Origin of the sequence: Streptomyces sp. NPDC060184, assembly GCF_042728795.1 — a bacterium.
Lineage (GTDB): Bacteria > Actinomycetota > Actinomycetes > Streptomycetales > Streptomycetaceae > Streptomyces.
Genome location: NZ_JBHWYX010000011.1, coordinates 56192 through 171534, shown reverse-complemented (window position 1 = coordinate 171534; position 115343 = coordinate 56192). Strand labels below are relative to the sequence as shown.

Below are 115343 nucleotides of genomic sequence, written 5' to 3'. Positions count from 1 at the left end.
AACGTTGAGGGGCAACCTTGCTCCGGGGCTGGTTTGGGCCCTAGGGTCCTGCGCAAGCGCCAGATGAGCACCTTCGATGGTCGAAATGCACCCGCATCCGCGTCGAAGGGCCGCATACATGCTGCGGCCCGAGGTCGTGACCTCGGAGTCAGGGCGTGCGTACTGGAGACTGGCTCACGCAGGGAGATCCTCGCAATGACCGTCGTAGCAACTCCGCCTCCGCCCGCCCCGCCGCTGGGCGCCTTGCCCCGACGCGGTGACCGTTACCGCGTGGTGGCGCCCAACAACGCCCACGCCCCCAAGCTGGTGCGGGACTTCGTGGCCACACTCCTGCGGCTGACCGGGCATCCCGGTCTGGTTGACGACGCCCGGTTGTGCGTGAGCGAGGTGGTGGGCAACGTGTACTGCCACACGAGGTCCAGGCTGATCCGCGTGGACGTGGCGATCGCTCCGCACCAGGTCCGGGTCCACGTGACCGACGACCAGCCGGACCCGCTGCCGCTTTCCGCCCCGGGGCCCGGAGCGGAGAGCGGCCGGGGACTGCTCATCGTGGACCGGGTGGCCGTGCGTTGGGGGGCCACGGTGCAGGGGCGGGGGACGCGGCAGACGAAGACGGTCTGGTTCGTGTTGACGGCGCCTGTACCGGAGCCCGGCCTGTAGCTGTAGCTGTAGCTGTAGCTGTAGCTGTAGCCGTAGCCCATGCCGTGGCCGACGTACTGGATCGGAGGACGGCGTCGAGCGGGCCGCTGGTCGTCGGCGGCCCGTCCGAACAGGCCGTTCCTGGGGATATCCCCACCCCGCTCGCTGGCCCCAGCGGCACCGCCGACCGGCGTGCCAACCGGATGTCCCCGGGGCGGGCACCGCCGGAGGATGGATGGCATCCGATGGCAATCCGGACCAGGCACCGAGGACCACCCATGTCGCGTACACGCCCGCCCCGTCGACGTACCCGCCGCGCACTGTCGGCCGTCGCGCTGCTGGCGGTGACCGCCGGGATCGTCACGGCCTGCGGCGAGGAGGACTCCGCGGCCCCGAAGGCGAGCCCGAAGGCGGTGGCGCCCGCATCCTCGGGGGCGGGACAGGCGGACGGGTCGAAGCTGCGCATGATCGACAGCGGCGGCCACCGCGTCGCGTTCCACATCACCGCCGGACACGGCCCCGTCATCGTCCTCGACTCGGGAGGCGGCGAGGACTCCTCGTACTGGAAGGAGATGGTCCCGCGTCTCCACGCGGACACCGGTGCCACGGTCATCACGTACGACCGGGCCGGCCTCGGCCGGAGTGAGGCGGTGCCCGGTCCGTGGGACGTGGAAGGCGCCGTCGGCGACCTGAAGACGGGGCTCACCGAGTTGGGGGTCACCAAGGGCGTGATCCTGGTGTCCCACTCGCAGGCCGGTGAGGTCGCGACGTACTTCACGAAGGAGAACCCGGAGGTGGCCTCCGGCTCCGTGCTCGTGGACGCCAACCTGCCCCCGTTCTTCACGGACGAGGAGATCGCGCGGCTCGTCGCCGCGAGCCGTCCGGAGGTGGACGCCGCGAAGAAGGACCCCACCACGCCCGCGAACCGCCAACTGATCGCTACCGCAGAGAACTTCACTACGGCACACCAGGCCTACAACAAGGTGTCCTGGCCGGAAAGTGTCCCCGCGGACGTCATCGTCTCGGAGAAGACCCCCTTCGACGGATCGCCCGAGGACGCCCAGCGCTGGCGCGCCGCCGCCGCGTCGTTCGTGCGGCAGGCGCCCAACCGGACACTCGTCACCGCGACCGGCAGTTCGCACGACGTACCCAAGGACCGGCCCGACTTCGTGGTGGAGCGGATCGAGCAGATGGTGTCGGCGCAGGGCTGACCCCGTCGTGGCAGCGCGGGTACGACACCGGGGCGCGGACGCGTGGGGTCAGTAAACCTGCACATCCCACTTCCCCTATAGGGATGAACCGGGACGGATCCTCTCGCCCGGGAGTTCTGGGCCTGATCATGATGAGCCCTGTCTCGGTGACGTCCCTCAGTTTCCGTGCCCGCCGTTCCGGTGGGCCGCTGGGGCGTGCGCGCAGACGGAGGAGCATCACAGTGTCCGGTCAGCAGGCTGAGCAAGGTGTCGGCGAGTTCGCGGTCGGCGGGGCGGCCCACGCGGAGTCGCCGATCACGGTCCCGGCGCCCCGGCCCGACGAGGAGTGGGAACTCCCGAACGGCTTCGCCCATGTCTTCTACGGCGAGAACAACGACGGCATCCGGAAGCCGGTCCTCCTGGCCGACGGGTTCAACCTCGGCCCGTCCGACCTGGAGAGGCTCTTCCTCGGTCTGGACGGCGGCGAGTACGCCCTCCTCACGGAGATCCGCCGGTCCGGCCGGGACGTCGTCCTCATCGGTTACGACGAGCGCAGCGCCTCGATCCTCGACAACGCGAAGGTCGTCACCGCCGCGATCCAGCGCACCATCGCGGAGCGGGAGGGGAACGCTCCGCTGACCGTGGGCGGCTTCTGCATGGGCGGGATCATCACCCGCTACGTTCTCGCCAAGCTGGAGGGCCAGGGCATCGACCACCAGACGGCCCTGTACTTCTCCTACGACAGCCCGCACCGGGGCGCCGTCATCCCCATCGGGCTCCAGGCCTTCTCCTCCTTCGTCCCGGCGGACACCAGGTTCGCCCAGCAGATGGACAGCCCGGCCGCACGCGAGCTGCTCTGGCGCCACTACGACCGGGAGACCGAGAGCGTCGAAGTCGCCCCCGAGCGCGAGAAGTTCCTCACCGAGCTGCGCTCGGTCGGGTTCTGGCCGCAGATCCCCCGCCTGATCGCGGTGGCCAACGGCCGTGGCGACGGCCAGGGACCGGCCATCAACCCGGGCCAGGTCGCGCTCGCCAGCGTCGGCCGGATGATCTACCCCGGCACGACCTTCTACACCCAGGCCGAAGGCCACGAGGCCGTCGTCGCCGAACTGAAGCGGCTCTTCCCGGCGGCCGAGAAGACCATCACCACCAGCGGCTTCCCGGAGCTCGACGGTGCGCCCGGCGGCACGCTCGACGCGTACGGCATCCTCGGCGCGATGCTGGAGAAGTCCGGTGCCGAGATCGAACTCAACCACCCCGACATCTGCTTCGTCCCGACCGTGAGCGCCGTCGCCATCCGCGACGTCGACCAGCCTGACGACCTCTACGCGAACGTCGACGGGCTGCCGCCGGAGGAGAGCGACCTCGACGAGTTCCTCTGCTCGTCCGAGACCACCGGGCACACCCGGATCACCGAGCAGCTCGGCGGCTGGCTCCTGGAGCGCCTGCCCGAGTAGTTCCCCGCCCGGGGCCCCTCACTGGCCCGCCCCGGGCCCACTGGCCACCGCCCACCCCGACCGGCAGCCGAGCGGAGGGGCGGGCGAGTGGGGCAGCAGGATTCCGCCGGGGGAGCACCCGACGGCTCCCGCCTTGCCGCAGCATCCGCCGACCCGACCCGACCCGACCCGACCCGACCCGACCCGACCCCGCCCGGCCCGAAGCCCAGCACGGGTACACGTACGCACCGCACCACGCCCCCACACGCGCCGAGGGCCGCCCCTCCCGAGCGGGGAGGGGCGGCCCTCGGCCGTGCTCTACGGGGAACCGTGAGCTTGTGAATCAGTGAACGCACTCGGTGCGACCGGTCCGTGAAGGTGATCGCCCAGAGCTGTCCGGGAGCGCACCAAGAGACTGTGTGCGCACCGGATCCAGGTGTCCCGGGATCAGGATCAGAGCACCCGCACCGCGCCCGTCGGCGGGTCGTAGCTCAGGTCGCGCTGGACCGTGCCGGTGCTGGAGTTCTGCGCGCCGACGAACTGGCCGCCGCCCACGTAGATCGCCACGTGGTACGCGCTGCCCGCGCCGCCCCAGTAGAGGATGTCGCCGGGCTGGAGGTTGTCCAGCGAGACCTGCGTACCGGCCACCGACTGGTCCTGGGAGACGCGCGGCAGGCTGACGCCGACCGAGGCGTACGCGGCCTGGACCAGGCCCGAGCAGTCCCACGAGTTCGGGCCGGTGCCGCCGGAGACGTACGCGTCGCCGACCTGCGCCTTGGCGAAGGCGACCACCGCGGCGGCGGAGCCGGAGACGCTCGACGAGGACGAGGACGAGGAGGTGGCGGCGGTGGTCGTCGCGGTGGTGGACGAGCCGGAGGAGGCGCTGAGCGTGGTGCGCGCGGCGCTGCGGGAGGCGCGCGCCTCGGCCTCCGCCTTGGCCTCGGCTTCCGCCTTGGCCTTCGCGGCTGCTTCGGCCTTCTTCTTGGCCTCGGCCTTGCGGACGGCCTCGGCCTTCGCCTTGGCCGCCGTCTTCGCGGCGCTCTCGGCCGCGGCGTCCTCGGACGCACGCGTCTGGAGGTCGAAAGCGACCTGCTGCGTGGCCTGTACGGAGGCGTCGAGGGCGGTGGAGAGCCCGACGGTGATGGTGGGCATCTCGATGGTCTGGGTCACCGGCTCGGCCTGCGCGGGGCCGGCAGCGCCTGCGACCGCGATGGTGCTGAGCACGCCACCGGCAACTCCGGCCCGCAGCGTCGTCTTGGACGCTCGCTGACGGGGCTTCCGGTGGCTGGGTATCTGAGCGGTGTGGGACATGAGTACTAGCGCTATCAGGGCTGTAAGGCTCCCATCAAGAAACGTGTGTTGCGCCACAGTTACGTCCGGAATATGAGAATCCGCTTGCGTGGAACCTTTATTGACCCCGTAACGGGCAAATTGGACATGCGTCCATAACGCTGTGATCACGGGGTTTTGGCAATACGCCCGAATTGCCCGTCGCTTACCATCTGTTCACGCCGGTGGCCAAGCCCGCTTGATTCGGGGCGGGTTCGACGTGACGCAGGTCACTGTGTGTGCCACCTGTGAAGGGCAACCGCGCGCGCGGGGCCCGCGTCCACCGCGCGCGGGGTCCCAGGCCCACCGCCCGCGCGGCGGGCGCGCTCCGGCTAGGGCTCCCGCGCGTTCCTCCCGCGCTCCTCCCGCACCTATCTCGGGGGCCCCGAGTGGGCACCGGCCCCGCCCTCGCTTCCGAAGCTCTCCGCGCACCCCCCGGAGGGCGCCCCGGCGCTCGTGCCCCCGTTCACACACTCACCCGCCGACCGGCTCCGACCGGCTCCGACCCGCTCCCGAACGGCTCGCGACGAGCTCGCGAACGGCTCCAGGCCGGCTACCGATCGGTTCCGGCCGGCTCCCGCCTCCCGGGCCACCCTGCCCCGGCGCTTCTCCGCGCCCCGTACGCCCGGAAGTTCGTGCTTGCGGGGCGATGTCCACATCGTTCCGCGCAATCCCTCGTCCGGGTGGCACCGAATCCGGTGCATCCCTATATCACCCGTGCCTGTCCATCGCCAATTTGCGCACGACGGCCATCCGTTGATAGTGCGCCACCGTGCTGACCAGCGGTAACACCTTCGAATGTCACCAGTCGTGATCACTTGGCCGCTTCTCGTGTGAACATCTCCGCTCATCCGACTTCATGATCGTTCGTCAGGTGGCAGAGATCACAAAGGCGTTGGTGTACCCCGTGTCGCAGATCACAGGACGGCGGGCATAGTATGCGGGGCAGTCGGGCTTGTGAACTGCCTCACATGTGCACGATCTTGGTGAGGCGGGGAGCCGGCCGCCCGATGCGGTCCAACGGTCAAGGACGACTGGAAGGAGCGAGGAGCGTGAATGCCTACGCGCCCATCCTCGTGCTCGGCGCCCTCGGGGCAGGGTTTGCGATCTTCTCCGTGGTCATGGCCACGCTTATCGGCCCCAAGCGCTACAACCGGGCAAAGCTCGAAGCGTACGAGTGCGGTATCGAACCCACTCCGACTCCCGCCGGAGGCGGTCGCTTCCCCATCAAGTACTACCTGACGGCGATGCTCTTCATCGTCTTCGACATCGAGATCGTCTTCCTCTATCCCTGGGCCGTCACCTTCGACGCCCTGGGGATGTTCGGGCTCGTGGAGATGCTGCTCTTCGTGCTCACCGTCTTCGTCGCCTACGCGTACGTGTGGCGGCGCGGCGGCCTGGAATGGGACTGAGGGGCTGAGGGGCACATGGGACTCGAAGAGAAACTGCCAAGTGGCTTCGTACTGACCACTGTCGAGCAGGCCGCCGGATGGGTACGGAAGTCTTCGGTCTTCCCCGCCACCTTCGGTCTCGCCTGCTGCGCCATCGAGATGATGACGACCGGAGCCGGGCGGTACGACCTCGCCCGCTTCGGGATGGAGGTCTTCCGGGGGTCGCCGCGCCAGGCGGACCTGATGATCGTCGCCGGACGGGTCAGCCAGAAGATGGCGCCCGTGCTGCGGCAGGTCTACGACCAGATGCCAAATCCCAAGTGGGTCATTTCCATGGGGGTTTGTGCTTCATCGGGCGGTATGTTCAACAATTACGCGATTGTTCAGGGTGTTGACCACATTGTCCCCGTCGACATCTATTTGCCGGGGTGCCCGCCGCGTCCCGAGATGCTGATGGACGCCATCCTCAAACTCCACCAGAAGATCCAGGGCTCCAAGCTCGGGGTCAACGCGGAGGAAGCCGCCCGCGAGGCGGAGGAGGCGGCCCTCAAGGCGCTCCCCCTGATCGAGATGAAGGGGCTCCTCCGGTGAGCGACAACCCCAGCGGCGGCAACGGCGCCGCCGCCCACGGCCAGAACGGCGCGAACGGCCAGAACGGCGCGAACGGCCGGAGCGCCCACGCCAACGGCACCAACGGCACCGCCCTCCCCACCCCCCGGGGCGACGGAGGCGAGGTCATCCGCGTACGGAAGGGGATGTTCGGCGCCAACAACGGCGGCGACACCTCCGGTTACGGCGGGCTCGTCCGGACGGTACGGCTGCCGCACGCGAGCCCCCGCCCGTACGGCGGCTGGTTCGACGAGGTGGCCGACGAGCTCGAAGGCGCCCTGGACGAGCAGGGACTCGTACCCGAGAACGCCATCGAGCGGACCGTGGTCGACCGCGGCGAGCTGACCTTCCACATCGCGCGCGAGCACCTGGTGACCGTCGCCCGCACCCTGCGCGACGACCCGGCGCTCCGCTTCGAGCTCTGCACCGGCGTCAGCGGGGTCCACTTCCTCGGCGACCAGGGCCGCGAGCTGCACGCCGTGTACCACCTGCGGTCCCTCACCCACGGCCGGCTGATCCGGCTGGAGGTGTCCGCGCCCGACAGCGACCCGCACGTTCCCTCGCTGGTCGCGGTCTACCCGACCAACGACTGGCACGAGCGCGAGGCGTACGACTTCTTCGGGCTCGTCTTCGACGGGCACCCCGCGCTCACCCGGATCATGATGCCGGACGACTGGCAGGGCTTCCCGCAGCGCAAGGACTACCCGCTCGGCGGCATCGCCGTCGAGTACAAGGGCGCCCAGATCCCGGCTCCGGACCAGCGGAGGTCGTACTCCTGATGACCACTTCCCACGCAACGCCCCGCGACACGACCGAGGGGACTGTATATACAGTCACCGGCGGCGACTGGGACGAGGTCGTCGAGGCGGCCGGCAAGTCCGACGACGAACGCATCATCGTCAACATGGGGCCCCAGCACCCGTCCACGCACGGCGTGCTGCGGCTGATCCTGGAGATCGACGGCGAGACCGTCACCGAGGCCCGCTGCGGCATCGGCTACCTCCACACCGGCATCGAGAAGAACCTCGAATTCCGGAACTGGACCCAGGGCACCACGTTCGTCACGCGCATGGACTACCTGACGCCGTTCTTCAACGAGACGGCGTACTGCCTCGCGGTCGAGAAGCTCCTCGGCATCGAGGACCAGATCCCCGACCGCGCCAGCGTGATCCGCGTCCTGCTGATGGAGCTGAACCGGATCTCCTCGCACCTCGTGTGCATCGCCACCGGCGGCATGGAGCTCGGCTCCACCACGATCATGATCTACGGGTTCCGCGACCGCGAGCTGATCCTCGACCTCTTCGAGCTGATCACCGGGCTCCGGATGAACCACGCATTCGTCCGCCCCGGCGGCCTCGCCCAGGACCTGCCGCCCGGCGCGATCGACCAGATCCGCTCCTTCGTCACCACCATGAAGCGGAACCTGCCGGAGTACGACAAGCTCGCCACCGGCAACCCGATCTTCAAGGCCCGCATGGAGGACGTCGGCTACCTCGACCTCACCGGCTGCGTCGCGCTCGGCGCCACCGGCCCGGTCCTGCGGTCCGCCGGCCTCCCGCACGACCTGCGCAAGACCGACCCGTACTGCGGCTACGAGACGTACGACTTCGACGTGCCGACCGCCGACACCTGCGACTCCTACGGGCGCTTCCTCATCCGCCTGGAAGAGATGCGCCAGTCGCTCCGGATCGTCGAGCAGTGCCTGGACCGGCTGGCACCCGGCCCGGTCATGGTCGCCGACAAGAAGATCGCCTGGCCCGCGCAGCTCGCGCTCGGACCGGACGGACTCGGCAACTCGCTCGAACACATCAAGAAGATCATGGGCACCTCCATGGAGGCCCTGATCCACCACTTCAAGCTGGTGACCGAGGGATTCCGGGTCCCCGCCGGACAGGCGTACGTCGCCGTCGAATCGCCCAAGGGCGAACTCGGCGTGCACGTCGTCTCCGACGGCGGCACCCGCCCCTACCGGGTCCACTTCCGCGACCCGTCCTTCACCAACCTCCAGGCCATGGCGGCGATGTGCGAGGGCGGCCAGGTCGCCGACGTCATCGTCGCCGTCGCGTCCATCGACCCCGTGATGGGAGGCGTCGACCGGTGACCGCAGCGAATCAAGAGGTCAGTCTGGGGATGCCGCAGCTCCCCGCCCCCGCCTACCCCGACGACGTACGGGCCCGGCTCGAGACGGACGCGCGGGAGGTGATCGCCCGCTACCCCGACAGCCGCTCCGCGCTGCTGCCGCTGCTCCACCTCGTCCAGTCCGAGGAGGGGTACGTCTCCCGTACGGGCATGGCCCTCTGCGCCGAACTCCTCGGGCTCACCACGGCGGAGGTCACGGCGGTCGCGACCTTCTACACGATGTACCGGCGCAAGCCGAGCGGCGACTACCAGGTCGGCGTCTGCACCAACACCCTCTGCGCGGTCATGGGCGGCGACGCCATCTTCGACCGGCTCAAGACGCACCTGGGTGTCGGCAACGACGAGACCACCGACGACGGCAAGGTCACCCTCGAACACATCGAGTGCAACGCGGCCTGCGACTACGCGCCCGTCGTGATGGTGAACTGGGAGTTCTTCGACAACCAGACCCCCGAGAGCGCGACGAAGCTCGTCGACGACCTCATCGCCGGGCGGACCGTCGAACCCACCCGGGGTGCCCCGATCTGCTCGTACAAGGAGACCGCCCGCATCCTCGCCGGGTTCCCCGACGAGCGCCCCGGCGCGGTCGCCGCGAGCGGCGGCGCGGGACCCGCCTCCCTGGTCGGGCTCCGCCTCGCCAAGGGCGAAACCGCCCCGGGACACCGGGTCGTCTCCCAGCGCCGGGACGTCCCCGTGGACCAGCCGCACGACCCCTCGCCCACCGAGCACCTCAGCTCGCACGACGCACCGCAGCAGACCGCGGCCTCCGACCCGGACAACCCGGCCGGGCCCGCAGCCGAGGAGGGGGAGTGATGACCTTGGCCGCCGAGATCGACAGGAACGGGACCAGCCCCGAGAAGCTCCTCGCCCCGGTCCTCTCCGCCCACTGGGACGAAGCGGAACCCTGGACGCTGGAGAGCTACCGCCGCCACGACGGGTACGAGGGCCTGCGCAAGGCCCTCGCCATGACGCCCGACGACCTCATCGCGTACGTCAAGGACTCCGGTCTGCGCGGACGCGGCGGCGCCGGCTTCCCGACCGGGATGAAGTGGCAGTTCATCCCGCAGGGCGACGGCAAGCCGCACTACCTCGTCGTCAACGCCGACGAGTCCGAGCCCGGCACCTGCAAGGACATCCCGCTCCTCTTCGCCAACCCGCACAGCCTCATCGAGGGCATCGTGATCGCCTGCTACGCGATCCGCTCCTCGCACGCCTTCATCTACCTGCGCGGCGAGGTCGTGCCCGTCCTGCGGCGGCTGCACGAAGCCGTCCGCGAGGCGTACGCGGCCGGCTACCTCGGCAAGGACGCCCTCGGCCCCGGACTCGACCTCGAACTGACCGTGCACGCGGGCGCTGGGGCGTACATCTGCGGCGAGGAGACCGCGCTCCTCGACTCCCTCGAAGGACGGCGCGGCCAGCCCCGGCTGCGGCCCCCCTTCCCCGCGGTCGCCGGTCTGTACGCCTGCCCCACCGTGGTGAACAACGTGGAGTCCATCGCCTCGGTTCCCGCGATCCTCCAGCGCGGCAAGGACTGGTTCAAGTCGATGGGCAGCGAGAAGTCCCCGGGCTTCACGCTCTACTCGCTCAGCGGCCACGTCACCAGCCCCGGCCAGTACGAGGCCCCGCTCGGCATCACGCTCCGCCAGCTCCTCGACATGAGCGGCGGCATCCGCGCCGGGCACCGCCTCAAGTTCTGGACCCCCGGCGGCTCGTCCACCCCGATGTTCACCGACGAACACCTCGACGTCCCCCTCGACTACGAGGGCGTCGGCGCCGCCGGCTCCATGCTCGGCACCAAGGCGCTCCAGTGCTTCGACGAGACCACCTGCGTGGTGCGGGCCGTCACCCGGTGGACCGAGTTCTACGCCCACGAGTCCTGCGGCAAGTGCACACCCTGCCGCGAAGGCACCTACTGGCTCGTCCAGTTGCTCCGCGACATCGAAGCCGGCAAGGGCCGCCCCGGCGACCTCGACAAGCTGGGCGACATCGCCGACAACATCAACGGCAAGTCCTTCTGCGCGCTGGGCGACGGTGCCGCCTCGCCGATCTTCTCCTCGCTGAAGTACTTCCGCGAGGAGTACGAGCAGCACATCACCGGCAAGGGCTGCCCCTTCGACCCCGCGAAGTCGACCCTCTGGGCCGACGACAAAGACACCGACGACGCTCACCGGGGGGTGAACGCATGACAGTCACCACCAGTGCGCCCTCCGGGGGCGGACAGGCGGCCGTACCGCCGGAAGACCTCGTCACGCTGACCATCGACGGCATCGAGACCAGCGTCCCCAAGGGGACCCTCGTCATCCGCGCCGCCGAGGAACTCGGCATCGAGATCCCCCGGTTCTGCGACCACCCGCTGCTCGACCCCGCCGGGGCCTGCCGCCAGTGCATCGTCGAGGTGGAGGGCCAGCGCAAGCCGATGGCCTCCTGCACCATCACCTGCACCGACGGCATGGTCGTCAAGTCGCAGCTCACCTCGCCCGTCGCCGAGAAGGCCCAGAAGGGTGTGATGGAGCTGCTGCTCATCAACCACCCGCTGGACTGCCCGGTCTGCGACAAGGGCGGCGAGTGCCCGCTGCAGAACCAGTCGCTCTCGCACGGCACCGCCGAATCCCGCTTCGAAGGGCGCAAGCGGACGTTCGAGAAGCCCGTCCCGATCTCCACCCAGGTGCTGCTCGACCGCGAACGCTGCGTGCTCTGCGCCCGCTGCACCCGGTTCTCCAACCAGGTGGCCGGCGACCCCATGATCGAGCTGCTGGAACGCGGCGCGCTCCAGCAGGTCGGCACCGGCGAGGGCGACCCCTTCGAGTCGTACTTCTCCGGCAACACCATCCAGATCTGCCCGGTCGGAGCGCTCACCTCGGCGGCGTACCGCTTCCGTTCGCGCCCCTTCGACCTGGTCTCCTCGCCCTCGGTCTGCGAGCACTGCGCGGGCGGCTGCGCCACCCGCACCGACCACCGGCGCGGCAAGGTCATGCGCCGCCTCGCGGCCAACGACCCCGAGGTCAACGAAGAGTGGCTGTGCGACAAGGGACGCTTCGGCTTCCGGTACGCCCAGCAGCGCGACCGGCTCACCACCCCGCTGGTCCGCAACGCCGACGGCGACCTCGAACCGGCGTCCTGGCCGGAGGCGCTGGCCGCCGCCGCGGCGGGACTCGGCGCGGCACGCGGCCGGGCCGGGGTGCTGACCGGAGGCCGGCTCACCGTCGAGGACGCCTACGCGTACAGCAAGTTCGCGCGGGTCGCCCTGGACACCAACGACATCGACTTCCGGGCCCGGGTCCACAGCGGCGAGGAGGCCGACTTCCTGGCCGCCCGCGTCGCCGGACGCGGGCGCGACCTGGACGGCGAGGGCGTCACCTACACCTCGCTGGAGAAGGCGTCGGCGGTCCTGCTCGCCGGATTCGAGTCCGAGGAGGAGGCGCCCGGCGTCTTCCTCCGGCTCCGCAAGGCCCACCGCAAGCAGGGCCAGCGGACCTGGGCGCTCGCCTCGCACGCCACCCGCGGGCTGGAGAAGGCGGGCGGCACCCTGCTGCCGGCCGCCCCCGGCACCGAGACCGAGTGGCTGGACGCGCTCGCCGGAGGCGTCGGGCTCGACGAGGCCGGAGCGGCGGCGGCCGAAGCGCTGCGCGGCGGGAACTCCGTCATCGTCGTCGGCGAACGGCTCGCCGGGGTCCCCGGCGCGCTGACCGCCGTCCTGCGCACCGCCACCGCCACCGGCGCCGCCCTGGTGTGGATTCCGCGCCGGGCCGGAGAGCGCGGGGCGCTGGAAGCGGGGGCCCTGCCGACCCTGCTGCCCGGTGGCCGCCCGGCCACCGACCCGCGCGCACGCCAGGAGGTCGCCGCCCTCTGGGGCCTCACCGACCTGCCCGCCCGCCACGGGCGCGACACCGGCCAGATCCTCGGCGCCGCCGCCACCGGCGAACTCGGCGCGCTGCTCGTCGCGGGCGTCGAACCCCGCGACCTGCCGGACCCGGCCGCGGCCCTCGCCGCGCTGGACCAGGTCGGCTTCCTCGTGTCGCTGGAGCTGCGGCCCAGCGAGGTCACCGACCGCGCCGACGTGGTGCTGCCGGTCGCCGCCGTCGTCGAGAAGTCCGGCACCTTCCTCAACTGGGAAGGCCGCGCCCGGATGTTCGAGGCGGCGCTGAAGCCCGAGCAGATGACCCGCACCCTCGCGCCGACCGACGGCCGGGTGCTGCACATGCTGGCCGACGCCCTCGGTGTCGGGCTCCAGCTGCCCGACCTCGCCGCCGCCCGCCGCGAACTCGACCGGCTCGGCGGCTGGACCGGCGCGCACGCGAGCGTCCCGAGGGAGATCGGACGCCCGCTGCCCCGGCCCGGCGACGGCGAGGCGATCCTCGCCGGCCACCGCATGCTGCTCGACCTCGGCCGGCTCCAGGAGGGCGACGAGGCGCTGGCCGGCACCCGGCACGCCGCCGTCGCCCGGCTCTCGGCGCACACCGCGGCCGAGACCGGGGTGAAGGACGGCGACCTGCTCGCCGTCTCCGGACCGACCGGAAGCGTCGAACTCCCGCTGCGGATCACCGAGATGCCGGACCGGGTGGTCTGGGTACCGCTGAACTCCACCGGACGCGGCGTCCCCGCGCAGACCGGCGCCCGCCCCGGCGGCCTGGTCCGCATCGGCGCCGCCACCACCGCCCCCGCCCACTCACCGGAGGTGCGAGCGTGAACGGCCTCGCTCACCTGGCCACGGCGCCCGGCAGTGCCCCGCTGGCCGCCGAGGACCTCTCGATGTTCGGCACCGACCCCTGGTGGCTGGTGGTCGTCAAGGCGGTCTTCTGCTTCGCGTTCCTGATGGTGACGGTGCTCTTCGCGATCGTCTGGGAGCGCAAGGTCGTCGCCTGGATGCAGCTGCGCATCGGACCCAACCGCAACGGCCCCTGGGGGCTGCTCCAGTCCCTCGCCGACGGCGTCAAGCTGATGCTGAAGGAAGACCTGATCGTCAAGCGTGCCGACCGGGTCGTCTACATCCTCGCGCCGATCGTCGCGGCCATCCCGGCGTTCATGGCGATCGCCGTGATCCCGTTCGGCCCGTCCGGCAACGAGGTGTCGGTCTTCGGCCACCGTACGACGATGCAGCTCACCGACCTGCCGATCGCGATGCTCTACATCCTCGCGGTCGCCTCGGTCGGCATCTACGGCATCGTCCTCGCCGGCTGGTCCTCCGGCTCGACCTACCCGCTCCTCGGCGGGCTCCGGTCCTGCGCCCAGATGATCAGCTACGAGATCGCGATGGGCGCCGCGTTCGCCTCGGTCTTCCTCTACTCCGGGTCGATGTCCACCTCGAAGATCGTGGAGGCGCAGGCCGACCGCTGGTTCATCGTCCTGCTGCCGGTCTCGTTCATCATCTACATCGTCACCATGGTCGGCGAGACCAACCGCGCCCCGTTCGACATGCCGGAGTCCGAGGGCGACCTCGTCGGCGGCTTCAACACCGAGTACTCCTCCATCAAGTTCGCGATGTTCATGCTCGCCGAGTACGTGAACATGGTGACGGTCTCCGCGGTCTCCGCGACCCTCTTCCTGGGCGGCTGGCGTGCCCCGTACCCGATCAGCACCTTCTGGGAGGGCGCGAACCACGGCTGGTGGCCGATGCTCTGGTTCGTCGTCAAGGTCCAGCTGCTCCTCTTCTTCTTCATCTGGCTCCGCGGCTCGCTGCCCCGCGTCCGCTACGACCAGCTGATGAAGCTCGGCTGGAAGGTCCTCATCCCGGTCTCCGTGGTCTGGCTGATGATGGTCGCCACCGTCCGCGCCCTGAACAACGAGGGGTACGACTTCTCGAGGATCGTGCTCTACGTCGCGGGGGCAGTGATCGCCGTGCTGCTGATCTCCTTCCTCGCCGACTCCTTCCGCGAGCGCAAGGGCCGCGAGGACGAGGCGAAGGCGGGCCCGCCGCCCGAGTTCGACCCGATGGCGGGCGGATTCCCCGTGCCGCCGCTGCCCGGACAGACCCTGCCGCCCGTGCCCCGGCGCACCCCGCGCCGCGAACGGGAGCTCGTTGTCAGTGGTGGACCCGATACTCAGAGTGACGGAAACGTGAGTGACGGAAAGGAGGCCGACCGTGTCTGAGGCACCAGACCCCTCGGGGTCGTCGAGCGACAAGTTCCAGAACCCCGTGGCCGGCTTCGGCGTGACCTTCAAGGCCATGTTCAAGAAGCGGCTCACCGAGCAGTACCCGGAGACGCCGAAGGTGACGGCGCCGCGCTTCCACGGCCGTCACCAGCTCAACCGCCACCCGGACGGCCTGGAGAAGTGCATCGGCTGCGAGCTGTGCGCCTGGGCCTGTCCGGCCGACGCCATCTACGTCGAGGGCGCGGACAACACCGACGAGGAGCGGTACTCCCCGGGCGAACGGTACGGCCGCGTCTACCAGATCAACTACGCGCGCTGCATTCTCTGCGGTCTCTGCATCGAGGCGTGCCCCACCCGGGCGCTCACGATGACCAACGAGTTCGAGCTCGCCAACACCACCCGCGCCAGCCTCATCTACACCAAGGACGAGCTGCTCGCGGGACTGGAGGAGGGCATGGTCGACAGCCCGCACGCGATCTTCCCCGGCATGGACGAACAGGACTACTACCGGGGCCTGGTGACCGAGGCCGCCCCCGGCACCGAACGCCAGAGGGCGGTGACCAAGGGCGAGAAGCCCGAGTCCGACGAGGACGCCGCGGTGCCGGCCTCCGCCGCCGCTTCGGCCGCGTCCCACGAGCACGGACACGGATCCCCCACGCACGGTTCCCACGGGCAGAGGGAGGCGGGCGCATGACCGCGCTGGCCGCAGCGGCCTCCACCACCTCGACCGGCGAGGCCGTCCAGTTCTGGATCCTCGGTACGGTCGCCCTGCTCGGCGCCCTCTTCACCGTCCTGATGAAGCGGGCCGTGCACAGCGCGCTCTCGCTCGCCGGGACCATGATCGTGCTGGCGGTGTTCTACCTCGCCAACGGCGCGTACTTCCTCGGCATCGTGCAGGTCGTCGTCTACACCGGCGCGATCATGATGCTCTTCCTCTTCGTCGTGATGCTCGTCGGCGTCACCGCCGCGGACTCGCTGAAGGAAACCCTCAAGGGCCAGCGCTGGCTGGCCGCCGGATGCGGTCTCGGCTTCGGGGTGCTGCTCGTCGCCGGCATCGGGAATGCCTCCCTGAACAGCTTCAACGGCCTCGGCACAGCCAACGCCGTGCACGGGGGGAACGTCGAGGGACTCGCCAACCTCATCTTCACCAAGTACGTCTTCGCGTTCGAGATCACCGGCGCCCTCCTCATCACCGCGACGGTCGGGGCGATGGTGCTCACCCACAAGGAACGCACCGAACGCGCCCAGACCCAGAGGGAGATGTCCGAGGCCCGGGTCCGCTCGAACCACCTGCCGCCGCTGCCCGCCCCCGGCGTCTACGCCCGGCACAACGCCGTGGACATCGCCGGTCTGCTGCCCGACGGCACCCCGTCCGAGCTGACCGTGATGCGCACCCTGCGCGACCGCGGACAGATCCGCGACGTCTCCGAGGAGGCGCTCGCCGACCTGAAGGCGCTGGAACAGCGGTCCGGTGAGCGGCTCGGACGCTCCACCGCCCTCTCCGCCCGAGGCGCGGGAGCGCCCTCCGGACAGCGGGGCGACCACGCCGGGAACGGGGAGGACACCCAGTGAATCCCGTCAACTACCTCTACCTGGCAGCTCTGCTGTTCACCATCGGCGCCTGCGGGGTGCTGATCCGGCGGAACGCGATCGTGGTGTTCATGTGCGTGGAGCTGATGCTCAACGCCTGCAACCTCGCCTTCGTCACCTTCTCCCGCATGCACGGCAACCTCGACGGCCAGATCATCGCGTTCTTCACGATGGTCGTCGCCGCCGCGGAAGTCGTCGTCGGGCTGGCGATCATCGTGTCGCTGTTCCGCTCCCGCCATTCGGCCTCGGTCGACGACGCCAGCCTGATGAAGCTGTGAGGGGCTGAATCGTGGAGAACCTGATCGCGCTGCTCATCGCGGCGCCCCTGCTCGGAGCGGCCGTCCTGCTGTGCGGGGGCCGCCGGCTCGACCGGGCCGGACACTGGCTCGGCACCCTGCTCGCCGCCGTGTCGTTCGTCCTGGCCGTGGTGCTCTTCGCCGACATGCTCGGCAAGGGCGCCGAAGAACGCCTGCTGCACCAGAAGCTGTTCAGCTGGATCCCCGTCGAGGGCTTCCAGGCCGACGTCGCCTTCCAGCTCGACCAGCTGTCGATGACGTTCGTCCTGCTGATCACCAGTGTGGGCACCCTGATCCACATCTACTCGATCGGCTACATGGAGCACGACGAACGCCGTCGCCGCTTCTTCGGCTACCTCAACCTCTTCGTCGCGGCGATGCTCATCCTGGTCCTCGCCGACAACTACCTGCTGCTGTACGTCGGATGGGAGGGCGTCGGCCTCGCCTCGTACCTCCTCATCGGGTTCTGGCAGCACAAGCCCAGCGCGGCCACCGCCGCCAAGAAGGCCTTCCTGGTCAACCGGGTCGGCGACATGGGCCTCTCCATCGCGATCATGCTGATGTTCACCACCTTCGGCACCTTCGCCTTCGGGCCGGTGCTCGGAGCGACCGGCGACACCGGCGAGGGCAAGCTCACCGCGATCGGCCTGATGCTGCTGCTCGCCGCCTGCGGCAAGTCCGCGCAGGTGCCGCTCCAGTCCTGGCTCGGCGACGCGATGGAGGGCCCGACCCCGGTCTCCGCCCTCATCCACGCCGCGACCATGGTCACCGCCGGGGTGTACCTCGTCGTCCGCTCCGGCGCGATCTTCAACGCCGCCCCGGACGCGCAGCTCGTCGTCGCGATCGTCGGAGCGGTCACGCTCCTGTTCGGTGCGATCGTCGGTTGCGCCAAGGACGACATCAAGAAGGCGCTGGCCGGCTCGACGATGTCGCAGATCGGCTACATGGTGCTCGCCGCGGGACTCGGCCCGATCGGGTACGTCTTCGCGATCATGCACCTGGTGACGCACGGCTTCTTCAAGGCCGGGCTCTTCCTCGGCGCCGGTTCGGTCATGCACGGCATGAACGACGAGGTCGACATGAGGAAGTTCGGCGGCCTGCGGAAGTACATGCCGGTCACCTTCGTCACCTTCGGCCTCGGCTACCTCGCCATCATCGGCTTCCCCGGCCTCTCCGGCTTCTTCTCCAAGGACAAGATCATCGAGGCGGCCTTCGCCAAGGGCGGCACCGAGGGCTGGATCCTCGGCTCCGTCGCCCTGCTGGGCGCCGCGATCACCGCGTTCTACATGACGCGCGTGATGCTGATGACCTTCTTCGGCGAGAAGCGCTGGCAGCCCGACGCCGAGGGCCACGAGCCGCACCCGCACGAGTCCCCGAAGTCGATGACGATCCCCATGATCGTGCTCGCCTTCGGCTCGGTCTTCGCGGGCGGCTTCTTCTCCAACGGCGACCGGTTCCTGCACTGGCTGGAGCCCGTCACCGGCCACGACCACGGGGACTCCCCGGTCGGCGCGACCACCGTCACCGGCGCCACCATGGTGGTGCTCGTCATCGGCGTCGCGATCGCCTGGGCGATGTACGGCCGCAGGCCGGTGCCCGCCCTCGCCCCGCGCGGCTCGCTGCTCACCCGGGCCGCCCGCCGCGACCTCCTCCAGGACGACTTCAACCACGTCGTCCTGGTCCGGGGCGGCGAGCACCTCACCCGCTCCCTGGTCTACGTCGACCACTCCCTGGTCGACGGCGTCGTCAACGGCACGGCCGCCACGGTCGGCGGGCTCTCCGGCCGGCTGCGCAAACTGCAGAACGGCTACGCCCGCTCCTACGCGGTCTCGATGTTCGGCGGTACGGCGGTCCTCATCGCCGCGACCCTGCTGATGAGGGCGGTCTGATCACATGTCCTTTCCCCTCCTGACAGCGACGGCGGCACTCCCCGCGATTGGCGCCGTCGCCACCGCCGCCGTCCCGGCCCAGCGGCGCACCGCCGCGAAATGGCTGGCACTGCTCGTCTCGCTGGCCACCCTGGTCCTCGCGGCGGTCGTGCTGGTCCGCTTCGAGCCCGGCGGCGCCCGCTACCAGCTCACCGAGTCGCACGCCTGGATCGCCGACTTCGGCGTCCGGTACGAACTCGGCGTGGACGGCATCGGGGTGGCGCTCCTCGCGCTCACCGCGCTGCTCATCCCGTTCGTGATCCTGGCCGGCTGGCACGACGCCGACCCCCTGGAGACGCACTCCTCCCGGTGGCGCCCCACCCAGGGCTTCTTCGCCCTGATCCTGATGGTGGAGGCGATGGTGATCCTCTCCTTCGAGGCCACCGACGTCTTCCTCTTCTACATCCTCTTCGAAGCCATGCTCATCCCGATGTACTTCCTCATCGGCGGCTTCGGGGACCGGGCCCACGCGGGCACCGACGAGAACGCCGCGGCCCAGCGCTCGTACGCCGCCGTGAAGTTCCTCCTCTACAACCTCGTCGGCGGGCTCATCATGCTGGCCGCCGTCATCGGGCTGTACGCGGTCGCCGGGAGTTTCTCGCTCTCGGAGATCGCCGAGGCCCGCGCCAACGGCTCGCTGGAGATGGCGACCAGCACCGAGCGGTGGCTCTTCCTCGGGTTCTTCTTCGCCTTCGCGGTGAAGGCCCCGCTCTGGCCGCTGCACACCTGGCTGCCCAACGCCATGGGCGAGGCGACCGCGCCCGTCGCCGTGCTGATCACCGCGATCGTCGACAAGGTCGGCACCTTCGCGATGCTCCGCTTCTGCCTCCAGCTCTTCCCGGAGGCCAGCAAGTGGGCCACCCCGGTGGTGCTCGCCCTCGCGCTGGTCTCCATCGTGTACGGCGCGCTCCTCGCGGTCGGCCAGCGCGACATCAAGCGGCTGATCGCCTACGCGTCGATCTCGCACTTCGGCTTCATCATCCTGGGCATCTTCGCGATGACCAGCCAGGGCCAGTCGGGCGCCACGCTCTACATGGTCAACCACGGCATCTCGACCGCCGCGCTGATGCTGGTCGCCGGGTTCCTCATCACCCGGCGCGGCTCCCGCCTGATCGCGGACTACGGCGGGGTGCAGAAGGTCGCCCCGATCCTCGCGGGCACCTTCCTCGTCGGTGGCCTCGCCACCCTCTCGCTGCCGGGGCTCGCCCCGTTCGTCAGCGAGTTCCTGGTCCTGGTCGGGGTGTTCAGCGCCTACCCGGTCGCCGGGATCATCGCCACCACCGGCATCGTGCTCGCCGCGCTCTACGTCCTGGTCCTGTACCAGCGCACCATGACCGGCCCGGTGAAGGCCACCGTCCAGGGCATGGCGGACCTGCGGGTCCGTGAGCTGGTGGTGGTCGTGCCGCTGATCGCGCTGCTGCTCTTCCTGGGCGTCTTCCCGAAGCCGCTCACCGAGATCGTGGACCCGGCGGTGCAGCACACCATGTCCGACGTACAGAAGCAGGACCCCCAGCCCGAGGTGGAGGCCGCCAAGTGAGCGCAACAGCTGTCCACAGCGTGTGGACCGTGGCGGGTGGGGTGACGACGGCCGCCCCGGACGTGAAGTTCACCGCCCCCACCATCGAGTACGCCCAGCTCGCACCCGTCCTGATCGTGGTCGGTGCCGCGGTGCTCGGCGTCCTGGCGGAAGCCTTCGTGCCCCGCCGGGCCCGGTACCTCACGCAGGTCCTCCTCACCGTCGTCGCCCTGGCCGCCGCGTTCGCCGCGGTCGTCGGGCTCGCCGCCGGCGGGTACGGCACGACCAAGGCCCACATCGCGGCGATGGGCGCCGTCGCGGTCGACGGACCGGCACTCTTCCTGCAGGGCACCATCCTGCTGGCCTCGCTGGTCGCGGTCTTCACCTTCGCCGAGCGGCGGCTCGACCCCGCCTCGCACGGCAACCGGGTCGACTCCTTCGTCGCGCAGGCCGGGTCCGTCCCGGGCAGCGACAGCGAGAAGCAGGCGGTCAGGGCCGGGTTCACCACCACCGAGGTCTTCCCGCTCGTCCTCTTCGCCATCGCGGGCATGCTGGTCTTCCCGGCCGCCAACGACCTGCTGACCCTGTTCGTCGCGCTCGAAGTCTTCTCCCTGCCGCTCTACCTCCTCTGCGCCCTCGCCCGCCGCAAGCGGCTGATGTCGCAGGAGGCCGCGGTGAAGTACTTCCTGCTCGGCGCGTTCTCCTCGGCGTTCCTCCTCTTCGGGATCGCCCTCCTCTACGGCTACGCGGGCTCCGTCTCGTACGCCACCATCGCGAGCGTCGTCGACGGCTCGGTCACCGAGATCGACCCCGCCCTCGCCTCCACCATGGGCAACGACGCACTGCTCCTCATCGGCGGCGCGATGATCCTGATGGGGCTCCTCTTCAAGGTCGGCGCCGTGCCGTTCCACATGTGGACCCCGGACGTCTACCAGGGCGCACCGACCCCGGTCACCGGCTTCATGGCCGCCGCCACCAAGGTCGCCGCGTTCGGCGCGCTGCTCCGCCTGCTGTACGTCGTGCTCCCCGGGCTCACCTGGGACTGGCGGCCGGTCATGTGGGGCGTGTCCATCGTCACCATGCTGGGCGGCGCGATCGTCGCGATCACCCAGACCGACATCAAGCGGCTGCTCGCCTACTCCTCGATCGCCCACGCCGGGTTCATCCTCGCGGGCGTCATCGCGACCACCCCGGAGGGCATCTCCTCGGTCCTCTTCTACCTCGTCGCCTACTCCTTCGTGACGGTCGGCGCCTTCGCCGTCGTCACCCTGGTGCGCGACGCGGGCGGCGAGGCGACCCACCTGTCGAAGTGGGCCGGGCTCGGCCGGCGCTCCCCGCTGACCGCCGCGGTCTTCGCGGTGTTCCTGCTGGCCTTCGCCGGTATCCCGCTGACCTCCGGCTTCTCCGGCAAGTTCGCCGTCTTCAAGGCGGCGGCGGACGGCGGCGCGGGCGGACTCGTGGTGGTCGGTGTGATCTCCTCGGCGATCGCCGCGTTCTTCTACATCCGGGTCATCGTCCTGATGTTCTTCAGCGAGCCGAAGGCGGACGGCCCCACGGTCGCCGTCCCGTCCCCGCTGACGATGACGACCATCGGCATCGGCGTCGCGGTCACCCTGGTGCTCGGCCTCGCCCCGCAGTACTTCCTGGACCTGGCGAGCCAGGCGGGGATCTTCGTGCGGTAGCGGCAGCGGTACGTACGGGCCCGGTGGCGAAGCCACCGCACCCATGGACGCCGGACGGGCCGAGGTCAAGCCCGTCCGGCGTTGTCGTACGGGCCGCCTATGGTGAAGGGGACGGGTCGGACGACGGCGAGCAGAGCGACGAGCAGGACGGGCGGAACCATGGATGTGACCGAGGCCGTGACCGGGGCCACCGGCAGCGGGGCCACCGGCGGCGAGGGCTTCGGTGCCGGGGCCACCACAGGCGCGGAGAGCGAGGCCCGGCGGACCCTGCACCGGGTCTTCGGGTACGAGTCGTTCCGGGGCGAGCAGGGCGCGATCATCGAGCACGTGGTCGCGGGCGGCGACGCCGTCGTCCTGATGCCCACCGGCGGCGGCAAGTCCCTCTGCTACCAGATCCCCGCCCTGGTCCGCCCCGGCACGGGCGTCGTGATCTCCCCGCTGATCGCCCTCATGCAGGACCAGGTCGACGCCCTGCGCGCCCTCGGCGTCCGGGCCGGCTTCATCAACTCCACCCAGGACTTCGACGAGCGCCGCTCCATGGAGGCGCAGTACATCGCCGGAGAGCTGGACATCCTCTACCTCGCGCCCGAACGGCTGCGCCTGGACGCCACCCTCTCGCTCCTCGCCCGGGGCACGGTCTCCGTCTTCGCGATCGACGAGGCGCACTGCGTCGCCCAGTGGGGCCACGACTTCCGCCCCGACTACCTCGCCCTCTCCGTCCTCGGCGAGCGCTGGCCCGACGTCCCGCGCATCGCCCTGACGGCGACCGCGACCGACGCCACGCACCAGGAGATCACCCGCCGCCTGGGCATGCCGGACGCCAGGCACTTCGTGGCCAGCTTCGACCGGCCCAACATCCAGTACCGCATCGTCCCCAAGTCCGACCCGAAGAAGCAGCTGCTCACCTTCCTCAAGGAGGAGCACACCGGGGACGCGGGCATCGTCTACTGCCTCTCCCGCAACTCCACCGAGAAGACGGCCGAATACCTCTGCCGCAACGGCATCGAGGCCGTGCCGTACCACGCGGGCCTGGACGCGGGGACCCGCGCCGCCCACCAGTCACGCTTCCTGCGCGAGGAAGGGCTCGTCGTCGTCGCGACGATCGCCTTCGGCATGGGCATCGACAAGCCGGACGTCCGGTTCGTCGCCCACCTCGACCTCCCCAAGTCCGTCGAGGGGTACTACCAGGAGACCGGCCGCGCCGGGCGTGACGGCGCCCCCTCCACCGCGTGGATGGCGTACGGCCTCCAGGACGTCGTCCAGCAGCGCAAGCTCATCCAGGGCGGCGACGGCGACGAGGCGCACCGCCGCCGCGCCTCCGCCCACCTGGACTCGATGCTGGCGCTCTGCGAGACCGCCCAGTGCCGCCGCGCCCAGCTCCTCACCTACTTCGGCCAGGAACCCACCGCCGCCGCCTGCGGCAACTGCGACACCTGCCTGGTCCCGCCGGAGACCTGGGACGGCACGGTCGTCGCGCAGAAGCTGCTCTCCACCGTGGTCCGGCTGAAGCGGGAGCGGAACCAGAAGTTCGGCGCCGGACAGATCATCGACATCCTGCTGGGCCGGAAGACCGCGAAGGTCATCCAGTTCGACCACGACCAGCTCTCCGTCTTCGGCATCGGCGAGGAGCTGGCCGAGGCCGAGTGGCGCGGGGTGGTCCGCCAGCTGCTGGCCCAGGGCCTGCTCGCCGTGGAGGGGGAGTACGGCACCCTCGTCCTCACCGACGCCAGCGCCACGGTCCTCGGCCGCGAGCGCGAGGTCCTGCTGCGCAAGGAGCCCAAGCGGGTCACCGAGCGGACGGCGGCCAAGGGCGAGCGTCGCGCCAAGTCGGCCGCTGCCGCCGCCGATCTGCCCGCGTCCGCCGTGCCCGTCTTCGAGGCGCTGCGGGCCTGGCGCGCGGCGACGGCGAAGGAGCAGGGCGTCCCGGCGTACGTCATCTTCCACGACGCGACCCTGCGCGAGATCGCCACCGTCCACCCCGCGTCCCTCTCCGAGCTGGGCGGGGTCAGCGGCCTGGGCGAGAAGAAGCTGGCGACCTACGGCGAGGGCGTGCTGGAGGTCCTGGCAGGGCTGGGAGCACCCCCGGCGGAGTCTGCGGACGCCCGTGCGACGGCCCCCGCGGCCCGCGCCGACGCTCCTGCGGCCCGTAGCGCCGCCGCGGCCCCTCCCGGCCCGGCACCCGCGCGTACGGCGGCGAGCACGGGGGACCCGTTCGCCGACGCCGAGTTCGGCTGGGACGACGAGGAGCCCCCGGAGTACGAGTGAGCAGGGCGGACGACGGAGCCGGTGGATCCGGCAGAGAGGCCGGCGGAAAGGCGGGAAGCCGGCGGAAAGGCGGGAGGCCGGCCCCGGCTTCCTCACCCCGCCGCCCGGATCGTCCCCGTCACCTCGCCGAGCCCCACCCGGGTGCCGTGCGGCCCCGGCGCCCACGCGGTCATGGTCACCGTGTCGCCGTCCTCCAGGAAGGTCCGGGTGCCCCCGGAGACGTCGAGCGGGTCGCGCCCGTTCCAGGTCAGCTCCAACAGCGAACCGCGCTGGTGCGGTTCGGGCCCGCTCACCGTGCCGGAGCCGTAGAGGTCGCCGGTGCGCAGCGAGGCGCCGTTCACCGTCATCTGCGCCAACTGCTGGGCGGCGGTCCAGTACATGGTGGAGAAAGGCGGTTCGGCGACGACCGTGCCGTTGACCGCGACGGAGATCCGCAGGTCGATGCCGCCCGGCTCCTCCTCGTCCGTGTCGTCGAGGTACGGCAGCAGCTCCGCGTCCCGGGCGGGCGGGGCGGTGCGGGCCGCCTCCAGCGCCTCCAGCGGGGTCACCCAGGCGGAGACGGAGGTGGCGAAGGACTTGCCCAGGAACGGGCCGAGCGGGACGTACTCCCACGCCTGGATGTCGCGCGCCGACCAGTCGTTGAGCAGCTGGACGCCGAAGACGTGCTCGCGGAAGTCGGCCAGCGGCACCGCCGTGCCCCGCGCGGACGGCACGCCCACCACGAAGCCGACCTCGGCCTCGATGTCCAGCTTCACCGAGGGCCCGAAGACGGGCGCCGCGTCGGTGGGCGCCTTGCGCTGCCCCGACGGGCGCACCACGTCCGTACCGGAGACGACGACCGTGCCCGCCCTCCCGTGGTAACCGATGGGCAGGTGCTTCCAGTTGGGCGTCAGCGCGGCACCGTCCGGGCGGAAGATCCGGCCGACGTTGGTGGCGTGGTGCTCGCTGGCGTAGAAGTCGACGTAGTCGGCGACCTCGTAGGGCAGATGGAGCGTCACCGCGTCGACCGGGTGGAGCAGCGGCTCCAGTTCGGCGCGGTGCGAGGGGACGGTCAGCCACCCGGTGAGCGCGCGGCGCACGTCCCGCCAGGCGGTGCGCCCGGCCGCGAGCAGCGGCATCAGGCTGGGCCGCGCGAGCAGCCCGGCGTACGGGGAGCCGAGGGCGTGGGCCGCCGCCCCGGCGTCCAGCACGTGGGAGCCGATCCGGACCCCGACCCGCCGCCCGCCGGGGGCCTCACCCGGCACGGAGAAGACGCCGTACGGAAGGTTGTGCGGGCCGAAGGGGTCGCCCTCGTCGGTGTCGAGCGGGCTGCTCTGCTCGGGCATGGGTGCTGCCTTCCAGTCGCTGTGCGGGACACGTTACGTCGGTGCGCGCGGACCGTGTCCACGCCCGGACCTCGTACCCGCAGGAGTCCGCCCGGAAAGCGCCCGGTCCGTGACGACCCGTCAGCCCGCCGTGCGCGGGATGCGCTTCTCCCAGGTGCGGTGGAAGACGATCTCGTCGCCGTCCTTGCAGACCACCTCGTCGGAGGTGAGGAAGTGCGTCGCGTCCGCACCGGTCTCCGAGCGGGTCGTGATCTCCGTCCGCCAGGCCGTCTCCGGCCGGTGCAGCCGGACGGTGCGGTCCGACCGGGCCCGTGCCGACAGCGGGTCGTCCTGCTGGACGGTGAAGGTGTCGAGGGCGTCCTCGGTGATCTCCAGGCCGTCCGGGTGGAACCGGGTGCCCCCCGGGCGCGGGTCGGCCTCCAGCCGCCATTCGCCCCGCGCGAGGTCCCGGACGATCCGCCGCTCCGGGCGCTCCCCGTCCAGGGTCGCCGGGACGGCCTCGCCCAGCGGTTCGGCCTGTTCGGGCTCGACGAAGACGGGGGCGGGGTCCCCGGTGGACCGGCGGACCGGGAGCTCCACCAGGCTGCCGTCCGCGTCGAGCGTGAACCCCGCCGAGTCCGCCTGCGGCCAGACCCAGGGCCAGTACGCGGAGGAGACGGCCAGCCGGATGCGGTGGCCGGGCGCGAAGGCGTGCCCGATGCCGCTCAGTTCGAAGGTGACGTCCTCGGTCGTGCCGGGCGGCCAGTCCTCGGCGCGGTCGCGGCCGTGGCGGGTGGCGAGGTTGAGGGCGCCCCGGGTGACGAGGGCGGAGGAGCCGTCGGGCGCCACGTCGCAGAGGCGGGCGACGACCTGGCCGCGCGGTACCGCCAGGGTCAGCCGCAGCCGTACCCGGGGGCGGCCCAGGATCTCGACGGGCGCCCCCTCCACCGGGAACTCGAAGGCGACCGATTTGGCGTCCTCGTCGCGCTGGTCGGGCGGCAGGTCGGCGTCGTTCCCGCACGGCGAGAACCGTCCCGCGTCCAGCCCGGTCTGCTGCGGCGAGCGGACGATCCGGGCGCCGCCCCGCAGGGCGTACGCCACCGGGGTGACGCTCGGGGAGGGCCAGGCCGCGTCCCCGACCCAGCGGCCGGGCAGCGTCTCGTACCGGGTGGCGGGCGGGTGGGAGCCGCTGATCCAGGACCGCAGCAGGGGCTCGCTCATCACCCCGGTCTCCCGGCCCTTCAGGTGCTGGTCCCACCAGCGCAGCGTCTCCTGGAGGAAGCCGATCGCCGGACCGGGCGGCCGGCCCCGGTCCGGGTACGCGTGCGGCCAGGGCCCGATCAGCCCGCGGACCCGGGCCGGGTCCAGGTGCCCGACGAGCCGCAGCACGGTGTCGCGGTACGGATCGTGCCAGCCGCCCACCGCCAGGACGGCGGCCCGGATAGCGCCGTACTCCTCGCGGACGCCGGCGCGCTGCCAGTACGCGTCCCGGGTCTGATGGGCCAGCCAGGTGTGGACGAGCGGGGCGAGGGACTCCAGCCGCTCCAGCCACAGCTCTCTCCAGCCGTCCCCGACGAGCGCGGGATCGGGCGGCTCGGCAGCCGCCGCGAGCAGCCCGGCGGCCCGGGCGGGCAGGTCCGAGGCGAGGACCGAGCCGCCCCAGTACTGCCCGCCGTTGTCGTACCCGTCGTCCGTGGCGCACACCGCGACCACCGCCCGCAGCGGGTCCGGGGCCGCCGCGGCGATCCGGAGCGCGGCGGCCCCGCCCCAGGAGATGCCGAACATGCCGACCCGGCCCGAGCACCACTCCCGCTGCGCCAGCCAGTGGACGAGCGCCACCCCGTCGGCCACCCCGGCGTCGCCGTACGCGTCGCCGGGCAGGCCCCCGCTGTTGCCGTGGCCCCGCACGTCCACCCGCACCGAGGCGTAGCCGTGGCCCGCGTACCAGGGGTGCCGCTGGCGGTCGCGGGGCGCCGTCCCGTCGCCGAGCCGGTGCGGCAGGTACTCCAGCAGCGCGGGGACCGGCTCCTCGGTGACGGGCCGCCAGACGCGCGCGTACAGCAGGGTGCCGTCCGGCAGCGGGACCCGCAGATCCTCGCGGACGGTCTCGTACGGGAACTCGGTCCGGATGTGCATGGCGTACCTCGGTGGGCGGGTCCGGCGGCCCGGGCGAACCGGCGGTCTCCGTACGGTGCGACAAAGCGGCAACTCGTGATCGTATGAGCCGATCCCGAACATACCGGCGGTGGCGGGAAGCCGCCCACGGTGATCCAAAGGGGACCGGATACGCTGGCATGAGTGAAGACAGCCGACAGATCGACATTCGTGTGATCGTCAGCAGACAGGAGACCCTCTCGTGACCGTCGTCGGGCCGTTCGGGCTGCGCGTGCGGGACCAGGCTCTTGAGGCCGATGTCCAGACCGGCCTGGCCGCTGTCGAGGCCGGGCTCCTCGATGCCACCAAGAGCGACGTCCCCTTCATCACGGAGGCCGCGCAGCACCTGGTCCGGGCCGGAGGCAAACGGTTCCGGCCCCTGCTGGTGATGCTGGCGTCCCAGTTCGGAGACTCCGACGCCCCCGGCGTGGTGCCCTCGGCCGTCGTGGTCGAACTGACGCACCTGGCGACGCTGTACCACGACGACGTGATGGACGAGGCCGAAGTCCGCCGAGGCGTGGACAGCGCCAACGCCCGCTGGGGCAACTCCGTCGCCCTGCTCACCGGCGACTTCCTCTTCGCCCGCGCCTCGCACATCCTCTCCGACCTCGGTCCCGAGGCCGTCCGCATCCAGGCCGAGGCCTTCGAACGGCTGGTCACCGGACAGATCCTGGAGACGGTCGGCCCGCGCGACGGCCGCGACCCGGTCGACCACTACATGGACGTCCTCAGCGGCAAGACCGGCTCCCTGATGGCCGTCTCCGGCCGCTTCGGCGCCCTCATGTCCGGCGCCGACGAGCGGACCGTCGACGTCCTCACCCAGTACGGCGAACGGCTCGGCGTCGCCTTCCAGCTCGCCGACGACGTCCTCGACATCGCCTCCGACTCCCACGAGTCCGGCAAGACCCCCGGCACCGACCTGCGCGAGGGCATCGCCACCCTGCCCGTGCTGCTGCTCCGCGCGCAGGCCGCAGCCGACGGCAAGCCGGACGACCTGGAGCTGGTGGAGCTGCTCGACGGCGACCTCACCGACGACGCCCGCCTCGCCGAGGCGCTGCGCCGGCTGCGCGTCCACCCGGCGCTGGAGCAGGCCCGCCGCGACACCGTCCGGTACGCCGAGGACGCCCGGGCGGCCCTCAACCCGCTGCCCGACTGCTACGCCAAGTCGGCGCTCGCCGAGCTGTGCGACCTCGTGGTGCACCGGGCGGGCTGACGCTCCGTAGGGGAAGCCCCGGGGACGGACGTACCTCCGGTGGAGTGACGTCATACCCGAGCCGTACGCGGAGTTGATTCCGCGGGCTGACGCGTGCCGTCCCCCGATGCGGTCAGATGGAGAACAACCACTCCTCCTGACCCCATCGGGTGAGAAGCGCCGGGTGACGGACGGGGAGTGGACGAACGCGACCGCAGTGACGGAAGCCGCCGACCACGGAGGTAGGGCACACCATGGCACCCATCGACAGCGCGGAGACCCAGGGCGATCCCACCGGCGCGACCACGCGCGCCGACCGCATGCGCCGCAAGGCGTCCCGCACGCTCGTTCCCGTCGCGGTGGCGGGCGTGGCCGCCGCCACCATCGGGCTCGTCCCCGCACTCGCCGACAGCGGCGACCCGGACCTGCCGAAGATCACCGCGCAGCAGCTCGTCGAGAAGATCGCCGCCTCGGACACCCAGCGGCTCTCCGGCACGGTCAAGATCACCACTGACCTCGGCATCCCCTCGCTCGGCGGCCTCGCCGGCTCCCTCGGCCAGGGCGCCGGGGCATCGTCCGGCAGCGCGGCGCCCGAGGACCGGCTGACCGAACTGGCTTCCGGAACCCACACCCTGAAGGTGGCCGCCGACGGCCCCGACAAGCAGCGGCTGACGATTCTCGGCAACTCCTCCGAGTACAGCCTGATCCACGACACCGACGAGGTCTGGGCCCACGAGAGCGGGTCCGACGAGGTCTTCCACGCGAAGACCGGCGCCCGCGGGCACGACGAGGAGGGCAGCCGCGGGGCCGCCCCGGACGGCACGCCCCGGCAGTTCGCCGAGGAGGCGCTCAAGGCGGTCGGTGACACCACGTCGGTCACCGTCGACGGCACCGTGCGGGTCGCCGGGCGCGACGCGTACCAGCTGCTCATCGAGCCGAAGCAGTCCGGTTCGACCATCGGCTCCGTCCGGATCGCGGTGGACGCGGAGAACGGCGTACCGCTGCGGTTCACCCTGAGCCCGAGCTCCGGCGGGAAGGCCGCCGTCAACGTGGGCTTCAGCAAGGTGGACTTCTCCAAGCCCGACGCCTCGGTCTTCGCGTTCACCCCGCCCGCGGGTGCCGAGGTGACCGAGGCCGAGGACGCCGCCGGCCGGGAGGCCGCGGGCACGGGGAGCGGCGCCCTGGCGGATCTGCTGCCCGGGGGCCTCGCCGGACTGGAGGGCACGGACGACGGTGCCGGGGGCGCCGGGGGTGTGAAGACCCTCGGCGAGGGCTGGACCACGATCCTGCGGGCCGAGGTGCCCGGTGGTGCGGACCTGGCGTCGGCGAAGGGAAGTTCCTCGCTGCTGGACGCCTTCGGCGACAGGGCCACGGGGAAGTTCGGCTCCGGCACGGTCTTCGGCACGCGCCTGGTGAACGCTCTCGTCACCGATCAGGGCAAGGTCTACGTCGGTGCGGTGACCCGGGACGCCCTCGTGCGGGCGGCGAACGCGGACCACTGACGCGGGGGCGCCGGGGCCGGTCCGTCAGGCGGCGGGCCGATCGGCTCCGGGCCGTCCGTACCGTCGGCCGCCCGAGCCGTCCCCCGATCGGCTCGTCGCGGCGCGAACGGCACGAACGGTGCGAACGGCGGAGCCGACACGGTACGTTCCGTTTCCGCCTCGCTCATGTTCGACTTTTGGCGACGACCTGTCAACAAGGAGTGGTGAGAGGGGTCCTATGCTCGCGGAATGAGCGGAATGCCGAGTTCTGTGCGACGCAGCGAACGGTCCCGACACGCGATCCTGGAGGCGGCGCTGGAGCTCTGCACGGAGAGGGGCTACGGGCGGGTGACGGTGGAGGCCATCGCCGCCCGCGCGGGTGTCAGCAAGAAGACGATCTACCGGTGGTGGCCGGCGAAGAGCGGCATCCTGATGGAGATCTTCACCGAAGTCCTCTCCGACGCCGCTCCGTTCGCCGACACCGGCGACATCGAGGCCGATCTGCGGCGCCACATCGGACTGGCGGTACGCCTCCTCGGCACACCTCCGTACGGACCGGCGTACGCGGGCATACTCTCCGAGCTCCACCACGACGAGGAGCTGGCCAGGGACCTTGCCGAGCGGGTCGTCGACCCGCGGGTCGACCTGGCCGTCACCCTGCTGGCGCGGGCCCAGGAGCGGGGCCAGATCCCGGCGGGCGCCGACCCGCGGCTGATGGTCGAGCTGCTTTACGGGCCGGTGTACTACCGCCACGTCCTGCGCAAGCCGCCCCAGGACGAGGCGACCATCGCCGCGCTGGTCGCCCTGGTGCTGCGGGGGCCGGGCGCGGCAGCCGCGCCGGTCGCCGCGCCGGTCCCGGAAGCGGGCCTCGCCTGAGGCGGAGGAGCGATTCCGTCCGCCGAGCCGGTCCGTCCGCCGAGCCGGTCCGTCCGCGTCCGACGGGCCGGTCGGTCGGTCCGATGAGCCGGTCGCCGAAGGGGCCGGTCGGCCGGGAGGTGGCCGGTCAGCCGAAGAGACGTTCCAGCACGACCGCTATGCCGTCCTCGGTGTGCGACAGCGTGACCTCGTCGGCGGCTGCCTTCAGCTCCGGATGCGCGTTGCCCATCGCCACCCCGTGGCCGACCAAGCCGAACATGGGAAGGTCGTTGGGCATGTCGCCGAAGGCGATGGCGTCCGCCGGGTCCAGGTCCAGGAGTTCCGCCGCCACCGCGAGACCGGTGCCCTTGTGCACGCCGTAGGGCGCGAGTTCGACCGTGCCGGGTCCGGCCATCGTGACCGTCGCCAGATCGCCCACGGCGGCCCGGCCGAGAGCGGCGAGTTCGTCGTCGGTCAGGTCCGGGTGGCGCACCATCACCTTGATGACGGGCTCGGCCCAGAGGTCGTCGCGGCGCCCGACCCGCTGGGCGGGGAGCGTCGGGTGCGGCATCCGGTACCCGGGCTCGATCAGGGTCAGCCCCGCCGGGCCGTCCTGGTCGACGGCGGCGAAGACCGGGCCCGCCTCCGCCTCGATCTTGCCCAGCGCCATGTCGGCCAGCTCCCGGTCCAGCGGGACCGAGCGGAGCATCCGGGCCGACTCGGGGTCGTACACCTGGGTGCCCTGGCCGCAGACGACCGGGCCCCGGTAGTCCAGCTCCGCGAGGAGGGTGCGTATCCCCGGGACCGCCCGGCCGGTGACGATCATGTGCCGGGCGCCGGCCGAGGCGGCGCGCCGCAGGGCCGCGTGCGTGCGGGGGCTCACGGAGTCGTCGGGCAGCAGCAGGGTGCCGTCCAGGTCCGTGGCGACGAGGGTGTGCGCGACCCGGACGTGCGCGGGCGCGGGTGACGAATGCATGGTTCCAGCGTAGGGAGATCGGCTCTTCGCCGGACGGCCCTGACCTGGGTCGACGGTCAGCTTTCCGGCCGGAGGGGACGCGGCCGGACGCCGGGGCGGCGGAAAAGAGGTGATCTTGTGGGATTGGCCCCGGTACGCGCCGTGGGGGAAGCGCGTACCGGAGCGAACCGGAACCCCTGCCTCCCGAGCGCGGCGGCGGCCGGACGCCCGCACGGATCACCCGCACGGCCCGGGGGAACGCGCGTGCGGGACGGGTGTGGCGCCCGAAGCCGCCCGTCGTCCCTGGTGTGGGTACGGGGAGCGGCCCTGGGTGCGTCGCGACGGGAGGTGGTGCGTCGGCGGGTCCGGTGCCCCGGCACCGGTGCGAGCGCGGGGGCGACACCGGTGCCGACGGGCCGGGGGGTCCGGCGGAGCTGCCGACGAGGGGGGTGCCCTTGGTCTGCCCGAGCGGGCTCACGGGGGAACGCCGAGCCCCTGGCGAAACGATCCTTCGACGCCCGTTCGGCCCAGCGTGCGGGCGCACTCCGACGCCGGGGCGCCCGGCGCCGCACGTCACCCCCGGGCAGCCCCGCCGCACAGCAGCGCCAGATACTCCCGCACCCGGGACGCCTCCGCCGCCGGGGCGACGAGTCCGAGGTGGTGGTCGGGGCGGACCACTACGACGGTGCCGCCCGCGCCGGGTTCGTACGCGGCGCGGACCCGCCCCTCGTGGTCGAGCACGCCGGCCGGGCCGTCCGGCACGTCACCGGGGCCGTACACCCGGTGGACGCGGACGGCGTCGCCGTACGCCTCCACCGCCGCGCGCAGGACCGGCTCGCTCTCCGGGCCGAAGCCGAGGAGGACCGGGTGCGGCTCGGCGAAGAGGTGGTGCAGTCGGGTCGGGGCACCCGTCGCCACCGACCGGCACGGCGCGTCCGGCGCCCGGTCCCCGGCGCGGGGGCCGGTCTCCGGGGCTCCGGCGGCGAGCGAACTCCACCGGTAGCCGGTGGACAGGCCGCTCGCCTCCCCGGCGGCGGTCGCCGAGTCCAGCCCGCCGCCCGGGAGACGGATGGCGGCCATCGTCTCCGCGAGCCGCTCGGAGGTGAACTCCAGGGTCCAGGCGGCGACGGGCAGCCGCTCCTCCTCGTAGGTGTCGAGCAGCGCCGGTGCCGCGAGCCCGGTCAGCACGTGGGCGAGCTTCCAGCCGAGGTTGAAGGCGTCCTGGATGCCGGTGTTCATGCCCATCCCGCCCGCGATCGAGTGGACGTGCGCCGCGTCCCCGGCGAGCAGCACCCGGCCCGCCCGGAAGCGGTCGGCCATACGGACGTTGACGCGGTACGTGGAGAGCAGGGTGGCCCGCCGGAGCACTTCGCCGGGGAGCCCGGTGTGCCGGGCGAGGAGGCGGCGGAAGCCCTCCTCGGTCGGCGGCTGGGGCACTCCGGCCCCGTCCCGCTCGGGGCCCGCCTGGAACCACCAGCCGTCCCGGGTGCCCGGGATCGGGCAGAGCATCACGGCCCCGGTGGTGTCGAACCACTGGTGCCAGATGTCCCGGTCGAGCGCGTCCTCGTCGATCTCGACGTCACCGCAGACCATCACCTGGTCGGTCTGCGTCTCGCCGGTGAAGGGGATGCCGAGCAGCTTGCGCACCGGGCTGTGCGCGCCGTCGCAGCCCACCACGTACCGCGCCGCGACGGTTCCGCCGTCGGCGAGGGTGGCCGTCACTCCCGCCGCCCCGTCCTCGGGGTGCTGGTCGAGGCCGACCAGCTCGGTGTCCAGCTCGACCCGGACGCCGTCCTTCGCCAGCCGGTCGCGGAGGATTTCCTCCAGGCGCCACTGGGCGATCAGCCGGGGCCAGTCGAAGGCGGAGGCGGGGACCGGGGCGGGGTCGGCGTACGGGTCGAAGTCGGAGACCGGGACGTGGTCGCGGTACTTGCGCATGGTCAGCGGCAGCGACCCCGACGCCAGCACCTCCTCGGCCGCCCCGAGGCTCGCCAGGACCTCCAGCGACCGCAGGTTCGGCCCTTTCGCCCGGGAGCTGCGCGGATGCGCGACGGATCTGTCGATGATCCGGACGCCGATCCCCCGGCGCGCGAGGTCGCACGCCAGGGTCAGGCCGGTGGGGCCGGCGCCCACGATCAGTACGTCGGTCGGTCCATCGGTGATCGGTGCGTCGGTGGTCATGGCTGCTCCTCGGGCAGGGGTGCGGGACCCCCAAGGGAAACGCAACCGAGGCAAAAAAGCAACCGGGTAACTATTTATCGGCGGGGCTGCCGGTGGTGGCCGGGGCGGCGGTGTCCGCACCGCCCGTGGGTGGCACCGGCGCTCCGGTCCCGGCAGCCGCCGAGGCCGCGAGCCGCAGCGCCTGCGCCCGGCCGCGCCGCGCCGTCCGCAGCGCGTCCCAGGTCAGCAGCGTCAGCGCCAGCCACACCAGCGCGAACCCGGCCCAGCGCTCCGGCGGCATCTCCTCGTGGAAGTACGCCACCCCGAGGCCGAACTGGAAGACCGGCGCCAAGTACTGGAGCAGGCCGAGCGTCGACAGCGGGACGCGGACCGCCGCCGCCCCGAAGGCGACCAGCGGGATCGCCGTCACCAGCCCGGTCGACGCGAGCAGCAGCGCGTGCCCGGCGCCGCCGCCGGAGGTGAAGGTCGTCTTCCCGTGCGCGCCGAGCCAGAGCAGGAAGCCGAGGGCCGGGAGGAAGAGGACCGCCGTCTCGGCGGCGAGCGATTCCAGGCCGCCCATGTCGACCTTCTTCTTCGCCAGGCCGTACGTCGCGAACGAGAAGGCCAGCACCAGGGAGATCCACGGCGGGCGGCCGTATCCGATGGCGAGTACGAGCACGGCGGCGCATCCGGTCGCCACCGCGACCCACTGGGCGGGCCGCAGGCGTTCGCCGAGGAGCAGCACGCCCATGGCTATGGTGACCAGCGGGTTGATGAAGTAGCCGAGGGACGCCTCGACCACGTGACCGCTGTTGACGGACCAGATGTACAGGCCCCAGTTGACCGTGATCACGGCCGCGGCTGCGGTGATCAGGGCGAGCTTGCGCGGCCGGCGGACCAGTTCGCCGATCCAGGCCCAGCGCTTGAGCGCGAGCATGGCGATGCCGACCACGGCGAGCGACCACACCATCCGGTGCGCCAGGATCTCCGCCGCCCCGGACGGCTTCAGCAGGGGCCAGAAGAGGGGGACGAGCCCCCACATCCCGTACGCGCCGATTCCGTAGAGCAGCCCTGCCCGCTGCTCGTCCTTCCCCTCCACGGGGCCTCCCTCATGCGTGGGCCGGCGGTCGCCGACGCCATGAAGGTAGCTCCGGAAGCGGGCTCGCGTCATTGCCGTATCGCGGAAACGGTCATGACGCGAGCATCCTCCGGGCGTACGGGGCCCGCGCGCGCCTCCCGCGCGACCCGCGCGCCCCGTACGCGTCCGGTACGCGGGGCGGTCAGGCGGCGGCGACGGCCTCCGCGACGGTCACGGCGAGCGGGGTGGTGGGCCGGCCGATGAGCCGGGCCAGGTCGCCGCTGGTGCCGGCGAGCAGGCCGCGGGCGATCGCCTCGTCCACGTCGACCAGGATCTCGGCGAAGCCCGCGGGCAGCCCGGCACCGACCAGGATCTCCTGGTGCACGGCGGCGGGCACCTCCTTGTACGCGATCTCCTTGCCGGTGGCCCGGGCGACCTCGGCGGCGTACTCCGCCAGCGACCAGGCGGTGTCGCCGCTCAGCTCGTACGCGGTGTTCAGGTGGCCCTCGCCGGTCAGCACCGCGGCGGCAGCGGCGGCGAAGTCGGCCCGGGTCGCCGAGGCGATGCGCCCCTCGCCCGCGTTGCCGACCACCGCGCCGTGCTCCAGCACCGGCGCGAGGTTCGCGGTGTAGTTCTCGGTGTACCAGCCGTTGCGCAGGAAGGTGTACGGCAGCCCCGAGTCCAGGATCAGCTGCTCGGTCACCTTGTGCTCCGCGGCCAGCAGGAAGTCGGCGGCCGGCCCGCCCAGGACGCCCGTGTACGCCAGCTGCGCCACGTCCGCCTCCTTCGCCGCCTCGATCACCGCGGTGTGCTGCTCCACGCGCTTGCCGACCTCGCTGCCGGAGATCAGCAGCACTCGGTCACCTGCCCGGAAGGCCGCCTTGAGCGCCTCGGGCCGGTCGTAGTCGGCGACCCGCAGCTCGACGCCGAGCGCGGCGAGCGGTGCGGCCTTCTCCTCGTCGCGGACGACCGCGGCGATCCGGTCGGCCGGGACGGTGGCGAGCAGCTGCTCGACGACCAGGCGTCCGAGCTGTCCGGTGGCTCCGGTGACGACGATGCTCATGGGGTGGTTCTCCTTCATGGCGCAGGGTTCCGCACGGTCCCGCATGGGTGATTCATCCGTTATCGGATGTATCGCGGCTGTTTACTCCACTCACCTTAAGAGGTGTACTTACTCTGAGGAAGTACCCACTTTGAAGTAAGGTGGTGTCATGACGGTACGTACGGAGACCCCCGGAGAGCTCGTCGCGGCGGCAGCCCGCGAAGCGGACGTGAACCGCGCGATGTGCCCGTCCCGGCTCGTGCTGGAACACGTCACCAGCCGCTGGGGCGTGCTGGTGCTCGCGTCCCTGCTGGAACGCCCGTACCGCTTCAGCGAACTGCGCCGCACCATCGAGAACGTCAGCGAGAAGATGCTGGCCCAGACCCTGCGGACGCTGGAGCGCGACGGGTTCGTGCACCGGGACGCCCAGCCGGTCATCCCGCCCCGGGTGGACTACTCCCTCACCCCGCTCGGCCGCGAGGCCGCCGAGCGCGTGTGGCGGCTGGCCCGCTGGTCCGAGCACCAGGTGGATGCGGTCGCCGCCGCTCGGGCCGCGTACGACGCGCGCGAGGCGTGACCGACGCGCGCGAGGCGTGACGGGGCGCGGGGCGCCGTCCTGAAGCACCGGTGGCCCGGGGCTCCGGCCCGACGCACCGGCCCGACGCACCGGCCCGGGGCTCCGGCCCGGGACGCCGTCCGGGAGCACCGGAGCCCGGGTCCCGTCGCCCGCCCCGGGTGGGGGGGCGGCGGGACCCGGGCTCTCGCTCGCGCGGGGCGTGGTGCCGGTGCTCAGCCGATGACCGTCCAGGTGTCCTTGCCCGCGAGGAGCGCGGCCAGGTCGCCCTTGCCCTGCTGCTCGACGGCGGTGTCCAGCTGCTGGGACATCAGCGTGTCGTAGACCGGGCGTTCGACGCTGCGCAGGACTCCGATCGGTGTGTGGTGGAGGGTGTCGGGGTCCGCGAGGCGGGAGAGGGCGAACGCGGTGGTCGGGGAGGCGGCGTGGGCGTCGTGGACCAGGACGCTGGAGCGGTTCTCCTCGGTGACCGCGACGACCTGGAGGTCGCCGGTGGCCGGGTCGCGGACGACCCCCTTCGAACCGTCCGCACCGAAGAGGATCGGCTGCCCGTGTTCGAGGCGGATGACCGCTTCCTGGGCGCGCTCCTTGTCCTTGAGGGCTTCGAAGGCGCCGTCGTTGAAGATGTTGCAGTTCTGGTAGATCTCCACCAGCGCCGTGCCGGGATGGTCGGCCGCCGCGCGCAGCACGCCGGTGAGGTGCTTGCGGTCGGAGTCCACCGTCCGGGCCACGAACGAGGCCTCCGCGCCGAGCGCCAGGGACACCGGGTTGAACGGGGCGTCCAGGGAACCCATCGGGGTCGACTTGGTGATCTTGCCCATCTCGGAGGTGGGGGAGTACTGACCCTTGGTCAGTCCGTAGATCCGGTTGTTGAACAGAAGGATCTTCAGATTGACGTTCCGGCGCAGGGCGTGGATGAGGTGGTTGCCGCCGATGGAGAGGGCGTCGCCGTCCCCGGTGACGACCCACACCGACAGATCCCGCCGCGAGGTGGCGAGGCCGGTGGCGATGGAGGGGGCGCGGCCGTGGATGGAGTGCATCCCGTAGGTGTTCATGTAGTACGGGAAGCGCGACGAGCAGCCGATGCCGGAGACGAAGACGATGTTCTCCTTGGCGAGCCCGAGCTCGGGCATGAAGCCCTGCACGGCGGCGAGGACGGCGTAGTCACCGCAGCCGGGGCACCAGCGGACTTCCTGGTCGGACTTGAAGTCCTTCATCGTCTGCGGCGACTCGGCCTTGGGCACGAGCTGGAGCAGGGGGTGGGCGGTGTCAGCCATCGATGGCCTCCTTCAGGGCGGTGGCGAGCTGTTCGGCCTTGAAGGGCATGCCGTTGACCTGGTTGTAGGAGTGGGCGTCGACGAGGTATCTGGCGCGGATCAGGGTGGCGAGCTGGCCGAGGTTCATCTCGGGCACGACGACCTTCTCGTACCGCTGGAGGATCTCGCCGAGGTTGCGCGGGAAGGGGTTGAGGTGGCGCAGATGGGCCTGGGCGACGGTGTCGCCGGCCGCGCGGAGTCTGCGTACGGCGGCGGTGATGGGCCCGTACGTCGAACCCCAGCCCAGGACGAGGGTGGTGGCACCGGCGGGGTCGTCCACCTCCAGGTCCGGGACCGCGATGTTGTCGATCTTCGCCTGGCGGGTGCGGACCATGAAGTCGTGGTTGGCCGGGTCGTAGGAGATGTTCCCGGTGCCGTCCTGCTTCTCGATCCCGCCGATCCGGTGCTCGAGACCCGGGGTCCCCGGCACCGCCCACGGGCGGGCCAGCGTCTCGGCATCGCGTTTGTACGGCCAGAACACCTCGGTGCCGTCGGCGAGCGTGTGGTTGGGGGTGGTGGCGAAGGTGACCTGGAGGTCCGGGAGCTGCTCCGGGTCCGGGATGCGCCAGGGCTCGGAGCCGTTGGCGAGGTACCCGTCGGAGAGCAGGAAGACCGGGGTGCGGTAGGTCAGGGCGATCCGGGCGGCTTCCAGCGCGGCGTCGAAGCAGTCCGCCGGGGTCTTCGGCGCGACCACCGGGACGGGGGCCTCGCCGTTGCGGCCGTACATCGCCTGGAGCAGATCGGCCTGCTCGGTCTTGGTGGGCAGCCCGGTGGACGGGCCGCCGCGCTGGATGTCCACGATCAGCAGCGGCAGTTCGAGCGAGACGGCCAGCCCGATGGTCTCGGACTTCAGCGCCACCCCGGGCCCGGAGGTCGTGGTCACCCCCAGGGACCCGCCGAACGCGGCACCCAGCGCCGCCCCGATCCCGGCGATCTCGTCCTCGGCCTGGAAGGTCCGCACGCCGAAGTTCTTGTGCTTGGACAGCTCGTGCAGGATGTCGGAGGCCGGAGTGATCGGGTACGAGCCGAGGTAGAGCGGCAGCCCGGCCTGGCGGGAGGCGGCGATCAGCCCGTAGCTGAGGGCCAGGTTGCCCGAGATGTTGCGGTACGTCCCCGTGGGGAACGCCTTCGAGGCCGGGGCGACCTCGTAGGAGACCGCGAAGTCCTCGGTCGTCTCGCCGAAGTTCCACCCCGCCCGGAACGCGGCCACGTTCGCCTCCGCGATCTGCGGCTTCTTCGCGAACTTCTGCCGCAGGAACGTCTCCGTCCCCTCCGTCGGCCGGTGGTACATCCACGACAGCAGGCCCAGCGCGAACATGTTCTTGCTCCGCTCGGCCTCCTTCCGGGAGAGGCCGAAGTCCTTCAGCGCCTCGATCGTCAGCGTGGTCAGCGGCACCGGATGGACGTTGAACGCCTCCAGCGAACCGTCCTCCAGCGGGGAGGTGGCGTAACCGACCTTCGCCATCGGGCGCTTGGTGAACTCGTCGGTGTTGACGATCACCTCGGCCCCGCGCGGGACGTCCCCGATGTTGGCCCGCAGGGCCGCCGGGTTCATCGCCACCAGGACGTTCGGAGCGTCGCCGGGCGTGAGGATGTCGTGGTCCGCGAAGTGCAGCTGGAACGACGAGACCCCGGGCAGCGTCCCGGCGGGAGCCCTGATCTCGGCCGGGAAGTTCGGCAGGGTCGACAGGTCATTGCCGAACGACGCCGTCTCCGACGTGAAACGGTCGCCCGTCAACTGCATACCGTCGCCGGAATCCCCGGCGAATCGAATGATGACCCGATCCAGTCGACGGATTTCTTTCACGCCGACCTCCGCATTCGTCGCACGGGGAGCACGTTGCTCCCCCACGACGGCCTCGTCGGTCATATCGGCCTGGCTACTGACCTGGCTGGTCACTGAACTGGACCTCCCTGGGCGGCGGCTGCGGAACAGCCGGCCCGCCGGCGGTCCCGTGGCCCACACTACGTCGGTAAGGGGCGCCTTCCTCCGTCGATCATATGGGGGACGTCGGGAAGGGAGGACGGTTCGCACCTATTTCCCTGCCGATTCCAGCCTTCCGTGGCAGGTCGGAGGGCTCATGTGTTCTCGTCCTTTCGACGTAGGCCGCACTTTTCCCGCCCGGGGAGGATTGATCGCGCCGAGAACCGTTCAAGAATGCGCGGTGTCCGGAATTCGGAGGGGGCGGATCGCGGGGCCGGACCGCACGCCGGCCGGCCCCGCGATCCACCGGACCCGTGGTCCGGACCGGTGTACGAGGCCGGGCCGGACCACGGGCCGGAGCACGGAGCCGGACCGGCGTACGGGGCCGGACCGGTGTACGAGCCGGAGCGGCCTACGAGTTCAGATACGTCAGCACCGCGAGCACCCGGCGGTGGTCGCCTTCGCTCGGAGCGAGGCCGAGCTTGAGGAAGATGTTGCTGACGTGCTTCTCCACCGCGCCGTCGCTCACCACGAGCTGCTTGGCCACCGCCGAGTTCGTCCGCCCCTCCGCCATCAGGCCGAGGACCTCCCGCTCGCGCGGCGTCAGCCCCGCCAGCACGTCCTGCTTGCGGCTCCGGCCGAGCAGCTGCGCCACCACCTCCGGGTCCAGCGCGGTCCCGCCCCCGGCCACCCGCACCACGGCGTCCACGAAGTCCCGCACGTCGGCGACCCGGTCCTTCAGCAGATAGCCCACCCCGCGCGTACTGCCGGCCAGCAGCTCGGTGGCGTACCGCTCCTCCACGTACTGCGACAGCACCAGCACCCCGACGCCCGGGTAATCCCTGCGCAGCCGTACCGCGGCCCGGACCCCCTCGTCGGTGTGGGTCGGCGGCATCCGTACGTCCGCGACCACCACGTCCGGCAGCTCCTGCCGGGCGTGCAGCTCCGCCAGGAGCGCGAGCAGCGCCTCGGCGTCCCCCACCCCGGCGACGACCTCGTGCCCGAGGTCGGTGAGCAGCCGGGTCAGGCCCTCCCGCAACAGCACCGAATCCTCGGCGATGACTACGCGCACCTTGTTCTCCACGCTGCCGCTTCCCCCACCGCTGTCGTCGTCCCTATCCGGTCGCCCGGCGTTCTCTCTTCCGCCTCCAGCATCCCAGTACGGGGGCGGTGCAGGCGGAACGGGGTCGGGTCATTTCCCGCGAGGGTGCGGGCGTACGTCAACAGAGCGTGCAGCGCGTTCATCCGTGGGTGAGAAGAAGCTGGTGGGAAAGGGTGCGGGCGGCGGATGCGGCGGATTTCTGGCGCACGGGTTCCGGGTCCGTTATCCATGTATGGGCCACTTTTCTATGCGTCCGGGATTTCGGTGGTCCCGTCGCGGGCTGCGGAGTTTTCGGGGTTTCGGGGGTGTTCGTCGGACCGGCGGAGAGAAATGCAGAAATTCCGATCATGTGAGGGCGGTGGTCGTAGGGAAAGGCAGGTCGCGGGGCACGGACGCGGCGAGCGGTTCACCCCCGGCGCCCCACCGGTCCACGGACCACGGCCTCGACGGCCCGGACGTACCGCTCGGCCTCACCGGGGCGTGCCCGGCCGCCCGGCCCCGCGTTCTCGCTCTCCGCGACGAGCCGGAAGATCAGCGCGCGGATCAGCATCTGCTGCCAGTCCGGATGGCCGCCGCCCGCCGCCGCGACTCCGCCCGTGAGCCCGGCCGGAAGACCGAACCACAGCAGTCCGTCCGCGATCACCACGGCATCGGCGAAGAGCGGGGGCCGCCAGTACGGCGAGAAGTCGATCACCACGGGCGCCCCGCCCGGGGCGAAGAGCACATTGCCGGTGAGGTCGCCGTGGACGAGCTGGGCCGCGTCCTGCCGCACCGGACGCCTCAGCGCGAGCAGAGCCGAGAACGGGCCGGCGAGGCCGGCGATCACCTCGGCGTCCTGCTCGCCCCACGCCACCCGGTCGGCCACCGCCCAGGGGTGGGTGTGCCGGCCGAGGAAGCCGGGCCGGGGGAACCCGCGCAGTGCGGCGTGGAAGGCCCGGCCCGCGCCCAGCACGTCGGCCCAGTGGCCTGCCGGACCGGGCGTACCGGCCAGGAACGCGTGGGCGGTCCAGCCGTCCACGAGACTGCGGCCGTCGGGGGCCCGGAGCGGGCGCGGGACACGGAAACCGGCACTGGGCGCCAACGCCTCGGACAGGGAGGCGGCCCACTCGACCTCGGCCTCCGTCCCCTCGGCGGGCTTGAACACGTACGCGCCGACGAGAACGCTCCGCCCCTGACCACCGGTCAGGGGGACGGGCGTGCCCGCGACGTCGAAGGCGTCGAGGACGGCACGGGGCGGGACGAGGGCGCTCGGCTGCTCGGTCATGCCGGGCATCCTGCCCACACCACCGGGACGGGCGCACCCGCTTTCCCGCCCACCGAAGCGTGTCGACACGCGGCCCTGCCGAGCGCCGCCCGTCAGTCCCGCCACGGGAGCCGGGCGGTCACCGTCGTCGGGCCGCCCGCCGGGGACTGCACGGTGAGGCTGCCGTCCACGGCCCGCAGCCGTCCGGCGAGGCCGGCCAGTCCGCCGCCCGCCGTCACGTCCGCGCCGCCCCGTCCGTCGTCGTCGACCCGGATCACCAGGTGGTGCGGGCGGTCCGGCCGGCTCGGCCGGTCGTTGCCCTGCTGCCGGTCGGCCGTCTGGCGCACCGTCACCGAGGCCCGGGTGGCTCCCGCGTGCCGGGTGACGTTGCGGAGCAGCTCGGAGACCGTGACGTACGCGAGGTTCTCGACCGCACGGGCCGGGCGGAGCGGCAGTTCCACGTCGACGGAGACCGGGACCGCGCAGCGGGAGGCCACGGAGGAGAGGGCGGCGTCCAGGCCCCGGTCGGTGAGGACGGCCGGGTGGATGTCCCGGGCGAGGTCGCGGAGCTCCTGGAGGGCGACCTTCACCTCGCCGTGCGCCCCGTCGATCAGCCGCGCCGCCGCGTCCGGGTCCTCGGCGAGCCGTTCCTTGGCCAGCCCGAGCTCCATCGCGAGGGCGGCCAGCCGGGCCTGGGCGCCGTCGTGCAGCTCGCGTTCGATCCGGCGCAGGTCGGCCGCCGCCGTGTCCACGACCACGCCCCGGTCCGACTCCAGCTCCACCACGCGGGAGACCAGCCGGGACGGGCCGAGGAGCCCGGCGACCATGACCCGGTCCACCGAGGCCAGCCCCCGGACGATCCACGGCGACACCAGCACGAGGACCAGCCCGATCCCGCAGGTCGCGGTCAGCTCGAAGGCCGAGTCCAGGTAGACCCGGTGCGTCGCGTCCCCGTACAGCTGGACGCCGTCGACACCGACGTACGCCGGGAAGACCCAGGCCCAGAGCGGGTACGTGAACATGCTCCACGCGGTCGTCACCACCGTCACCGCGACGGTGAACGCGAAGACCGTCCACGGGAAGTGCAGGAACCCGTAGAGCAGGTGGCGCCAGGAGGAGCCGCTGCGGAGCGCCGCACCGGCCCACGAGAACACCCCGCCGGTCCGCCCCCGGACGGGCTCCGGGTCAAGGACGTCGAGCCGGAGCAGGGCGCGGGCGCGCAGGCGTTCCAGGACGCCGAAGCCCCGGCACACCGCGAGTCCGGCCGCGAGGACCGGAATGCCGAGGAAGGTGACCATCAGGCCTGCGCTCAGCGAGACCGTGGTCACCACGAGCGTGAAGAGCACGATGCTGATCGGCAGGCTCAGCAGGAGGTACAGCAGCTCCCGCCAGGTCCGCGACTCGACCGGTGCGCGGAGCACCGCCGGGAAGAAGTGCTTCTGGTCGGGGCGGTCCCAGGAGCCGGTGGAGCCACCGCCCTGCCCGTCCCGTGCGTCCGATCCGAATGCCGTGGCCATCGCTGCCGTCCGTTTCCGTTCTCCGGTGAGTCCCTGGGTGAGCCCGGTCGGTGAGCCCGACGACGGGCCGTTCCTCACGTGCCGTACGCGCGGAACCCGTGGTCACGGCCCGCGCACGGCTTCCCAGCCGAGGACTCCAGCCTCTTCCGTACGGGCGCTCCGCACCATGAGGGCGGTCTCCGTATCCGGTGGGGGGTTACCCCCACCCCGGCGCGCGCGCCGTGCGTACGGGGGAGGGCCGGGGCGTGCGCGCCGGGTGTACGGCAGAGGGCCGGAGCGCACGCGCCCCGGCCCTCTTCGCCGCTTCCGTCCCTTGCCTCCTGCTTCCGGCGGGGGTCAGCCGGGACCGGCCGCGCCGTCGCGCCACGGCAGCTCGGCGGTCACCGAGGTCGGGCCGCCCTCCGGCGACTCCACGACCAGCCGACCGTCCACCGCCCCCAGCCGCTCCGCCAGGCCGGCCAGTCCCGTACCGCCCCCGGTCCGCGCCCCGCCCTGCCCGTCGTCCCGGACCTGGAGCATCAGCCGGTCGCCCGCCCGCCACACCTCCACGGCGGCCGAGCGCGCCCGGCTGTGCTTGCTGACGTTCTGCAGGAGCTCGGAGACGGTGAAGTAGGCGATGCCCTCGATCGCCTGGGCCGGGCGGCCCGGCAGATCGACGCCGACCGTGACGGGCACCGTGCACCGCGAGGCGATCGAGGAGAGGGCCGCGTCCAGGCCCCGGTCGGTGAGGACGGCCGGGTGGATGCCCCGGGCGAGGTCACGGAGCTCCTGGAGGGCGACCTTCACCTCGCCGTGCGCCTCGTCGACCATGCGGGCGGCGGCCTCCGGGTCGTGGCCGAGCTTCTCCTTCGCCAGCCCGAGGTCCATGGCGAGCGCCACCAGCCGGGCCTGGGCGCCGTCGTGCAGATCGCGTTCGATCCGGCGCAGGTCGGCCGCCGCGGTGTCCACCACCACGCCCCGGTCCGACTCCAGCTCGGCGATCCGCCGCTCCAGCTCGTCGGAGGGCGCCAGCAGCGTCCGCACCATCGCCCGGTCCACGTTGGCGAGCGCCCGCGTCACGTAGGGGAGCACCGGCCAGAGGACGAAGAGCCCCACCAGCGTCACGGTGAACGTCACCACGCCCCACGGCAGTCGGATGAACGAATACAGCAGCGTCCGCCAGCCCACCCGGTCGCCGAGACCCGACCAGAGCCAGGCGAAGAACCCCTTCTCGCGGCGGGTCCGCGCGATCGCGCCCGGCTCCCCGACATGGACCCCGAGCAGAACCCGGGCCCGGGCGCGCTCGAACCGGCCCAGCCCGCGCGAGCCCTGGATGCCGAGGGCGAGCAGCGGCAGCCCGACCACCGTGACGGAGAGCCCGGCACCGACGCTGACCAGCACGATCGCGTAGACGAAGCCGATGACCGTGGTCGGCAGGTTCGCCAGCAGATGGGCGATCTCCTTCCACGTCCATGCGTCGAGGGCCGGGCGCAGCCGGGGCGGCCGGAGGGCGTCCGGCTCGGAGGGGCTCGCCGGGGTGATCCCGGCAGGGCTCTCGGCGGGGGGCTCGGTGGGGCTCGTCGTCATGCGTCCCAGCCTGCCGGTCCGACCCCCGCGCACGCCATGGGGCTCGTGGGTGCGAAGAAGTGGGGATAACCCCACCCCCGCCCGGCCCCGCCACGCGCCCTGCCCGCGCCCCCCGCCGCACCCCTCGCCGCGCCCCCCGCCCCGTCCCCGCCCGGGACGCGGCTGCTTACCGTCTCTTTAACAGGGCCTAGACTCCCGTGCGTACAGATCGTCGAACGGTTCGAGGGAGCGAGGAACGGACGTGGCGGACGTGCCGGAACTGCCGGAGCCGACCGTTCTCGCGTCGGATTACTTCCACAGCTACTCGGTGGTCGGACTGCTCGCCCTCGTCGGCGTGCTCTTCGTCGCCGCCGCCTTCGGGGCTGGGCGCCTGCTCAGGCCCGTGGTACCGACGCCCGAGAAACTCCTCACCTACGAGTGCGGCGTGGACCCGGTGGGAGAGGGCTGGGCACACACCCAGGTCCGCTACTACGTCTACGCCTTCCTCTATGTGATCTTCGCCGTCGACTCGGTCTTCCTCTTCCCCTGGGCGACCGTGTTCGCCGCGCCCGGATTCGGCGCGACCACCCTGGTGGAAATGTTCGTCTTCCTCGGCTTCCTCGCCGTGGGACTGCTCTACGCATGGAAGAAGGGCGTCCTCACATGGGCGTGACGAGCCGGCCGACCCCCGAGCCGCAGCCCGCGACCGGAACGCAGGAGACGGTGACCGGCCCCGGGCCGGTCCCGCTGCCGGAGCCCAGACGGCTCGGCGTACTGTCCCGCCTCGCGCCGGAACCGATGAAGGTGGTCCTGAACTGGGGCCGCCGCTACAGCCTCTGGGTCTTCAACTTCGGCCTGGCCTGCTGCGCCATCGAGTTCATCGCCGCCTCGATGTCCCGGCACGACTTCATGCGGCTCGGCGTGATCCCCTTCGCCCCGGGCCCGCGCCAGGCCGACCTGATGGTCGTGTCCGGCACGGTGACGGACAAGATGGCCCCGGCCGTGAAGCGGCTGTACGAGCAGATGCCCGAGCCGAAGTACGTGATCTCCTTCGGCGCCTGCTCCAACTGCGGCGGCCCGTACTGGGACTCGTACTCCGTCACGAAGGGCGTCGACCAGATCATCCCCGTCGACGTGTACGTACCCGGCTGCCCGCCCCGGCCCGAGGCGCTGCTCCAGGGCATCCTCAAGCTCCAGGAGCGGATCGCCCGCGAGTCCCTGGCGGACCGTTACGCGACGGACCCGGCAGCCCGGCCCTCGACCGCCGCGCTGACCAGCGGACTCGTCGCCGCCCCGGCCAGGCCGGCCGCCCCGGCCTCCCCGGCCGACCAGGAGTCGCAGTGAACGCGCCCGAGAGCCCCGAGAGCCCCGAGAGCGCGGCGAGCCCCGAGGGTCCCGCGAGCTCCGCGACTGAGAGCCCCGCGAGCCTGTACGACCGGCTGCTCGACGCCGACGCGGGCGCCGTCGCCGAGGCCGTCACCGGGCTCTTCGGCGAGGGGGCCACCGCCGCGCACGCGTACGACCTGCTCACCGTGGACGTACCCGCCGGCACCTGGACCACCGCGCTGGAAACCGCGCGCGACCGGCTCGGCTGCACCTACTTCGACTGGCTGAGCGCCGTCGACGAACCCGGCACCGGTTTCCGGGTCGGCGCCCACGTGGCCGCGCTCTCCACCGGTACGGTCCGGCGGCTGCTGGTCCGTACGACCGTCCCGCACGAGACGGCCGTGCTGCCCAGCGCGATCGCCGTCTACGCGGGCGCCGCCTGGCACGAGCGCGAGACCCACGAGATGTTCGGCATCCGCTTCGAGGGCCACCCGCACCTGGTGCCCCTGCTGCTGCCCGAAGGCTTCGAGGGCCACCCGCTGCGCAAGGACTTCGTCCTCGCGGCCCGGGTCGCCAAGGCCTGGCCCGGCGCCAAGGAGCCCGGCGAGTCCGAGCACGGCGGGCCCAAGCGCCGCACCATGCTCCCGCCGGGCGTACCCGACCCGAACGAGTGGGGTCCGCTCAAGGGACAGCTGCCGCCCGCCCCGGCCCGCCCCGCGCGGGGCGCCCGCGCAGGCGCTGCCGGTGCCGGTGCCGGGGAGCGACCGGTACGCCGCGCCCGCAGCGTCACCGAGGGCTCGGCGGGACAGCGCACCACACCCGCGCCCACGCCCGGACCGGCTCCGGGCCCGGAGACCCCGGCCCGTGAGACCCCGGCCCGTGAGACCCCGGCCACGGACGCGGTGACGCCGACCGAGGGCGCACCGGCCGCACGCCCCGCGCGCAGGTCCCGCAGTGTCTCGGCGGGCTCCGCCAGCCAGCGCGCGGAGGGTGTCCCGGACGGTACGGAGGCTCCTGCCACGGACACGGCCGGCTCCGGGCGGACCGGCCCGGCGGCAGCCTCCGGCGCCCCGGAGAGCCCGGCCCCCCGCCGGACGGCCGGAAGCGCGGACGCCCCCTGGCACCACGCCCGCCCGGCGTTCGACGACGGGACCGCCGCGGCGAAGCCCGAGGCGAGGCCGGAGACGGCGGCTGAGCCCGAATCGGCGACGAAGCCGGAACCCGAGCCCGGGGCGAAGCCCGAGCCGGAACCCCCGTCCGCAGAGCCCGCAGAGCCCGCAAAACCGGCAGAGCCCGCGAAGCCCGCAGAGCCCGCAGAGCCCGCGGAGTCCGCGAAACCGGCAGAGCCCGCAGAGCCCGCAGAGCCCGCGAAACCGGCAGAGCCCGCAGAGCCCGAAAGTCCCGAAGTGACCCCCGACGTGCCCGAAGACCCCGATCACCGTTCCTCCGGAGGCGATACCGCGTGAACGACGTACTCGACGTCGCCCTCCGGCTCGTCATCGTCTTCGTCGTCTTCCTGGTCTTCCCGCTCGTCGTCGGCCAGACCGAGCACAAGGTGATGGCGCACATGCAGGGCCGCCTCGGCCCCATGTACGCGGGCGGGTTCCACGGCTGGGCGCAGCTCGTCGCGGACGGGGTCAAGTTCGCGCAGAAGGAGGACGTGGTCCCGGCCGACGCCGACCGCCGCATCTTCCAGCTCGCGCCCGCCGTGGCGCTGCTGCCGTACCTGCTGGTGGTGCTCGCCATCCCGGTCGGGCCCCAGGAGGGCGCGGTCGGCCAGGTGGTCGACGCGGGGATCTTCTTCGTGCTCGCCGTCATGGGGATCGGCGTCCTGGGCTCGCTGATGGCCGGGTGGGCCTCCGCCAACAAGTTCTCCCTGCTCGGCGGGCTCCGTACCGCCGCCCAGCTCCTCGCGTACGAACTGCCGATGCTGCTGGCCGCCGCCTCCGTGGCGATGGCCGCCGGGACGGTGTCGCTGCCCGGGATCGTGAACGCGTTCGAGTGGTGGTGGCTGCCCTGGCAGATCACCGGGGGCCTGATCTTCTTCGTCGCCGGGCTCGCCGAACTCCAGCGTCCCCCCTTCGACATGCCGGTGGCCGACTCGGAGATCATCTTCGGCGCGTACACCGAGTACACCGGACTGCGCTTCGCGCTCTTCCTGCTCGCCGAGTACGCCGGGATCGTCGTCCTGTGCGGTCTGACCACCGTGCTCTTCCTCGGCGGCTGGCACAGCCCGTTCGGCGGGGAGAGCCTCGGCTGGCTCTGGACCCTGGTGAAGACGGCGATCCTCGCGTTCGTCGTCATCTGGCTGCGGGTCACCTTCCCGCGCCTGCGCGAGGACCAGCTCCAGAAGCTCGCCTGGACCACGCTCATCCCGCTCGCCCTGGCGCAGATCGCGCTCACCGGCATCGTGAAGGTGGCGATCAACTAGTGCCTCCGATCCCCGGCTCCGGCCTGGCCAAGGGCCTTGCCGTCACCCTGCGGACCATGACCAGGCGGACGGTCACCGCGCAGTACCCGGACGCGCAGCCCGAACTCCCACCGCGCTCCCGTGGTGTCATCGGGCTGTTCGAGGAGAACTGCACGGTCTGCATGCTCTGCGCCCGCGAGTGCCCCGACTGGTGCATCTACATCGACTCGCACAAGGAGACGAGCCCGCCCGCCGCCCCCGGTGGACGTGAGCGCTCCCGCAACGTCCTCGACCGCTTCGCCATCGACTTCTCCCTCTGCATGTACTGCGGCATCTGCATCGAGGTCTGCCCCTTCGACGCCCTCTTCTGGTCGCCGGAGTTCGAGTACGCGGAGACGGACATCCGCGACCTCACCCACGAGCGCGACAAGCTCCGCGACTGGATGTGGACCGTGCCGGAGCCGCCCGCGCTCGATCCGGGCGCCGAGGAGCCGAAGGAGATCGCCGCCGCCCGCAAGACGGCGGAGAAGCTCGAAGCCCAGCGCGCCCAGGAAGCCCAGCGCGCCCAGGAGGAGCAGGCGGAACAGGCGGAGCAGGCGACCCAGGCAGTACAGGCGCAACAGCAGGACGACCAGGAGGGCCCGGCATGATGCCCGCACTCGCCGCGAGCGCGGCGGCCCACCCCGGCTTCCTCTCCCCGTCGGGCGTCGAGATCGCGTTCGTCCTGGTCGGCCTGGTCACCCTCGGAGCGGCCCTCGTCTCCGTCACCACCCGTCAGCTGGTGCACGCCGCGCTCTGGCTCGTCGTCACGCTCGGCGGCCTCGCGGTCGAGTACCTCCTGCTCACGGCGGAGTTCATCGCCTGGGTCCAGGTGCTCATCTACATCGGCTCCGTCGTGGTCCTCCTCCTCTTCGGCCTGATGCTGACCCGCGCCCCGATCGGCCGGTCGCCGGACGCCGACTCGGAGAACCGGTGGGTCGCCCTCGGGGTGGCCGCCGCGGCGGCGGCGGCCCTCGTCTGGGTCGTCGTGGACGCCTTCCGCACCACCTGGATCGGGCTCGACGGGCCCGCCCAGGGCTCCACCGCCGTGACCGGGTCCTTCCTCTTCCGCCACTGGGTGCTGCCGTTCGAGGCGCTCTCCGTGCTGCTGCTCGCCGCCCTGGTGGGAGCGATCGTGCTGTCCCGCCGGGACCCCGAGACACGCGGCGCCCTTCCCGGCGCCCGCCGTACGCCCGCCCGCCGTACGCCCGGCAGCCCTACGCCCGGCAGCCGTACGCCCGGCAGCCGTACGCCCGGCAGCCGTACGCCCGCGAGGCGTACGCCCGCCGGCTCGGGCCCCCGCACCGCCGACCGCCGCACCGCCGCCACCCGGGAAGCCTCCGCCACCCGGGAAGCCCCCGACGCCCGGGAAGAAGGGACGAGCTGATGCACCTCGCCTATCCCGCCGTGCTCGCCGTCCTCCTCTTCTCCGTGGGTGTCTACGGTGTGCTCGCCCGCCGCAACGCGATCCTGGTCCTGATGTCCGTCGAGCTGATGCTCAACGCCGTCAACCTCAACCTGGTCGCCTTCGACGTCTGGCTCCGCGACGCGCTCCACGCCGGCCAGGCCCTCACGCTCTTCACCATCGCCATCGCCGCGGCCGAGATCGGCATCGGCCTGGCGATCGTGCTCGCCGTGTACCGCAACCGCGGCTCCTCCGACATCGACCGGCTCCGCGACACCGCCGAGACCGACGCCGCCGACGCCCTCCCCGACGCGTGGACCGGCGACGGCGAACCCCTCGGCAAGGGCGCCCCCGGCGCCACCGAAGACCCGGCCGCCCCGGCGGGGAAGGCACGGAAGACAGAGGCCACCGCGTGACCACCACGACCCTCGCCGTCCTCGTCCCGCTGCTGCCCTTCCTCGGGGCCGTCGGCGGGCTGCTGCTCGGCCGCACCGCCCCCGGGTTCGTCCGGCCGCTCGCCGTCCTCCCGGTGCTCGCCGCGGCCGTGCTCGCCGTGGTCGTCGCCGCCGACCAGGGCGGCGGCCGGGCCATCGACGCCGCGACCCGGCTGACGCCCACCGGCTCGGTGCCGATCGACCTCGCGCTCCACCTGGACGGCTTCGCGGTGCTCGTCGCGGTGCTCGTCGGGCTCGTCGCGACCTGCGTGCAGGTCTACTCGCTCGCCTACCTCCGCGACGACCCCCGCTACCCCTCCTACACGGCGCTCGTCTCCCTCTTCACCTCCGCCATGCTGCTCGTCGTCTACTCCGGCGACCTGATGGTGCTGCTGGTCGGCTGGGAGGTCATGGGCATCTGCTCGTACTTCCTCGTCGGCCACTACTGGGAGACGCCGGAGGCCCGCGCCGCCTCCCTCAAGGCGTTCCTGGTCACCAAGCTCGGCGACGTCCCCTTCCTGATCGGCCTCTTCGCGCTCGCCGCCGACACCGGCACCTTCCGCATCACCGGCGTCCTCGGCGCGGTCGCGGGCGGCGGCCTCGACCACCCCACCCTCATCGCGCTGCTGCTGCTCGCCGGGGTGGCGGGCAAGTCCGCGCAGTTCCCGCTGCACACCTGGCTGCCCGACGCGATGGCCGGCCCGACGCCCGTCTCCGCGCTGATCCACGCCGCGACGATGGTGGCCGCCGGGATCTACTTCGTGGCCCGGCTGCTGCCCGTGTTCGCCGCCTCCGGCGCCGCCCTCGTCGTCCTCTCCGTGATGGCCGCCGTCACCATGGTCGGCTCCGGTCTTGCCGCGCTGGCGCAGGACGACATCAAACGCGTCCTCGCCTACTCGACCCTCGGCCAGCTCGGCTACATGGCCGGGGCGCTGGCCGTCGGCGACCGGGGGGCCGCCGTCTTCCACCTCCTGTCGCACGGTGCCTTCAAGGCCGTCCTCTTCCTGGCCGCCGGGGTCGTCATCCACGCCACCGGCACCAACTCCCTCGCCGCCATGTCCCGCATGGGCGGCCTGGCCCAGCGCATCCCCGACGCCTACTGGACGATGACCGTCGCCCTGCTGGCGCTGGCCGCCATCCCGCCGTTCGCCGGCTTCTTCTCCAAGGAAGCCGTCCTCGTCGCCGCCGAGCACACCGCCCTCGGCGACCGCCACGTCGCCCCGGCCGCCGCCGGCTGGACGATCCTCATCGCCGGGCTGCTGGCCGCCGTGCTCACCGCCTCGTACGCCATGCGGCTCTGGCTGCTCACCTTCCGGGGCCGCGGCCCCGCCGTGCCGGACCACGGCAGGCAGCCCGTCGCGATGACCTCCGTCCTCTGGGTGCTGGCCGTCCCCACCCTCGGCTTCGGCCTGACCGTCGGGGTGATCGGCGACTGGTTCGACGGACACCGCCTCACCCCGACGCTGACCACCGCCGTCCTCTCCACGGGCGTCGGACTCATCGGCGGACTCGTCACCTATGCGGCATGGCGCCACACCACCGCGCACGCCGCCGGTCACGCCCTCGGCGCCGTCACCGCCCACCCGCGGGCCGAACCCGCCCTGGTGGAGGCCGAGGCCATCACCGCCCACGCCGTCGTCTACGGCGACATCGCGGACGCCGCCGACCCGGCCGACCCCGGACGCCTGCTGCTCGGCCCCCTGCACGGCCCGGCCGCCGCCGGCTTCCACCTGGACGCCCTGTACACGCGGCTCTTCGTGCGCCCCGTGCTGGCCGCCGCCCGCCTCGTCCGCTTCCTGGACCGCGAGGTCGTCGACACGTACGTACGCGGCTCGGGCACCACCGCACGGCTGCTCGGCACCGCCGTCCGCCGCGCCCAGACCGGCAACGCGCAGACCTACGTCTCCGCCCTGCTCGCCGGGTCACTCGTCCTGACGATCGCCGTCGTCGTCTATGCCAACGTCAACGCCGGGGCGTGAACCGTGATCGATATCAGCCCGTCCGTGATGCAGGCCCTTCTGGCGCTGGCCGTCGTCGGCCCGCTGGTCGGCGCCGTCGCCGCCCTGCTCCCCGCCCCGCCCGGTCTGAAGGGCCGTGACCCCGACCAGGCCGTCCTCCGCCACGGCGTGACCGTGAGCGGCGCGATCCTCCTCGTCACGCTGGTGCTGGCGGCCGGCTTCGACCGCGATCACGCGTCGACGATGCAGGCCACCACCGACATCGGCTGGATCCCGGCGCTGGACGTCCGCATCCACCTCGGCATCGACGGCATCTCTCTCCCCCTGGTCGTGCTCACCGCGCTCCTGACCTTCCTCTGCGCGCTGTACAGCTACTTCAAGATGCCCGCGGGCCCGTCCCCGAAGGCCTTCGTCGCCCTGATCCTGCTGCTGGAGTCCGGCACGCTGGCGACCTTCGCCGTGCTGGACCTGCTGCTCTTCTTCCTCGCGTTCGAGATGGTCCTCGTCCCGATGTACTTCCTCATCGCCCGCTGGGGCGGCGAGGGCAAGCAGGCCGCGGCCTCGAAATTCGTCCTCTACACGGTGCTCGGCTCCGTGGTCATGCTGCTCGGCCTGCTGCTCGTCGGAGTGAACAGCGGCACGTTCGACATGGTGGCACTCGCCACCGACAACGGCCGCGGACTCTCCACGTCCGTGCAGGTCGTCGCCGTTCTTGCGATCGGGATCGGGCTCGCGGTGAAGACCCCGATGTGGCCGCTGCACAGCTGGCTCCCCGACGCCCACACCGCCGCCCCCACGGTCGGCTCGGTGCTGCTGGCCGGCGTGATGCTGAAGATGGGCACGTACGGATTCGTCCGGGTGCTCCTGCCGGTCGCCCCCGAGGGCATGCACACCTTCGCTCCGTACCTCGGCGCCCTCGCGGTCGCCGGGATCGTCTACGGATCGCTCGCCTGCCTCGCCCTCGCCCGCCCGGGTGCCAAGGGCGACCTCAAGCGCCTGATCGCGTACTCCTCCGTCGGCCACATGGGCTTCGTGCTCCTGGGCATCGCCTCCATGACCCCCACCGGCGTCAACGGCGCGCTCTTCGCCAACATCGCCCACGGCCTCATCACCGGCCTGCTGTTCTTCCTGGTCGGCGCGGTGAAGGACCGTCACGGCACCGCCGACCTCGACACCCTCGCCGGGGCCACCGGCGCCGCCCTCTACGGCCGTGCGCCCCGCCTCGGCGCCCTGCTCGCCTTCGCCGCCGTGGCCTCCCTCGGGCTCCCCGGCCTCGCCGGGTTCTGGGGCGAGATGCTCACCCTGTTCGGCGCGTTCGACCCCGCCGGGGGCCTGAGCCGCCCCGCCTTCTGGACGTTCACGGCGATCGGTGCGTTCGGCACCCTGCTCACCGCCGCGTACATGCTCGTCGTGGTCCGCCGCGTCTGCATGGGCGAACCGCCCGCGCGCCCGAGCGGCGGCACCGGCCTCGGCACCGGCGGGCAGCCGGAGAGCGAACCCACCGGCACCACGGGCACCACGGCGACCGCGATGGCCACCGCCACCGCCACGGCCGCCGACGAGGGGTCCGCCACCGCGGAGATCGCCGACGTCCGCCCGTACGAGTTCGCCGCCTGGACCCCGCTCGTCGCCCTCACCGTCCTCGCCGGACTCTGGCCCGCCGTCCTCCTGGGACTCACCGACCCGGCCGTGCAGAAGCTCCTCGCAGGAGGCAAGTCGTGATCACGGACCTCGTGACCGCCGCCGTCCAAGCGGCCCCGGGCCCCGCCCCGGCGGGCCCGGCCGGAGCACCGGCGGTGGAGACGGCCGCGAGCCTCGTCCAGTCCGTCGACTGGCTCGCCGTCGCACCCCCGCTCGTCGTCGCGGTACTGGCCCTCGCCGTCCTCGTCGCCGACCTCTTCCTGGCCGAGCGCCACAAGCCGCTCCTCGGGTACGCCACCGTCGCCGGGCTCGTCGTCGCCCTCGCCGCCCTGGTCCCGCTGTGGGGCGACAACCGCTCCACCTTCTGCGTGGCCGCCGACGGCCCCGGCGGGGCGCGGGCGTGCAGCTACACCGCCGACGACTTCGCCCTCGTGATCCAGGCCCTGGTCCTCGCCGGGGCGCTGCTCACCGCGCTGCTCTCGCTCGACGACACCCGGAAGCTGCCCGCCGGGGAGTTCTGGTTCCTGCTGCTCTCCTCGGCCTCCGGCGCCGCGCTGCTGCCCGCCTCCCGCGACCTGATCACCCTCGTCGTCGCCCTGGAAGTCGCCTCGCTCCCGGCCTTCGCCCTCGTCGGCATCAAGCGCGGCGACCGCCGCTCCTCCGAGGCGGCCCTCAAGTTCTTCCTGTCGTCCGTCACCGCGACCGCCGTGATGCTCCTCGGCGTCAGCTTCGTGTACGCGGCCACCGGTACCACCCACCTCACCGAGCTCTCCCACGCCCTGGACGACGTACCCGCCCGGTTCACCACCCTCGCGGGGACGGGCGTGGCGCTCACCCTCGTCGGCTTCGCCTTCAAGACCGCCGCCGCGCCCTTCCACTTCTGGGTCCCCGACACCTACGTCGGCGCCCCGCTGCCCATCGCCGCGTACCTCTCCGTCGTCGGCAAGGCAGTCGGCTTCTCGGGCCTGATCCTGGTCACCGCGGTCGCCTTCCCGGGCTACTCCGACGTGTGGGGCCCGGCCCTCGCCGTCCTCGCCGCGCTCACCATGACCGCCGGGAACGTCGCCGCCCTCCGCCAGGACCCCGCCCGCTCCCGCAGCGCCGTACGCCTGCTCGCCTGGTCCTCCGTCGGCCAGGCCGGCTACCTCCTGGTGCCGGTCGCCGCGGGCGCGTACACCGATGATCTCCAGGCGGGCTCCACCGTCGCGTACGCCCTGATGTACGCCGTCGTGAACCTCGGCGCCTTCGCGGTCGCCGCCCTCGTCGCCCGTACGAGCCCCGGCAACCGCCTCACCGACTACCGGAACCTCTACGCCCGCAGCCCGCTGACCGCCCTGGCGCTGGCCTTCTTCCTGCTCTGCCTGGCCGGACTGCCGCCGGGCATCATCGGCCTCTTCGCCAAGGTCACCGTCTTCCGGTCCGCCGTCGACGCGGGGCTGGGCTGGCTCGCCGTCGTGATGGCCGTCAACGTGGTGATCGCCCTCGCCTACTACCTGCGGTGGACCGCGCTGCTCTTCCGGGGCACGGAGGCCGCCCCGAGCCCGGCCGAGGCCGCCCCGGCCCCGGTGGTCGCGGAGGCCCGTGACGCCGCAGCCCCGGCCCCGCTCGTCGCCGCGCTCGTCCTCACCGCCGCCGCCGCGCTCGTCCTCTCCGGGGCGCCGCAGATCGTTCTGAGGTTCGCCGGCGGAACGCTTTTCTGACGGTTCCCGGACCGCCGTCCCGGCCCTCACCTCAGTGGTTTGCCCCGGCGGGCCGGGACAGGGCAGGGTCTGCGTGCAGGCATCACGCACCGGGCAGGGGCCCGGATGCGGGGGAGCGCGACGAGCGGAACGAGGGAGACAGCGCAGTGCTGAACGGATTCAAGGACTTCATCCTGCGGGGCAACGTCATCTCCATGGCGATCGGCCTCGCCGTGGGAGCGGCCTTCACCGCCGTCGTCACCGGATTCAGCAACGCCTTCATCGTGCCGCTCATCGGCGTCATCACCCGGGGCACCGGCGACTTCAACAAGGCGTCGTTCGACGTCGAGGGCGTCACCTTCCCGTACGGCCTGTTCATCGCCGCCGCCATCGCCTTCCTGATCACCGCCGCCGTGCTCTACTTCTGCGTCGTCGTCCCCATGCAGAAGGTCCAGGACCGCTTCACCGCGAAGAAGACCGACGAGCCCGCCGACATCAAGGCGGCCCTGCGCGACTGCCCGCGCTGCTACACCGCCATCCCGGCCATCGCCTCGCGCTGCGGCCACTGCACCAGTGAGGTCGAGCCCGACCCCGCCGCCGTGGCGCTCGCCGAGCGGATCACCGGGAAGCCCGTGGGGACCCAGAAGCTCCCCGCCCAGCACTGACGGCCCCCGGGAGCCCGCCGGGGGCGCCCGCGCCACCCGTACGGCTCACCCGGGTCCTCCACGGTGCTCCGCCCCCGTACAGCCGTGCGGGCCCCGCCCTCCGGGCTCGCGCACAAGGGAACTAGCTCACCTCGCCTGGCGTTGACCAGAGCGGGAAGCTCCACTGAGAAGTGGACCCCTATCGAGCAAGGGTTCCCCTGCTGCACCATTTGGAGGGCGTACCGTGCACCGCCGGCACAACGGGCTGAAGACCGCCGTACTCCTCGGCGGCCTGTCCGCACTGATCATTGTCATCGGCAGCTTCTTCGGGCGTACGGGCCTGATCGTCGCGCTCCTCGTGGCGGTCGCCACCAACGCCTACGCGTACTGGAACAGCGACAAGCTGGCCCTGCGGGCGATGCGGGCGCGTCCCGTCAGCGAGTTCGAGGCCCCCACGATCTACCGCATCGTGCGCGAGCTCTCGACCGCCGCCCGCCAGCCGATGCCCCGGCTCTACATCTCGCCCACCCAGGCGCCCAACGCCTTCGCCACCGGACGCAACCCGCGCAACGCCGCCGTCTGCTGCACCGACGGCATCCTCCAGATCCTGGACGAACGCGAACTGCGCGGGGTCCTCGGCCACGAGCTGAGCCACGTCTACAACCGCGACATCCTGATCTCCTCCGTCGCCGGAGCACTCGCCTCCGTCGTGATGTTCCTGGTCAACTTCGCCTGGCTGATCCCGGTCGGCCGCTCCAGCGACGACGAGGGGCCCGGCATCTTCGGCCTGCTCCTGGTGATGATCCTGGGCCCGCTCGCCGCCTCCGTCATCCAGCTCGCCGTGAGCCGCTCCCGCGAGTACGAGGCCGACGCCTCCGGAGCCCAGCTCACCGGGGACCCGCTCGCCCTGGCGAGCGCCCTGGCCAAGCTCGACGCGGGCACCAAACGGCTCCCGCTGCCGTCCGAGCCGCGCATCGAGACCGCGAGCCACATGATGATCGCGAACCCGTTCCGGCCCGGCCAGGGCGTGTCCAGGATGTTCTCGACGCATCCGCCGATGGCGGAGCGCATCGCCCGACTAGAGAAGATGGCAGGTCATCGACCGTGAAGACGATCCTGAACGTCATATGGCTGGTCCTGTGCGGGTTCTGGATGTGCCTCGGCTACCTCGCCGCCGGACTCGTCCTCTGCATCACGATCATCGGCATCCCCTTCGGCGTGGCCGCGTTCCGCATCGGCCTCTACGCCCTCTGGCCCTTCGGCTACATGGTGGTCGACCGCCGCGACGCGGGCGGTGCCTCCTGCGTCGGCAACGTCCTCTGGCTGGTCCTCGCCGGCTGGTGGCTGGCGCTCGGCCACATCGTCACCGGCATCGCGCTCTTCGTCACCATCATCGGCATCCCGCTGGCCCTCGCGAACTTCAAGCTGATCCCGGTGTCGCTGATGCCGTTCGGCAAGGAGGTCGTCCCCACCGACCAGCCCTTCGCCGCCCGGTAGCGCCGGCCTCCGGCAAGACCTGCCGGGCAACCGATCCGAGCCCGCGCGCGTCCCTGATTCCGTCACCAGGAAAGGGGTAGGCGGGTCACATGGGCATCATCGCGTGGATCATCCTCGGGCTTGTCGCCGGAGTCATAGCCAAGATCCTGCTGCCGGGACGCGATCCCGGCGGCATCATCATCACGACCCTCATCGGGATCGCCGGAGCATTCGTCGGAGGCTGGCTCTCCGCGAAGTTCCTCGACCGTCCCATCAACGACGACTTCTTCGACCTCGCGACCTGGGTGGCCGCCATCGCGGGCTCGCTGGTGCTGCTCATCGTCTACCGGCTGCTCTTCGGCAACTCCCGGGAACGCCGCTGACCCGCCCCGCCCCGCCCGCCGGTCACCGGTCGTCCAGACCGGTCTCCCGCAGCGTCAGATTGAGCCGGCCGGCCCGCATCCCCGTGTCCGGGCCGGCCGTCCCCGGGTACACCTTCGGCACCCCGTGGAACGCGAAACGCGACGGGCCGCCGAACACGAAGAGATCACCGGACTCCAGCTCCACGTCCGTCCAGGGCCGCCCCCGGTCCTCCGTGTTCCCGAACCGGAAGACGCAGGTGTCGCCGATGCTGAGCGACACCACCGGTGCCCCGGAAAGCTCCTCCCGGTCCTGGTGCATGCCCATCCGGGCCGTGGCGTCGTAGAAGTTCACCAGCCCCGCGTCCGGCGCGTACGCCCGGCCCGCGGCCTCGTCCTCGTACGCCTCGGCCACCGCCGCCCGGCCAAGCTCCGCCAGCCACCCGGGGAAGTCCGCCACCCGCGCGCCGTTCACGTCGTCGGCGGTGCGGACGTAGCGGTACGGCCGCCAGTGCCAGCCCAGGCACACCGTGCGCACCGACATCACCCCGCCGCCCGGCAGCTCCGTGCGCCGCAGCGGCACCGGCCCCCGCGCCCACTCCCGGCAGGCCACCACCAGCTCCCGCTGCCGCTCCACCGACAGCCACCCCGGCACGTGCACCGCCCCGGGAGCGACGGTCCGCCGCTCCCTCGGGAAGAGTCCCGCCGCCACGGTCAGCCCCGCACGGTGGCTCGCCCCACCGGCTCTTCCCCCGCACCCCGCCCCGTCGCCCGGCCGTCGGCCCAGGCGCCCTCGAACGTCAGCAGCCGCTCCTTGCGCTCCGGCCCGCCCGCGTACCCGCGCAGCGAGCCGTCCGCGCCGATCACCCGGTGGCACGGCCGCACCACCAGCAGCGGATTGCGCCCGATCGCGGTGCCCACGGCCCGTACCCCGGCCCCCGCGACGCCGACCCGTTCCGCCACCCAGCCGTACGACACCGTCCTGCCGTACGGGATGTCCTCCAGCGCCCCCCAGACCCGCCGCTGGAACTCCGTCCCGGCCCCCGGCGCGTACCGCAGCTCGAAACGCGTCAGCCGCCCCGCGAAGTACGCCGAGAGCTGCGCCCGGACCTCCGCGAAGGCCTCCGGTGCCTCCCGCCACCCCGCCAGGACGACCGCCCCGCCCTTCTGACCCGGTACGGACACGGAGAGCAGGCCCCCGGACGCCTCGTCGCCGACCAGCAGCAGCTCGCCCAGCGGGCTGTCGAACCTCGTGTACACCGTGCCCATCGACCGTCATCCCTCTCGCGCGCGACCCTGTCCCGGTGGTGGTCCCGGAGTGGTCCCGGTGGTGGTCCCGCACCTACGAGTCTGCGTCACCGGCGCACGGTCCGGCTGGCGGAAATCCGACATCAGGCATCCGGCGCACGCGCCCCGCCCCCGGACACGGCTCACGGCGGTGCCGAGAACGACACCGCCGTGGGGAACCTCAGGACCTGCGCGGGAGTACGGGCAACAGTCCGTCCGTCACCGGTAGTTGACGTACTGCAGGGCGAAGTCGAAGTCCTTGCCCTTGAGCAGCGCCTGGACCGCCTGGAGGTCGTCGCGGCTCTTCGAGCTGACCCGCAGCTCGTCGCCCTGGACCTGCGCCTTGACGCCCTTGGGGCCCTCGTCGCGGATGACCTTGGCGACCTTCTTGGCGTTCTCCTGGGAGATGCCTTCCTCGATGGTGGCGAAGATCTTGTACTCCTTGCCGGAGAGCTGCGGCTCGCCGGCGTCCAGCGACTTCAGCGAGATGCCCCGCTTGACCAGCTTGGTCTCGAAGATGTCGAGGATCGCCTTGACGCGCTCCTCGCCGCTCGCCTCCATCAGGATCTTCTCGCCGGACCAGGCGATCGACGCGCCGGTGCCCTTGAAGTCGTAGCGCGTGGAGATCTCCTTGGCGGCCTGGTTGAGGGCGTTGTCGACCTCCTGCCGCTCGACCTTCGAGACGATGTCGAAACTGGAGTCGGCCATGACGTGTGGCTCCTTGCGTCGTGATCGGTCGTAAGCGTGGGATGCAATGCGATGCAGGAGAAAGCCTAAAGGCTGACCCCGCGTCCGGACGCTGATCAATCGAGTGGCGGAGCACCCCTGAGCATCAGGTATCGTTTACGTCGTCGCCAAGGAGTTCCCCAGCGGGGCCCCGAAGTGATGTTCGAGGCGGTGTGCCCGAGTGGCCAAAGGGAGCAGACTGTAAATCTGCCGGCTCAGCCTACCCAGGTTCGAACCCTGGCGCCGCCACCGAACGGGAAGCCCCCGTCCACAGCAATGTGGACGGGGGCTTTCTTCATGTCCGGAGCCTCGTGATGCCCGTCTCAAGGGCCCGGCGCCCGGGTCTGCGACACGGCGCCGGGCCCAGACTGGAGCCCGTGGAAGACCAGACCTACGAAGATGCGTACGACGCGTGGCGATCTGCACTGGCGACGCTGCTCGGGGACGCACCCCTGCTGGCGAGCTGGCAGGAGCGTCGTTACCGGTTCGCGCATCGTGTCGGCGCGCTCCTGACCGAGCCGGCGGGTGAGGGACCGGCGACGACGGGTCCTGTGCTGTACGGCGTCTTTTCCTCCGGCGCCGGGCTCTGCTACGTGGGCCAGACCCAGGACGCCGGTCGTCGGCTGCGGGATCTGCCGGTGGGGGAGAGCCATCATCTGGCCAACACGCTTCCGCCCGAACTCTGGGAGAGGGTCGTGGTGATCCGCTGGCCCTTGCTGCTCCCCGCAGCGCCCGCGGGCGAGCGGACGGCGGTGCGCGAAATGGGAATGAAGAACTGCGGACTCGCCCTGGAGCACATGCTCCAGATCGAGACGTCACCACCGCTGAACAGCAGGCGTCGACGATCGGCCGGGGACTGGCAGCCACGGAATCTGGCGCGCAGCCGCTCACGCGGTGCCCTCGGGTCGTCGTCTCTCCCGGGATTGGGGCAGCTCGTTTCCGCTGCCTGGAAGAGCCTCGCCGAAACGATGCTGCCCGAGGACAAGGCCGTGGTCGACACCGGCGTCGGCCGCGTCGTCTTCCCGTCGGCTCCGGAGACCCTGCAGAGCGATTGATCCATGGGCCCGGCGAGGGCGCGGGGCAGCTGTCCCACGCCCTCGCAAGCGCCACGGCACGGGCCACGGCGGCCCGTTGGGTGCCCGGGGCGCTCCCGGGTGCCCGGACCCTCAGTTCCCCGACACGTTCTTCGCCGCGACCGCCACCGGCACGTTGCCCGAGATCAGCTCCAGGGTCAGGCCCGCCGTGCTCGGGGTGTCCAGCAGCTCGGCGAGGGCCGCCGCCACGTCGTCGCGGGGGACCGGGCCCCGGCCGGTTGACGGGGAGAGCAGGACCAGGCCGGTGCCGGCGTCGTCGGTGAGAAGGCCGGGGCGGAGGACCGTCCAGTCGAGGCCGGGGCGCGCCCGCACGGCGTCGTCCGCCGCGCCCTTCGCCCGCAGGTACACGTCGAAGACCTCGTCGCCGGGGTGCGAGGCGTCGGCGCCCATGGCCGAGACCATGACGTAGCGCCGTACGCCCGCGCGTTCAGCCGCGTCGGCGAGGAGCACCGCTGCCGCCCGGTCCACCGTGTCCTTGCGCGCGGCGCCGCTGTTCGGGCCGGCGCCCGCCGCGAAGACCACGGCGTCGGCGCCCCCGAGCACCTCGGCGACCTCGTCGACGGAGGCCGATTCGAGGTCCAGCACGGCCGCTCGGGCGCCCACCGCCTCCAAGTCCCCGCGTTGACCCGGATCGCGGACGATGCCGACCGCCTCGTCCCCGCGCGCGGCGAGCAGGCGCTCCAGCCGCAGTGCGATCTGACCATGTCCACCTGCGATGACAATGCGCATGGTCACGACCGTACGCCGGAGCGGGCCCGCCCGCCGGGAGCGCGCCCGAAGGTCAGTCCTGGGCCGGTCCGGGACCGGGGCCCGGTCTGCCCTGGCGGGGCAGTCCGTACGGCTCCGGAAGCTCCGTGTCGCAGTACTCGCGCACCGCGCTCGTCCGGGCGACGATCCGCCCCCGGTGCACCACGATCCGGCTGTACGCGAGCGAGAGCGCGCCCGCGAGGCCGTCGCCGCGCACGGCGAGGAGTTCGGCCGGGGCGCCCGCCTCCACCCGCACTTCGGGCAGCCCCATCGTCTGCCGGGCGGTGTTCGCGACGGCGTCGTAGGCGGTCCTGACGGGCAGTCCGTGCTGGGAGGCCAGCAGGTACGCCGCCTCCAGCGGGTCCCCGCGCCCGACCGGGTTGACCGTGTCGCGCAACGCCCCGCTGCCCGCCGCCACGCTCACTCCGGCCGCCCTCAACAGGCGTACGGGGGCGGTGAGTCGGCGCTTCGTGCCCGAGCAGCAGCCTTGGGGCAGGCAGACCACCGCCACGCCGGCCGCGGCGAGTTGACGGGCCGCCTGTCGCGCGGTCTCCGGCGGCAGCCGCGAGAGGCCGCCGCAGGGGCCGACGGTGACCCGCGGGCCCTGCGGCGAGGGTCCCGCCTCCGTCCCCGGGCCGGCCGTGGGCCCCGCCCGCAGCTCGGCCGCCATCGCGGCGAACCGGGCCAGCCGGGCGGGGTCGGAGGCGTCCGTGTGCAGGTCCACCGGGAGCCCGTGCTCGGCGGCGACGGTGAGGGCCCGCTCCGCGTGCCCGTCCGGGTCGGGGTCGAGGTCCGGGCGCCCGCCGATCACGCCCGCGCCCATCGCGACCGCGTCCCGGAGCAGGGCCGTGCCGTCCGCGCCCGAGGCCCCGGTGAGGCGCCGGGGGACCGCCACGGGCGTGAGGTCGGTCAGCCCGCGCAGCGCGTACCGGGCCTGCAGGACGGCCTCCAGCGGCGCGAGGCCCTGGGTGCCGCCCACCCGGACGTGGGTGCGCAGCGCGGTCGCGCCGTGGCCCAGCTGGAGCAGGGCGGCCTCGGTGGCGCGCCTGCGCAGGTCCTGGGGGCCGCGGGGGTCGCCGTCGCAGTCGGAGGCGGTGAGGGCGGTGTCGCCGTGGGCGTGGGGTTCGGCGGGGGCGGGGAGCAGCAGGTAGCCGCGCAGGTCGACCCGGGCGCCCCGGGTGCCGAGGCTGCCGGGGTCCCCGACGGCCTCGATCCGCGCCCCCGCCACGCGTACGTCCACCGGGCGGCCGTCGGCGAGCCGTGCGCCGCACAGCAGGAGCGGTTCGGGGGCCGCGCCGGGGCCGTCCGCCGGGTCGTGGTCGGGCCGCCTCGGCCGGCTGTCGGGCATCGCGCTCCTGGGGAGGGGTGGTGGTCTCGCCACTGAGGGGCGGGGGTCCCGCCACGCCCCGGCAGCCGCCGGAACGGTGCCGGAGCACCGCCGGAACGGCCGTTTTCAAGATCGAACCGGCCCGAGCCTAGGGCGGAGTCCGACCTGTCCCAGGGAGGAGCGAAATAGTCATACCGGCGAGGTGTGGCGGGACGCCCCGGACGGAGGGGTTCCGTGGGGCGGCCGTGGTTCCGTGCCCCGGGGTTCAGCCCCTGATCAGAGGCCTGGCGGGGGCTCGGGGGTGTCTCCGGGAGAGGTCCCGAGGAGGGTCGGGGAAACGGATTTGGGGGATCGGCGGAGAACCGTGTAATGTCTTCCTCGCTCGCCCCAATAGCTCAGTCGGTAGAGCGTCTCCATGGTAAGGAGAAGGTCTGCGGTTCGATTCCGCATTGGGGCTCTGGTGATCGGGAAACCCTGCTTCGGCAGGGGGACCTTTTCATCAAAGCGGTGTAGCTCAGTCGGTAGAGCAAGCGGCTCATAATCGCTGTGTCACCGGTTCAAGTCCGGTCACCGCTACAAACGGTAGCCGATTGTGGGGTCGGTCCTTCGATCGGCTACTCTTTTATGCGTTCATCCGTCCATCCGTCCGTCTTAGGAGCACTCACGTGGCTGCCACCGACGTCCGCCCGAAGATCACGCTGGCCTGCGTGGAGTGCAAGGAGCGGAACTACATCACCAAGAAGAACCGGCGTAACAACCCGGACCGTCTTGAGATGAAGAAGCACTGCCCGCGCTGCAACTCGCACACCGCGCACCGCGAAACGCGCTGAAACAGGCTCGTACACGAGGCCGTCCCCACTGGGGGCGGCCTCGTGTCGTTGTATGGGGTCGTGGGTTGGTTCCATCGACTTCCCTCGACCCCTTTTTTTCACTTGATCAGGAGGTAGCGAGCTCATGGCGCTCGACCAGTCCTTCGTGGGGCGGACCTATCCGCCCACCCCGGCGTACGAGGTCGGCCGGGAGAAGATCCGCGAGTTCGCCGAGGCGGTGGGTGACACCCATCCGGCGTACGTCGACGCGGAGGCGGCCCGTGCGCTCGGTCACCCGGACGTGATCGCGCCGCCCACCTTCGTCTTCTCCATCACGTTCAAGGCCGCCGGGCAGGTCGTCGAGGACCCGCAGCTGGGGCTCGACTACAGCCGGGTCGTGCACGGCGACCAGAAGTTCGCCTACACGCGCCCGGTGCGGGCGGGGGACCGGCTGACGGTCACCTCGACGATCGAGCGGATCAAGTCGATGGCCGGGAACGACATCCTGGACATCCGCGGTGAGGTCCAGGACGAGTCCGGCGCCCACGTCGTGACGGCCTGGACGAAGCTGGTGGCGCGAGCCGCCGAGGAGGCGTGATGTCGGCGAAGGTCGCTTACGAGTCGGTCGAGGTCGGTACGGAGCTGCCGTCCCGCTCCTTCCCGGTCACCCGGGCCTCGCTGGTGCGGTACGCGGGCGCGTCCGGCGACTTCAACCCGATCCACTGGAACGAGAAGTTCGCGGTCGAGGTCGGGCTGCCGGACGTCATCGCGCACGGCATGTTCACGATGGCCGAGGCGGTCCGGGTGGTCACGGACTGGGCCGGCGACCCGGGTGCGGTCGTCGAGTACGGCGTGCGCTTCACCAAGCCGGTGGTCGTGCCGAACGACGACAAGGGTGCGCTGATCGAGGTCAGCGGCAAGGTCGCCGCCAAGCTGGACGACAACCAGGTCCGGGTCGACCTGGTCGCCGTGTGCGACGGCCAGAAGGTGCTGGGCATGTCCCGCGCCGTGGTCCGCCTCGCCTGAGCCCGCGCCGTACGGCCCGCCACCAGGCGCACGGGAAGGGGCATCCGCTTCGGCGGGTGCCCCTTCCGCGTGTCCGGGGCGCCATCTCCGTTGACCAGTTAGTGATTGAGTACTAACTTACTTTCCATGGCAAGGATGAGTGCGGACGAGCGGCGCGAGAGCGTCATCCGGGCGGCGATCACCGAGTTCGCCCGCGGCGGGTACGACGGGACCTCCACCGAGGCGATCGCCCGGCGCGTCGGCGTCTCGCAGCCGTACCTCTTCCGCCTCTTCCCGAACAAGCAGGCGATGTTCCTCGCCGCCGCGGAGCGCTGTCTGGCCGAGACCCTGGAGGTCCTTCTCAAGGCGGGGGAGGGCCGCGAGGGCGAGTGCGTCGCGCAGGGCATGGCCGCCGAGTACGGGGGGCTGATCTCCGGCGACCCCGACAAGCTGCTGATGCAGATGCAGATGTACGCGGCCGTCGCGGCGGCGGAGGCGTCCGGGGACCACGAGTTCGGGGCCTCGGTGCGGGCCGCCTGGGAGCGGATGTGGGACACGATCCACCTCGCCCTCGGCGCGGACATCGAGCAGACCAAGAACTACTTCGCCCACGGCATGCTCATGAACACCCTGGCCTCGCTCGGCTTCCCGGCCGGCCACCGGGTGTGGTCCGGCTTCTGGGAGACCGCCCGCCCGATGTCCGGCGAGACCGACAGGGCCGGCGAGGCCGACGCCACCGGGGCCGGCTCCGGGCCGGCCCCCGCCTGAGAAACGGCGCGTCCGGGGCCCGTGCACACCGTGTCCGGGGTCGCGGACACCGCGTCCGGGGTCGCGGACACCGCGTCCGGAGGGCGTCCCGCTCTCTGTCCGCGAAAGTTAGTCATCAATAACTAATCATCGTCATCGGGGGGAAGAATGAACCAGCCCACGCCCACCGCCCTGCGCGGGGGAGCCCTCTGGGCTCTCGTCGTCACCAGCCTCGCCAGCTTCATGGCGGCGCTCGACAACCTCGTCGTGACCACGGCCCTGCCGTCCATCCGCGTGAGCCTCGGCGGCGGGCTGAAGGAGCTCGAATGGACGGTGAACGCCTACACGCTCACCTTCGCCGTCCTCCTGATGACGGGCGCCGCCCTGGGGGACCGGTTCGGCCGCCGCCGGCTCTTCCTCGTCGGGCTCTCCGTGTTCACCGGCGCCTCCGCCGCGGCGGCCCTCTCGCCCGGCATCGGCGAACTCATCGCCTTCCGGGCGGTCCAGGGCGTAGGCGCCGCGATCATGATGCCGCTCACCCTCACGCTGCTCACGGCGGCCGTCCCGGCCGCGCGCCGGGGCGCAGTGCTCGGCATCTACAGCGCGGTCACCGGCCTCGCCGTGGCGAGCGGCCCGCTGATCGGCGGCAGCATCACCGAGCACCTCTCCTGGCAGTGGATCTTCTGGCTGAACGTGCCCGTGGGCCTCGTTCTGCTGCCGCTGGCCCGGCTGCGGCTGACGGAGTCGTACGCCCCCGACGCCCGGCTCGACGTCCCGGGCACCCTGCTGGTCAGCTCCGGCCTCTTCGGGATCGTGTACGCCCTCGTCAGCGCCAACTCCGACGGCTGGACCAGCGCGCCCGTCCTCACCGGCCTGATCGCCGGAGGCCTGCTGCTGGCCGGATTCGTCGTCCACGGCTTCCGGGCGGAGCGTCCGATGCTCCCCATGCGGCTCTTCCGCAGCCGGGCCTTCTTCGGCATCAACATCGCGAGCCTGCTGATGTTCCTCGGGATGTTCGGCTCGATCTTCCTGCTCAGCCAGTTCCTGCAGAGCGCCCTCGGCTACTCGCCCACCGAGGCCGGACTGCGGATGCTGCCCTGGACCGGCATGCCGATCCTGGTCGCGCCGGTCGCCGGGTACCTCAGCGACCGGTTCGGCGGACGCCCCATCGTCGTCACCGGCCTCGCGCTCCAAGCGGTGGGCCTCGCGCTCTTCGCCCGCGTCCTCGGTCCCGACGTCGCCTACACCGCCCAGCTGCCCGGTCTGATCGTCGGCGGCATCGGCATGGCGATGTACTTCGCGCCCGCCTCCGGACTCGTCATGTCCAGCGTCCGCCCCGGCGAGCAGGGCATCGCCTCCGGCGCCAACAACGCGCTGCGCGAGGTCGGCGGCGCCCTCGGAGTCGCCGTACTGGCCTCCGTCTTCTCCGCGCGGGGCGGCTTCGGCTCCCCGCAGCAGTTCACCGACGGGACCGTGCCCGCGGTCTGGATCGGGGCCGGCGTGGTGGCGCTCGCCGCGCTGGTCGCCCTGCTGGTGCCGGGCCGCCGCCGCGGCGCACCGCCGGTGCCGGAGGCCGAGTCCGCCGCCCCGGCCGTCGGCGTCCCGGTCTGACCGCCGCCCCGGTCGCCGTACGGGCCCCGGTCGCTGCCACCCCGCCCGAGCGGCGGGGCGGGCGGGACCGGGGCCCGTACTCTGGTCCCGTGCAGGTACTCCACGACGCCCCCCTCGCCCCCCTGACCACCTTCCGGCTCGGCGGCCCGGCCACCCGGCTCGTCACCGCGACGACCGACGCCGAGGTGATCGCGGCCGTCCGCGAGGCCGACGACGCGGGCACCCCGCTGCTGATCGTCGGCGGCGGCTCCAACCTGGTCATCGGCGACAAGGGCTTCGACGGCACCGCCCTGCGCGTCGCCACCACCGGCTTCGAGCTCGCCGGCACCCGCCTCGAACTCGCGGCGGGAGAAGTCTGGACCGACGCCGTCGCCCGTACCGTCGAAGCCGGGCTCGCGGGCATCGAGTGCCTCGCCGGAATCCCCGGCTCCGCCGGTGCCACGCCGATCCAGAACGTCGGGGCGTACGGCCAGGAGGTCGCCGCCACCATCAGCGAGGTCGTCGCCTACGACCGGCGCTCCGGGGAGACGGTCACCCTCTCCAACGCCGCGTGCGGCTTCTCCTACCGGCACAGCACCTTCAAGCACCACCCCGACCGGTACGTCGTCCTGCGGGTCCGCTTCGAGCTGGAGGACGCGGCGGGGCTGTCGGCGCCCGTCAAGTACGCGGAGATGGCCCGCACCCTCGGCGTCGAGCCCGGCGACCGGGTCCCGGCCGCCGCCGCCCGGGAGACCGTCCTCGCCCTGCGCGCGGGCAAGGGCATGGTGCTGGACCCCGAGGACCACGACACCTGGTCCGCCGGCTCCTTCTTCACCAACCCGGAGCTCGACGAGCACCAGTACGCGCAGCTCCTCGCCCGCGCCGCCGAGCGCCTGGGCCCGGACACCGCCCCGCCCGCCTACCCGTCGGGCGACGGGCGGACCAAGACCTCGGCCGCCTGGCTGATCGACAAGGCAGGTTTCACCAAGGGGTACGGCACCGGACCGGCCCGCATCTCCACCAAGCACACCCTCGCCCTCACCAACCGGGGCGAGGCCACGACCGAGGACCTGCTCGCCCTCGCCCGCGAGGTCGTGGCCGGGGTGCGCGAGGCCTTCGGCGTGACCCTCGTCAACGAACCGGTGACGGTCGGCGTCAGCCTCTGAGGCCTCGCGGCTCCGGGTCGCCCCGGGCCGCTCAGGCGGCCTGCGGGGCCAGCCACTCCTCGATCCCGTCCAGCAGCTTCCGCCGCACCTCCTGGGGTGCCACCGAGCCGCGCACCGACTGCCGGGCGAGTTCCGCCAGCTCCTCGTCGGTGAAGGAGTGGTGCTTGCGCACCAAGTCGTACTGGTCCGCCAGCCGGGCGCCGAAGAGCAGCGGGTCGTCCGCGCCGAGCGCCATCGGCACCCCCGCCTCGAACAGCGTCCGCAGCGGCACGTCGCCGGGCTTCTCGTAGACCCCCAGCGCCACGTTGGACGCCGGGCAGACCTCGCAGGTGATCCCGCGCTCCGCCAGCCTCCGCATGAGCCGGGGGTCCTCGGCGGCCCGCACCCCGTGACCGATCCGGTACGCGTCCAGGTCGTCCAGGCAGTCCCGGACGCTGGAGGGACCGGCCAGCTCGCCGCCGTGCGGGGCCGCGATCAGCCCGCCCTCGCGGGCGATGGCGAAGGCCCGGTCGAAGTCGCGGGCCATGCCCCGGCGCTCGTCGTTGGAGAGCCCGAACCCGACGACCCCCCGGTCCGCGTACCGCACTGCCAGCCGGGCCAGCGTGCGGGCGTCCAGCGGGTGCTTCATCCGGTTCGCCGCGATCACCACCCGCATCCCCAGTCCGGTCTCCCGGGAGGCGCTGTCCACGGCGTCGAGGATGATCTCGATGGCCGGGATCAGCCCGCCGAGCAGCGGCGCGTACGAGGTGGGGTCGACCTGGATCTCCAGCCAGCCGGAACCGTCCGCGACGTCCTCCCGCGCGGTCTCCCGCACCAGGCGCTGGATGTCCTCCGGCTCCCGCAGGCAGGACCGGGCGATGTCGTAGAGCCGCTGGAAGCGGAACCAGCCCCGTTCGTCGGTCGCCCGCAGTTCGGGAGGTTCACCGCCGGTGAGGGCCTCGGGCAGGCGCACGCCGTACTTGTCGGCGAGTTCGAGCAGGGTGGTCGGCCGCATCGACCCCGTGAAGTGCAGGTGCAGGTGGGCCTTGGGCAACAGACGTACATCACGCTCCATTGGAAGATCCTGCCGCACCCGCGCCCCGGAGCGGAAGCCGCTTCCCCTTTCGGGGAGGGGGGCGAACAAAAAGGCGCCCCCGGTCCGGGACATGAGGTCCGCGGTCCGGGGGCACCCTCCGGTGTCGGGCGCGAGGTCAGTCGCGCGCCTCCGCCAGCAGCTTCTGGATCCGCGAGACGCCCTCGACCAGGTCGTCGTCGCCCAGCGCGTAGGAGAGCCGGAGGTAACCCGGCGTACCGAAGGCCTCACCCGGTACGACGGCGACCTCGGCCTCGTCCAGGATGAGCGCCGCCAGCTCGACCGAGCTCGCCGGGCGCCTGCCGCGGATCTCCTTGCCGAGCAGGGCCTTCACCGAGGGGTACGCGTAGAACGCGCCCTCGGGCTCGGGGCAGAGGACCCCGTCGATCTCGTTGAGCATCCGCACGATCGTCTTCCGCCGGCGGTCGAAGGCGGTCCGCATCTCGGCGACCGCGTCCAGCGGCCCGGAGACGGCGGCCAGCGCGGCGACCTGGGCGACGTTGGAGACGTTCGAGGTGGCGTGCGACTGGAGGTTGGTCGCGGCCTTCACGATGTCCTTCGGGCCGACGATCCATCCCACGCGCCAGCCGGTCATCGCGTACGTCTTGGCGACCCCGTTGACCACGATGCACTTGTCGCGGAGCTCCGGCAGGAGGGCCGGCAGCGAGCTGAACTCCGCGTCGCCGTAGACGAGGTGCTCGTAGATCTCGTCGGTCAGCACCCACAGGCCGTGCTCGACGGCCCAGCGGCCGATCGCCTCCGCCTCGGCCCGGGTGTACACCGCGCCGGTCGGGTTGGACGGCGAGACGAACAGGACGACCTTCGTCCGCTCCGTGCGGGCGGCCTCCAGCTGCTCGACCGTGACCTTGTACCCGGTGGTCTCGTCGGCCACCACGTCCACCGGCACACCGCCGGCCAGCCGGATCGACTCCGGGTAGGTGGTCCAGTACGGAGCCGGGACGATGACCTCGTCGCCCGGGTCGAGGACCGCGGCGAAGGCCTCGTAGATGGCCTGCTTGCCGCCGTTGGTCACCAGGACCTGCGAGGCGTCGACCTCGTAGCCGGAGTCGCGCAGCGTCTTCGCCGCGATCGCCGCCTTGAGCTCCGGCAGCCCGCCCGCCGGGGTGTAGCGGTGGTACTTCGGGTTGCGGCACGCCTCGATCGCGGCCTCGACGATGTAGTCCGGCGTCGGGAAGTCGGGCTCACCGGCACCGAACCCGATCACCGGACGGCCGGCGGCCTTGAGGGCCTTCGCCTTGGCGTCGACGGCGAGGGTGGCGGACTCGGAGATCGCGCCGACGCGGACGGAGACCCGGCGTTCGGACGGAGAAGTTGCAGCGCTCATGCCCCCCATGGTGCCTGACCGGCACCCCCCTCGGCGCGGCTGTTTCAGCGGCTGGACGGTGCCTCGCGTGCCCTCGTACGGGCCCTGGCCAGGGCCGGAACGAGGCCCCGGGGAAGCCGTGGGACACGCCCCGCGGACCCCCGTCAGGATGGCCCGCTCAACTTCTGTTCGACGCGGAGCCCGTGAACACGTACACTCACCTGTCGTTGGCCTTCACCAGCCGCACCGGAATGACTTCCTGGTCACCAGGGGACATGCGGTAGGTTGGGGAAACCACAAAGGGTCGTAGCTCAATTGGTAGAGCACTGGTCTCCAAAACCAGCGGTTGGGGGTTCAAGTCCCTCCGGCCCTGCTACACACTCCTTCGCCGGGATGTGTGCGCATGTACGTACTTCATTGCACAGCCGTGCGCGGCTCCAACGGGCGCGGCACGGCCACGACCCGGAATCAGGTGAGTAGCGTGACGGACGCCGTGGGCTCCATCGACATGCCTGATGCTGAGGATGAAGCGCCCGAGTCCAAGAAGACTCGGAAGGGCGGCAAGCGCGGCAAGAAGGGCCCGTTCGGCCGTCTCGCGCTCTTCTACCGTCAGATCATCGCCGAGCTGCGCAAGGTCGTCTGGCCGACACGCAAGCAGCTGAGCACGTACACCACCGTGGTGATTGTGTTCGTAGTCGTCATGATTGGTCTCGTTACCGTGATTGACTTCGGATTCCAGCGGGTCATCAAGTACGTCTTCGGCTGATCCCGCGGAGGGCGCCTCACCGGCGCCCCTTTCGCATGTTCCACCCATTTGTATCCAGGAAGAAGCAGCCATCGTGTCTGACCCGAACCTGAACGACGCCGCCGAGTCCGGGACGGACGCCTTCGAGTCCGCCGAGGACCAGCACGACATCGTTGAGGCCTCGGAGTCCGAGTCCTCCGAGTCCTCGGACCAGGTCGAAGCTGCTGACGAGAGCGCTGAAGCCGAGCTCGACGCCGACGAGACCGACGACGCCGACGAGGTGCTCGCCGCCGAGTCCGACGACGAGTCCGCCGAGGACGACGCCGACGAGGAGTCCGAGGAGGCCGCCGAGCCGGCCGCCCCCGTCGACCCCGTCGCCGCCCTGCGCGAGGAGCTCCGCACCCTGCCCGGCGAGTGGTACGTCATCCACACGTACGCCGGGTACGAGAAGCGCGTGAAGGCCAACCTGGAGCAGCGCGCCGTCTCGCTCAACGTCGAGGAGTTCGTCTACCAGGCGGAAGTCCCCGAGGAAGAGATCGTCCAGATCAAGAACGGCGAGCGCAAGAACGTCCGCCAGAACAAGCTCCCGGGCTACGTCCTGGTGCGCATGGACCTGACGAACGAGTCCTGGGGCGTCGTCCGCAACACGCCCGGCGTCACCGGCTTCGTGGGCAACGCCTACGACCCGTACCCGCTGACCCTGGACGAGATCGTGAAGATGCTCGCTCCCGAGGCCGAGGAGAAGGCCGCTCGCGAGGCCGCCGAGGCCGCGGGCAAGCCGGCTCCGGCCCGTCGGGTCGAGGTCCAGGTGCTCGACTTCGAGGTGGGCGACTCGGTCACCGTCACCGACGGCCCGTTCGCCACGCTGCAGGCGACGATCAACGAGATCAACGCCGACTCGAAGAAGGTCAAGGGCCTCGTCGAGATCTTCGGCCGCGAGACCCCGGTCGAGCTCAGCTTCGACCAGATCCAGAAGAACTGACGCTTTCCGTCACCTTTCTGGACACATGCCTACCGAGCAGGTCAGACAGGCTTCGCAGCCGGTCTGACCTGCTCGGTTTTTGGTTGCGCAGCTATACCCGTTATCGTTGTGCGGTATGCCTCCGTCCGGATGACCGGATGGCGGCGAAACACTCTCACTAGGACCCGGAGAGAGCAATGCCTCCCAAGAAGAAGAAGATCACGGGGCTTATCAAGCTCCAGATCAACGCCGGTGCCGCCAACCCGGCCCCGCCGGTCGGCCCCGCGCTGGGTCAGCACGGCGTCAACATCATGGAGTTCTGCAAGGCCTACAACGCCGCGACCGAGTCGCAGCGTGGCATGGTCGTGCCGGTGGAGATCACGGTCTACGAAGACCGTTCCTTCACCTTCATCACCAAGACTCCGCCGGCCGCCAAGCTGATCCTCAAGGCCGCTGGTGTGGAGAAGGGCTCCGGCGAGCCGCACAAGACCAAGGTCGCCAAGCTGACGGCTGCCCAGGTCCGCGAGATCGCCACGACCAAGCTCCCCGACCTGAACGCCAACGACCTCGACGCCGCGTCGAAGATCATCGCTGGCACCGCCCGTTCCATGGGCATCACGGTCGAAGGCTGAGTCCAGCCTTCCAGGCCTCAAGTGGTAGGACCAGGCGCTGGTCCGCACCACGACTCCACACTCTGAACACACAGGAGCAGCAGTGAAGCGCAGCAAGAACCTCCGCGCTGCGGACGCGAAGATCGACCGGGAGCGTCTGTACGCCCCGCTCGAGGCCGTCCGTCTCGCCAAGGAGACCGCGACCACCAAGTTCGACGGCACCGTCGAGGTCGCCCTGCGTCTGGGCGTCGACCCGCGCAAGGCGGACCAGATGGTCCGTGGCACCGTGAACCTCCCGCACGGCACCGGCAAGACCGCCCGGGTCCTGGTCTTCGCGACCGGTGACCGTGCTGCGGCCGCGGAAGCCGCGGGCGCCGACATCGTCGGCTCCGACGAGCTCATCGACGAGGTCGCGAAGGGCCGCCTGGACTTCGACGCCGTCGTCGCCACCCCGGACCTCATGGGCAAGGTCGGCCGCCTCGGCCGCGTGCTCGGTCCGCGTGGTCTGATGCCGAACCCGAAGACCGGCACCGTCACCCCCGATGTCGTCAAGGCTGTCAACGACATCAAGGGCGGCAAGATCGAGTTCCGCGTCGACAAGCACTCGAACCTGCACTTCATCATCGGCAAGGTCTCCTTCGACGAGACGAAGCTGGTCGAGAACTACGCCGCGGCGCTGGAGGAGATCCTCCGTCTGAAGCCGTCCGCCGCCAAGGGCCGCTACATCAAGAAGGCCGCGCTGGCCACCACGATGGGCCCCGGCATCCCGCTGGACCAGAACCGCACCCGTAACCTCCTCGTCGAGGAGGACCCGGCCGCCGTCTGAGCCCCCGTGCTCACCAGGTAGCCGCGTCACGCGTGTAGATGGGCCCTGCAACCTTTTGGTTGCGGGGCCCGTCTTCTTATACGGAGACGGGCCGGACGGATCGGGCCGCTCCGGTTGCTGTCAGCCCCCTGTGCAAAGGTGGGTCGACAGTACGTACGAGGGGTGGGGTTCAACGATGACGAGCAGGACACTGCGACGGGTGTGCGTGTCGGTCGTGACGGCGGCGGCGCTGACGTCGGTGGCGGCGTGCGGGGGGTCGGACGAGGCGAGCGGCTCCGGCGGCAAGAGCCCGGCCGCGACGGCGGCGACGGCCGCGGTGTCGCCGATCTCCGTGCTGAAGAAGGTGCAGCAGAAGAGCGGGACCGCGCACTCCGCCAAGATCGAGAGCACCGTCGTGGTGGGTACCACCATGTCGATGACCTCGACCGGGGCCATGGACTGGTCCGACGGCGTCACCGGTGACATCACCATGAAGTACGACGGCGGCGCGATGGCGGAGAACCTGCAGAAAATGGGCTCCGACGGAACCATGCGGGCGGTGTACCTCAAGGACGCCTACTACGCGAACATGGGCGACGTCTTCGCGCAGGCCATCGGCGGCAAGCACTGGATCCGGTACGGCTACGAGGACCTCGCCGCGGTCGCCGGCGCCTCCGGCGAGGTGCTCAAGGACCAGATGCAGGGCAACACCCCGGAGAAGGGCGTGGAGCCTCTCCTGGCGTCCGGCGCCGTCAAGGAGATCGGCGAGGAGAACGTCCGGGGCGTCGCGGCCACGCACTACTCCGGTGTGGTCGACGTGGCCGCACTGTCCAGGACGAGCACCAACCTCGACGCCGAGCAGCTCAAGGAGCTCAAGGAGCAGCTGGACAAGTCGGGGATCACCACCGAGACCATCGATCTGTGGATCGACAGGAACGATCTGCTGATCAAGGCGTCGACGAGCGCCGACACCGCCAACGGGGCGATGAAGACCACGTCGTTCTACAGCGACTACGGCACAGCGGTGAGCGCCGTGAAGCCCGACGCGAGCGACACGGTGGACTTCAAGGAGATCGCCGGACAGGCCTCTGCCGCCACCTCCTGACCCCGTCCCCCGGCCTGCGGGGTGCGGGCGTAAACCTCCCGCACCCTGCGGATTCCGGACGGATTTGCCCCGCGCGGTCCCGGTCGCGTACTCTTCCGAAGAAGCCAAAGACCGCTGGTCGTTGGTGTGCCTTCGCAAGAAGGGGCACCGACCGAAGGTTCCGTACAGACGGACGACCTGCGCAGGTGACTGTGGAACGCTCCCGGATTCGTCCGGTCGAGCCGCGCCCTGGCACTTGTGCTGGGGCGTTTCGTCTTTTCCGGCCCCTTCTGAGCGGTCCTCATCACCCGGAAGGAGGCCGACGCTCATGGCAAGGCCCGACAAGGCTGCCGCGGTAGCCGAGCTCGCGGACCAGTTCCGCAGCTCGAACGCCGCCGTGCTGACCGAGTACCGGGGTCTCACCGTGGCCCAGCTCAAGCAGCTGCGCCGTTCGCTCGGTGAGAACGCCCAGTACGCCGTGGTGAAGAACACGCTGACCAAGATCGCGGCCAACGAGGCCGGGATCGACACGCTGGACGACCTGTTCGCAGGCCCGACGGCGGTTGCCTTCGTCACCGGTGACCCGGTGGAGTCGGCGAAGGGTCTTCGTGACTTCGCCAAGGACAACCCGAACCTCATCATCAAGGGCGGTGTCCTTGACGGCAAGGCGCTGTCCGCCGATGAGATCAAGAAGCTCGCGGACCTCGAGTCCCGCGAGGTTCTGCTCGCCAAGCTGGCAGGTGCACTGAAGGGCAAGCAGTCTCAGGCTGCGGCGCTCTTCCAGGCGCTCCCCTCGAAGTTCGTCCGCACCGCGGAAGCTCTTCGTGCCAAGAAGGAAGAGCAGGGCGGTGCCGGTACGCCGGCGCCCGCCGAGGCTGCCGAGTAACCACTCAGCGGTCCAGCGGGCCCTTCGTACGCCCGCCGACATATACATCCGGCACCTGCCGACTTAGTGGAAGGACGCCATCATGGCGAAGCTGTCCCAGGAAGAGCTGCTCGAGCAGTTCGAGACCCTGACCCTCATCGAGCTGGCCGAGTTCGTCAAGGCGTTCGAGGAGAAGTTCGACGTCACGGCCGCCGCCCCGGTCGCCGTTGCCGCCGCCGGTGGCGCCGGTGTCGCCGCTGAGGCCGTCGAGGAGCAGGACGAGTTCGACGTCATCCTCACCGCCGCCGGTGACAAGAAGATCCAGGTCATCAAGGTCGTGCGTGAGCTGACCTCCCTCGGCCTGAAGGAGGCCAAGGACCTCGTCGACGGCGCCCCGAAGCCCGTCCTCGAGAAGGTCGCCAAGGAGGCCGCCGAGAAGGCTGCCGAGTCCCTCAAGGGCGCCGGCGCGTCCGTCGAGGTCAAGTGACCTCACGAGTCTTCTGACTCTCCTGTGACGCCCCTGCCGTGAGGCGGGGTCCGTCGCGAACGCGAAGGGCGATCACCCGACCGGGTGGTCGCCCTTTGGCGTGCCCGAGCAGGCTGCCTTGCTCTTCCGCCCGTGGGGAGTAGGGTGATCATCGCCGTACGCCTCCTGAGGGCGTCGGAGAGGACCTCCCGGCCGCGGACGCGGCCACAGGGGGTGCGTGCGGGCCGGGGGGCCTTGACGAACCGCACGCGGCGCGCAATTCTCAGGACGCGTCTTCATCTCGGTCCGCATCCGAGGCATGGATCGAGAGTGAAGCGGGAAGTAAAGAAGCGCGCGGCAGACGCCGCGCGAGGGCTGAAAAGGTGTTGAGAACAGCTGTTGACAGCGACGCGGGTCTCTGAGAACCCCGACTGGACATCAGTGTGCCGCTTGGCTACACTGTCCCTTTGCGCTGCCTGTTAGCTGCCTCCTGCCCGTCACCAGGGGCATGCCCACGCTTGAGCATCGATGACAGGACGTCCCTGAACTGGGATTTCCGTCCTCGTGTCGGCATGGGACCGGTACGCGCGTAGTGAGTCCGAGCCCTCGGAAGGACCCCCTCTTGGCCGCCTCGCGCAACGCCTCGACCGCGAATACGAACAACGGTGCCAGCACCGCCCCGCTGCGCATCTCCTTTGCAAAGATCAAGGAGCCCCTCGAGGTTCCGAACCTCCTCGCGCTGCAGACCGAGAGCTTTGACTGGCTCCTCGGCAATGCCGCCTGGAAGGCTCGCGTCGAGGCTGCTCTGGACAGTGGACAAGACGTCCCCACCAAGTCCGGCCTTGAGGAGATCTTCGAGGAGATCTCCCCGATCGAGGACTTCTCCGGGTCGATGTCGCTCACGTTCCGCGACCACCGATTCGAGCCCCCGAAGAACTCGATCGACGAGTGCAAGGAGCGCGACTTCACGTTCGCCGCCCCGCTCTTCGTCACCGCCGAGTTCACCAACAACGAGACCGGCGAGATCAAGTCCCAGACGGTCTTCATGGGCGACTTCCCGCTCATGACCAACAAGGGCACCTTCGTCATCAACGGCACCGAGCGTGTCGTGGTGTCGCAGCTCGTCCGTTCCCCCGGCGTCTACTTCGATTCCTCGATCGACAAGACGTCCGACAAGGACATCTACTCCGCCAAGATCATCCCCTCCCGGGGTGCCTGGCTGGAGATGGAGATCGACAAGCGCGACATGGTCGGTGTCCGCATCGACCGCAAGCGCAAGCAGTCGGTCACCGTCCTCCTGAAGGCTCTCGGCTGGACGACCGAGCAGATCCTCGAGGAGTTCGGCGAGTACGAGTCGATGCGCGCCACCCTGGAGAAGGACCACACCCAGGGCCAGGACGACGCGCTGCTCGACATCTACCGCAAGCTCCGCCCGGGCGAGCCGCCGACCCGCGAGGCCGCTCAGACGCTGCTCGAGAACCTCTACTTCAACCCGAAGCGCTACGACCTCGCGAAGGTCGGCCGCTACAAGGTGAACAAGAAGCTCGGCGCCGACGAGCCGCTGGACGCCGGTGTCCTCACCACCGACGACGTCATCGCGACCATCAAGTACCTGGTCAAGCTGCACGCCGGTGAGACCGAGACGGTCGGCGAGTCCGGACGTTCGATCGTCGTCGAGACCGACGACATCGACCACTTCGGCAACCGCCGCCTGCGCAACGTCGGCGAGCTGATCCAGAACCAGGTCCGTACGGGTCTCGCCCGTATGGAGCGCGTCGTGCGCGAGCGCATGACGACCCAGGACGTCGAGGCGATCACGCCGCAGACCCTGATCAACATCCGGCCGGTCGTCGCCTCCATCAAGGAGTTCTTCGGCACCAGCCAGCTGTCGCAGTTCATGGACCAGAACAACCCGCTGTCGGGTCTCACCCACAAGCGCCGTCTGTCGGCGCTGGGCCCGGGTGGTCTCTCCCGTGAGCGGGCCGGCTTCGAGGTCCGAGACGTGCACCCGTCCCACTACGGACGCATGTGCCCGATCGAGACCCCCGAAGGCCCGAACATCGGTCTGATCGGTTCGCTCGCCTCGTACGGCCGCGTCAACGCGTTCGGCTTCATCGAGACGCCGTACCGCAAGGTCACCGACGGCCAGGTCACCGACGAGGTCGACTACATCACGGCCGACGAGGAGGACCGCTACGTCATCGCCCAGGCGAACGCGACCCTCTCCGACGACCTGCGCTTCACCGAGCCCCGCGTCCTGGTCCGCCGCCGCGGCGGTGAGGTCGACTACGTGCCGCCGGCCGAGGTCGACTACATGGACGTCTCGCCGCGCCAGATGGTGTCCGTCGCCACCGCGATGATCCCCTTCCTGGAGCACGACGACGCCAACCGTGCCCTCATGGGCGCGAACATGATGCGCCAGGCCGTCCCGCTCATCAAGAGCGAGGCGCCCCTCGTCGGCACCGGCATGGAGTACCGCTGCGCCACCGACGCCGGCGACGTGCTGAAGGCCGAGAAGGACGGTGTGGTCCAGGAGGTCTCCGCGGACTACATCACCGTCACGAACGACGACGGCACGTACACCACGTACCGCATCGCCAAGTTCATGCGCTCCAACCAGGGCACCTCGGTCAACCAGAAGGTCGTCGTCTCCGAGGGCGACCGCGTCATCGCCGACCAGGTGCTCGCCGACGGACCGGCCACCGAGAACGGTGAGATGGCCCTGGGCAAGAACCTGCTCGTGGCGTTCATGCCGTGGGAGGGTCACAACTACGAGGACGCGATCATCCTGTCGCAGCGCCTCGTGCAGGACGATGTCCTCTCCTCGATCCACATCGAGGAGCACGAGGTCGACGCCCGTGACACCAAGCTCGGCCCGGAGGAGATCACCCGGGACATCCCGAACGTCTCCGAAGAGGTCCTCGCCGACCTCGACGAGCGCGGCATCATCCGTATCGGTGCCGAGGTCGTCGCCGGCGACATCCTCGTCGGCAAGGTCACGCCCAAGGGTGAGACCGAGCTGACCCCCGAGGAGCGTCTGCTCCGCGCGATCTTCGGTGAGAAGGCGCGCGAGGTGCGCGACACCTCGCTGAAGGTGCCGCACGGTGAGATCGGCAAGGTCATCGGCGTCCGCGTCTTCGACCGCGAAGAGGGCGACGAGCTGCCGCCGGGCGTGAACCAGCTGGTCCGCGTCTACGTCGCGCAGAAGCGCAAGATCACCGACGGTGACAAGCTCGCCGGCCGTCACGGCAACAAGGGCGTCATCTCGAAGATCCTGCCGATCGAGGACATGCCGTTCCTGGAGGACGGCACCCCGGTCGACATCATCCTCAACCCGCTGGGTGTCCCGTCCCGAATGAACCCGGGACAGGTCCTGGAGATCCACCTCGGCTGGCTCGCCAGCCGCGGCTGGGACGTCTCCGGCCTCGCCGACGACTGGGCCCAGCGGCTCCAGGCCATCGGCGCCGACCAGGTCGCCCCCGGCACCAACGTCGCCACGCCCGTCTTCGACGGTGCGCGCGAGGACGAGATCAGCGGCCTGTTCAACGCCACGATCCCGAACCGCGACGGCGACCGCTTGGTCCAGCCCTCCGGCAAGGCCCAGCTGTTCGACGGCCGCTCCGGCGAGCCGTTCCCGGACCCGGTCTCGGTCGGGTACATGTACATCCTCAAGCTGCACCACCTGGTCGACGACAAGCTCCACGCTCGTTCGACCGGCCCGTACTCCATGATCACCCAGCAGCCGCTCGGTGGTAAGGCTCAGTTCGGTGGTCAGCGCTTCGGAGAGATGGAGGTGTGGGCCCTTGAGGCTTACGGCGCCGCGTACGCCCTCCAGGAGCTGCTGACGATCAAGTCCGACGACGTGACCGGCCGCGTGAAGGTCTACGAGGCCATCGTCAAGGGCGAGAACATCCCTGAGCCGGGCATCCCTGAGTCCTTCAAGGTGCTCATCAAGGAAATGCAGTCGCTCTGCCTCAACGTGGAGGTGCTGTCCTCGGACGGCATGTCCATCGAGATGCGCGACACGGACGAGGACGTCTTCCGCGCGGCGGAGGAACTCGGTATCGACCTGTCCCGGCGCGAGCCGAGCAGCGTCGAAGAGGTCTGACGGGTAGGCCGGCCGGATCCCTGTGATCCGGCCGGCCCTCCCGGGACCCGTTCAGACCATTGCTGAAGTGCCCCATCTCCACGCTTCACGGCGAGGGGCTCGAACCCCCGAAAGAGGGATTGACGACAAGTGCTCGACGTCAACTTCTTCGACGAGCTGCGGATCGGCCTTGCCACCGCGGACGACATCCGGACCTGGTCCCACGGCGAAGTGAAGAAGCCGGAGACCATCAACTACCGCACCCTCAAGCCCGAAAAGGACGGACTCTTCTGCGAGAAGATCTTCGGTCCGACCCGGGACTGGGAGTGCTACTGCGGCAAGTACAAGCGTGTCCGCTTCAAGGGCATCATCTGTGAGCGCTGTGGCGTCGAGGTCACGCGCGCCAAGGTGCGCCGTGAGCGCATGGGCCACATCGAGCTTGCCGCTCCCGTCACCCACATCTGGTACTTCAAGGGCGTCCCGTCGCGCCTCGGATACCTGCTGGACCTCGCGCCGAAGGACCTCGAGAAGGTCATCTACTTCGCCGCGTACATGATCACGTTCGTCGACGAGGAGCGCCGCACCCGCGACCTCCCGTCGCTGGAGGCCCACGTCTCCGTCGAGCGCCAGCAGGTCGAGAACCGTCGCGACTCCGACCTGGAGAACCGCGCCAAGAAGCTCGAGACCGACCTGGCCGAGCTGGAGGCCGAGGGCGCCAAGGCCGACGTGCGCCGCAAGGTGCGCGAAGGTGCCGAGCGCGAGATGAAGCAGCTGCGCGACCGTGCGCAGCGCGAGATCGACCGTCTCGACGAGGTGTGGAGCCGCTTCAAGAACCTCAAGGTCCAGGACCTGGAGGGCGACGAGCTGCTCTACCGCGAGCTGCGTGACCGCTTCGGCACGTACTTCGACGGCTGCATGGGCGCCGCGGCGCTGCAGAAGCGCCTGGAGTCCTTCGACCTCGAGGAGGAGGCCGAGCGCCTCCGCGAGATCATCCGTTCCGGCAAGGGCCAGAAGAAGACCCGTGCGCTCAAGCGCCTCAAGGTCGTCTCCGCGTTCCTGCAGACCAGCAACAAGCCCAAGGGCATGGTGCTCGACTGCGTGCCGGTCATCCCGCCGGACCTGCGTCCGATGGTGCAGCTGGACGGTGGCCGCTTCGCGACCTCCGACCTGAACGACCTGTACCGCCGCGTGATCAACCGCAACAACCGCCTGAAGCGCCTTCTCGACCTCGGTGCCCCCGAGATCATCGTGAACAACGAGAAGCGCATGCTCCAGGAGGCCGTCGACGCGCTGTTCGACAACGGCCGTCGTGGTCGCCCGGTCACGGGCCCCGGCAACCGTCCGCTGAAGTCCCTGAGCGACATGCTCAAGGGCAAGCAGGGTCGATTCCGTCAGAACCTCCTCGGCAAGCGCGTGGACTACTCCGCGCGTTCCGTGATCGTCGTCGGCCCGCAGCTCAAGCTGCACCAGTGCGGTCTGCCGAAGGCCATGGCGCTGGAGCTCTTCAAGCCGTTCGTGATGAAGCGCCTGGTGGACCTGAACCACGCGCAGAACATCAAGTCGGCCAAGCGCATGGTCGAGCGTGGCCGCACCGTCGTGTACGACGTCCTCGAAGAGGTCATCGCCGAGCACCCGGTGCTGCTGAACCGTGCGCCCACCCTGCACCGCCTCGGCATCCAGGCCTTCGAGCCGCAGCTGGTCGAGGGCAAGGCCATCCAGATCCACCCGCTCGTCTGCACCGCGTTCAACGCGGACTTCGACGGTGACCAGATGGCCGTGCACCTGCCGCTCTCCGCGGAGGCGCAGGCCGAGGCCCGCATCCTGATGCTGTCCTCGAACAACATCCTGAAGCCGGCCGACGGTCGCCCCGTCACCATGCCGACCCAGGACATGGTGCTGGGTCTCTTCTTCCTCACCACGGACGAAGAGGGCCGCAACGTCAAGGGCACGGACCGCGCGTTCGGCTCCACGGCCGAGGCCACCATGGCCTTCGACGCCCGCGAGCTGTCGCTCCAGGCGAAGGTCGACATCCGCTTCCCGGTGGGCACCATCCCGCCGCGTGGCTGGGTGCCGCCGGTCGCCGAGGAGGGCGAGCCCGAGTACCAGCCGGGTGACACCTTCCGTCTGCGCACCAGCCTGGGCCGCGCGCTCTTCAACGAGCTGCTGCCCGAGGACTACCCGTTCGTCGACTACTCGGTGGGCAAGAAGCAGCTCTCCGAGATCGTCAACGACCTGGCCGAGCGCTACCCCAAGGTCATCGTGGCGGCGACGCTCGACAACCTGAAGGCGGCCGGTTTCCACTGGGCGACCCGCTCCGGTGTGACCGTGGCCATCTCCGACGTCGTCGTGCCCGAGGCCAAGAAGGCCATCGTGCGCGGTTACGAGGAGCAGGACGAGAAGGTCCAGAAGCAGTACGAGCGCGGTCTGATCACCAAGGACGAGCGCACGCAGGAGCTCATCGCGATCTGGACCAAGGCGACCAACGAGGTTGCCGAGGCGATGAACGCGAACTTCCCCAAGACGAACCCCATCTTCATGATGGTTGACTCGGGTGCCCGAGGAAACATGATGCAGATGCGTCAGATCGCCGGTATGCGTGGTCTGGTGTCGAACGCGAAGAACGAGACGATCCCGCGTCCCATCAAGGCCTCGTTCCGTGAGGGTCTGACCGTTCTGGAGTACTTCATCTCCACGCACGGTGCCCGTAAGGGTCTGGCCGACACCGCCCTGCGTACCGCCGACTCGGGTTACCTGACCCGTCGTCTGGTGGACGTCTCGCAGGACGTGATCATCCGCGAGGAGGACTGTGGCACCGACCGCGGCCTCAAGCTGAAGATCGCGGTCAAGGGCGAGGACGGTGTCCTGCGCAAGACGGACGACGTCGAGACCTCGGTGTACGCCCGCATGCTGGCCGAGGACGTCGTCATCGACGGCAAGGTCATCGCGCCGGCCAACGTGGACCTCGGTGACGTGCTCATCGACGCCCTCGTGAACGCGGGTGTCGAGGAGGTCAAGACCCGTTCGGTCCTGACCTGTGAGTCCGCGGTCGGCACCTGTGCCTTCTGCTACGGACGCTCGCTCGCCACCGGCAAGCTGGTCGACATCGGTGAGGCGGTCGGCATCATCGCCGCCCAGTCCATCGGTGAGCCCGGTACCCAGCTGACGATGCGTACCTTCCACACCGGTGGTGTGGCCGGTGACGACATCACCCAGGGTCTGCCCCGTGTCGTCGAGCTCTTCGAGGCTCGTACGCCGAAGGGTGTCGCTCCGATCTCCGAGGCCGCGGGCCGCATCCGGATCGAAGAGACCGAGAAGACCAAGAAGATCATCGTCACGCCGGACGACGGAAGCGAGGAGACTCCCTTCCCGATCTCCAAGCGCGCCAAGGTGCTCGTCCGCGAGGGCGACCACGTGGAGGTCGGCCAGAAGCTGACCTTCGGTGCGACCAACCCGCACGACGTGCTGCGCATCCTCGGCCAGCGTGCGGTCCAGGTCCACCTGGTCGGCGAAGTCCAGAAGGTCTACAACTCGCAGGGCGTGTCGATCCACGACAAGCACATCGAGATCATCATCCGGCAGATGCTGCGCCGCGTGACGATCATCGAGTCCGGCGACGCGGAGCTCCTGCCGGGCGAGCTCGTCGAGCGCTCGAAGTTCGAGACCGAGAACCGTCGTGTGGTCACCGAGGGCGGACACCCCGCCTCCGGCCGTCCGCAGCTGATGGGTATCACCAAGGCCTCGCTGGCCACCGAGTCGTGGCTGTCGGCGGCGTCCTTCCAGGAGACGACCAGGGTCCTGACCGACGCGGCGATCAACGCCAAGTCGGACTCCCTGATCGGCCTCAAGGAGAACGTCATCATCGGTAAGCTCATCCCGGCCGGTACGGGCCTCGCCCGCTACCGCAACATCCGGGTCGAGCCGACCGAGGAAGCCAAGGCCGCGATGTACTCGGCCGTCGGCTACGACGACATCGACTACTCGCCGTTCGGCACCGGCTCCGGCCAGGCCGTTCCGCTGGAGGACTACGACTACGGTCCGTACAACCAGTAAGCGAGTCGCCTGATCGACCAACCGCAGGGCGGTCACCCCGTTGGGGGTGGCCGCCCTGCGGCGTTTCCGGTTCGTGATCACGCGGACCACGTGTCCGGTCGGACGGGTGTTCTACGATGAGTGATCAGCGACGGGACCGGGGGCCGTCGCTGCCGCACAGGCCCCGGCGTACCGGACCGACCAGCCCGGTGCGGCTCCGTGGAGGTCGTGAATGGCGTACGTGTCGCGCCGGTCCCTGCTGCGTTTCCTCGGGGCGGCGACCGTGGCCGGCGGCGGTGTGACGGCTGCCGCGAGCCCCGCGTGCGCCGCCCACCCGGCGCCGCGTACCGGGGACAACCCGGTGGTGCGCGAGAACCTGGCGACCGGTTCCGACGCCTGGGCGGTCGGCCACCGCGAGACCAGCGGGGTCACCTGCCGCGCGCCCGAGATCCAGGGGTACGCCTCGGCCACGTCGGTGGCGCCGGGATCGTCGCTCGGCTTCCACCTCGCCTCCCACCGCGATCAGACGTGCACGGTCTCCGTGTACCGGGTGGGTCACTACGCGGGCGCCGGAGCACGGCATCTGCTGACCGGCGAACCGATCCCCGTGGGGCCGGGCGACGCGCCCGCGGTCTCCCGCCGCACCGGGGCCGTCGCCTGCGACTGGCCCGTCTCCTGGACACTGGACGTCCCCTCCGACTGGGTCTCGGGCATCTTCCTGGCGGTCTTCACCACCGAGGACGGCTTCCGCAGCTTCACCCCCTTCGTCGTCCGCGAGGAGTCCCGTCGCTCGGACGTGCTGGTCGTCCTTCCCTTCACCGGCTACCAGGCGGACAACGTCTGGCCGCTGCCTCCCGGCCCGGTGCCGGGGGACGGGCCCCTCCAGGTGTCCTTCGACCGCCCCTACGCCGGACTGGGCCTGCCGGCCGGGCTCGTGCAGGACGCCGCTCTCGCACGGTGGGTGGAGGAGGCGGGGTACGACGTGACCTACGCGAGCGCCCTCGACCTGCACGAGGGGCGTGTCGACCCGGCCCGCTGCACGGCCGTGGTGCTGTCCGGCCGGGAGGCGCACTGGTCGCGGGAGATGCGTGACGGCCTCACCGCGGCGGTCGGGGCCGGGACGCGCCTGGCGCTTCTCGACGCGGACGGCGCCCCGGGGCGGGTACGCCTGGCCCCGTCGGCCGACGGCCGGCCCAGCCGCGTCCTCACCCGGCGCCCCGTCGGCCTCGGCGCCGGTACCGGGATACGGCTGGCCCGGCGGACGGCGCCCGGCGCCGGTTCCTGGCCGTGGCAGGGCGGCATCGACGGGAGCCGCCCCGCGGGGACCGGACACGGCGTACGGGTGGACGAGGACGGCCACGGCCGCCTCGTCCTGCGCGCCGGGGCCGTGTCCGGCGGACCTGCCTGGGCCCTGGCGCTCGGTGAGCCCGAGCACCTGGACGCCGCCGTGGGCAGTGCCACCGGCAAGCTCTTCGACCGGATGGTGGGGGAGCGCCCCCGGGGGTCCGGGGCGACCCTGCCGGTCTGAGCGGCGGGAGCGGGCCGGGTCCCCGGGAGCGCGGTGCGGGCTCAGCAGCGCCAGAAGCTGTGGTCCCCGCCCACCCAGCCGGTCAGTGGCCGCTCGTCGTAGATGATGACGTCGCCGCTGGTGGTCACCTCGAACCGGACGGCCATGGTGTCCGTGGTGACCCCGGCGCCCGAGACGACTCCCACGAGCCGCTGGGTGCGGTCCGGCCGTGCGGGGACGGGGAGCCGGAACAGCACCTCTCCGTTGGTCCAGGGCAGGCCGTCGACGCGGGAGATCCCGAAGTGCAGATGGACCTGGTCCCCGGAAAGCCGGTACTGCGGCGGGTAGTTGTCGCTGTTGGGGACGTACACCGCGGTGTCGTAGGGGACCTTGACCCACGCCGGTGTGCCGGGGTGGGGGAAGCGGGCGGCGTAGTACGTGCGGCCCCCCGGTACCCCGTCCGCGAAGCCGAAGGCGAGGGTCGCGGACGCGGTGTCCCCGGGGGCCGCCTGATAGACGCAGAGCCCCTCCGGCTCCCGGTCGGAGAGCGAACTCAGCGTGGTGATGTGCTGCTCCCGGACGACCTTCCCGGACCGCCAGTCCGTGCAGGTGATGTAGGTGTTGGCCTGTGCGCTGTCGCCGTAGAGCGTGTAGAGGTATCCGCCGAGGCTGGTGTAGCCCTGGAGCGTCCGGGTGGACACCTGGCTGACCGTCCCCAGGGGCTCGAAGACCCCTTCCGCCGCCGCGTCGAGGTCGTAGCGGTCGACGAGGGCGACGGACGTGGCGGAGGAGACGTTGCTGTTCTGGCTCCGGAAGATCAGCTCGCGGGCGACCGGGTCGACGGTGGCCGACACCCGGTACACGCCGGTTCTCGGCTGGTGCAGGGCGACGGACTGCGGGTCGGACGCGTCGGCGACGCCGTCGGGCACGTATCTGACCCGGGCTATGGCCTGGGCCCAGAGGCTCTCCGAGACGAGCGCGTCGGTCCAGAGGTAGATGCCGTCGTCCCGGCGGTCGACGCCGATGTTCGCACCGTGCCCGGCCCTCAGCAGGACCATGGAGTCCAGCAGCGTGCCGTCGGCGTGCAGCCGGTTGACCAGCAGACGGGCCTGGTCGCCCTCGGTGACGTAGCGCTGACACACGTACCAGAGCTGGTCCGTCGCCTCCCAGAACATCGACTGGGCGACGCTGCTGGGCGACTTGAGCGGGACGGCCGAGAGCAGGACCGGGTTGACCGGGGCGGCGAGATTGATCACAGGGTTTCCTTCGACGGAGCCGGCGCACGTGGGCGCCGGTGGCCCCGTGCCCGCCCCGGGAGACCGCGGAGGCCTCTGCGGGACCGGACGCTGTCGCCCCGTCCCGGCGGACGCAGCCGGGTCCCGCGTGCGCCTGGTGAGGTGGTCTGCGGGCGGCCTCACTCTAGGTGGTGTCCGACCTTGATCCGCCGGACAGCACCTGGATCCTCCCGCGCACCGGCCCGGGCCCTGTCCACGCCCTGTCCGCGCTCCGGACGTCACGGATCAGGGGGACGATGTGCGCGGTACGTTCTCCGGAGAGCCCCGGACCGGTCATCCGTACGCCACCGCGGTGGCCTCCCCGTGGGGGGACGGGCCGTCGCGCCTCCGGCCGCGCCCCATTTGTTTTGACCCAAGTCGATGAGGTAGGTACGCTCAAGCCTTGTGCCTGGGGTGTGCCTGGGCTCGGCATGCGTGTCCTCAGCCGCAGGCCGGGTCCGCGACAGGGCCACCGCAATCTGCGCCTCATCCGTTGTTTTCCGGCAGAGGCCCGCAGTATTCGACACACCCGACCGCGTGGGTCGGCGACGTTCCAGGTTAGTTTCAACGAACGGCACACAGAAACCGGAGAAGTAGTGCCTACGATCCAGCAGCTGGTCCGGAAGGGCCGGCAGGACAAGGTCGAGAAGAACAAGACGCCCGCGCTCGAGGGTTCGCCCCAGCGCCGCGGCGTCTGCACGCGTGTGTTCACGACCACCCCGAAGAAGCCGAACTCGGCCCTCCGTAAGGTCGCGCGTGTGCGCCTGACCTCCGGCATCGAGGTCACGGCCTACATCCCGGGTGAGGGACACAACCTGCAGGAGCACTCCATCGTGCTCGTGCGTGGTGGCCGTGTGAAGGACCTGCCGGGTGTTCGTTACAAGATCATCCGCGGCTCCCTTGACACCCAGGGTGTCAAGAACCGCAAGCAGGCCCGCAGCCGCTACGGCGCCAAGAAGGAGAAGTAAGAATGCCTCGTAAGGGCCCCGCCCCGAAGCGCCCGGTCATCATCGACCCGGTCTACAGCTCTCCTCTTGTCACGTCGCTGATCAACAAGATCCTGCTCGACGGCAAGCGTTCCACCGCCGAGCGCATCGTGTACGGCGCCATGGAAGGCCTCCGCGAGAAGACCGGCAACGACCCGGTCATCACGCTGAAGCGCGCGCTTGAGAACGTCAAGCCCGCCCTCGAGGTCAAGTCCCGCCGTGTCGGTGGCGCCACCTACCAGGTGCCGATCGAGGTCAAGCCCGGTCGCGCGTCCACCCTCGCTCTGCGCTGGCTCGTCGGTTACTCCCGCGCCCGTCGTGAGAAGACCATGACCGAGCGCCTCATGAACGAGCTGCTCGACGCCTCCAACGGCCTCGGCGCTGCGGTCAAGAAGCGCGAGGACACCCACAAGATGGCCGAGTCCAACAAGGCCTTCGCGCACTACCGCTGGTAGTCGTTACCCACATCGAGACCGAGAGAAGACTGAAGCCTTATGGCTACCACTTCGCTTGACCTGGCCAAGGTCCGCAACATTGGGATCATGGCCCACATCGACGCGGGCAAGACGACCACCACTGAGCGGATCCTGTTCTACACCGGCGTTTCGTACAAGATCGGTGAAGTCCACGACGGCGCTGCCACGATGGACTGGATGGAGCAGGAGCAGGAGCGCGGCATCACGATCACGTCTGCCGCGACGACCTGCCACTGGCCCCTCGAAGATGTCGATCACACGATCAACATCATCGACACCCCGGGTCACGTGGACTTCACCGTCGAGGTGGAGCGTTCGCTCCGCGTCCTCGACGGCGCCGTGACGGTGTTCGACGGCGTTGCCGGCGTCGAGCCCCAGTCCGAGACCGTTTGGCGTCAGGCGGACCGCTACGGCGTCCCGCGCATCTGCTTCGTCAACAAGCTCGACCGGACCGGCGCGGAGTTCCTCCGCTGCGTCGACATGATCGTGGACCGCCTCGGCGCGACCCCGATCGTCATGCAGCTGCCGATCGGTGCCGAGGCCGACTTCCAGGGTGTCGTGGACCTCGTCCGCATGAAGGCCCTGGTCTGGTCCGCCGACGCGTCCAAGGGCGAGATGTACGACGTCGTCGACATCCCGGCCGACCTCCAGGAGCTGGCCGAGGAGTACCGCGGCAAGCTCGTCGAGACCGTCGCCGAGAACGACGACCAGATCATGGAGCTGTACCTGGAGGGCACCGAGCCCACCGAGGAGCAGATCTACGCCGCGGTCCGTCGCATCACCATTGCCTCCGGCAAGGGTGGGGACACCACGGTCACCCCCGTGTTCTGTGGCACCGCGTTCAAGAACAAGGGCGTTCAGCCCCTGCTCGACGCGGTCGTGCGTTACCTCCCGTCGCCGCTGGACGTCGAGGGCATCGAGGGCCACGCGGTCTCCGACGCCGAGCAGGTCATCACCCGCAAGCCTTCGGAGGAGGAGCCGCTCGCCGCGCTCGCCTTCAAGATCGCGAGCGACCCGCACCTCGGCAAGCTCACCTTCATCCGGGTCTACTCGGGTCGCCTGGAGGCCGGCACCGCGGTGCTGAACTCCGTCAAGGGCAAGAAGGAGCGCATCGGCAAGATCTACCGCATGCACGCGAACAAGCGTGAGGAGATCGACGCGGTGGGCGCCGGCGACATCGTCGCCGTCATGGGCCTGAAGCAGACCACCACCGGTGAGACGCTGTGTGACGACAAGAACCCGGTCATCCTGGAGTCCATGGACTTCCCGGCGCCGGTCATTCAGGTCGCCATCGAGCCCAAGTCCAAGGGTGACCAGGAGAAGCTGGGTGTCGCCATCCAGCGTCTCGCGGAGGAGGACCCCTCCTTCCAGGTTCACTCGGACGAGGAGACCGGCCAGACCATCATCGGTGGTATGGGCGAGCTCCACCTCGACGTCCTCGTCGACCGCATGCGTCGCGAGTTCAAGGTCGAGGCGAACGTCGGCAAGCCCCAGGTCGCGTACCGCGAGACGATCCGCAAGGCCGTCGAGCGTCATGACTACACCCACAAGAAGCAGACCGGTGGTACCGGTCAGTTCGCCAAGGTGCAGATCGCGATCGAGCCGATCGAGGGCGGCGACGCCTCGTACGAGTTCGTGAACAAGGTCACCGGTGGCCGCATCCCCAAGGAGTACATCCCCTCGGTGGACGCGGGCGCGCAGGAGGCCATGCAGTTCGGCATCCTGGCCGGCTACGAGATGACCGGCGTCCGCGTCATTCTTCTCGACGGTGGCTACCACGAGGTCGACTCCTCCGAACTCGCGTTCAAGATCGCCGGTTCGCAGGCCTTCAAGGAGGCCGCGCGCAAGGCTTCTCCCGTCATTCTCGAGCCCATGATGGCCGTTGAGGTCACCACGCCCGAGGACTACATGGGTGAGGTCATCGGCGACATCAACTCCCGCCGTGGCCAGATCCAGGCCATGGAGGAGCGCCACGGTGCTCGCATCGTGAAGGGCCTCGTGCCCCTCTCGGAGATGTTCGGCTACGTCGGAGACCTCCGTAGCAAGACCTCGGGTCGCGCAAGCTACTCGATGCAGTTCGACTCCTACGCCGAGGTTCCGCGGAACGTCGCCGAGGAGATCATCGCGAAGGCCAAGGGCGAGTAACTCTCCCGAGCTCACGCTTTAGGCTTGTCACCGGAGCCTGGTGGGCATTCACCGTCACCGCGCGAGCGGAGGCGGTGGATGCCCCGGGCTCCGGCATCCCAGCAAAGATCACCTGGCGCCGATGAAGCAAGGCGTACAGAACCACTCCCCAGGAGGACCCAGTGGCGAAGGCGAAGTTCGAGCGGACTAAGCCCCACGTCAACATCGGCACCATCGGTCACATTGACCACGGTAAGACGACCCTCACGGCCGCCATTACCAAGGTGCTGCACGACGCGTACCCCGACCTGAACGAGGCCTCGGCCTTTGACCAGATCGACAAGGCTCCCGAGGAGCGCCAGCGCGGTATCACGATCTCGATCGCGCACGTCGAGTACCAGACGGAGTCGCGTCACTACGCGCACGTCGACTGCCCGGGTCACGCGGACTACATCAAGAACATGATCACGGGTGCCGCGCAGATGGACGGCGCCATCCTCGTGGTCGCCGCCACCGACGGCCCGATGCCGCAGACCAAGGAGCACGTGCTCCTGGCCCGCCAGGTCGGCGTTCCGTACATCGTCGTCGCCCTGAACAAGGCCGACATGGTGGACGACGAGGAGATCCTGGAGCTCGTCGAGCTCGAGGTCCGTGAGCTCCTCTCCGAGTACGAGTTCCCGGGCGACGACCTGCCGGTCGTCAAGGTCTCGGCGCTCAAGGCGCTCGAGGGCGACAAGGAGTGGGGCCAGTCGGTCCTGAACCTGATGGCCGCCGTCGACGAGTCGATCCCGCAGCCCGAGCGCGACGTCGACAAGCCGTTCCTGATGCCGATCGAGGACGTCTTCACGATCACCGGTCGTGGCACCGTCGTCACCGGCCGCATCGAGCGTGGTGTCCTGAAGGTCAACGAGACCGTTGACATCGTGGGCATCAAGCAGGAGAAGACCACCACCACGGTCACCGGCATCGAGATGTTCCGCAAGCTGCTCGACGAGGGCCAGGCCGGTGAGAACGTCGGTCTGCTCCTCCGTGGCATCAAGCGCGAGGACGTCGAGCGCGGCCAGGTCATCATCAAGCCCGGTTCGGTCACGCCGCACACCGAGTTCGAGGCCCAGTCCTACATCCTGTCGAAGGACGAGGGTGGCCGTCACACCCCGTTCTTCAACAACTACCGCCCGCAGTTCTACTTCCGTACCACGGACGTCACGGGCGTTGTGACCCTTCCCGAGGGCACCGAGATGGTCATGCCGGGCGACAACACCGTCATGAACGTCGTGCTGATCCAGCCGGTCGCCATGGAAGAGGGCCTGAAGTTCGCCATCCGTGAGGGTGGCCGGACCGTGGGCGCCGGCCAGGTCACCAAGATCCTCAAGTAATTACTTGGGAGTCTGACCTGGTTGCTCCTCACTGAGCACCGAGAAGGGCCCCGGCCCGCCGCGCGAGCGGTGGGACGGGGCCCTTCTTCTTGTCCGGGGGGATTCTTTCTGCGGGGGTTCGCCGGGCCGGCGCGGGCCCGACGGGCGGGAGGCGGCGCTACCGCCGGGCCGCCATGGCCGCCGCGCCTATCCTCGGGGCCAGTTCCGCGACGGCCCATTCGACGCTGTGCGGGGTCGGTTCGGCGAGGGCCTGGGCGAGGGCCGGGGTCAGCGGAATGTACCGGCCTTCGGCGACCGCCGGCATCTTCCGGAAGGCGGGGGTCCGTTCCAGGGTGGCGAGGGCGTCGGTCGTACCGGCGGCGAAGACGATGTCGGTGTCGGCCTGGCCGACGTCGGCGTAGTCGAGGTAGGCGCGGGCCGGGTTGCTGGAGTCGGGCAGCAGGGCGGTGAGCTCGTTGAGCTTCATCCCGAGCCTGCGCAGCACGCGGGTGGAGGTGTCCTCGCGCGACTTCACCGCGCCGACGCCGTGGGGCATGGGGGAGACCAGCAGGTTGAAGCGGGTGCCGGTCATGGCGGGGAAGGCCGCGCGGGCGTCGAGGGTGGTCTGTTCGGCGGCGCTGATGAGCTGGTCGCCCTGGTCCTTGACGCCGAGCGCCTTGGCGATGACGCGGGTGCTCGTCTGCCAGGGGTCGGCATCGGGGCCCTTGACGTAGTGCACGACGGGCGCGATGGCGGAGAGCTTCGCGTAGACGGGGTCGAGTGCGCGGTCCCGGGTCGCCAGGATCACGTCGGGCTTGTACGAGGCGACCTCGGCGACCACGTCGCCGTGGGCCGGGAGCAGGTGGGGCTGCTTGCCGGAGAGGGCGCTCTTCGTCCAGGGCGTGATGCCGCCGGACACCCCCTCGTCGGCCGCGGGCATGGCCGTCGGCGTGAAGCCGAGCGAGAGCGCGATGTCGGCGCTGGCGCTGTCGAGCGCGACCACCCTGCGCGGCTTCCCCTTGATCTCCGCCGTGCCGAGTTTGCCCTCGACCGAGACGGAGGGGGTGGTTCCGTCGGCCGAGCAGGCGGTGGCCAGCAGCAGGGCGGAGGCTGCGCCGACGAGTGCACCGGTCCGGATGCGGGTGTTCATGCTTCTCCTTGACTCGCTCCCCGCGACAGTAGCCCGATTCGTACGCACGTACGTGGCTGGAACCTGTGATTCCGGTTGCCCTGGTCGCCGGGGGCGCGAAGCGCGGGCGGCGGGAGCCTGCCCATGATCCGGGCGGGTCCATCCACGCGTCCGCGCCCGGACCGGAGCCGCCCCGCGCACCGGACTCCCGCGGGGTACGGAGAGGAGTCGAGGGGTACGTCGTCAGCCGGTGACGGCCGCCGAGGGGTGCGTCGTCAGCCGGTGACGGCCGCCGAGGCGTTACGGACCGGTCGGCGGACCATGTACACGTCGATCGGGTCCTGCTTCTCCTCGACGAAGCCGTGCCGCTCGTACAGCGGGCGGGCGGCGCTGCCCTGGACGACGATCAGCCGGACCTCCGCGCCCGCCTCGTCGGCGCGGGTGAGCAGCGAGCGCAGGACCGCGCCGCCCACACCGCGCCCCTGGATCTCGGGGGCGATGTAGAAGTTCTCCAGCCAGCGGCCCTGCTCGATGGGCCGCAGGGTCACGCTTCCGGCGAAGGCTCCGTCGACCTCGATGACCGAGGTGTGCTCGGGCGCCCAGGCGTCGCGCAGCCGCTGGCGTACGCGGTGGTCGTCGTACCGGCCGAGGCGCTCCAGGTCCGGCCGCATGGCCTCGGCGCGCAGGTCCGCGATGGTCTCCAGGTCGCCGGGGAGCGCGGGGCGCAGGGCCCAGGCGACGGCGGTGGTGCTGTTGTTCATCCGTCAAGTATCTAGGCCACCCCTGCGGGGAGTTGAGCGGGGGAGCGCAGTACCGTCGCCCCGACGGCCGGCTGCGGATCCCTGTCGGTCCCCTCGGTCCCCACCGGACCACGTCGAGCCTGGTTGTCGCACGCTGCCGGCCCCCGCACGAGAGAAGGAACCCGATGTCCGAGCGCACCGCCCTGCTGATCATGGACGTCCAGAAGCTCATCGTCGAGCGGCTTGCCGGGCCGGATTACCTGGACCGGGTGGAGGAGGCCGTCGATCACGCCCGGAGCGGGGGGACGCAGGTCATCCATGTGACGGTCGGGTTCCGTCCCGGGGCTCCCGAGATCCACCCGCGGAACAAGATGTTCGCCGGTCTGGCCGGTCGCCGGGCGGCGCCCGCGGGCGTGGACCCCAACCCGATCCACCCCCGGGTGGAGCCCCGCCCGGAGGACGTCGTGGTCGTCAAGCGGCGGGTGAGCGCCTTCGCGGGCAGCGACCTCGACATGGTGCTGCGGGCCGGAGGCTTCGACCACCTGGTCCTCGCCGGTATCGCCACCAGCGGGGTGGTGCTGTCGACCGTGCGCCAGGCCGCGGACCTCGACTACCGGCTCACCGTCCTCTCGGACGCCTGCGCGGACGGTGACCCCGAGGTGCACCGGGTCCTGACGGAGAAGGTGTTCCCGAGGCAGGCCGAGGTCGTCACGGTGGCGGAGTGGGCCAAGGGCTGAGCCGCGCACGGCGCCGGGCCCGGTTCCGAACCCCGTGTGGGGGAGGGGACCGGGCCCGGCGGTGTCGCCGTGCGGCGGGCGTCAGCCGATGATCTTCGCCTTGGCCCGCTCGAACTCCTCGTCGGAGATGTCGCCCCGCGCCCGTACCTCGGAGAGCTTGGCCAGCTGCTCGGCCGGGGTGGCGGAGCCGCCCGCGGTCTCGCGGATGTACGTCTCGAACGCGTGCTGCTGCTCCTTCGCGTGCTTGTGCTCGCGGCTGCCCATGCCCCGGCCCCGGGCGATGACGTACGCGAAGACGCCGATGTACGGCAGCACGATCACGATGAGCAGCCAGAGGGTCTTGGCCCAGCCGCTCATGTCGTCGTCGCGGAAGATGTCGGCGATGATCCGGAAGAGGAGCACCAGCCACAGAACCCAGATGAAGACCCACATCGCGGTCCAGAAGGCGCCGAGGACCGGATAGTCGTAGGCCAGGTACACGCCGTTGCTCATCGTTCTTCTCCTGTCGGAGCCGTAGCAGCACCACTCCCCCCGGGACATCCATCCTGCGTCCGGTCGTGGAAGTCGGCCACGCGAGCGGAGAAGGGCGGCGCGTGAGGGCGGCGGGCGGGAGGCCGGTGGGCACCGGGGCGAACGGCGTCCCGCGTGCCTCAGCCCAGCGGGGGCGGCGCCGGCGTCCGGCTCACCCCGGCGCCGGGCAGTCCGCGCAGGATCTCCGCGCCGATCTCCGTGAGGCGCTGCGCGTCCGGGGGCGTGGCGCCGAGCCCGACGGCGTACCGGACGAACCCCGCGTCCGCGCCCCCGGCGACCGGGTGGGGCCAGGCGTGGGTGTCGGGGGAGCCGGACCGGGCGAGGGCGTCGAGGAGCGCCAGTAGCCGTCCCCGGAAGCGGCCCTCGTCCGCGCCCTCGCGGACGGAGACCAGCGCCCAGGCGGCGTGGCGCAGGTGGAGCGGCGGCGGGGCGCAGAGCCGGGCGTACGGGACGGGCTCGGCGTCCGCCGTCGCCTCCAGCACCTCCCACGCCCGGTACAGCTCCTCGGCCAGCAGGTCCCGGCGTGCCGCCGACACCTGCGTGGAGCAGGAACGTACAGGGGCGGTCGGCGTCAGGATCGTGACGGCGGCGGCACCGGTGCGGGGAACTTCGGGGCCGCCCGCGCACGCCACCGGCCGGTCCCAGTCCCACGCCGCCCACTGGGCGAAGAACCGCCGGAGCAGCGCCGTACGCGTCGGTCTCACCGCCCCCGCCCCCGCCGCGGACACCGTCCGGACCGCCAGCACCGTCCACGCCAGGCCCGGCAACCCGCCGCTCGGGGCCGAGTCGAGCCCGCGCGCCCGCGCCCACGCCTTCACGTCGTGGACCAGCCCGGTGAAGGCACTCCGGTACGGGGCCGTGGCCGCGCACACCGCCTCCGCGTCGCTCACCGCGCTCAGCGCGACGGCCGCCGCGCCGCCCAGTTCCGCGCGCCGCTCGACCGCCTCCGCCGGGGGGACCCGGTCCGGGACGACCGTCACCAGGTCCACCCGTACGCCGTCGAGCCGGAAACGCAGGCCGGGGACCCGGGCCCCCACCACCTCGCACACCTCCTCGGCGTCCGGCAGCCGGCGCGCCAGCGCGCGGGCACCGACGGGGGCGGGCAGCGCCGCCACCAGGTCCACGTCCGCACCGGGCAGCGCACCGCCGATCCGCCGCGAACCGACGAGCCGGACGCTTCCGCCGGGGAACGCCCCCGCCACGCGGCGGAGCACCGACTCGCCGACCCCGGGGGCCGTTTCGGCCCCGGCCGGGGCCAGTTCGACGCGTACGCCGAAGTGGTCCGAGGCGTACAGCCCGGTCGCGTCGGGATCGTCGCCCACCAGAGAGGCCGCCACCGGGCGCAGCCGCGCCGCGCGGTGGAGGACCCGGTCCAGCCGTGAGACCCGGCCGGTGAGCGAGCCCACGGCGGCCAGCGGGTTCGCCGAGGGGTCGAAGGTGGGGGTCCGGTCGTCCGGGCCGTGGACCGCCGCCCAGGCGTCCGTCAGGCCGAGCCGGGACTGCGGGTTCGGGCCGCCGTCGTTGAAGTCGCCGACCACCAGGAGGTCTCCCGCCAGGTCCGTCAACCCCGTCGCGAGGTCGGCGAGTTCGCGGTCGCGGCGGGCGGCCCCCTCGGGGGAGTGGTCGCTGCTGAGGTGGGTCACCGCGACGGTGACGGGCCCGTCCGCCGTCTCCACGACGACCGCCGCGACCGCCTTGTGCCGCCCCAGCGGGTGCCACCCCGCCTCGCGCACCGGCAGGCGGCTGAGCAGCAGCAGCCCGCAGTCTGCGACGTCCCGCCCGTCCACGGCGGCGCCGAACACGTACTCCTCCCGGACCCACACGCTGCCCGCCAGCAGGTCCAGCAGGGGCGGTTCGACCTCCTGGAGGGCGATCACGTCCGCGTCGGCGGCCCGCAGCGCGTCGAGGAGGAGCGGGCGGCGGCGGTCGGTGGCGATGTGCTCGGAGTCGTACCGGTCCCAGAGCGTGTTCCACGTCAGCACGGTCAACCCGGGTGCAAGCGGGGCGAGTTCGCCGGGGCCGGGGGCGGGTGCCCAGGTCCGGCCGTCGAAGGCGTGCGGGGTGCGGGCGGCGAAGTACGGCGACGGCAGCGACCTCGCCTCGCGCACCCGCCCGGCCTCCGCCGTGTCCACCCGGTCCAGGCCACAGGCGCGGTCCCACACCGTCTCGCCGTCCGCCTCGAAGAAGAGCACCCGGTGCCAGGGGACCTCCCCGCCCGGCGTGAAGCGCGGCAACGGCACCCGCTTCGGCTCCCGGCCGCGCTGCGCCACCCCGATCGTGAACCGCGCCGGATCGAAACGGGCGTCCCAGCGGATCCGGTGGTAGATCTCGTCGCTCGTCCGCATCAGGCCCTCGCCTCCACCGTCCCGCTCGTGCCCAGGTACCAGGTCCGGTGCGCCTCGCCGGGGTAGGGCGGGACGTACCGCCGCAGCTGCGCCTCCTGCACCCGTGGCGGTACGGGATGGGTACGGCGGGTGTTGCGCCGGGCCAGCTCCTCCGCGCCCACCACCGCCACCACGTGCGTGACCATCGCGTCCCGGCGCGCGGCGGCGGCGTGCACCAGCGAGCGCTGCCGGGGGGTGAGCGAGGTCGCGTCCCAGACCGTCGTCGTACGGGGGTCCAGCGCCCGGTCCAGCCGCTCCAGCGCCTCCCGCAGCACCTCGGCGTCGGCGCTCTGGTCCGCCCGGTCGCCGCGCGCCTCGCGCAGGTCGTCGAGGGCGACGCGGGTGGTGACGCCGGGCAGTTCGCGGGCGTACGTGCTCTTCCCGCTGCCGGACGGCCCGCACACGAGCACCAGGCGCGGGAAGTCGCCGGACCTCAGCCGCCAGGTCGCGGCGACCGCCTCCTCGGCGGTCGAGATCCGCCCCAGCGCGTACGCCTCGCGGGCCTGCGCCCGGCAGCGGTCGGCCGCGTCCGGCTCCAGACCGTCGAACACCTCGTGCAGCCCGGCGGGCTCGCGCACCTCCTCGGCGTGGAGCGCGGACCACTCGACGTGGCCGCGCGCCTCGTCCGTGGGCGCGGTGGCCGCCGCCAGCGCGTGCAGGGCCGGCAGACCGGCCGCCCACGACATGCGGGTCAGCCCGGTCCGGCGCTCCTCGTCCGGGTACGGCCGGTGCAGCGCACGGTGGAGCCCCACCAGATCGGCGGTCCGCACGGCCAGCGGCAGCCCGACGACCGGGGCGAGCCGGGGCGCGATCGAGGTCCGGCGGTCACGGTGCAGCAGCCCCGCGAGGACTCCGGCCAGCCGCTCGTCGCCGAAGGGCGCGGAGCCGTCGGCGCCCACGACGTCGGCTCCCATGACGTGGGCCGTACGGGCGTCGGGCGCGGTGTCCTCCCGCGCACCGGGCGAGAGCGCTTCGCACAGGGCGTCCGCGTCGACCGAGCCGCCGGAACGTACGTTCCACAGGGCGGCGGACGGGCCCAGCGCATTCGGGACGACCGCCGCGTGCATCCAGTGGGTGTCCGTCGTCACGTGCCCGGGCCGCACCCACTTGGCGACCACCCGCCCGAACTCGTCGGCCCCGAAGGCCGCTGCGGGCCGGACCACGTACCCCTCCTGCCGCCCGGTGTCGAGCGCCGTCTTCCGCAGCGCCTTCTCCGCCCGCGCGTCGAACACCCCGCGCCAGAGCACCGGCGGTACGGGGATGCCCAGCCCGCGCAGGAACGCGGTGGTGCGGTCCCAGTCCAGGCAGCGGTCGCCGTCCCAGACGGAGAAGCCGTAGAAGAAGCCGTCCAGCCGGTCGTACGGGATCGAGTGCCGCGCGAACAGGTTCTCGCCGCACACCCGCCATCCCACCGGTATGCGGGAACCCACCCGCCCCTGGAGCGCCTTCACCCAGCCCCGCGAGGGGTGGTGGGCGGAGTCCAGCGAACGGGCGTGCAGCCCGTCCGCGTAGAGCGTGGTGTTCTCGCCGTCGAGCTTCTCCGTCACGACGACCTCCCGCCCGGCGAGCGCCGCCAGGTCCGCCACCCGTACGTCGTCCGAGGTGGCGCCCGGCGACCAGGGCAGGTGCGGGGTGCGCGGATAGTGCGTACGCATGGTGTGGTCGGCCCCCCGGTCCGGTGGAAAAGCGACCGTCACTCTACGCAGCGGCGGGGCGGCGAGGCGACGGGATTTCGGCCGGGCGGGGCGGTGACGCGGGTCCGGCCGGGCGGCGGCGTCGACCGGCTCAGGACCGGCAGCCGGGGCAGCGGCCCGGATCGGCGGAGCGGAACGCCCGGTCGCAGGCGTCGCAGTTCTGCAGGGGCGGGACGGCGGAGCCGCGGGGGGCCTCCCGGCGATCGTGCCCATGTCCGTGCCCGTGCCCGTGCCCGTGGTCGTGACTGTTCCTGGGCAGCGGCGGGGGCAGGCGGTCGATCAGTCGGCGGCCGACGAACTTGACCGGGTACTTCACGACCGGAGGCAGCTCGCCCAGGAGCGCCCGGTGCAGGGTGTCCGGCTCCACCCCGCGCTCCAGCCAGAGGGTCACGGACGGCGCGAGTTTCGCCACGTCCTTCTCGCTGAGCGTCAGCCGCGCGTCCTTGCCCCGCAGCCCGCTGAGCAGTTCGACGGCGGTGGCGTACCGCTCCAGCTCGGCGGCCGAGGGAGCGGACGGCGGTGCGGGGCGGGGGAGCGCGGCACGGATGGTGGAGGCGTCGGGAACGGCAACTGCCGTATCAGGTACGGCGGACGGGGCGTCGGGCGCGGCGGCCACAGGTTCTGCTGCGGCAGGTACGTCAGGTACGGCGGGCGGATCAGGTACGGCAGGCGGATCAGGTACGGGGCCGGGCTGCGGGTCCTGCGTCACGGAGGCGGCCACGGGCTGCTCCTGCGGCGCCGGGCCGGGTAGGTGCGCTACGGGTCCGGTCTCCTGCGGCACCTGGGCGGCCACCCCCGCAGCAGCGGCCTCCACGGTGGTCGGCCCCTCGGTGGTCGGCCCTTCGGTGGTCGCCTCCGGTTCCCACAGCTCCCGCAGCGCGTCCGCCGCCGTGCACATCGCCCGTACGGGACGCTGCGGCGCACCACGCCGTCCCGGTGCGGTCCGGGTGCCGAAGTGCCGTCCGGCGGCCGGGGCGCCCGCCCGCTGCTGCGGGACGGTGGCGGACCTCCGCCCGAGAACCGCCCCGCCGGAAGCCTTCCGTTCGGCGCCCCCGACCTCGGCCGCGGCTTTTTGCGCGGCCCGTTCGTGCAGGGCGGCGTCGGGGTGGTTGTACGCGATCGTCCGCGTCATGAACCGGCCCTCGCCGACACGGTCCCGGGGCCGGTCCAGGTACCCGCACCGCTCCAGCTCGCGCATGGCCCGTGCGATGGTCTCGGCGCCCTCCTGGAAGCGCTCGGCGAGCCCCTTGATGCCCACGCGTCGCCCGGGTGGCAGCGACTGGATGTGGACCGAGATGCCGATCGCCACGAGCGACAGTTCGGGGTGTTGCGCCAGATGGTTGCTGACCACCACGAACTCGCTGGTGAGCGGCAGGGTCACGTGCGACAGCCCGGAAGTCCGGGTGCGGCTGCGGTCGACGACCACTGTCTGGGCGCGCGGGCGCGCGCTAGGCTTCTGCCTATCCATTGGGAAGACTGCTTTCTTCCTGGTTGGTCAGGCCCTCGATCGGGATGCCAGTCCCGGCGGGGGCCGTCCTATGTCCGGTGTGGGGCGGATGCCCCTGTTGTTGGGGGGAGCGTATGCCCCCCGACCGGACGGAAATCCAGCTGAGCCACCCAAAGTCACCCGTCCGGGTGAGGACGCGCCGAGGGGCACCGGTCGGCCCTCGAAGCGCTGGGTGGGGAGGGGGTTGGGTTGGGTTCTTTCCCACGTTCTTTCAAGCTTTTGGAATCCCGAAGCGCCCTGTCCCCATCTGCCAGGACACGGACGACCCGATCCCATTGCACCGGGTCCCGTCGCACCGGGTCCCGGTGATCGGGTCCCGTCGCAGGGCGCCGCTGACACGTGGGGGGACTCCTCGGCCCGGCGATTTTCTTGTTCCGACGTGTCGGAAGCCTCAGGTGCTGTTGCGCTGTCGGGCGTACAGCTCGTACGGCGCGGTGGTCCCGTCCCACGCACGTTGGTTGCGCACGCCGACGTGGATGAACCCTGCCTTGGTCAGGACCCGTCCGGAGTTCTGGTTGTCGGGGTGGTGGATGGCTTCCAGCCGATTCAGCCCGGCGGTGGTGAACGCCACAGCAACGACCTGGGTGGAACGTTGGAGACGTAGACCCGGCAGGTGCGGGTGCGCTCGTGGAGGTTGTTCCAGTGCTGTTGGACACGGCGCATTCCGCCCTGGTGCAGGCGGCGCCACTCCACGTACATGGAGTCGACCGCTCGGGCGGTGGCGATGAGATCGTCGGCTTGGTCGTCGGCGCCGCACGCCGCGCACCACCTACGGATGTCGGCGTCGGAGGGCGGAGCCTCGCCCTTCTGGATGCGGGTGCTCTTCGAGGGATGCCAGCCGCACCTGGCGGAGAGTTCCTTCCCGGTGAGACCGGCTTCCCTGCGTAGATGCTGCAACCGCACAGCGAGCGCCTCACGGGCTGCTTGTGCACTGGACGACGGCGATGCAGGCATGTGGGCTACTCAGGAGCTCAGACGGTGTACTTCTCGTGCGGGATGCCGCGCTCCCACACTGTTTCGAAGGCGGTCGCGCACAGTGCGGTCGCGGCGGGGTCGGTGGTGCGTTCCTTGCCGTCCGTCGCCCAGTCGCCGCTGCCGGTGAAGTGGTGGAACTGCACGAGCCTGCCGTCCAAGAGCCAGAAGTCGTTGCCGGGCAGGGCGATGTCGGATGCAAGGCGGCGGGGCAGCCAGCGCACCTCCTCTCCGGCCCGCAGGTTGAGGGGGGTGATGGCGTGTTCGTAGCGGATGTAGTCCGTGACCGGTTCGGAGACGATCCGCGCTCGCCGCATCACGACTCCGCGAGCAACCGCGTCGACGACAAGCGGCGTCCACTGCGGCCAGAATGAGCGGGCGGGATCCAGGTTCGGGACGCCGGTGCGCAGAAAGGTCTCGAAGTCCTCGTGCTCGTCACCGATCGCGTACACGTCGCGCATTTCCAGGTGCACCGCTGTGCGGCAGGTGTCGGCGAGCAGCTCAGCGAACGTCGCGGTGCTCAGCGTCTGCGCGTTCAGCGGCATCGCACGCCTCCCTCAGAATCGGCACCATGCGGACCGGGATACGGATCACGCGCTCGTGCGTGGGGATACCCCTCTTGTGGCCGGCCACCCACTCGGTGGAGGCAACAAGGCTTTGGAGGAGGTCGTCCGCTTCCTCGCCTTGGAGGACCAGGTCCGCGTTCTCCTCCTCGACCCATACCGTCGGTGAACCCTCCCCGCCGGTGTTCGGGTCGATCCCGATGAACCGTAACGCCATCACGTGCTCCCCACGGATCAGTTGCACAGAGTTGTGCAACGACATTCCCGTGCAGCGGTGTTGGCGTCAAGGACCCTCCCCGGGGCGCCGACGGATCCGGCCGCCGGGCGATGCCGCCCGACTCCCGACGCACCATGCCGTGCGCGTCGGTATCCGGACCCGAGGCGTCCTCGGCCCGCAGCGGGGCTTCCGGCCCGCCCGCTTTCGCCTGACCCGCCCGGCCGTCACCCCGCCGTCAGGATCTCCACCCCGGTCTCCGTCACGAGCCGCTGGACCACCGCGTTGCCGGGACCGGCGTCGGTGATCAGCCCGGTTACCCGTTCCCAGGGGAGGACGCGGTACTGCGAGGCGGTGCCGATCTTCTCGGAGGACGCCAGGACGTACGTGTCCGCGGCCCGCGCCGACAGGGCCCGCTTCATCGCCGCCTCCTCGGCGTCCCCGGTCGTCAGTCCCGCCTCGGGGTGGACGCCGGTGACGCCGAGCAGGCAGAGGTCGGCGGAGACGTTCTGCGCGGCCTCGACCGCCGCCGCGCCGCAGGTGACCGCCGAGTGCTTGAAGACGCTGCCGCCGAGCAGGAAGAGCTCCGCGCGCGGGTGGTCGAGCAGGGCCACCGCGATCGTCGGGCTGTGCGTGATCACGGTGCAGGCGAGATCCGCGGGGAGCGCGCGGGCGACGGCGAGGGCCGTGGTGCCGCCGTCGAGGATGAGCGAGCCGCCCGGCCGTACCAGGCCTGCGGCGACCGAGGCGACCTTCGCCTTGCCCTCCGAAGCCACGCTCCGCCGGGCCTCGTAGTCGACCACCGCGGGGGACACGGGCAACGCGCCGCCGTAGACCCGCTGGCACAGCCCCTGGGCCGCGAGGTCGCGCAGATCGCGCCGGACGCTGTCCTCGGAGATCCCCAGTTCCGCGGCGACGTCCTTGGCGACGATCTTGCCCTCGCGGGCGAGCAGACCGAGCAGATGGGCGTGTCGTTCAGCAGCCAGCATGCACACTCTCTCCTGTTCTTGCACGTTTCTGCATGTAGTGTAGCCGTCATGACCAGCACGATGACCGACAAGCCCATGCTCGTCCTGATAGCGGGCCCGTACCGCTCCGGCACCGGCGGCGACCCGCAGGCCATGGCCGACAACCTCGCCCGTCTCGAAGCCGCCGCCTGGCCGGTCTTCGCCGCCGGGCACGTTCCCGTCATCGGCGAGTGGATCGCCCTGCCCGTACTGCGCTCCGCCGGTGCGGGCCCCACCGACCCGCTGGCGGACGAGGTCCTCTACCCGACCGCCCACCGCCTGCTCGCGCACTGCGACGCCGTACTCCGCCTACCCGGTGAGTCCGCCGGGGCCGACCAGGACGTCGCCACCGCCCGGGGCCGCGGCCTGCCCGTCTACTTCGAGGCGAGCGAGATCCCCCGCCGTACGCCGGGCGAGCAGGAGCAGGGGGCCGCATGACCGCCCGCCCCGGCATCGATACCCCCGACCATCGGGGCCGCAGAGGCCTCGACCGGGCGGGTCGCGGCCTGGACCGCAATCCTGACGTTGTGGTCCAGGCCGTCGAACTCACCTCCCAGGGCTGGCACGTCCTGCGCCGCACCACCTTCGACTACCGCCGCCGCGACGGGCGTTGGGAGACCCAGCAGCGCGAGACGTACGACCGGGGCAACGGCGCCGCCGTCCTGCCGTACGACACGGAGCGCGGCCTCGTCCTGCTCACCCGGCAGTTCCGCTATCCCGCGTACGTCAACGACCACCCGGACGGCATGCTCGTCGAGGCAGCCGCCGGGCTGCTCGACCAGGACGACCCGCTCACCGCCGTCCGGCGCGAGGCGGCCGAAGAGCTCGGTGTCACGCTCGGCCCGCTCACGCACGTCTTCGACGCCTACATGAGCCCCGGTTCCGTCACCGAACGGCTCCACTTCTTCGCCGCCCCGTACACGGCGGCCGGCCGGACCGGAGCCGGTGGCGGAGTGGAAGCGGAAGGGGAGGACATCGAGGTCCTGGAAGTGCCCTTCGCCGAAGCCCTCGCCATGACCCGCGACGGGCGCGTCGCCGACGGCAAGACGATCATGCTGCTGCAATGGGCCGCACTGCACGGGCCGTTCGCCCCCGGGGGACGCGCGCACGGGCCGTTCGCCCCCGGGGCCCCCGCTCGCGGCCCGTTCGCCTCGCAGTGCGGGGTCTGACCGGCCGGTCGTGCCCGGTGGGGGCGGCTCAACGGGGCGTCTGCGTGCGGAAACCGTGTCCCAGCTCGGGGCCGAGCCCGCAGGGCGTGTGTCGCCCTGGTAGTGGCGGAAGTTGTAGATCAACGGACGCCACCCGGCCGGGTCCACGGGCTGCGTACCGGGCAGCACGACCGGCGTACCGAGCCGTCCGCCGCCGAACCGGCCGGGGGCCGGTAGTCCCGGCCCCGGCCGGTGGGAAACCGTCCCGGACCCGTCACGACCGGCCGGGACCGCTCTCACACCCCGCCGGCGTCGGCGGCCTGCCCGGTGGGGGAGCCGTACTCCCCGAGGGCCGCGTCCGCGGCGGCCAGGTGGCGGGCGACCGGGCCGAAGGAGACCAGGCCGCTGCCCGCTCCGGCGTACTCGCCTTCGGCGGCGGCGAGTTCCGCACGGGCGCGGCGCAGGACGGGCAGGTGCCCCACGGACGCGGCGGCACGCGCGAGGACGCACCACAGGGCCTCCTGGAGGAGGTCGTGCGGGGGCCGGGGAACGCGCGTCAGCGCCCGACGGGCCTCATCGGCGGCGCCCGACGCGGCCAGCAGCAGGGGTTCGAGCCAGGGGCGGTACGGGCCCGGGTCCAGGTCCGCGAAGTCACCGGGACCGGGCAGGGCGTCCCCGCGCATGACGGGGACCAGCGCGACGAGCGCCGGGGCTCCCCGGGTGAGGCCGGGCATGCCGCACTCCGCGGTCTCCGCCAGGACGCGCGCGTACCGGTGGCGGGCGGCGGGCCAACCCTCGGTCTCGCAGCCGCGCAGCGCCCGGTACCAGGCGGTGAACACACCCGCGAGCGGCCGTTCGTTGCGGTGCGCGAGCCGGTCGATCTCCTCGGCCTCGCCGTCCGCCTCCACCAGGTCGCCCCGGCCCGCGAGTGCCTGGAGGCGGACGATGCGGCCCAGCACCTCGTGCCCCGGGAGCTGGTGGTCGACGGCCAGCCGGGTCAGTTCGGTGCCGAGGACGTCCCGGCGGGCGGCCGACCCGCAGGCGGCGAAGGACTGCATGAAGGCGCCGTTCAGCGCGAACGCGAGAAGCGCGGGGTCGCCGAGGCCCCGGGCCAGCCGGACGGCCTCCTCGGCGGCGCGCTCGGCACGGAGCCGCCACGGTTCGACGACGGGCGCGGCGCCCGCCCGGGGGAGCGCGGCGTCCGCGGCGGCGTCCCCCCGGGACTCGACCGCCACCACGCACAGCAGCCGGGCGCGCAGGGCGGCAGGCCCCCCGGGCCCGAGCCGGGCGGCGGCGCGGGCAGCGGCCCGGGACAGCTCCCCGGCGCCGTCCGGGTCGTCGGCCCGGGTCCACACCGCGGGTACGTCGTAGGAACCGATGATCCGGGCGGCCAGCTCCGGGTCGCCCGTCGTCTCGGCCGCCGCGACCAGGTCCCGCCGGTGCCGGTGCGCCTCCTCCAGACCGTCGGGGCCGGTGACCGCCAGGTCGCGGAGCAGACCGGCGGTGGCGTGCAGCCGGGCCCTGGCCCGGGCGGGCACCGAGCGGTCCCAGGAGGCCGCCGCCCGGTCCCAGACGCTGTCGGCCGTTCCGGCGGGCTCGGCCGCGGCATCCGCCGGGCCGCCGAGGATGCGTGCTTCCGTCCGGGCCAGGGACCGCCCGATCCCTCCCCGGCCTCCGACGCCGCCCCCGCCCAGGGCGTCACGGGCCTCGGCCAGCGCCCGCAGGGCCTCGCCGCGCCGCCCCGCCCGGTCGAGCGCGGTGGCCAGCAGTACCCAGCCGTCCTCCCGGCCCGGATGAGCGGCGACATGGGCCCGCAGGCCGGCGACCGCGTCACGGGCCGCACCGGTCGCCAGCAGGGCATCGGCCCGCCGCTCGACCGCGTCGAGCCGCAGCGTCTCCAGCCGGGCGCGTTCCGCCGCCGCCCACACGGGCGCCGGGAAATCGGCCAGCACCGCCCCCCGCCAGCACGCGAGCGCCTCGTCCCACAGGGCGACCGCCGCGTGCGGCGGAGCCCCGGCGGCACGGGCGGCGATGTCCTCGAACCGCCAGGCGTCCACCGATCCGCGCTCCGGCCGCAGGGCGTAACCAGGGCCCTCGGTGACCAGCAGACGGGAGGGCTGCCGGGGCGGCCGGCCGGGCTCCAGGGCGCGGCGCAGCGCCGCGACGAACGTACGGACCGCGCCGACCGCGCCCGCCGGGGCCCCGCCCTCCCACAGGTCGGCCACCAGCCGGCCGACCGGCACCACCCGGCCTCGCGCGATCAGCAGCCGGCCGAGCACCTCCCGGTGGCGGGGCGCTCCGAGCGGGAGCGGCGCACCCTCGGCGGACCAGGCGGCCACCGGCCCCAGCAGCCCGAACTCCACACCCACGGCAGGGGTCCTTTCGCACAGGGCGCCCGCGTCGGCGGGCACCGCGTGTCCACTCATCGATCGCTGATCCGGCGCCCACAACCTGGGTGACGTCCCCGGACGGCCCGGCCCACCGAAGCCGGAGGTCCGGATCGTCCACTCTGCCACCCACCACAGGAGTCGCTGTGACAGCCCCGAGCATTCCCGGTTTCACCGAGCACCGCGTGACCGTCGACGACGGAGTCACCCTGAACGCCGCCGTCGGCGGTGCGGGCGCCCCCGTCGTCCTGCTGCACGGTTTCCCGCAAACCCACCTGATGTGGCGGCACGTCGCCGCCGACCTGGCCACCGACCACACCGTCATCTGCCCCGACCTGCGCGGTTACGGCGCCAGCGACAAGCCCGCCGAGACGGGCCCCGACGTCTATGCCAAGCGGACCATGGCCCGCGACGTCGTACGCCTCGCCGCCGGACTCGGTCACGAGCGGTTCGTCCTGGCCGGCCACGACCGCGGCGCCCTGGTCGCCTTCCGGGCCGCGATGGACCACCCGGACGCCGTCGCACGCGCCCTCTTCCTCGACGTCCTGCCGACCCTGGACATGTGGGACGCGCTGCGCGGTGTGAACGGCGCGATCGGCTTCCACCTCTACCTGATGGCCCAGGCCCCCGGCCTGCCCGAGGAGATGATCCAGGGGGCCGCCGACACCTTCTTCGGCTTCTTCCTCGACGCCTGGACCAAGGACCCGGACGCGATCCCCGCCGACGTCCGCGCCCACTACCTGGCCGCCTCCGCGGCGGCCGTGCCCTCCGTCGTCGCCGACTACCGCGCCTCGGCCGGTGTGGACGTGGAACACGACACCGCGGACAAGGAGGCGGGCAACAAGCTGACCATGCCGGTGACCGTCCTCCAGCAGGACTGGGGCGCCGCCCTCGGCTACCACGCCCAGGGCCTGTGGAGCGCCTGGACCGACGATCTGGAGCACCGCACGGTGTCCTGCGGCCACTTCATGGCGGAGGAGGACCCCCGGCTGATCGCCCGGGAGATCCGGGCGCTCGCCGCCCGCTGACCGGGTGCGTCGAAGCCCTCTCCTCCCGCCCGGGGCCGACACCGGCCGGGGCCGACACCGGCCGGGCCGAGACCGGCCGGGCCGAGACCGGCCGGGGCCGAGGAGAGGGCTCCTGTCACCCCTGCCCGGCTGGGCCCAACTCCGGTGCGGACTTCGCCCGTTCGTTCTCCTCCGTGGCCCGGAACGCCGCCTCCCACGCCCCGGCGAGGCCGTCGCGGGCGGCCTCCAGCCCGGCGGCCGTGTTCCCTCCCGGTACGGCGACCCGGTCCACGACCCCGTCCAGCGAGGCGCCCTCGCCGAGCAGGCGGCTCAGCGCGTGCAGGCTCTGTACGGCGAGGGCCTCGGCCAGCTCCCTCGGCAACGGGGCCCCGCGCTCCTCCTGGGCGTCCACCATGGCCCGTACCGCACCGGCCAGCAGGGCCGGGCCGCAGGACGCGAGGTCGGTCGCGGCCCGGCCCTGGCTCTCCTCGATCACGAAGGGCGTGGAGAACGCCCGGATCAGCGCGAGCAGGTCCTCGGTGGCCCCGGCCGACAGGCCCGGGCCGGGGACCAGCAGGGTCGCCCCGGCCCCCTGCTCGTTGCCGACGCTCGGGATCAGCTTGGCCACCGGGCCGGGGACGGCGTCCGCGAGCGTCCGGAGCGGCAGACCGTTGGTGACGGTGACCACCAGGTGCCGGGCGGTGAGCGCGGGCCGCAGGCCGTCCAGAACCTCCGGCAGGTCCGCGTTCCGTACGCACAGCACGATCACGTCGACGTGCCGGGCCAGCTCCGGCAGCGGCAGGACCGTCGCGGTGGGTACGGCCTCCCGGAGGCGTGCCACGCTGGACGCCGACCGACCCGCCGCGAACAGCAGCCCGGGGGCCACCGCCCTGCGGAACCCCGCCGCCAGGGTCAGCCCCATGCGGCCGAGACCCACCACGCCCACTGCCCGGTACTCGCTCATGGTGCTCAGCTTCGCAGACGGCACGGTCGCGGAACCGGGCACCGGAGCGCGGGGACACGGGCGTTCCAGGCGACCTGGGCCCCGGCCGTCCGCCCCGGCCCCGGCCTTCCACCCCGGACCGGGTCTTCCCGCCCCGGCCGCGCCCGTCCGGGCTTCAGCCGTCGGCCCGCTTCGCGCTCCTCGCGGCGGAGCGGCTCAACTGGCCCGCCCAGAGGGCTTTCTGGGTCAACAGGGTGAGGGTGCCGGCGAGCACGATGCCGCCCAGGTTGGCGAGGAGCTGCTGCGAGGAGCCCACCGTCTGCGCGTAGTCGGAGTAGCTGAACGCCACGGCCGCGTTGGCCGCCGCGGGAACCGTGGTCACCGAGATCGTGACCCCGATCAGCGCCGCCGACTTCGCGGAGGTGAGCGACAGGGTGCCGGCGACGCCCGCGAGGAAGGCCACCACGAAGGACATCCAGTCCGGTTGCCAGATGAAGCTGGTGTTCGGCCGCTCACCCTCGACCATCGCCCGGGTGAACAGGCCGCACGCGTCGAGCAGCCACGCGAACCCGGCCGTCAGCACCATCGCCGCCACGAAGCCGCCGACGAGCGCGACCAGTGAACGCGACACCAGCCGCGGCGCCCGCTGCACCAGCGCGGTGGAGACCCCGGCCAGGGGGCCGAACTCGGGTCCGACCGCCATCGCCCCGACGATCAGGATCGCGTTGTCCAGCATCACGCCGACCGCGGCGAGCATGGTGGCGATCGCCAGGAACGCGACGTACGTGATGCTGAAGGTCGACTCCTCGTGGGTGACCTCCGTCAGCTCCTCCCACAGCACGGCGTCCGCGCTGTCCCCGGGCGCCCGTTCCTCGGCCTCGTCGGCCCGGGCGGAGAGGGTCAGCTCCGGATTCTCCACGGTGATGGAGCCCTCGCGGTCGACACCGAGCCTGCGCAGCGCCCCGATGAGCGGGTCGCCCGCCTCCCGGGCCACGTCGCACAGCACCAGGTCACCGGCGGGGGACCGGGCCGCCCCGGGCAGGACCACGAGATGGGTGGTGCCCACGCTCCCCTCCAGCAGCCGCACCACCTCGTCGGTGCGGTCCGCGGGGACGATCAGGCGCAGATGCAGCACGGGGCCACCCTCCCGGTGGTCGGCGTCGGCGCGGGACCGGCTGGTCCGGGGCCGTACGGAGCACCACAGGGTGGCACGGCGGGGGCGGACCCGGACACGCGCCCCGCGCCGCCGTCGTTCCCGCGGGGAAAGGCGGCGGAGAAGGCGGTGGGACAGGGGCCGGAAGGCCCTCCGAAGCGTGCCCGCGTTTGAGCAGTCGCTCGTGGGGGGTAAGATCCTCGGCCGATTGGCCAGGCTCGCTCCCCGTGTGGCACACTGACCAGGTTGCTCGGTTGAGTGTCAATGCTGCGCGCCTCCCGCCGGGAGGACCGGAAGCGAGTCCCACAGTACTCGTCGGCCCTGTATGGGCCGGACGTACGGGAATCTTCCGGGAAGCGTCAGTGGGGCGCCGGCCAGGCACCCGGTGGGCGTTCCGCCCCCGATCTGCTCTTCATTGAGCGCAGCGCGGCTCTTGGGCCCGCACCCCCTTGGTTGGGATCTCCTTCGGGAGATTTTCGTAGAGGGGATGCGACACGCCCGACCGCGTGGGTCGGATGCGGAGGACAGGAGAACCCCCGGGTTCCAGAGCGTTTCGAGAGACAGGACTACTAGTAGCCATGGCGGGACAGAAGATCCGCATCCGGCTCAAGGCCTACGACCACGAGGTCATCGACTCCTCGGCGAAGAAGATCGTCGAGACGGTGACCCGCACTGGTGCGTCGGTCGCGGGCCCGGTGCCGCTGCCCACTGAGAAGAACGTGTACTGCGTCATCAAGTCGCCGCACAAGTACAAGGACTCGCGCGAGCACTTCGAGATGCGCACGCACAAGCGCCTCATCGACATCCTCGACCCCACGCCGAAGACGGTTGACTCGCTGATGCGTCTCGACCTGCCGGCCGGCGTCGACATCGAGATCAAGCTCTGAGGTGACGCGCGAGATGGCTAAGAACATTAAGGGCGTCCTGGGCGAGAAGCTCGGCATGACCCAGGTCTGGGACGAGAACAACCGGGTTGTCCCGGTGACCGTCGTCAAGGCCGGGCCCTGTGTCGTCACCCAGGTCCGCACCAACGACAGCGACGGCTACGAGTCGGTCCAGATCGCCTTCGGCGAGATCGACCCGCGCAAGGTGAACAAGCCCCTCAAGGGCCACTTCGCCAAGGCCGACGTGACCCCGCGCCGCCACCTGGTGGAGCTCCGCACCCCTGACGCCAGCGAGTACACGCTGGGCCAGGAGGTCACTGCCGAGGTGTTCGAGTCCGGCGTCAAGGTTGACGTCACGGGCAAGAGCAAGGGCAAGGGCTTCGCCGGTGTCATGAAGCGTCACAACTTCCGGGGCCTCGGCGCCGGTCACGGCGTGCAGCGCAAGCACCGTTCCCCCGGTTCGATCGGTGGCTGCGCCACCCCTGGGCGTGTCTTCAAGGGCATGCGCATGGCCGGTCGCATGGGTAACGAGCGCGTCACCACCCAGAACCTGACCATCCACGCGGTTGACGCGGAGAAGGGTCTGCTCCTCATCAAGGGCGCGGTCCCCGGTCCGAACGGCGGCCTCGTACTGGTCCGTACCGCGGCCAAGGGGGCTTGAGGTAATGAGCACCATTGACATCCTTTCGCCGGCAGGCGACAAGGCCGGTACCGTCGAGCTCCCCGCGGAGATCTTCGACGCGAAGACCAGCGTTCCGCTGATCCACCAGGTCGTTGTCGCACAGCTGGCCGCTGCCCGTCAGGGCACGCACAAGACCAAGCGTCGCGGCGAAGTCCGTGGTGGTGGCCGCAAGCCGTACCGCCAGAAGGGCACCGGCCGCGCCCGCCAGGGTTCGACCCGCGCGCCGCAGTTCGCCGGCGGTGGCGTCGTCCACGGCCCGCAGCCGCGTGACTACTCGCAGCGCACCCCGAAGAAGATGAAGGCCGCCGCCCTCCGCGGTGCCCTCTCGGACCGGGCGCGTCACTCCCGCATCCACGTCGTCACCGGCGTGGTCGAGGGTGGAGTCTCCACCAAGGCCGCCAAGACGCTGTTCGGCAAGATCTCGGAGCGCCCCAACCTGCTCCTGGTCGTCGACCGCGCCGACGAGGCCGCGTGGCTCTCCGCGCGCAACCTGCCCCAGGTGCACATCCTGGAGCCGGGCCAGCTCAACACGTACGACGTGATCGTCTCTGACGACGTGGTCTTCACCCAGGCCGCTTTCGAGTCCTTCGTGTCTGGCCCCCAGACCGCTGAGACCGAAGGGAGCGACGCCTGATGAGCGAGGCGACCGTTACCAGCAAGACGTACTCGGACCCGCGCGACATCCTCGTGAAGCCGGTTGTGTCCGAGAAGAGCTACGCGCTGCTCGACGAGAACAAGTACACGTTCATCGTCGCGCCGGGCTCCAACAAGACCCAGATCAAGCAGGCCGTCGAGTCGGTCTTCTCGGTCAAGGTCACCGGGGTCAACACGATCAACCGTCAGGGTAAGCGCAAGCGCACCAAGACCGGTTTCGGCAAGCGCGCCAACACCAAGCGCGCCATCGTGACCCTCGCCGAGGGCGACCGTATCGACATCTTCGGCGGCCCGACCTCCTGACGGAGGTAGGGACGTCCAGGATCCGGAATCTTTCCGAGGACTGAGAAAACATGGGTATCCGCAAGTACAAGCCGACGACGCCGGGCCGTCGTGGCTCCAGCGTCGCCGACTTTGTCGAGATCACGCGGTCCACGCCGGAGAAGTCGCTGGTCCGCCCCCTGCACAGCAAGGGCGGCCGTAACAACGCCGGTCGTGTGACCGTTCGCCACCAGGGTGGTGGCCACAAGCGCGCCTACCGCGTGATCGACTTCCGTCGTCACGACAAGGACGGCGTGCCGGCCAAGGTCGCGCACATCGAGTACGACCCCAACCGCACCGCGCGCATCGCGCTCCTGCACTACGCGGACGGCGAGAAGCGATACATCATCGCTCCCCGCGGTCTGAAGCAGGGCGACCGTGTCGAGAACGGCCCGACCGCCGACATCAAGCCCGGCAACAACCTGGCGCTGCGCAACATCCCGGTCGGTACGACCATCCACGCCATCGAGCTGCGGCCCGGCGGCGGCGCGAAGTTCGCCCGCTCCGCGGGTGCCTCCGTGCAGCTGCTGGCGAAGGAGGGCACGATGGCCCACCTTCGTATGCCTTCCGGTGAAATCCGGCTGGTCGACGCCCGCTGCCGCGCCACCATCGGCGAGGTCGGCAACGCCGAGCAGTCGAACATCAACTGGGGCAAGGCCGGCCGCATGCGCTGGAAGGGCGTTCGCCCGACCGTCCGCGGTGTCGCGATGAACCCGGTTGACCACCCGCACGGTGGTGGTGAAGGCAAGACCTCCGGTGGACGTCACCCGGTCTCGCCGTGGGGTCAGAAGGAGGGTCGTACTCGCTCGCCGAAGAAGGCATCGAGCAAGTACATCGTCCGCCGCCGCAAGACGAACAAGAAGCGCTAGGAGCGGGTTTAGATGCCGCGCAGTCTCAAGAAGGGGCCCTTCGTCGACGGACACCTCATCAAGAAGGTGGACGTACAGAACGAGGCAGGCACCAAGAACGTCATCAAGACCTGGTCCCGTCGCTCGATGATCGTCCCGGCCATGCTGGGGCACACCATCGCGGTGCACAACGGCAAGATCCACGTCCCGGTGTTCGTCACCGAGTCGATGGTCGGCCACAAGCTCGGCGAGTTCTCGCCGACTCGCACCTTCCGCGGCCACGTCAAGGACGACCGGAAGTCGAAGCGCCGCTAACGCGGGGTGGAAACGACTATGACTCACACCGAAGGGACAACCATGGAAGCCAGGGCCCAGGCGCGGTACATCCGCGTCACGCCCATGAAGGCCCGCCGCGTGGTGGACCTCATCCGTGGCATGGATGCCACGGAGGCTCAGGCGGTCCTGCGTTTCGCCCCGCAGGCCGCGAGCGTGCCGGTTGGCAAGGTGCTTGACAGCGCCATCGCCAACGCAGCACACAACTACGACCACACCGACGCCTCTTCGCTGGTCATCAGCGAGGCGTACGTGGACGAGGGCCCGACCCTGAAGCGGTTCCGTCCGCGTGCTCAGGGCCGTGCCTACCGGATCCGTAAGCG

At 71.4% G+C, this 115343-nt stretch carries 102 protein-coding genes, 4 tRNA genes and 1 pseudogene (1 of these 107 cut by a window edge); 72 read left to right on the top strand and 35 right to left on the bottom strand.

All coding sequences use genetic code 11. The annotated features are described in order from the left end of the window. Window positions 1-195: 195 nt before the first annotated feature. From ACFWEE_RS10505 to ACFWEE_RS10495, 3 genes are all read left to right on the top strand, one after another. Window positions 196-660 carry an ATP-binding protein gene (locus tag ACFWEE_RS10505; protein ID WP_386888172.1) on the top strand — a complete coding sequence of 155 codons (465 nt, stop codon included), beginning with the start codon at window positions 196-198 and terminating at the stop codon, window positions 658-660. 257 nt (window positions 661-917) lie between these two features. Then, window positions 918-1850: an alpha/beta fold hydrolase gene (locus tag ACFWEE_RS10500; RefSeq protein ID WP_386888170.1), complete on the top strand. Its 933-nt coding sequence runs from the start codon at window positions 918-920 to the stop codon at window positions 1848-1850. 221 nt (window positions 1851-2071) lie between these two features. Then, the gene (locus ACFWEE_RS10495) at window positions 2072-3286 is read left to right on the top strand and encodes an esterase/lipase family protein (protein WP_386888168.1); all 1215 of its coding nucleotides are present in this window, start codon (window positions 2072-2074) and stop codon (window positions 3284-3286) included. 432 nt (window positions 3287-3718) lie between these two features. Here ACFWEE_RS10495 and ACFWEE_RS10490 read toward each other — a convergent pair whose 3' ends face one another. Continuing rightward, a complete protein-coding gene (locus ACFWEE_RS10490) occupies window positions 3719-4576 on the bottom strand; it encodes a C40 family peptidase (RefSeq protein ID WP_386888166.1) in 858 nt (285 codons plus the stop codon). A 1070-nt stretch (window positions 4577-5646) separates the two neighbouring features. Between ACFWEE_RS10490 and ACFWEE_RS10485 the strand changes: the two genes are divergently transcribed. The 15 genes from ACFWEE_RS10485 to recQ all read left to right on the top strand — a co-directional run bounded on the left by ACFWEE_RS10485 (window position 5647) and on the right by recQ (window position 24100). Further along, on the top strand, window positions 5647-6006 hold the full coding sequence (locus ACFWEE_RS10485; RefSeq protein ID WP_266705409.1) for an NADH-quinone oxidoreductase subunit A: 360 nt from the start codon (window positions 5647-5649) through the stop codon (window positions 6004-6006). Window positions 6007-6021: 15 nt separating this feature from the next. Continuing rightward, window positions 6022-6576, top strand: coding sequence for an NADH-quinone oxidoreductase subunit B family protein (locus ACFWEE_RS10480; protein ID WP_111337185.1), 555 nt, complete (start codon window positions 6022-6024; stop codon window positions 6574-6576). Further along, the gene (locus tag ACFWEE_RS10475) at window positions 6573-7373 is read left to right on the top strand and encodes an NADH-quinone oxidoreductase subunit C (RefSeq protein WP_386888163.1); all 801 of its coding nucleotides are present in this window, start codon (window positions 6573-6575) and stop codon (window positions 7371-7373) included. The genes ACFWEE_RS10480 and ACFWEE_RS10475 overlap by 4 nt, the downstream gene beginning before the upstream one ends. Next, window positions 7373-8695, top strand: coding sequence for an NADH-quinone oxidoreductase subunit D (locus tag ACFWEE_RS10470; protein WP_386888161.1), 1323 nt, complete (start codon window positions 7373-7375; stop codon window positions 8693-8695). Before ACFWEE_RS10475 ends, ACFWEE_RS10470 begins: the two co-directional genes overlap by 1 nt. A 29-nt stretch (window positions 8696-8724) precedes the next feature. Then, window positions 8725-9546 (top strand): NADH-quinone oxidoreductase subunit NuoE, encoded by an 822-nt coding sequence (gene nuoE / locus ACFWEE_RS10465; RefSeq protein ID WP_386888203.1) that lies wholly within the window; start codon window positions 8725-8727, stop codon window positions 9544-9546. Beyond that, window positions 9546-10919, top strand: coding sequence for an NADH-quinone oxidoreductase subunit NuoF (nuoF, locus tag ACFWEE_RS10460; protein WP_386888158.1), 1374 nt, complete (start codon window positions 9546-9548; stop codon window positions 10917-10919). Before nuoE ends, nuoF begins: the two co-directional genes overlap by 1 nt. After that, on the top strand, window positions 10916-13420 hold the full coding sequence (locus ACFWEE_RS10455; protein ID WP_386888156.1) for an NADH-quinone oxidoreductase subunit G: 2505 nt from the start codon (window positions 10916-10918) through the stop codon (window positions 13418-13420). Before nuoF ends, ACFWEE_RS10455 begins: the two co-directional genes overlap by 4 nt. Next, a complete protein-coding gene (gene nuoH / locus ACFWEE_RS10450) occupies window positions 13417-14820 on the top strand; it encodes an NADH-quinone oxidoreductase subunit NuoH (protein ID WP_386888154.1) in 1404 nt (467 codons plus the stop codon). The genes ACFWEE_RS10455 and nuoH overlap by 4 nt, the downstream gene beginning before the upstream one ends. Further along, window positions 14813-15517 carry an NADH-quinone oxidoreductase subunit NuoI gene (gene nuoI, locus ACFWEE_RS10445; protein ID WP_386888152.1) on the top strand — a complete coding sequence of 235 codons (705 nt, stop codon included), beginning with the start codon at window positions 14813-14815 and terminating at the stop codon, window positions 15515-15517. The genes nuoH and nuoI overlap by 8 nt, the downstream gene beginning before the upstream one ends. After that, complete coding sequence (locus ACFWEE_RS10440; protein ID WP_386888150.1) at window positions 15514-16395, top strand: NADH-quinone oxidoreductase subunit J; 882 nt, start codon at window positions 15514-15516, stop codon at window positions 16393-16395. The genes nuoI and ACFWEE_RS10440 overlap by 4 nt, the downstream gene beginning before the upstream one ends. Further along, the gene (nuoK, locus tag ACFWEE_RS10435) at window positions 16392-16691 is read left to right on the top strand and encodes an NADH-quinone oxidoreductase subunit NuoK (RefSeq protein ID WP_266705390.1); all 300 of its coding nucleotides are present in this window, start codon (window positions 16392-16394) and stop codon (window positions 16689-16691) included. The genes ACFWEE_RS10440 and nuoK (ACFWEE_RS10435) overlap by 4 nt, the downstream gene beginning before the upstream one ends. An 11-nt stretch (window positions 16692-16702) precedes the next feature. After that, on the top strand, window positions 16703-18598 hold the full coding sequence (gene nuoL / locus ACFWEE_RS10430; RefSeq protein WP_386888148.1) for an NADH-quinone oxidoreductase subunit L: 1896 nt from the start codon (window positions 16703-16705) through the stop codon (window positions 18596-18598). A gap of 4 nt (window positions 18599-18602) precedes the next feature. After that, the gene (locus ACFWEE_RS10425; RefSeq protein WP_386888146.1) at window positions 18603-20174 is read left to right on the top strand and encodes an NADH-quinone oxidoreductase subunit M; all 1572 of its coding nucleotides are present in this window, start codon (window positions 18603-18605) and stop codon (window positions 20172-20174) included. Further along, a complete protein-coding gene (gene nuoN, locus ACFWEE_RS10420) occupies window positions 20171-21835 on the top strand; it encodes an NADH-quinone oxidoreductase subunit NuoN (RefSeq protein WP_386888144.1) in 1665 nt (554 codons plus the stop codon). The genes ACFWEE_RS10425 and nuoN overlap by 4 nt, the downstream gene beginning before the upstream one ends. A 159-nt stretch (window positions 21836-21994) precedes the next feature. Further along, entirely contained in the window at window positions 21995-24100 is a 2106-nt protein-coding gene (gene recQ, locus ACFWEE_RS10415) for a DNA helicase RecQ (protein ID WP_386888142.1), read from the top strand. Window positions 24101-24192: 92 nt separating this feature from the next. On the opposite strand, the gene fahA is transcribed toward recQ, so the two are convergent. Continuing rightward, window positions 24193-25425 carry a fumarylacetoacetase gene (gene fahA, locus ACFWEE_RS10410; protein ID WP_386888140.1) on the bottom strand — a complete coding sequence of 411 codons (1233 nt, stop codon included), beginning with the start codon at window positions 25423-25425 and terminating at the stop codon, window positions 24193-24195. Between the two features lie 120 nt (window positions 25426-25545). Continuing rightward, window positions 25546-27540: a CocE/NonD family hydrolase gene (locus tag ACFWEE_RS10405; protein ID WP_386888138.1), complete on the bottom strand. Its 1995-nt coding sequence runs from the start codon at window positions 27538-27540 to the stop codon at window positions 25546-25548. A 220-nt stretch (window positions 27541-27760) separates the two neighbouring features. On the opposite strand from ACFWEE_RS10405, the gene ACFWEE_RS10400 reads away from it, so the two are divergent. The 3 genes from ACFWEE_RS10400 to ACFWEE_RS10390 all read left to right on the top strand — a co-directional run bounded on the left by ACFWEE_RS10400 (window position 27761) and on the right by ACFWEE_RS10390 (window position 31107). Next, window positions 27761-28771, top strand: coding sequence for a polyprenyl synthetase family protein (locus tag ACFWEE_RS10400; protein ID WP_386888136.1), 1011 nt, complete (start codon window positions 27761-27763; stop codon window positions 28769-28771). A 233-nt stretch (window positions 28772-29004) separates the two neighbouring features. Further along, window positions 29005-30252, top strand: coding sequence for an outer membrane lipoprotein carrier protein LolA (locus ACFWEE_RS10395; protein WP_386888134.1), 1248 nt, complete (start codon window positions 29005-29007; stop codon window positions 30250-30252). A 228-nt stretch (window positions 30253-30480) separates the two neighbouring features. Then, complete coding sequence (locus ACFWEE_RS10390; RefSeq protein ID WP_386888132.1) at window positions 30481-31107, top strand: TetR/AcrR family transcriptional regulator; 627 nt, start codon at window positions 30481-30483, stop codon at window positions 31105-31107. A gap of 127 nt (window positions 31108-31234) precedes the next feature. Here ACFWEE_RS10390 and ACFWEE_RS10385 read toward each other — a convergent pair whose 3' ends face one another. From ACFWEE_RS10385 to ACFWEE_RS10370, 4 genes are all read right to left on the bottom strand, one after another. Beyond that, entirely contained in the window at window positions 31235-32062 is an 828-nt protein-coding gene (locus ACFWEE_RS10385) for a Cof-type HAD-IIB family hydrolase (RefSeq protein ID WP_386888130.1), read from the bottom strand. A 552-nt stretch (window positions 32063-32614) separates the two neighbouring features. After that, on the bottom strand, window positions 32615-34222 hold the full coding sequence (locus tag ACFWEE_RS10380) for an FAD-dependent monooxygenase (protein WP_386888128.1): 1608 nt from the start codon (window positions 34220-34222) through the stop codon (window positions 32615-32617). Between the two features lie 70 nt (window positions 34223-34292). Then, complete coding sequence (gene rarD / locus ACFWEE_RS10375) at window positions 34293-35300, bottom strand: EamA family transporter RarD (protein ID WP_386888126.1); 1008 nt, start codon at window positions 35298-35300, stop codon at window positions 34293-34295. A gap of 181 nt (window positions 35301-35481) precedes the next feature. Then, the gene (locus ACFWEE_RS10370; RefSeq protein ID WP_386888124.1) at window positions 35482-36342 is read right to left on the bottom strand and encodes an SDR family oxidoreductase; all 861 of its coding nucleotides are present in this window, start codon (window positions 36340-36342) and stop codon (window positions 35482-35484) included. Between the two features lie 148 nt (window positions 36343-36490). On the opposite strand from ACFWEE_RS10370, the gene ACFWEE_RS10365 reads away from it, so the two are divergent. Continuing rightward, complete coding sequence (locus ACFWEE_RS10365) at window positions 36491-36898, top strand: winged helix-turn-helix transcriptional regulator (protein ID WP_386888122.1); 408 nt, start codon at window positions 36491-36493, stop codon at window positions 36896-36898. Window positions 36899-37110: 212 nt separating this feature from the next. On the opposite strand, the gene ACFWEE_RS10360 is transcribed toward ACFWEE_RS10365, so the two are convergent. The 6 genes from ACFWEE_RS10360 to ACFWEE_RS10335 form a co-directional block, all read right to left on the bottom strand. Next, on the bottom strand, window positions 37111-38172 hold the full coding sequence (locus ACFWEE_RS10360) for a 2-oxoacid:ferredoxin oxidoreductase subunit beta (protein WP_386888120.1): 1062 nt from the start codon (window positions 38170-38172) through the stop codon (window positions 37111-37113). Beyond that, window positions 38165-40111 carry a 2-oxoacid:acceptor oxidoreductase subunit alpha gene (locus tag ACFWEE_RS10355; RefSeq protein WP_386888118.1) on the bottom strand — a complete coding sequence of 649 codons (1947 nt, stop codon included), beginning with the start codon at window positions 40109-40111 and terminating at the stop codon, window positions 38165-38167. Before ACFWEE_RS10355 ends, ACFWEE_RS10360 begins: the two co-directional genes overlap by 8 nt. 436 nt (window positions 40112-40547) lie before the next feature. Continuing rightward, window positions 40548-41207 carry a response regulator gene (locus ACFWEE_RS10350; protein ID WP_386888202.1) on the bottom strand — a complete coding sequence of 220 codons (660 nt, stop codon included), beginning with the start codon at window positions 41205-41207 and terminating at the stop codon, window positions 40548-40550. A gap of 436 nt (window positions 41208-41643) precedes the next feature. Next, a complete protein-coding gene (locus ACFWEE_RS10345) occupies window positions 41644-42501 on the bottom strand; it encodes an aminoglycoside phosphotransferase (RefSeq protein WP_386888116.1) in 858 nt (285 codons plus the stop codon). Between the two features lie 92 nt (window positions 42502-42593). Further along, the gene (locus ACFWEE_RS10340; RefSeq protein WP_386888114.1) at window positions 42594-43997 is read right to left on the bottom strand and encodes a sensor histidine kinase; all 1404 of its coding nucleotides are present in this window, start codon (window positions 43995-43997) and stop codon (window positions 42594-42596) included. Window positions 43998-44333: 336 nt separating this feature from the next. Then, on the bottom strand, window positions 44334-45563 hold the full coding sequence (locus tag ACFWEE_RS10335; protein ID WP_386888112.1) for a sensor histidine kinase: 1230 nt from the start codon (window positions 45561-45563) through the stop codon (window positions 44334-44336). Window positions 45564-45813: 250 nt separating this feature from the next. Here ACFWEE_RS10335 and ACFWEE_RS10330 point away from each other — a divergent pair, with 250 nt between their 5' ends. The 14 genes from ACFWEE_RS10330 (at window position 45814) to ACFWEE_RS10265 (ending at window position 58937) form a co-directional block, all read left to right on the top strand. After that, complete coding sequence (locus ACFWEE_RS10330; protein WP_386888201.1) at window positions 45814-46215, top strand: NADH-quinone oxidoreductase subunit A; 402 nt, start codon at window positions 45814-45816, stop codon at window positions 46213-46215. Continuing rightward, window positions 46206-46886, top strand: a complete 681-nt coding sequence (locus ACFWEE_RS10325; RefSeq protein ID WP_386888110.1) for an NADH-quinone oxidoreductase subunit B — start codon at window positions 46206-46208, stop codon at window positions 46884-46886. The genes ACFWEE_RS10330 and ACFWEE_RS10325 overlap by 10 nt, the downstream gene beginning before the upstream one ends. A gap of 83 nt (window positions 46887-46969) precedes the next feature. Further along, a complete protein-coding gene (locus ACFWEE_RS10320; protein ID WP_386888199.1) occupies window positions 46970-48334 on the top strand; it encodes an NADH-quinone oxidoreductase subunit C in 1365 nt (454 codons plus the stop codon). Next, window positions 48331-49299, top strand: coding sequence for an NADH-quinone oxidoreductase subunit H (locus tag ACFWEE_RS10315; protein WP_386888108.1), 969 nt, complete (start codon window positions 48331-48333; stop codon window positions 49297-49299). Before ACFWEE_RS10320 ends, ACFWEE_RS10315 begins: the two co-directional genes overlap by 4 nt. Then, window positions 49299-49928 (top strand): NuoI/complex I 23 kDa subunit family protein, encoded by a 630-nt coding sequence (locus tag ACFWEE_RS10310; protein ID WP_386888107.1) that lies wholly within the window; start codon window positions 49299-49301, stop codon window positions 49926-49928. Before ACFWEE_RS10315 ends, ACFWEE_RS10310 begins: the two co-directional genes overlap by 1 nt. Further along, on the top strand, window positions 49925-50704 hold the full coding sequence (locus ACFWEE_RS10305; RefSeq protein WP_386888105.1) for an NADH-quinone oxidoreductase subunit J: 780 nt from the start codon (window positions 49925-49927) through the stop codon (window positions 50702-50704). Before ACFWEE_RS10310 ends, ACFWEE_RS10305 begins: the two co-directional genes overlap by 4 nt. Then, window positions 50704-51138, top strand: coding sequence for an NADH-quinone oxidoreductase subunit NuoK (nuoK, locus tag ACFWEE_RS10300; RefSeq protein WP_386888103.1), 435 nt, complete (start codon window positions 50704-50706; stop codon window positions 51136-51138). Before ACFWEE_RS10305 ends, nuoK (ACFWEE_RS10300) begins: the two co-directional genes overlap by 1 nt. After that, window positions 51135-53135, top strand: a complete 2001-nt coding sequence (locus ACFWEE_RS10295; protein ID WP_386888102.1) for an NADH-quinone oxidoreductase subunit L — start codon at window positions 51135-51137, stop codon at window positions 53133-53135. Before nuoK (ACFWEE_RS10300) ends, ACFWEE_RS10295 begins: the two co-directional genes overlap by 4 nt. Window positions 53136-53162: 27 nt before the next feature. Next, a complete protein-coding gene (locus ACFWEE_RS10290) occupies window positions 53163-54836 on the top strand; it encodes a NuoM family protein (RefSeq protein ID WP_386888197.1) in 1674 nt (557 codons plus the stop codon). Between the two features lie 11 nt (window positions 54837-54847). Further along, complete coding sequence (locus ACFWEE_RS10285) at window positions 54848-56455, top strand: NADH-quinone oxidoreductase subunit N (RefSeq protein WP_386888195.1); 1608 nt, start codon at window positions 54848-54850, stop codon at window positions 56453-56455. A gap of 146 nt (window positions 56456-56601) precedes the next feature. Continuing rightward, entirely contained in the window at window positions 56602-57099 is a 498-nt protein-coding gene (gene mscL / locus ACFWEE_RS10280) for a large conductance mechanosensitive channel protein MscL (protein ID WP_386888100.1), read from the top strand. A 223-nt stretch (window positions 57100-57322) separates the two neighbouring features. Next, window positions 57323-58186, top strand: coding sequence for a zinc metalloprotease HtpX (htpX, locus tag ACFWEE_RS10275; RefSeq protein WP_386888098.1), 864 nt, complete (start codon window positions 57323-57325; stop codon window positions 58184-58186). Beyond that, on the top strand, window positions 58183-58575 hold the full coding sequence (locus ACFWEE_RS10270; RefSeq protein WP_386888096.1) for a YccF domain-containing protein: 393 nt from the start codon (window positions 58183-58185) through the stop codon (window positions 58573-58575). Before htpX ends, ACFWEE_RS10270 begins: the two co-directional genes overlap by 4 nt. 89 nt (window positions 58576-58664) lie before the next feature. Next, window positions 58665-58937 carry a GlsB/YeaQ/YmgE family stress response membrane protein gene (locus ACFWEE_RS10265; protein WP_386888094.1) on the top strand — a complete coding sequence of 91 codons (273 nt, stop codon included), beginning with the start codon at window positions 58665-58667 and terminating at the stop codon, window positions 58935-58937. A gap of 22 nt (window positions 58938-58959) precedes the next feature. Here ACFWEE_RS10265 and ACFWEE_RS10260 read toward each other — a convergent pair whose 3' ends face one another. The 3 genes from ACFWEE_RS10260 to ACFWEE_RS10250 all read right to left on the bottom strand — a co-directional run bounded on the left by ACFWEE_RS10260 (window position 58960) and on the right by ACFWEE_RS10250 (window position 60908). After that, on the bottom strand, window positions 58960-59625 hold the full coding sequence (locus tag ACFWEE_RS10260) for an alpha-ketoglutarate-dependent dioxygenase AlkB family protein (protein WP_386888093.1): 666 nt from the start codon (window positions 59623-59625) through the stop codon (window positions 58960-58962). A gap of 2 nt (window positions 59626-59627) precedes the next feature. After that, window positions 59628-60182: a methylated-DNA--[protein]-cysteine S-methyltransferase gene (locus ACFWEE_RS10255; protein WP_386888090.1), complete on the bottom strand. Its 555-nt coding sequence runs from the start codon at window positions 60180-60182 to the stop codon at window positions 59628-59630. Window positions 60183-60419: 237 nt separating this feature from the next. Continuing rightward, the gene (locus ACFWEE_RS10250) at window positions 60420-60908 is read right to left on the bottom strand and encodes a YajQ family cyclic di-GMP-binding protein (protein ID WP_386888089.1); all 489 of its coding nucleotides are present in this window, start codon (window positions 60906-60908) and stop codon (window positions 60420-60422) included. Window positions 60909-61093: 185 nt separating this feature from the next. On the opposite strand from ACFWEE_RS10250, the gene ACFWEE_RS10245 reads away from it, so the two are divergent. Beyond that, window positions 61094-61175: transfer RNA gene (locus ACFWEE_RS10245), tRNA-Tyr, on the top strand. A gap of 128 nt (window positions 61176-61303) precedes the next feature. Further along, window positions 61304-61981 (top strand): hypothetical protein, encoded by a 678-nt coding sequence (locus ACFWEE_RS10240; RefSeq protein ID WP_386888087.1) that lies wholly within the window; start codon window positions 61304-61306, stop codon window positions 61979-61981. A gap of 111 nt (window positions 61982-62092) precedes the next feature. On the opposite strand, the gene ACFWEE_RS10235 is transcribed toward ACFWEE_RS10240, so the two are convergent. Together ACFWEE_RS10235 and ACFWEE_RS10230 are read right to left on the bottom strand one after the other, a co-directional pair. Beyond that, window positions 62093-62749: an SDR family oxidoreductase gene (locus tag ACFWEE_RS10235; protein WP_386888085.1), complete on the bottom strand. Its 657-nt coding sequence runs from the start codon at window positions 62747-62749 to the stop codon at window positions 62093-62095. 52 nt (window positions 62750-62801) lie between these two features. Next, window positions 62802-64115 (bottom strand): amidohydrolase family protein, encoded by a 1314-nt coding sequence (locus ACFWEE_RS10230; protein ID WP_386888083.1) that lies wholly within the window; start codon window positions 64113-64115, stop codon window positions 62802-62804. A gap of 363 nt (window positions 64116-64478) precedes the next feature. Here ACFWEE_RS10230 and ACFWEE_RS10225 point away from each other — a divergent pair. The 8 genes from ACFWEE_RS10225 to ACFWEE_RS10190 all read left to right on the top strand — a co-directional run bounded on the left by ACFWEE_RS10225 (window position 64479) and on the right by ACFWEE_RS10190 (window position 69411). Beyond that, window positions 64479-64551: transfer RNA gene (locus ACFWEE_RS10225), tRNA-Thr, on the top strand. 46 nt (window positions 64552-64597) lie between these two features. Further along, window positions 64598-64670 (top strand) — tRNA-Met (locus ACFWEE_RS10220). 89 nt (window positions 64671-64759) lie between these two features. Beyond that, a complete protein-coding gene (gene rpmG / locus ACFWEE_RS10215) occupies window positions 64760-64924 on the top strand; it encodes a 50S ribosomal protein L33 (protein WP_003956487.1) in 165 nt (54 codons plus the stop codon). 124 nt (window positions 64925-65048) lie between these two features. After that, the gene (locus ACFWEE_RS10210) at window positions 65049-65501 is read left to right on the top strand and encodes a MaoC family dehydratase N-terminal domain-containing protein (protein ID WP_386888082.1); all 453 of its coding nucleotides are present in this window, start codon (window positions 65049-65051) and stop codon (window positions 65499-65501) included. Continuing rightward, window positions 65501-65929 carry a MaoC family dehydratase gene (locus ACFWEE_RS10205; RefSeq protein WP_386888080.1) on the top strand — a complete coding sequence of 143 codons (429 nt, stop codon included), beginning with the start codon at window positions 65501-65503 and terminating at the stop codon, window positions 65927-65929. Before ACFWEE_RS10210 ends, ACFWEE_RS10205 begins: the two co-directional genes overlap by 1 nt. Before the next feature lie 135 nt (window positions 65930-66064). Continuing rightward, entirely contained in the window at window positions 66065-66676 is a 612-nt protein-coding gene (locus tag ACFWEE_RS10200) for a TetR/AcrR family transcriptional regulator (protein ID WP_386888193.1), read from the top strand. Between the two features lie 147 nt (window positions 66677-66823). Beyond that, window positions 66824-68266: a DHA2 family efflux MFS transporter permease subunit gene (locus ACFWEE_RS10195; protein ID WP_386888078.1), complete on the top strand. Its 1443-nt coding sequence runs from the start codon at window positions 66824-66826 to the stop codon at window positions 68264-68266. 89 nt (window positions 68267-68355) lie between these two features. Then, a complete protein-coding gene (locus ACFWEE_RS10190) occupies window positions 68356-69411 on the top strand; it encodes a UDP-N-acetylmuramate dehydrogenase (RefSeq protein WP_386888076.1) in 1056 nt (351 codons plus the stop codon). Between the two features lie 31 nt (window positions 69412-69442). Here the strand turns inward: ACFWEE_RS10190 and ACFWEE_RS10185 are convergent, their stop codons facing one another. Beyond that, the gene (locus ACFWEE_RS10185) at window positions 69443-70465 is read right to left on the bottom strand and encodes an adenosine deaminase (RefSeq protein WP_386888074.1); all 1023 of its coding nucleotides are present in this window, start codon (window positions 70463-70465) and stop codon (window positions 69443-69445) included. 136 nt (window positions 70466-70601) lie between these two features. Further along, a complete protein-coding gene (locus ACFWEE_RS10180; protein ID WP_386888072.1) occupies window positions 70602-71828 on the bottom strand; it encodes a pyridoxal phosphate-dependent aminotransferase in 1227 nt (408 codons plus the stop codon). A 279-nt stretch (window positions 71829-72107) separates the two neighbouring features. On the opposite strand from ACFWEE_RS10180, the gene ACFWEE_RS10175 reads away from it, so the two are divergent. The 11 genes from ACFWEE_RS10175 (at window position 72108) to ACFWEE_RS10125 (ending at window position 86988) form a co-directional block, all read left to right on the top strand. Continuing rightward, window positions 72108-72180: transfer RNA gene (locus tag ACFWEE_RS10175), tRNA-Trp, on the top strand. Window positions 72181-72288: 108 nt separating this feature from the next. Further along, a complete protein-coding gene (gene secE, locus ACFWEE_RS10170) occupies window positions 72289-72573 on the top strand; it encodes a preprotein translocase subunit SecE (protein WP_266705301.1) in 285 nt (94 codons plus the stop codon). 73 nt (window positions 72574-72646) lie between these two features. Continuing rightward, window positions 72647-73534, top strand: a complete 888-nt coding sequence (gene nusG / locus ACFWEE_RS10165; RefSeq protein ID WP_386888071.1) for a transcription termination/antitermination protein NusG — start codon at window positions 72647-72649, stop codon at window positions 73532-73534. Window positions 73535-73710: 176 nt separating this feature from the next. Beyond that, window positions 73711-74145, top strand: coding sequence for a 50S ribosomal protein L11 (gene rplK / locus ACFWEE_RS10160; RefSeq protein ID WP_386888069.1), 435 nt, complete (start codon window positions 73711-73713; stop codon window positions 74143-74145). 82 nt (window positions 74146-74227) lie between these two features. After that, window positions 74228-74950 (top strand): 50S ribosomal protein L1, encoded by a 723-nt coding sequence (gene rplA / locus ACFWEE_RS10155; RefSeq protein ID WP_386888068.1) that lies wholly within the window; start codon window positions 74228-74230, stop codon window positions 74948-74950. Between the two features lie 175 nt (window positions 74951-75125). After that, window positions 75126-76034 carry a hypothetical protein gene (locus ACFWEE_RS10150; RefSeq protein WP_386888066.1) on the top strand — a complete coding sequence of 303 codons (909 nt, stop codon included), beginning with the start codon at window positions 75126-75128 and terminating at the stop codon, window positions 76032-76034. Window positions 76035-76341: 307 nt separating this feature from the next. Continuing rightward, the gene (gene rplJ, locus ACFWEE_RS10145; RefSeq protein WP_327176212.1) at window positions 76342-76899 is read left to right on the top strand and encodes a 50S ribosomal protein L10; all 558 of its coding nucleotides are present in this window, start codon (window positions 76342-76344) and stop codon (window positions 76897-76899) included. A gap of 82 nt (window positions 76900-76981) precedes the next feature. Then, window positions 76982-77365 carry a 50S ribosomal protein L7/L12 gene (gene rplL / locus ACFWEE_RS10140; protein ID WP_386888064.1) on the top strand — a complete coding sequence of 128 codons (384 nt, stop codon included), beginning with the start codon at window positions 76982-76984 and terminating at the stop codon, window positions 77363-77365. 601 nt (window positions 77366-77966) lie between these two features. Beyond that, the gene (gene rpoB, locus ACFWEE_RS10135) at window positions 77967-81452 is read left to right on the top strand and encodes a DNA-directed RNA polymerase subunit beta (protein WP_386888062.1); all 3486 of its coding nucleotides are present in this window, start codon (window positions 77967-77969) and stop codon (window positions 81450-81452) included. 129 nt (window positions 81453-81581) lie between these two features. After that, window positions 81582-85481: a DNA-directed RNA polymerase subunit beta' gene (locus ACFWEE_RS10130; protein WP_386888061.1), complete on the top strand. Its 3900-nt coding sequence runs from the start codon at window positions 81582-81584 to the stop codon at window positions 85479-85481. A 211-nt stretch (window positions 85482-85692) separates the two neighbouring features. Then, window positions 85693-86988, top strand: coding sequence for a N,N-dimethylformamidase beta subunit family domain-containing protein (locus tag ACFWEE_RS10125; RefSeq protein ID WP_386888059.1), 1296 nt, complete (start codon window positions 85693-85695; stop codon window positions 86986-86988). Window positions 86989-87029: 41 nt separating this feature from the next. Here ACFWEE_RS10125 and ACFWEE_RS10120 read toward each other — a convergent pair whose 3' ends face one another. After that, on the bottom strand, window positions 87030-88223 hold the full coding sequence (locus ACFWEE_RS10120; RefSeq protein WP_386888057.1) for a hypothetical protein: 1194 nt from the start codon (window positions 88221-88223) through the stop codon (window positions 87030-87032). A gap of 614 nt (window positions 88224-88837) precedes the next feature. Between ACFWEE_RS10120 and rpsL the strand changes: the two genes are divergently transcribed. The 4 genes from rpsL to tuf all read left to right on the top strand — a co-directional run bounded on the left by rpsL (window position 88838) and on the right by tuf (window position 93203). Beyond that, on the top strand, window positions 88838-89209 hold the full coding sequence (gene rpsL, locus ACFWEE_RS10115) for a 30S ribosomal protein S12 (protein ID WP_003948652.1): 372 nt from the start codon (window positions 88838-88840) through the stop codon (window positions 89207-89209). Between the two features lie 2 nt (window positions 89210-89211). Further along, entirely contained in the window at window positions 89212-89682 is a 471-nt protein-coding gene (gene rpsG, locus ACFWEE_RS10110) for a 30S ribosomal protein S7 (protein ID WP_219611728.1), read from the top strand. A gap of 39 nt (window positions 89683-89721) precedes the next feature. Continuing rightward, the gene (gene fusA, locus ACFWEE_RS10105; RefSeq protein WP_386888054.1) at window positions 89722-91848 is read left to right on the top strand and encodes an elongation factor G; all 2127 of its coding nucleotides are present in this window, start codon (window positions 89722-89724) and stop codon (window positions 91846-91848) included. Between the two features lie 161 nt (window positions 91849-92009). Further along, window positions 92010-93203: an elongation factor Tu gene (gene tuf / locus ACFWEE_RS10100; RefSeq protein ID WP_327176205.1), complete on the top strand. Its 1194-nt coding sequence runs from the start codon at window positions 92010-92012 to the stop codon at window positions 93201-93203. Between the two features lie 157 nt (window positions 93204-93360). Here the strand turns inward: tuf and ACFWEE_RS10095 are convergent, their stop codons facing one another. Together ACFWEE_RS10095 and ACFWEE_RS10090 are read right to left on the bottom strand one after the other, a co-directional pair. Further along, complete coding sequence (locus ACFWEE_RS10095) at window positions 93361-94332, bottom strand: ABC transporter substrate-binding protein (protein WP_386888052.1); 972 nt, start codon at window positions 94330-94332, stop codon at window positions 93361-93363. Between the two features lie 254 nt (window positions 94333-94586). Then, window positions 94587-95072 (bottom strand): GNAT family N-acetyltransferase, encoded by a 486-nt coding sequence (locus ACFWEE_RS10090; protein WP_386888050.1) that lies wholly within the window; start codon window positions 95070-95072, stop codon window positions 94587-94589. A 164-nt stretch (window positions 95073-95236) separates the two neighbouring features. Between ACFWEE_RS10090 and ACFWEE_RS10085 the strand changes: the two genes are divergently transcribed. Beyond that, complete coding sequence (locus tag ACFWEE_RS10085; protein WP_386888048.1) at window positions 95237-95788, top strand: cysteine hydrolase family protein; 552 nt, start codon at window positions 95237-95239, stop codon at window positions 95786-95788. 81 nt (window positions 95789-95869) lie between these two features. Here ACFWEE_RS10085 and ACFWEE_RS10080 read toward each other — a convergent pair whose 3' ends face one another. The 9 genes and pseudogenes from ACFWEE_RS10080 to ACFWEE_RS10040 all read right to left on the bottom strand — a co-directional run bounded on the left by ACFWEE_RS10080 (window position 95870) and on the right by ACFWEE_RS10040 (window position 104642). Further along, window positions 95870-96280, bottom strand: coding sequence for an SHOCT domain-containing protein (locus ACFWEE_RS10080; RefSeq protein WP_386888047.1), 411 nt, complete (start codon window positions 96278-96280; stop codon window positions 95870-95872). A 158-nt stretch (window positions 96281-96438) separates the two neighbouring features. After that, complete coding sequence (locus tag ACFWEE_RS10075; protein ID WP_386888045.1) at window positions 96439-98664, bottom strand: RNA repair domain-containing protein; 2226 nt, start codon at window positions 98662-98664, stop codon at window positions 96439-96441. Continuing rightward, window positions 98664-100358 (bottom strand): RNA ligase family protein, encoded by a 1695-nt coding sequence (locus ACFWEE_RS10070; RefSeq protein WP_386888043.1) that lies wholly within the window; start codon window positions 100356-100358, stop codon window positions 98664-98666. The genes ACFWEE_RS10075 and ACFWEE_RS10070 overlap by 1 nt, the downstream gene beginning before the upstream one ends. 130 nt (window positions 100359-100488) lie before the next feature. After that, a complete protein-coding gene (locus ACFWEE_RS10065) occupies window positions 100489-101865 on the bottom strand; it encodes a hypothetical protein (RefSeq protein ID WP_386888041.1) in 1377 nt (458 codons plus the stop codon). 430 nt (window positions 101866-102295) lie between these two features. After that, window positions 102296-102475: a GNAT family N-acetyltransferase gene (locus tag ACFWEE_RS10060; protein ID WP_386888040.1), complete on the bottom strand. Its 180-nt coding sequence runs from the start codon at window positions 102473-102475 to the stop codon at window positions 102296-102298. Window positions 102476-102486: 11 nt separating this feature from the next. Continuing rightward, window positions 102487-102858, bottom strand: a pseudogene (locus ACFWEE_RS10055) (helix-turn-helix domain-containing protein); the annotation flags it as partial. A 17-nt stretch (window positions 102859-102875) separates the two neighbouring features. After that, window positions 102876-103421 (bottom strand): DUF6879 family protein, encoded by a 546-nt coding sequence (locus ACFWEE_RS10050; protein ID WP_386888038.1) that lies wholly within the window; start codon window positions 103419-103421, stop codon window positions 102876-102878. Further along, window positions 103378-103656, bottom strand: coding sequence for a hypothetical protein (locus ACFWEE_RS10045; protein ID WP_386888192.1), 279 nt, complete (start codon window positions 103654-103656; stop codon window positions 103378-103380). The genes ACFWEE_RS10050 and ACFWEE_RS10045 overlap by 44 nt, the downstream gene beginning before the upstream one ends. Before the next feature lie 224 nt (window positions 103657-103880). Next, window positions 103881-104642: a DeoR/GlpR family DNA-binding transcription regulator gene (locus ACFWEE_RS10040; protein WP_386888036.1), complete on the bottom strand. Its 762-nt coding sequence runs from the start codon at window positions 104640-104642 to the stop codon at window positions 103881-103883. Between the two features lie 60 nt (window positions 104643-104702). On the opposite strand from ACFWEE_RS10040, the gene ACFWEE_RS10035 reads away from it, so the two are divergent. Together ACFWEE_RS10035 and ACFWEE_RS10030 are read left to right on the top strand one after the other, a co-directional pair. Then, a complete protein-coding gene (locus ACFWEE_RS10035; RefSeq protein WP_386888190.1) occupies window positions 104703-105098 on the top strand; it encodes a DUF4406 domain-containing protein in 396 nt (131 codons plus the stop codon). Further along, the gene (locus tag ACFWEE_RS10030; RefSeq protein WP_386888034.1) at window positions 105095-105829 is read left to right on the top strand and encodes an NUDIX domain-containing protein; all 735 of its coding nucleotides are present in this window, start codon (window positions 105095-105097) and stop codon (window positions 105827-105829) included. The genes ACFWEE_RS10035 and ACFWEE_RS10030 overlap by 4 nt, the downstream gene beginning before the upstream one ends. Window positions 105830-106104: 275 nt before the next feature. On the opposite strand, the gene ACFWEE_RS10025 is transcribed toward ACFWEE_RS10030, so the two are convergent. Beyond that, window positions 106105-108177 (bottom strand): BTAD domain-containing putative transcriptional regulator, encoded by a 2073-nt coding sequence (locus ACFWEE_RS10025; RefSeq protein ID WP_386888033.1) that lies wholly within the window; start codon window positions 108175-108177, stop codon window positions 106105-106107. 164 nt (window positions 108178-108341) lie between these two features. On the opposite strand from ACFWEE_RS10025, the gene ACFWEE_RS10020 reads away from it, so the two are divergent. Continuing rightward, complete coding sequence (locus ACFWEE_RS10020) at window positions 108342-109223, top strand: alpha/beta hydrolase (RefSeq protein ID WP_386888032.1); 882 nt, start codon at window positions 108342-108344, stop codon at window positions 109221-109223. A gap of 115 nt (window positions 109224-109338) precedes the next feature. Here ACFWEE_RS10020 and ACFWEE_RS10015 read toward each other — a convergent pair whose 3' ends face one another. Then, complete coding sequence (locus ACFWEE_RS10015; RefSeq protein ID WP_386888031.1) at window positions 109339-110166, bottom strand: pyrroline-5-carboxylate reductase family protein; 828 nt, start codon at window positions 110164-110166, stop codon at window positions 109339-109341. Window positions 110167-110320: 154 nt separating this feature from the next. Continuing rightward, a complete protein-coding gene (locus ACFWEE_RS10010; RefSeq protein WP_386888029.1) occupies window positions 110321-111280 on the bottom strand; it encodes a DUF389 domain-containing protein in 960 nt (319 codons plus the stop codon). Window positions 111281-111876: 596 nt separating this feature from the next. Here ACFWEE_RS10010 and rpsJ point away from each other — a divergent pair. The 7 genes in view from rpsJ to rplV are tightly spaced (at most 50 nt apart) and all read left to right on the top strand, a layout consistent with a single transcriptional unit that may run on beyond the window. Continuing rightward, entirely contained in the window at window positions 111877-112185 is a 309-nt protein-coding gene (gene rpsJ / locus ACFWEE_RS10005; protein ID WP_003948644.1) for a 30S ribosomal protein S10, read from the top strand. Between the two features lie 13 nt (window positions 112186-112198). Beyond that, the gene (gene rplC / locus ACFWEE_RS10000) at window positions 112199-112843 is read left to right on the top strand and encodes a 50S ribosomal protein L3 (RefSeq protein ID WP_327176191.1); all 645 of its coding nucleotides are present in this window, start codon (window positions 112199-112201) and stop codon (window positions 112841-112843) included. 4 nt (window positions 112844-112847) lie between these two features. Then, the gene (gene rplD, locus ACFWEE_RS09995) at window positions 112848-113498 is read left to right on the top strand and encodes a 50S ribosomal protein L4 (protein WP_386888028.1); all 651 of its coding nucleotides are present in this window, start codon (window positions 112848-112850) and stop codon (window positions 113496-113498) included. Further along, window positions 113498-113821, top strand: a complete 324-nt coding sequence (gene rplW, locus ACFWEE_RS09990; RefSeq protein WP_386888026.1) for a 50S ribosomal protein L23 — start codon at window positions 113498-113500, stop codon at window positions 113819-113821. Before rplD ends, rplW begins: the two co-directional genes overlap by 1 nt. A 50-nt stretch (window positions 113822-113871) precedes the next feature. Beyond that, on the top strand, window positions 113872-114708 hold the full coding sequence (rplB, locus tag ACFWEE_RS09985; protein WP_386888025.1) for a 50S ribosomal protein L2: 837 nt from the start codon (window positions 113872-113874) through the stop codon (window positions 114706-114708). A gap of 12 nt (window positions 114709-114720) precedes the next feature. Continuing rightward, window positions 114721-115002 (top strand): 30S ribosomal protein S19, encoded by a 282-nt coding sequence (rpsS, locus tag ACFWEE_RS09980; protein ID WP_003966956.1) that lies wholly within the window; start codon window positions 114721-114723, stop codon window positions 115000-115002. 42 nt (window positions 115003-115044) lie between these two features. Further along, on the top strand, window positions 115045-115343 hold the 5' portion of the coding sequence (gene rplV, locus ACFWEE_RS09975) for a 50S ribosomal protein L22 (RefSeq protein ID WP_004571827.1). Its footprint extends 49 nt past the window's final position; the window shows 299 of its 348 coding nt (coding positions 1-299); it begins with the start codon at window positions 115045-115047; the stop codon falls past the right edge of the window.

Coding starts and splice junctions, on each gene's coding strand:
- ACFWEE_RS10500 (WP_386888170.1), top strand. CDS start 918: ATGTCGCGTACACGCCCGCCCCGTCGACGTACCCGCCGCGCACTGTCG.
- ACFWEE_RS10235 (WP_386888085.1), bottom strand. CDS start 62,749: ATGCGCATTGTCATCGCAGGTGGACATGGTCAGATCGCACTGCGGCTG.
- rpsG (WP_219611728.1), top strand. CDS start 89,212: ATGCCTCGTAAGGGCCCCGCCCCGAAGCGCCCGGTCATCATCGACCCG.
- ACFWEE_RS10015 (WP_386888031.1), bottom strand. CDS start 110,166: ATGAGCGAGTACCGGGCAGTGGGCGTGGTGGGTCTCGGCCGCATGGGG.
- ACFWEE_RS10265 (WP_386888094.1), top strand. CDS start 58,665: ATGGGCATCATCGCGTGGATCATCCTCGGGCTTGTCGCCGGAGTCATA.
- rplD (WP_386888028.1), top strand. CDS start 112,848: ATGAGCACCATTGACATCCTTTCGCCGGCAGGCGACAAGGCCGGTACC.
- ACFWEE_RS10325 (WP_386888110.1), top strand. CDS start 46,206: ATGGGCGTGACGAGCCGGCCGACCCCCGAGCCGCAGCCCGCGACCGGA.
- ACFWEE_RS10340 (WP_386888114.1), bottom strand. CDS start 43,997: ATGGCCACGGCATTCGGATCGGACGCACGGGACGGGCAGGGCGGTGGC.
- ACFWEE_RS10395 (WP_386888134.1), top strand. CDS start 29,005: ATGGCACCCATCGACAGCGCGGAGACCCAGGGCGATCCCACCGGCGCG.
- ACFWEE_RS10065 (WP_386888041.1), bottom strand. CDS start 101,865: ATGGATAGGCAGAAGCCTAGCGCGCGCCCGCGCGCCCAGACAGTGGTC.
- ACFWEE_RS10345 (WP_386888116.1), bottom strand. CDS start 42,501: ATGACCGAGCAGCCGAGCGCCCTCGTCCCGCCCCGTGCCGTCCTCGAC.
- ACFWEE_RS10150 (WP_386888066.1), top strand. CDS start 75,126: ATGACGAGCAGGACACTGCGACGGGTGTGCGTGTCGGTCGTGACGGCG.
- ACFWEE_RS10050 (WP_386888038.1), bottom strand. CDS start 103,421: ATGCCGCTGAACGCGCAGACGCTGAGCACCGCGACGTTCGCTGAGCTG.
- ACFWEE_RS10185 (WP_386888074.1), bottom strand. CDS start 70,465: ATGGAGCGTGATGTACGTCTGTTGCCCAAGGCCCACCTGCACCTGCAC.
- ACFWEE_RS10095 (WP_386888052.1), bottom strand. CDS start 94,332: ATGAACACCCGCATCCGGACCGGTGCACTCGTCGGCGCAGCCTCCGCC.
- rplL (WP_386888064.1), top strand. CDS start 76,982: ATGGCGAAGCTGTCCCAGGAAGAGCTGCTCGAGCAGTTCGAGACCCTG.
- recQ (WP_386888142.1), top strand. CDS start 21,995: ATGGATGTGACCGAGGCCGTGACCGGGGCCACCGGCAGCGGGGCCACC.
- ACFWEE_RS10455 (WP_386888156.1), top strand. CDS start 10,916: ATGACAGTCACCACCAGTGCGCCCTCCGGGGGCGGACAGGCGGCCGTA.
- ACFWEE_RS10335 (WP_386888112.1), bottom strand. CDS start 45,563: ATGACGACGAGCCCCACCGAGCCCCCCGCCGAGAGCCCTGCCGGGATC.
- ACFWEE_RS10200 (WP_386888193.1), top strand. CDS start 66,065: ATGAGTGCGGACGAGCGGCGCGAGAGCGTCATCCGGGCGGCGATCACC.
- rplB (WP_386888025.1), top strand. CDS start 113,872: ATGGGTATCCGCAAGTACAAGCCGACGACGCCGGGCCGTCGTGGCTCC.
- ACFWEE_RS10075 (WP_386888045.1), bottom strand. CDS start 98,664: ATGCGGACGAGCGACGAGATCTACCACCGGATCCGCTGGGACGCCCGT.
- ACFWEE_RS10035 (WP_386888190.1), top strand. CDS start 104,703: ATGACCGACAAGCCCATGCTCGTCCTGATAGCGGGCCCGTACCGCTCC.
- ACFWEE_RS10070 (WP_386888043.1), bottom strand. CDS start 100,358: ATGCGTACGCACTATCCGCGCACCCCGCACCTGCCCTGGTCGCCGGGC.
- ACFWEE_RS10090 (WP_386888050.1), bottom strand. CDS start 95,072: ATGAACAACAGCACCACCGCCGTCGCCTGGGCCCTGCGCCCCGCGCTC.
- ACFWEE_RS10085 (WP_386888048.1), top strand. CDS start 95,237: ATGTCCGAGCGCACCGCCCTGCTGATCATGGACGTCCAGAAGCTCATC.
- ACFWEE_RS10230 (WP_386888083.1), bottom strand. CDS start 64,115: ATGCCCGACAGCCGGCCGAGGCGGCCCGACCACGACCCGGCGGACGGC.
- rplK (WP_386888069.1), top strand. CDS start 73,711: ATGCCTCCCAAGAAGAAGAAGATCACGGGGCTTATCAAGCTCCAGATC.
- ACFWEE_RS10385 (WP_386888130.1), bottom strand. CDS start 32,062: ATGCATTCGTCACCCGCGCCCGCGCACGTCCGGGTCGCGCACACCCTC.
- ACFWEE_RS10365 (WP_386888122.1), top strand. CDS start 36,491: ATGACGGTACGTACGGAGACCCCCGGAGAGCTCGTCGCGGCGGCAGCC.
- ACFWEE_RS10210 (WP_386888082.1), top strand. CDS start 65,049: ATGGCGCTCGACCAGTCCTTCGTGGGGCGGACCTATCCGCCCACCCCG.
- ACFWEE_RS10380 (WP_386888128.1), bottom strand. CDS start 34,222: ATGACCACCGACGCACCGATCACCGATGGACCGACCGACGTACTGATC.
- ACFWEE_RS10045 (WP_386888192.1), bottom strand. CDS start 103,656: ATGGCGTTACGGTTCATCGGGATCGACCCGAACACCGGCGGGGAGGGT.
- ACFWEE_RS10030 (WP_386888034.1), top strand. CDS start 105,095: ATGACCGCCCGCCCCGGCATCGATACCCCCGACCATCGGGGCCGCAGA.
- ACFWEE_RS10505 (WP_386888172.1), top strand. CDS start 196: ATGACCGTCGTAGCAACTCCGCCTCCGCCCGCCCCGCCGCTGGGCGCC.
- ACFWEE_RS10405 (WP_386888138.1), bottom strand. CDS start 27,540: ATGCACATCCGGACCGAGTTCCCGTACGAGACCGTCCGCGAGGATCTG.
- ACFWEE_RS10080 (WP_386888047.1), bottom strand. CDS start 96,280: ATGAGCAACGGCGTGTACCTGGCCTACGACTATCCGGTCCTCGGCGCC.
- ACFWEE_RS10440 (WP_386888150.1), top strand. CDS start 15,514: ATGACCGCGCTGGCCGCAGCGGCCTCCACCACCTCGACCGGCGAGGCC.
- ACFWEE_RS10490 (WP_386888166.1), bottom strand. CDS start 4,576: ATGTCCCACACCGCTCAGATACCCAGCCACCGGAAGCCCCGTCAGCGA.
- ACFWEE_RS10195 (WP_386888078.1), top strand. CDS start 66,824: ATGAACCAGCCCACGCCCACCGCCCTGCGCGGGGGAGCCCTCTGGGCT.
- ACFWEE_RS10125 (WP_386888059.1), top strand. CDS start 85,693: ATGGCGTACGTGTCGCGCCGGTCCCTGCTGCGTTTCCTCGGGGCGGCG.
- rpsS (WP_003966956.1), top strand. CDS start 114,721: ATGCCGCGCAGTCTCAAGAAGGGGCCCTTCGTCGACGGACACCTCATC.
- nuoE (WP_386888203.1), top strand. CDS start 8,725: ATGCCGCAGCTCCCCGCCCCCGCCTACCCCGACGACGTACGGGCCCGG.
- ACFWEE_RS10360 (WP_386888120.1), bottom strand. CDS start 38,172: ATGGCTGACACCGCCCACCCCCTGCTCCAGCTCGTGCCCAAGGCCGAG.
- rplJ (WP_327176212.1), top strand. CDS start 76,342: ATGGCAAGGCCCGACAAGGCTGCCGCGGTAGCCGAGCTCGCGGACCAG.
- rplW (WP_386888026.1), top strand. CDS start 113,498: ATGAGCGAGGCGACCGTTACCAGCAAGACGTACTCGGACCCGCGCGAC.
- ACFWEE_RS10370 (WP_386888124.1), bottom strand. CDS start 36,342: ATGAGCATCGTCGTCACCGGAGCCACCGGACAGCTCGGACGCCTGGTC.
- ACFWEE_RS10255 (WP_386888090.1), bottom strand. CDS start 60,182: ATGGGCACGGTGTACACGAGGTTCGACAGCCCGCTGGGCGAGCTGCTG.
- ACFWEE_RS10040 (WP_386888036.1), bottom strand. CDS start 104,642: ATGCTGGCTGCTGAACGACACGCCCATCTGCTCGGTCTGCTCGCCCGC.
- rplC (WP_327176191.1), top strand. CDS start 112,199: ATGGCTAAGAACATTAAGGGCGTCCTGGGCGAGAAGCTCGGCATGACC.
- ACFWEE_RS10425 (WP_386888146.1), top strand. CDS start 18,603: ATGTCCTTTCCCCTCCTGACAGCGACGGCGGCACTCCCCGCGATTGGC.
- ACFWEE_RS10470 (WP_386888161.1), top strand. CDS start 7,373: ATGACCACTTCCCACGCAACGCCCCGCGACACGACCGAGGGGACTGTA.
- nuoF (WP_386888158.1), top strand. CDS start 9,546: ATGACCTTGGCCGCCGAGATCGACAGGAACGGGACCAGCCCCGAGAAG.
- ACFWEE_RS10205 (WP_386888080.1), top strand. CDS start 65,501: ATGTCGGCGAAGGTCGCTTACGAGTCGGTCGAGGTCGGTACGGAGCTG.
- ACFWEE_RS10180 (WP_386888072.1), bottom strand. CDS start 71,828: ATGAGCGCTGCAACTTCTCCGTCCGAACGCCGGGTCTCCGTCCGCGTC.
- ACFWEE_RS10305 (WP_386888105.1), top strand. CDS start 49,925: ATGATGCCCGCACTCGCCGCGAGCGCGGCGGCCCACCCCGGCTTCCTC.
- nuoK (WP_386888103.1), top strand. CDS start 50,704: ATGCACCTCGCCTATCCCGCCGTGCTCGCCGTCCTCCTCTTCTCCGTG.
- rpsJ (WP_003948644.1), top strand. CDS start 111,877: ATGGCGGGACAGAAGATCCGCATCCGGCTCAAGGCCTACGACCACGAG.
- ACFWEE_RS10250 (WP_386888089.1), bottom strand. CDS start 60,908: ATGGCCGACTCCAGTTTCGACATCGTCTCGAAGGTCGAGCGGCAGGAG.
- ACFWEE_RS10390 (WP_386888132.1), top strand. CDS start 30,481: ATGAGCGGAATGCCGAGTTCTGTGCGACGCAGCGAACGGTCCCGACAC.
- ACFWEE_RS10480 (WP_111337185.1), top strand. CDS start 6,022: ATGGGACTCGAAGAGAAACTGCCAAGTGGCTTCGTACTGACCACTGTC.
- ACFWEE_RS10290 (WP_386888197.1), top strand. CDS start 53,163: ATGCAGGCCCTTCTGGCGCTGGCCGTCGTCGGCCCGCTGGTCGGCGCC.
- fusA (WP_386888054.1), top strand. CDS start 89,722: ATGGCTACCACTTCGCTTGACCTGGCCAAGGTCCGCAACATTGGGATC.
- fahA (WP_386888140.1), bottom strand. CDS start 25,425: ATGCCCGAGCAGAGCAGCCCGCTCGACACCGACGAGGGCGACCCCTTC.